The sequence below is a fragment of the Pantoea sp. E2023-21 genome (assembly GCF_051302795.1).
In the GTDB taxonomy this organism is placed as follows: domain Bacteria; phylum Pseudomonadota; class Gammaproteobacteria; order Enterobacterales; family Enterobacteriaceae; genus Pantoea; species Pantoea ludwigii_A.
Genome location: NZ_CP195344.1, coordinates 2,003,191 through 2,118,533 on the forward strand (window position 1 = coordinate 2,003,191; position 115,343 = coordinate 2,118,533).

Annotated in this window: 104 protein-coding genes and 4 tRNA genes (1 of these 108 running past the window's edge); 46 read left to right on the forward strand and 62 right to left on the reverse strand. The window is 54.7% G+C overall.

Features of this window, described 5'->3' with window-relative positions; genetic code table 11:
- The first annotated feature begins 123 nt into the window (after positions 1-123).
- From ACRQ84_RS09450 to ACRQ84_RS09470, 5 genes are all read left to right on the forward strand, one after another.
- A tRNA-Val gene (locus tag ACRQ84_RS09450) sits at positions 124-199 on the forward strand.
- A gap of 52 nt (positions 200-251) precedes the next feature.
- Positions 252-327: transfer RNA gene (locus ACRQ84_RS09455), tRNA-Val, on the forward strand.
- A gap of 41 nt (positions 328-368) precedes the next feature.
- A tRNA-Val gene (locus ACRQ84_RS09460) sits at positions 369-444 on the forward strand.
- A 4-nt stretch (positions 445-448) separates the two neighbouring features.
- A tRNA-Lys gene (locus tag ACRQ84_RS09465) sits at positions 449-524 on the forward strand.
- A gap of 265 nt (positions 525-789) precedes the next feature.
- Entirely contained in the window at positions 790-1,122 is a 333-nt protein-coding gene (locus tag ACRQ84_RS09470) for a FlxA-like family protein (RefSeq protein WP_483817840.1), read from the forward strand.
- Here the strand turns inward: ACRQ84_RS09470 and ACRQ84_RS09475 are convergent.
- On the reverse strand, positions 1,119-2,039 hold the full coding sequence (locus ACRQ84_RS09475) for a LysR family transcriptional regulator (protein WP_064739472.1): 921 nt from the start codon (positions 2,037-2,039) through the stop codon (positions 1,119-1,121). The genes ACRQ84_RS09470 and ACRQ84_RS09475 overlap by 4 nt on opposite strands.
- A 102-nt stretch (positions 2,040-2,141) precedes the next feature.
- Between ACRQ84_RS09475 and ACRQ84_RS09480 the strand changes: the two genes are divergently transcribed.
- Positions 2,142-3,143, forward strand: a complete 1,002-nt coding sequence (locus tag ACRQ84_RS09480; protein WP_064739473.1) for a bile acid:sodium symporter family protein — start codon at positions 2,142-2,144, stop codon at positions 3,141-3,143.
- 31 nt (positions 3,144-3,174) lie between these two features.
- On the opposite strand, the gene ACRQ84_RS09485 is transcribed toward ACRQ84_RS09480, so the two are convergent.
- From ACRQ84_RS09485 to zipA, 3 genes are all read right to left on the reverse strand, one after another.
- Positions 3,175-3,393 (reverse strand): DUF3820 family protein, encoded by a 219-nt coding sequence (locus tag ACRQ84_RS09485; RefSeq protein ID WP_061717899.1) that lies wholly within the window; start codon positions 3,391-3,393, stop codon positions 3,175-3,177.
- 1 nt (position 3,394) lies between these two features.
- Positions 3,395-5,413, reverse strand: a complete 2,019-nt coding sequence (ligA, locus tag ACRQ84_RS09490; RefSeq protein ID WP_483817841.1) for an NAD-dependent DNA ligase LigA — start codon at positions 5,411-5,413, stop codon at positions 3,395-3,397.
- Between the two features lie 68 nt (positions 5,414-5,481).
- Positions 5,482-6,453 carry a cell division protein ZipA gene (gene zipA, locus ACRQ84_RS09495; protein WP_483817842.1) on the reverse strand — a complete coding sequence of 324 codons (972 nt, stop codon included), beginning with the start codon at positions 6,451-6,453 and terminating at the stop codon, positions 5,482-5,484.
- Between the two features lie 217 nt (positions 6,454-6,670).
- Between zipA and cysZ the strand changes: the two genes are divergently transcribed.
- The 5 genes from cysZ (at position 6,671) to crr (ending at position 11,617) form a co-directional block, all read left to right on the forward strand.
- On the forward strand, positions 6,671-7,429 hold the full coding sequence (gene cysZ / locus ACRQ84_RS09500; RefSeq protein WP_483817843.1) for a sulfate transporter CysZ: 759 nt from the start codon (positions 6,671-6,673) through the stop codon (positions 7,427-7,429).
- Positions 7,430-7,569: 140 nt separating this feature from the next.
- Complete coding sequence (gene cysK, locus ACRQ84_RS09505; protein ID WP_064739477.1) at positions 7,570-8,541, forward strand: cysteine synthase A; 972 nt, start codon at positions 7,570-7,572, stop codon at positions 8,539-8,541.
- Positions 8,542-8,929: 388 nt separating this feature from the next.
- A complete protein-coding gene (gene ptsH, locus ACRQ84_RS09510) occupies positions 8,930-9,187 on the forward strand; it encodes a phosphocarrier protein Hpr (protein ID WP_007889063.1) in 258 nt (85 codons plus the stop codon).
- A 157-nt stretch (positions 9,188-9,344) separates the two neighbouring features.
- A complete protein-coding gene (ptsI, locus tag ACRQ84_RS09515) occupies positions 9,345-11,072 on the forward strand; it encodes a phosphoenolpyruvate-protein phosphotransferase PtsI (RefSeq protein WP_483817844.1) in 1,728 nt (575 codons plus the stop codon).
- Positions 11,073-11,113: 41 nt separating this feature from the next.
- Positions 11,114-11,617 carry a PTS glucose transporter subunit IIA gene (crr, locus tag ACRQ84_RS09520; protein WP_007889056.1) on the forward strand — a complete coding sequence of 168 codons (504 nt, stop codon included), beginning with the start codon at positions 11,114-11,116 and terminating at the stop codon, positions 11,615-11,617.
- Positions 11,618-11,737: 120 nt separating this feature from the next.
- Here crr and ACRQ84_RS09525 read toward each other — a convergent pair whose 3' ends face one another.
- The 10 genes from ACRQ84_RS09525 to ACRQ84_RS09570 all read right to left on the reverse strand — a co-directional run bounded on the left by ACRQ84_RS09525 (position 11,738) and on the right by ACRQ84_RS09570 (position 20,469).
- Complete coding sequence (locus ACRQ84_RS09525; protein WP_483817845.1) at positions 11,738-13,099, reverse strand: ATP-binding protein; 1,362 nt, start codon at positions 13,097-13,099, stop codon at positions 11,738-11,740.
- Positions 13,096-13,776, reverse strand: coding sequence for a response regulator transcription factor (locus ACRQ84_RS09530; RefSeq protein WP_483817846.1), 681 nt, complete (start codon positions 13,774-13,776; stop codon positions 13,096-13,098). The genes ACRQ84_RS09525 and ACRQ84_RS09530 overlap by 4 nt, the downstream gene beginning before the upstream one ends.
- 176 nt (positions 13,777-13,952) lie before the next feature.
- A complete protein-coding gene (cysM, locus tag ACRQ84_RS09535) occupies positions 13,953-14,834 on the reverse strand; it encodes a cysteine synthase CysM (protein ID WP_483817847.1) in 882 nt (293 codons plus the stop codon).
- A gap of 72 nt (positions 14,835-14,906) precedes the next feature.
- A complete protein-coding gene (gene cysA / locus ACRQ84_RS09540; protein WP_483817848.1) occupies positions 14,907-15,995 on the reverse strand; it encodes a sulfate/thiosulfate ABC transporter ATP-binding protein CysA in 1,089 nt (362 codons plus the stop codon).
- Positions 15,985-16,857, reverse strand: coding sequence for a sulfate/thiosulfate ABC transporter permease CysW (gene cysW, locus ACRQ84_RS09545; RefSeq protein ID WP_064739483.1), 873 nt, complete (start codon positions 16,855-16,857; stop codon positions 15,985-15,987). Before cysW ends, cysA begins: the two co-directional genes overlap by 11 nt.
- Positions 16,857-17,690 carry a sulfate/thiosulfate ABC transporter permease CysT gene (gene cysT / locus ACRQ84_RS09550; RefSeq protein WP_064739484.1) on the reverse strand — a complete coding sequence of 278 codons (834 nt, stop codon included), beginning with the start codon at positions 17,688-17,690 and terminating at the stop codon, positions 16,857-16,859. The genes cysW and cysT overlap by 1 nt, the downstream gene beginning before the upstream one ends.
- A complete protein-coding gene (locus tag ACRQ84_RS09555; RefSeq protein WP_483817849.1) occupies positions 17,690-18,706 on the reverse strand; it encodes a sulfate ABC transporter substrate-binding protein in 1,017 nt (338 codons plus the stop codon). Before ACRQ84_RS09555 ends, cysT begins: the two co-directional genes overlap by 1 nt.
- 192 nt (positions 18,707-18,898) lie before the next feature.
- Positions 18,899-19,519 carry an RpoE-regulated lipoprotein gene (locus tag ACRQ84_RS09560; protein WP_064739486.1) on the reverse strand — a complete coding sequence of 207 codons (621 nt, stop codon included), beginning with the start codon at positions 19,517-19,519 and terminating at the stop codon, positions 18,899-18,901.
- Between the two features lie 63 nt (positions 19,520-19,582).
- Entirely contained in the window at positions 19,583-20,044 is a 462-nt protein-coding gene (locus tag ACRQ84_RS09565) for a DUF2919 domain-containing protein (RefSeq protein ID WP_064739487.1), read from the reverse strand.
- Positions 20,044-20,469 carry a GNAT family acetyltransferase gene (locus ACRQ84_RS09570; protein WP_007889032.1) on the reverse strand — a complete coding sequence of 142 codons (426 nt, stop codon included), beginning with the start codon at positions 20,467-20,469 and terminating at the stop codon, positions 20,044-20,046. Before ACRQ84_RS09570 ends, ACRQ84_RS09565 begins: the two co-directional genes overlap by 1 nt.
- 211 nt (positions 20,470-20,680) lie before the next feature.
- Between ACRQ84_RS09570 and amiA the strand changes: the two genes are divergently transcribed.
- Both amiA and hemF read left to right on the forward strand, forming a co-directional pair.
- A complete protein-coding gene (gene amiA / locus ACRQ84_RS09575) occupies positions 20,681-21,538 on the forward strand; it encodes an N-acetylmuramoyl-L-alanine amidase AmiA (RefSeq protein WP_064739681.1) in 858 nt (285 codons plus the stop codon).
- 48 nt (positions 21,539-21,586) lie between these two features.
- Positions 21,587-22,498: an oxygen-dependent coproporphyrinogen oxidase gene (gene hemF / locus ACRQ84_RS09580; protein ID WP_483817850.1), complete on the forward strand. Its 912-nt coding sequence runs from the start codon at positions 21,587-21,589 to the stop codon at positions 22,496-22,498.
- Positions 22,499-23,080: 582 nt separating this feature from the next.
- On the opposite strand, the gene maeB is transcribed toward hemF, so the two are convergent.
- Complete coding sequence (gene maeB, locus ACRQ84_RS09585; protein ID WP_483817851.1) at positions 23,081-25,360, reverse strand: NADP-dependent oxaloacetate-decarboxylating malate dehydrogenase; 2,280 nt, start codon at positions 25,358-25,360, stop codon at positions 23,081-23,083.
- Positions 25,361-25,701: 341 nt separating this feature from the next.
- On the opposite strand from maeB, the gene tal reads away from it, so the two are divergent.
- The 3 genes from tal (at position 25,702) to ampH (ending at position 30,047) form a co-directional block, all read left to right on the forward strand.
- Positions 25,702-26,652 (forward strand): transaldolase, encoded by a 951-nt coding sequence (gene tal, locus ACRQ84_RS09590; protein ID WP_064739490.1) that lies wholly within the window; start codon positions 25,702-25,704, stop codon positions 26,650-26,652.
- Between the two features lie 69 nt (positions 26,653-26,721).
- Positions 26,722-28,731: a transketolase gene (tkt, locus tag ACRQ84_RS09595; RefSeq protein ID WP_483817852.1), complete on the forward strand. Its 2,010-nt coding sequence runs from the start codon at positions 26,722-26,724 to the stop codon at positions 28,729-28,731.
- A gap of 146 nt (positions 28,732-28,877) precedes the next feature.
- Positions 28,878-30,047 carry a D-alanyl-D-alanine-carboxypeptidase/endopeptidase AmpH gene (gene ampH, locus ACRQ84_RS09600; protein ID WP_064739492.1) on the forward strand — a complete coding sequence of 390 codons (1,170 nt, stop codon included), beginning with the start codon at positions 28,878-28,880 and terminating at the stop codon, positions 30,045-30,047.
- A gap of 88 nt (positions 30,048-30,135) precedes the next feature.
- On the opposite strand, the gene ACRQ84_RS09605 is transcribed toward ampH, so the two are convergent.
- On the reverse strand, positions 30,136-31,209 hold the full coding sequence (locus tag ACRQ84_RS09605; protein WP_483817853.1) for a DUF1176 domain-containing protein: 1,074 nt from the start codon (positions 31,207-31,209) through the stop codon (positions 30,136-30,138).
- A 491-nt stretch (positions 31,210-31,700) separates the two neighbouring features.
- Between ACRQ84_RS09605 and ACRQ84_RS09610 the strand changes: the two genes are divergently transcribed.
- From ACRQ84_RS09610 to ACRQ84_RS09645, 8 genes are read left to right on the forward strand one after another with little or no spacing between them, the layout of a single operon-like run.
- A complete protein-coding gene (locus tag ACRQ84_RS09610) occupies positions 31,701-32,531 on the forward strand; it encodes a DeoR/GlpR family DNA-binding transcription regulator (RefSeq protein WP_064739494.1) in 831 nt (276 codons plus the stop codon).
- A gap of 12 nt (positions 32,532-32,543) precedes the next feature.
- Positions 32,544-33,527, forward strand: coding sequence for a substrate-binding domain-containing protein (locus tag ACRQ84_RS09615; RefSeq protein ID WP_064739495.1), 984 nt, complete (start codon positions 32,544-32,546; stop codon positions 33,525-33,527).
- Between the two features lie 2 nt (positions 33,528-33,529).
- Complete coding sequence (locus tag ACRQ84_RS09620; protein WP_483817910.1) at positions 33,530-35,035, forward strand: sugar ABC transporter ATP-binding protein; 1,506 nt, start codon at positions 33,530-33,532, stop codon at positions 35,033-35,035.
- A complete protein-coding gene (locus ACRQ84_RS09625; protein WP_064739496.1) occupies positions 35,028-36,017 on the forward strand; it encodes an ABC transporter permease in 990 nt (329 codons plus the stop codon). Before ACRQ84_RS09620 ends, ACRQ84_RS09625 begins: the two co-directional genes overlap by 8 nt.
- Before the next feature lie 16 nt (positions 36,018-36,033).
- Positions 36,034-37,236 (forward strand): ABC transporter permease, encoded by a 1,203-nt coding sequence (locus tag ACRQ84_RS09630; protein WP_483817854.1) that lies wholly within the window; start codon positions 36,034-36,036, stop codon positions 37,234-37,236.
- On the forward strand, positions 37,124-37,774 hold the full coding sequence (gene alsE, locus ACRQ84_RS09635; protein ID WP_483817855.1) for a D-allulose 6-phosphate 3-epimerase: 651 nt from the start codon (positions 37,124-37,126) through the stop codon (positions 37,772-37,774). The genes ACRQ84_RS09630 and alsE overlap by 113 nt, the downstream gene beginning before the upstream one ends.
- Entirely contained in the window at positions 37,771-38,664 is an 894-nt protein-coding gene (gene alsK, locus ACRQ84_RS09640) for an allose kinase (protein ID WP_483817856.1), read from the forward strand. Before alsE ends, alsK begins: the two co-directional genes overlap by 4 nt.
- Positions 38,664-39,626: a ribokinase gene (locus tag ACRQ84_RS09645; RefSeq protein WP_064739500.1), complete on the forward strand. Its 963-nt coding sequence runs from the start codon at positions 38,664-38,666 to the stop codon at positions 39,624-39,626. Before alsK ends, ACRQ84_RS09645 begins: the two co-directional genes overlap by 1 nt.
- A 95-nt stretch (positions 39,627-39,721) precedes the next feature.
- Here the strand turns inward: ACRQ84_RS09645 and nudK are convergent, their stop codons facing one another.
- The 8 genes from nudK to ACRQ84_RS09685 all read right to left on the reverse strand — a co-directional run bounded on the left by nudK (position 39,722) and on the right by ACRQ84_RS09685 (position 46,948).
- Entirely contained in the window at positions 39,722-40,300 is a 579-nt protein-coding gene (gene nudK / locus ACRQ84_RS09650; protein WP_064739501.1) for a GDP-mannose pyrophosphatase NudK, read from the reverse strand.
- Positions 40,301-40,474: 174 nt separating this feature from the next.
- Positions 40,475-41,059 (reverse strand): cytochrome c-type protein NapC, encoded by a 585-nt coding sequence (napC, locus tag ACRQ84_RS09655; RefSeq protein WP_064739502.1) that lies wholly within the window; start codon positions 41,057-41,059, stop codon positions 40,475-40,477.
- Positions 41,060-41,066: 7 nt separating this feature from the next.
- Entirely contained in the window at positions 41,067-41,498 is a 432-nt protein-coding gene (napB, locus tag ACRQ84_RS09660) for a nitrate reductase cytochrome c-type subunit (RefSeq protein WP_064739503.1), read from the reverse strand.
- Between the two features lie 11 nt (positions 41,499-41,509).
- Positions 41,510-43,996, reverse strand: coding sequence for a nitrate reductase catalytic subunit NapA (napA, locus tag ACRQ84_RS09665; RefSeq protein WP_483817857.1), 2,487 nt, complete (start codon positions 43,994-43,996; stop codon positions 41,510-41,512).
- Positions 43,993-44,271, reverse strand: a complete 279-nt coding sequence (locus ACRQ84_RS09670) for a chaperone NapD (protein WP_483817858.1) — start codon at positions 44,269-44,271, stop codon at positions 43,993-43,995. Before ACRQ84_RS09670 ends, napA begins: the two co-directional genes overlap by 4 nt.
- Positions 44,261-44,731 (reverse strand): ferredoxin-type protein NapF, encoded by a 471-nt coding sequence (napF, locus tag ACRQ84_RS09675; protein WP_483817859.1) that lies wholly within the window; start codon positions 44,729-44,731, stop codon positions 44,261-44,263. The genes ACRQ84_RS09670 and napF overlap by 11 nt, the downstream gene beginning before the upstream one ends.
- A gap of 163 nt (positions 44,732-44,894) precedes the next feature.
- Positions 44,895-46,397, reverse strand: coding sequence for an L-asparagine permease (ansP, locus tag ACRQ84_RS09680; RefSeq protein ID WP_064739507.1), 1,503 nt, complete (start codon positions 46,395-46,397; stop codon positions 44,895-44,897).
- A gap of 278 nt (positions 46,398-46,675) precedes the next feature.
- Entirely contained in the window at positions 46,676-46,948 is a 273-nt protein-coding gene (locus tag ACRQ84_RS09685) for a YdgH/BhsA/McbA-like domain containing protein (RefSeq protein ID WP_064739508.1), read from the reverse strand.
- Between the two features lie 244 nt (positions 46,949-47,192).
- Between ACRQ84_RS09685 and narQ the strand changes: the two genes are divergently transcribed.
- From narQ to acrD, 3 genes are all read left to right on the forward strand, one after another.
- A complete protein-coding gene (narQ, locus tag ACRQ84_RS09690; protein WP_483817860.1) occupies positions 47,193-48,881 on the forward strand; it encodes a nitrate/nitrite two-component system sensor histidine kinase NarQ in 1,689 nt (562 codons plus the stop codon).
- Between the two features lie 163 nt (positions 48,882-49,044).
- Positions 49,045-49,677, forward strand: coding sequence for a response regulator (locus ACRQ84_RS09695; protein WP_064739510.1), 633 nt, complete (start codon positions 49,045-49,047; stop codon positions 49,675-49,677).
- Positions 49,678-49,871: 194 nt separating this feature from the next.
- Positions 49,872-52,988, forward strand: coding sequence for a multidrug efflux RND transporter permease AcrD (gene acrD, locus ACRQ84_RS09700; protein ID WP_483815942.1), 3,117 nt, complete (start codon positions 49,872-49,874; stop codon positions 52,986-52,988).
- Positions 52,989-53,165: 177 nt separating this feature from the next.
- Here acrD and ypfM read toward each other — a convergent pair whose 3' ends face one another.
- Positions 53,166-53,225 carry a protein YpfM gene (ypfM, locus tag ACRQ84_RS09705; RefSeq protein WP_137386901.1) on the reverse strand — a complete coding sequence of 20 codons (60 nt, stop codon included), beginning with the start codon at positions 53,223-53,225 and terminating at the stop codon, positions 53,166-53,168.
- 404 nt (positions 53,226-53,629) lie between these two features.
- Between ypfM and ACRQ84_RS09710 the strand changes: the two genes are divergently transcribed.
- From ACRQ84_RS09710 to ACRQ84_RS09720, 3 genes are read left to right on the forward strand one after another with little or no spacing between them, the layout of a single operon-like run.
- Positions 53,630-53,998, forward strand: coding sequence for an ArsC family reductase (locus ACRQ84_RS09710; protein WP_483815943.1), 369 nt, complete (start codon positions 53,630-53,632; stop codon positions 53,996-53,998).
- A 1-nt stretch (position 53,999) separates the two neighbouring features.
- Positions 54,000-55,127: a succinyl-diaminopimelate desuccinylase gene (gene dapE, locus ACRQ84_RS09715; RefSeq protein ID WP_483815944.1), complete on the forward strand. Its 1,128-nt coding sequence runs from the start codon at positions 54,000-54,002 to the stop codon at positions 55,125-55,127.
- Between the two features lie 21 nt (positions 55,128-55,148).
- A complete protein-coding gene (locus tag ACRQ84_RS09720; protein ID WP_007884817.1) occupies positions 55,149-55,337 on the forward strand; it encodes a YpfN family protein in 189 nt (62 codons plus the stop codon).
- 117 nt (positions 55,338-55,454) lie between these two features.
- On the opposite strand, the gene ypfH is transcribed toward ACRQ84_RS09720, so the two are convergent.
- From ypfH to dapA, 6 genes are all read right to left on the reverse strand, one after another.
- Entirely contained in the window at positions 55,455-56,150 is a 696-nt protein-coding gene (gene ypfH, locus ACRQ84_RS09725; RefSeq protein WP_483815945.1) for an esterase, read from the reverse strand.
- 73 nt (positions 56,151-56,223) lie between these two features.
- Positions 56,224-58,182, reverse strand: a complete 1,959-nt coding sequence (locus ACRQ84_RS09730) for a tRNA(Met) cytidine acetyltransferase TmcA (RefSeq protein WP_483817911.1) — start codon at positions 58,180-58,182, stop codon at positions 56,224-56,226.
- Positions 58,182-59,051: a KPN_02809 family neutral zinc metallopeptidase gene (gene ypfJ / locus ACRQ84_RS09735; RefSeq protein ID WP_483815946.1), complete on the reverse strand. Its 870-nt coding sequence runs from the start codon at positions 59,049-59,051 to the stop codon at positions 58,182-58,184. Before ypfJ ends, ACRQ84_RS09730 begins: the two co-directional genes overlap by 1 nt.
- A 166-nt stretch (positions 59,052-59,217) precedes the next feature.
- Positions 59,218-59,931, reverse strand: coding sequence for a phosphoribosylaminoimidazolesuccinocarboxamide synthase (gene purC / locus ACRQ84_RS09740; protein ID WP_064739684.1), 714 nt, complete (start codon positions 59,929-59,931; stop codon positions 59,218-59,220).
- A gap of 208 nt (positions 59,932-60,139) precedes the next feature.
- Positions 60,140-61,168: an outer membrane protein assembly factor BamC gene (gene bamC, locus ACRQ84_RS09745; protein ID WP_064739516.1), complete on the reverse strand. Its 1,029-nt coding sequence runs from the start codon at positions 61,166-61,168 to the stop codon at positions 60,140-60,142.
- A gap of 14 nt (positions 61,169-61,182) precedes the next feature.
- On the reverse strand, positions 61,183-62,061 hold the full coding sequence (dapA, locus tag ACRQ84_RS09750; protein WP_007884824.1) for a 4-hydroxy-tetrahydrodipicolinate synthase: 879 nt from the start codon (positions 62,059-62,061) through the stop codon (positions 61,183-61,185).
- A gap of 143 nt (positions 62,062-62,204) precedes the next feature.
- On the opposite strand from dapA, the gene ACRQ84_RS09755 reads away from it, so the two are divergent.
- Together ACRQ84_RS09755 and bcp are read left to right on the forward strand one after the other, a co-directional pair.
- Positions 62,205-62,771, forward strand: a complete 567-nt coding sequence (locus ACRQ84_RS09755; RefSeq protein WP_064739517.1) for a glycine cleavage system transcriptional repressor — start codon at positions 62,205-62,207, stop codon at positions 62,769-62,771.
- A 141-nt stretch (positions 62,772-62,912) separates the two neighbouring features.
- Positions 62,913-63,380 carry a thioredoxin-dependent thiol peroxidase gene (bcp, locus tag ACRQ84_RS09760; RefSeq protein ID WP_064739518.1) on the forward strand — a complete coding sequence of 156 codons (468 nt, stop codon included), beginning with the start codon at positions 62,913-62,915 and terminating at the stop codon, positions 63,378-63,380.
- A 34-nt stretch (positions 63,381-63,414) separates the two neighbouring features.
- Here the strand turns inward: bcp and ACRQ84_RS09765 are convergent, their stop codons facing one another.
- The 10 genes from ACRQ84_RS09765 to ACRQ84_RS09810 all read right to left on the reverse strand — a co-directional run bounded on the left by ACRQ84_RS09765 (position 63,415) and on the right by ACRQ84_RS09810 (position 73,358).
- Entirely contained in the window at positions 63,415-64,488 is a 1,074-nt protein-coding gene (locus ACRQ84_RS09765) for an AI-2E family transporter (RefSeq protein ID WP_064739519.1), read from the reverse strand.
- A gap of 85 nt (positions 64,489-64,573) precedes the next feature.
- Positions 64,574-66,166, reverse strand: a complete 1,593-nt coding sequence (locus tag ACRQ84_RS09770) for a sensor domain-containing diguanylate cyclase (RefSeq protein ID WP_483815947.1) — start codon at positions 66,164-66,166, stop codon at positions 64,574-64,576.
- Positions 66,167-66,331: 165 nt separating this feature from the next.
- Complete coding sequence (locus tag ACRQ84_RS09775) at positions 66,332-67,150, reverse strand: phosphodiesterase (RefSeq protein WP_483817912.1); 819 nt, start codon at positions 67,148-67,150, stop codon at positions 66,332-66,334.
- Between the two features lie 156 nt (positions 67,151-67,306).
- Complete coding sequence (locus tag ACRQ84_RS09780; RefSeq protein ID WP_483815948.1) at positions 67,307-68,293, reverse strand: ABC transporter ATP-binding protein; 987 nt, start codon at positions 68,291-68,293, stop codon at positions 67,307-67,309.
- Positions 68,290-69,102, reverse strand: a complete 813-nt coding sequence (locus ACRQ84_RS09785; protein WP_483815949.1) for an ABC transporter permease — start codon at positions 69,100-69,102, stop codon at positions 68,290-68,292. Before ACRQ84_RS09785 ends, ACRQ84_RS09780 begins: the two co-directional genes overlap by 4 nt.
- Positions 69,099-69,959, reverse strand: coding sequence for an ABC transporter permease (locus ACRQ84_RS09790; protein WP_064739524.1), 861 nt, complete (start codon positions 69,957-69,959; stop codon positions 69,099-69,101). Before ACRQ84_RS09790 ends, ACRQ84_RS09785 begins: the two co-directional genes overlap by 4 nt.
- Positions 69,959-70,972, reverse strand: a complete 1,014-nt coding sequence (locus ACRQ84_RS09795) for an ABC transporter substrate-binding protein (RefSeq protein WP_483815950.1) — start codon at positions 70,970-70,972, stop codon at positions 69,959-69,961. The genes ACRQ84_RS09790 and ACRQ84_RS09795 overlap by 1 nt, the downstream gene beginning before the upstream one ends.
- Positions 70,969-71,994, reverse strand: a complete 1,026-nt coding sequence (locus tag ACRQ84_RS09800) for a substrate-binding domain-containing protein (RefSeq protein WP_483815951.1) — start codon at positions 71,992-71,994, stop codon at positions 70,969-70,971. Before ACRQ84_RS09800 ends, ACRQ84_RS09795 begins: the two co-directional genes overlap by 4 nt.
- A gap of 126 nt (positions 71,995-72,120) precedes the next feature.
- Positions 72,121-72,729 carry a DsrE family protein gene (locus tag ACRQ84_RS09805; RefSeq protein ID WP_064739527.1) on the reverse strand — a complete coding sequence of 203 codons (609 nt, stop codon included), beginning with the start codon at positions 72,727-72,729 and terminating at the stop codon, positions 72,121-72,123.
- A gap of 23 nt (positions 72,730-72,752) precedes the next feature.
- Complete coding sequence (locus ACRQ84_RS09810; protein ID WP_483815952.1) at positions 72,753-73,358, reverse strand: DsrE family protein; 606 nt, start codon at positions 73,356-73,358, stop codon at positions 72,753-72,755.
- 638 nt (positions 73,359-73,996) lie between these two features.
- On the opposite strand from ACRQ84_RS09810, the gene ACRQ84_RS09815 reads away from it, so the two are divergent.
- Positions 73,997-75,460: a beta-barrel assembly-enhancing protease gene (locus ACRQ84_RS09815; RefSeq protein WP_483815953.1), complete on the forward strand. Its 1,464-nt coding sequence runs from the start codon at positions 73,997-73,999 to the stop codon at positions 75,458-75,460.
- Between the two features lie 194 nt (positions 75,461-75,654).
- On the opposite strand, the gene hda is transcribed toward ACRQ84_RS09815, so the two are convergent.
- The 3 genes from hda to upp form a co-directional block, all read right to left on the reverse strand.
- Positions 75,655-76,356 carry a DnaA inactivator Hda gene (hda, locus tag ACRQ84_RS09820; protein ID WP_483817913.1) on the reverse strand — a complete coding sequence of 234 codons (702 nt, stop codon included), beginning with the start codon at positions 76,354-76,356 and terminating at the stop codon, positions 75,655-75,657.
- 93 nt (positions 76,357-76,449) lie between these two features.
- Positions 76,450-77,733, reverse strand: a complete 1,284-nt coding sequence (gene uraA, locus ACRQ84_RS09825) for a uracil permease (RefSeq protein WP_483815954.1) — start codon at positions 77,731-77,733, stop codon at positions 76,450-76,452.
- Positions 77,734-77,923: 190 nt separating this feature from the next.
- Positions 77,924-78,550: a uracil phosphoribosyltransferase gene (upp, locus tag ACRQ84_RS09830; protein ID WP_008108331.1), complete on the reverse strand. Its 627-nt coding sequence runs from the start codon at positions 78,548-78,550 to the stop codon at positions 77,924-77,926.
- A gap of 241 nt (positions 78,551-78,791) precedes the next feature.
- On the opposite strand from upp, the gene purM reads away from it, so the two are divergent.
- On the forward strand, positions 78,792-79,832 hold the full coding sequence (purM, locus tag ACRQ84_RS09835) for a phosphoribosylformylglycinamidine cyclo-ligase (RefSeq protein WP_483815955.1): 1,041 nt from the start codon (positions 78,792-78,794) through the stop codon (positions 79,830-79,832).
- Positions 79,829-80,467, forward strand: coding sequence for a phosphoribosylglycinamide formyltransferase (purN, locus tag ACRQ84_RS09840; protein ID WP_483815956.1), 639 nt, complete (start codon positions 79,829-79,831; stop codon positions 80,465-80,467). Before purM ends, purN begins: the two co-directional genes overlap by 4 nt.
- 109 nt (positions 80,468-80,576) lie before the next feature.
- Here the strand turns inward: purN and pstB are convergent, their stop codons facing one another.
- Genes pstB through ACRQ84_RS09855 form a run of 3 tightly spaced genes read right to left on the reverse strand, consistent with a single transcriptional unit; the run spans position 80,577 to position 85,044 of the window.
- Positions 80,577-81,344 (reverse strand): phosphate ABC transporter ATP-binding protein PstB, encoded by a 768-nt coding sequence (gene pstB, locus ACRQ84_RS09845; RefSeq protein ID WP_064739532.1) that lies wholly within the window; start codon positions 81,342-81,344, stop codon positions 80,577-80,579.
- A gap of 11 nt (positions 81,345-81,355) precedes the next feature.
- Positions 81,356-82,954: a phosphate ABC transporter permease PstA gene (pstA, locus tag ACRQ84_RS09850; protein WP_483815957.1), complete on the reverse strand. Its 1,599-nt coding sequence runs from the start codon at positions 82,952-82,954 to the stop codon at positions 81,356-81,358.
- Positions 82,951-85,044 (reverse strand): ABC transporter permease subunit, encoded by a 2,094-nt coding sequence (locus ACRQ84_RS09855; protein ID WP_064739534.1) that lies wholly within the window; start codon positions 85,042-85,044, stop codon positions 82,951-82,953. The genes pstA and ACRQ84_RS09855 overlap by 4 nt, the downstream gene beginning before the upstream one ends.
- A gap of 182 nt (positions 85,045-85,226) precedes the next feature.
- Here ACRQ84_RS09855 and ppk1 point away from each other — a divergent pair, with 182 nt between their 5' ends.
- From ppk1 to mgtE, 5 genes are all read left to right on the forward strand, one after another.
- A complete protein-coding gene (ppk1, locus tag ACRQ84_RS09860) occupies positions 85,227-87,287 on the forward strand; it encodes a polyphosphate kinase 1 (RefSeq protein WP_064739535.1) in 2,061 nt (686 codons plus the stop codon).
- Between the two features lie 5 nt (positions 87,288-87,292).
- Positions 87,293-88,819: an exopolyphosphatase gene (ppx, locus tag ACRQ84_RS09865; protein ID WP_483815958.1), complete on the forward strand. Its 1,527-nt coding sequence runs from the start codon at positions 87,293-87,295 to the stop codon at positions 88,817-88,819.
- Positions 88,820-88,845: 26 nt separating this feature from the next.
- On the forward strand, positions 88,846-89,445 hold the full coding sequence (gene tehB / locus ACRQ84_RS09870) for a tellurite resistance methyltransferase TehB (protein WP_483815959.1): 600 nt from the start codon (positions 88,846-88,848) through the stop codon (positions 89,443-89,445).
- Between the two features lie 154 nt (positions 89,446-89,599).
- Complete coding sequence (locus tag ACRQ84_RS09875; RefSeq protein WP_064739538.1) at positions 89,600-89,785, forward strand: YfgG family protein; 186 nt, start codon at positions 89,600-89,602, stop codon at positions 89,783-89,785.
- 123 nt (positions 89,786-89,908) lie between these two features.
- A complete protein-coding gene (mgtE, locus tag ACRQ84_RS09880) occupies positions 89,909-91,342 on the forward strand; it encodes a magnesium transporter (protein WP_064739539.1) in 1,434 nt (477 codons plus the stop codon).
- Here the strand turns inward: mgtE and ACRQ84_RS09885 are convergent.
- On the reverse strand, positions 91,339-91,839 hold the full coding sequence (locus ACRQ84_RS09885) for a helix-turn-helix transcriptional regulator (protein WP_064739540.1): 501 nt from the start codon (positions 91,837-91,839) through the stop codon (positions 91,339-91,341). The genes mgtE and ACRQ84_RS09885 overlap by 4 nt on opposite strands.
- A gap of 487 nt (positions 91,840-92,326) precedes the next feature.
- Between ACRQ84_RS09885 and ACRQ84_RS09890 the strand changes: the two genes are divergently transcribed.
- Complete coding sequence (locus ACRQ84_RS09890) at positions 92,327-92,506, forward strand: hypothetical protein (protein WP_008108319.1); 180 nt, start codon at positions 92,327-92,329, stop codon at positions 92,504-92,506.
- 27 nt (positions 92,507-92,533) lie between these two features.
- Here the strand turns inward: ACRQ84_RS09890 and ACRQ84_RS09895 are convergent, their stop codons facing one another.
- Entirely contained in the window at positions 92,534-93,310 is a 777-nt protein-coding gene (locus ACRQ84_RS09895) for a DUF3750 domain-containing protein (RefSeq protein ID WP_483815960.1), read from the reverse strand.
- A gap of 387 nt (positions 93,311-93,697) precedes the next feature.
- Here ACRQ84_RS09895 and ACRQ84_RS09900 point away from each other — a divergent pair, with 387 nt between their 5' ends.
- Positions 93,698-96,298, forward strand: coding sequence for a bifunctional diguanylate cyclase/phosphodiesterase (locus tag ACRQ84_RS09900; RefSeq protein WP_483815961.1), 2,601 nt, complete (start codon positions 93,698-93,700; stop codon positions 96,296-96,298).
- 99 nt (positions 96,299-96,397) lie between these two features.
- On the opposite strand, the gene guaA is transcribed toward ACRQ84_RS09900, so the two are convergent.
- Together guaA and guaB are read right to left on the reverse strand one after the other, a co-directional pair.
- A complete protein-coding gene (guaA, locus tag ACRQ84_RS09905) occupies positions 96,398-97,978 on the reverse strand; it encodes a glutamine-hydrolyzing GMP synthase (protein WP_064739543.1) in 1,581 nt (526 codons plus the stop codon).
- A gap of 72 nt (positions 97,979-98,050) precedes the next feature.
- Positions 98,051-99,517, reverse strand: coding sequence for an IMP dehydrogenase (gene guaB / locus ACRQ84_RS09910; protein WP_008108316.1), 1,467 nt, complete (start codon positions 99,515-99,517; stop codon positions 98,051-98,053).
- Between the two features lie 169 nt (positions 99,518-99,686).
- Here guaB and xseA point away from each other — a divergent pair, with 169 nt between their 5' ends.
- The 4 genes from xseA to ACRQ84_RS09930 all read left to right on the forward strand — a co-directional run bounded on the left by xseA (position 99,687) and on the right by ACRQ84_RS09930 (position 102,734).
- Positions 99,687-101,057, forward strand: a complete 1,371-nt coding sequence (gene xseA / locus ACRQ84_RS09915; RefSeq protein WP_483815962.1) for an exodeoxyribonuclease VII large subunit — start codon at positions 99,687-99,689, stop codon at positions 101,055-101,057.
- A gap of 54 nt (positions 101,058-101,111) precedes the next feature.
- Positions 101,112-102,137 carry a M4 family metallopeptidase gene (locus ACRQ84_RS09920; RefSeq protein WP_483815963.1) on the forward strand — a complete coding sequence of 342 codons (1,026 nt, stop codon included), beginning with the start codon at positions 101,112-101,114 and terminating at the stop codon, positions 102,135-102,137.
- A complete protein-coding gene (locus tag ACRQ84_RS09925; protein WP_064739546.1) occupies positions 102,122-102,448 on the forward strand; it encodes a protealysin inhibitor emfourin in 327 nt (108 codons plus the stop codon). Before ACRQ84_RS09920 ends, ACRQ84_RS09925 begins: the two co-directional genes overlap by 16 nt.
- A gap of 103 nt (positions 102,449-102,551) precedes the next feature.
- Positions 102,552-102,734: a con-10 family general stress protein gene (locus ACRQ84_RS09930; RefSeq protein WP_045814915.1), complete on the forward strand. Its 183-nt coding sequence runs from the start codon at positions 102,552-102,554 to the stop codon at positions 102,732-102,734.
- Between the two features lie 87 nt (positions 102,735-102,821).
- Here ACRQ84_RS09930 and ACRQ84_RS09935 read toward each other — a convergent pair whose 3' ends face one another.
- The 11 genes from ACRQ84_RS09935 to ndk all read right to left on the reverse strand — a co-directional run.
- The gene (locus ACRQ84_RS09935; RefSeq protein ID WP_064739547.1) at positions 102,822-105,260 is read right to left on the reverse strand and encodes a glucose/quinate/shikimate family membrane-bound PQQ-dependent dehydrogenase; all 2,439 of its coding nucleotides are present in this window, start codon (positions 105,258-105,260) and stop codon (positions 102,822-102,824) included.
- A 328-nt stretch (positions 105,261-105,588) separates the two neighbouring features.
- A complete protein-coding gene (locus ACRQ84_RS09940) occupies positions 105,589-105,816 on the reverse strand; it encodes a zinc ribbon domain-containing protein (RefSeq protein WP_483815964.1) in 228 nt (75 codons plus the stop codon).
- A 157-nt stretch (positions 105,817-105,973) separates the two neighbouring features.
- Positions 105,974-107,464 (reverse strand): ribosome biogenesis GTPase Der, encoded by a 1,491-nt coding sequence (gene der, locus ACRQ84_RS09945; protein WP_483815965.1) that lies wholly within the window; start codon positions 107,462-107,464, stop codon positions 105,974-105,976.
- A 178-nt stretch (positions 107,465-107,642) separates the two neighbouring features.
- Positions 107,643-108,824: an outer membrane protein assembly factor BamB gene (bamB, locus tag ACRQ84_RS09950; RefSeq protein WP_064739549.1), complete on the reverse strand. Its 1,182-nt coding sequence runs from the start codon at positions 108,822-108,824 to the stop codon at positions 107,643-107,645.
- A 19-nt stretch (positions 108,825-108,843) separates the two neighbouring features.
- On the reverse strand, positions 108,844-109,461 hold the full coding sequence (locus tag ACRQ84_RS09955) for a YfgM family protein (RefSeq protein WP_483815966.1): 618 nt from the start codon (positions 109,459-109,461) through the stop codon (positions 108,844-108,846).
- Positions 109,462-109,500: 39 nt separating this feature from the next.
- Positions 109,501-110,775 carry a histidine--tRNA ligase gene (hisS, locus tag ACRQ84_RS09960; RefSeq protein ID WP_483815967.1) on the reverse strand — a complete coding sequence of 425 codons (1,275 nt, stop codon included), beginning with the start codon at positions 110,773-110,775 and terminating at the stop codon, positions 109,501-109,503.
- Between the two features lie 106 nt (positions 110,776-110,881).
- Positions 110,882-112,003, reverse strand: coding sequence for a flavodoxin-dependent (E)-4-hydroxy-3-methylbut-2-enyl-diphosphate synthase (gene ispG, locus ACRQ84_RS09965; protein ID WP_008108306.1), 1,122 nt, complete (start codon positions 112,001-112,003; stop codon positions 110,882-110,884).
- Positions 112,004-112,041: 38 nt separating this feature from the next.
- The gene (gene rodZ / locus ACRQ84_RS09970; RefSeq protein ID WP_064739552.1) at positions 112,042-113,064 is read right to left on the reverse strand and encodes a cytoskeleton protein RodZ; all 1,023 of its coding nucleotides are present in this window, start codon (positions 113,062-113,064) and stop codon (positions 112,042-112,044) included.
- A complete protein-coding gene (pilW, locus tag ACRQ84_RS09975) occupies positions 113,054-113,788 on the reverse strand; it encodes a type IV pilus biogenesis/stability protein PilW (protein ID WP_483815968.1) in 735 nt (244 codons plus the stop codon). Before pilW ends, rodZ begins: the two co-directional genes overlap by 11 nt.
- A 75-nt stretch (positions 113,789-113,863) precedes the next feature.
- Entirely contained in the window at positions 113,864-115,033 is a 1,170-nt protein-coding gene (locus ACRQ84_RS09980; RefSeq protein ID WP_064739554.1) for a dual-specificity RNA methyltransferase RlmN, read from the reverse strand.
- A gap of 187 nt (positions 115,034-115,220) precedes the next feature.
- Positions 115,221-115,343 carry the final stretch of a nucleoside-diphosphate kinase gene (gene ndk / locus ACRQ84_RS09985; protein WP_007884899.1) on the reverse strand. It continues 309 nt past the right edge of the window, so the window shows 123 of its 432 coding nt (coding positions 310-432); the start codon falls outside the window, past its right edge — the gene reads right to left on this strand; the stop codon is at positions 115,221-115,223.

Consider the following 115,343-nt stretch of genomic DNA (forward strand, 5'->3'; position numbering starts at 1 on the left):
ATAAAACCAGCACATTGGCTAAAAGCGCTTCACGATGATTATTTTTAAAGCGAACGCACATTTAAGTTTTAAAAACCGTTGACTCACTTTGAAGGATCCCTATAATGCGACTCCACACAGCGGGGGTGATTAGCTCAGTTGGTAGAGCATCTCCCTTACAAGGAGGGGGTCGGCGGTTCGAGCCCGTCATCACCCACCACTCTTAAATGAAGATTGTAGAGTTGGCCCGCAGTGAACAAGAGATAAGATATGGGTGATTAGCTCAGTTGGTAGAGCATCTCCCTTACAAGGAGGGGGTCGGCGGTTCGAGCCCGTCATCACCCACCATATCTTAGTCAGATGACGCTCTTGTTAAGCAGTACCGAAGTGGGTGATTAGCTCAGTTGGTAGAGCATCTCCCTTACAAGGAGGGGGTCGGCGGTTCGAGCCCGTCATCACCCACCACTTCGGGTCGTTAGCTCAGTTGGTAGAGCAGTTGACTTTTAATCAATTGGTCGCAGGTTCGAATCCTGCACGACCCACCAATTCAGAGAAAAGCGCCTATTGGCGCTTTTTTCGTTTCTGTGCTCAGAAGGTTCACGTGCAGGGTGAGAACCTGCTTACGCATCACCCGAAGGGCGAGGCCCGGGATGGGCCGAGGCATATCCTGCACGACCCACCAATGCAAAAATTACTCTTCGTCGCTCACCAAATCCCAACCAAACCTTTTCGCAAGCTTAACACTCCCTACCCTCAAGCCTCCTTACCCTTTGGCCGATAACGATAATGGTCTATTGCAAGGAGAAAACCATGTCGACTATCTCAAGCGTAAGTAGTATCAGCACCGCAAGTAGCGGTGGCGGTTCTACCTCAGAAATCGCCAGTCTTAATAAACAGATTCAAACCATCACCAAACAGCTGAAAGATCTTTCCAGCGACGATACGCTCACCGATGAACAAAAATCTGAACAGGAGCAGATGCTGCAATCACAAATTCAAATGATTGAAGCGCAAATCGCGCAGATTGAGCAACAGCAAGCCGAGAAAGCGCAGCAGAAACAGGAAGCACAGCAACCTGCGGCGGCCAAAGCCGACGGAATTAACCGCCCCACCGATTCCAATCAGATCAACGTGTACGTTTAAAACGCCGGCTTCAGCATGCGTTGTTGCGTTAGCAGGGCAGCCTGCTGACGCACTTCCTGCCAGATCGCTTCTGCGGCCGGTGTCAGCGAGCGGTTCTTACGTTTTATCAGCATCAGGCTGCGATTAATTTCCGGGTAAAGACGTCGCACCGTGAGTTTACGCCCTGATGGCAACGGCAACGCCAGCGCTGGCAAGATACTGATACCAATCCCCGCTTCCACCATCGGATAAAGCGTGGCGGGATGCCCGATTTCCTGCACCACATTCACACTCAACGCCAGTTGTTGCAGCGCGGCATCGACTAATACGCGACTACCGGAAGCGTAATCCTGCAGCACCATATTGCGTCCGGCCAGCATCGACCATTGCGCTTGTTCAATTTGCGCCAACGCGTCATCTTCATGACATAGCAGTAAAAAAGGCTCCTGCAGAATCTCTTCGCTATCGAAATCAGTATCATTGAGTGGGCCAATCACAATGCCAAAATCCACTTCCGCATTGCGTACGCTTTGCAGCACCCACTGCTGCACTCTGTCATGCAGGATGACACGGATATCCGGATAGCGCTGCTGGCTGCTGGCCAGACACTGCGGCATCAGATGCGCGGAAGGCGTTTGGCTGGCAGCGACGCGTACTGTGCCGCTGCGCTGTTCACCATAACTGCGCACATCCAATACCGTGGTGTTGAGATCGTCCAGCAGACGATTAAGCCGTGTGGCCAGCTGCTGTCCTGCTTCCGTTAACATTACTTCACGCGTGGTGCGATCCAGCAAGCGCACGCCCATTTCCGCTTCCAGCTCTTTGATGCTGTGGCTGACCGCCGACTGACTCAAACCAATCGCTTGCCCAGCCAAGCTGAAGCTGCCGTGATGCGCCACTGCCACAAAGGTTCGCAATTGACGTAAGGTGTAATTCATCGATATCTCTCATAGATTGATGCAATAAATCAATTTTATTTCTAAACCCCGCGAGCGCACAATCAGCACCATCATTTTTTTAAATTTAACCGGATTTTAACAATGGGATTTTTACGTCTTGATCCGATGATGATTAAACTCATCATCACCGTGCTGCTGGCCAGCTTCATTCCTGCCAAAGGCGTGTTTGTCGACATCTTTGAATATCTGACCACCGCCGCCATCGCCCTGCTGTTCTTTATGCACGGCGCTAAACTGTCGCGCGAGAAGATCATCGCCGGGAGCAGCCACTGGCGTTTGCACTTGTGGATTATGTGCAGCACCTTTGTCATCTTCCCGATCATTGGTTTGCTGATCGTCTGGTGGCATCCGGTTAACGTCAGCCCGGAGATTTACACAGGCTTTATCTATCTGTGTATTCTGCCAGCGACCGTGCAGTCCTCTATCGCCTTCACCTCAATGGCGGGCGGTAACGTCGCCGCCGCGGTATGTGCAGCTTCGGCATCCAGCCTGCTCGGCGTATTTGTATCGCCCCTGCTGGTGAATCTGGTGATGAATGTTCACAGCCAAATGCCGGGCAACGGCCTGGAGCAAATTGGCAAAATTATGCTGCAGCTGCTGGTGCCGTTTGTTTTGGGTCATTTGTCGCGTCGCTGGATTGGTGCGTGGGTCGAGAAGCATCGCAGCCTGATTGGTAAAACCGACCAAACTTCGATTCTGCTGGTGGTTTACTCCGCCTTCAGTGAAGCGGTAGTGAATGGCATCTGGCATCGCGTGGGCGTGGACACGTTGTTGTGGATTCTGGTCGGTAGCGTGCTGGTACTGTTTATCGCATTGGCGATTAACCTGGCGGCATCGCGCCTGTTTGGCTTTAGCCGTGCAGACGAAATTGTGGTGCTGTTCTGTGGTTCGAAAAAGAGCCTGGCGAACGGTGTGCCGATGGCCAACATTCTGTTCCCGGCCAGTTCCGTGGGGATTATCGTGCTGCCGCTGATGATCTTCCATCAGGTACAATTGATGGTGTGTTCATTCATTGCCCAGCGCTATAAAGCCGGAAATGAAAAACGGCTAGCACAGCAGCAAGTTGAAGTGCAGAAATCCTAAGTAAAACGGCCCGCAAATGCGGGCCGTTTTGTTATTCATTACGCTTAAGCGGTTTGATTAAACCTTCCAACCCTTCAATCTTAATCGTCAGCGTCAACTGCATCAGTTCGCCTAACTTACCGGCCGGAAATTCATCTTTGCGCGCGAACCAGAGCAAATACTCTTCCGGCACGTCAATGAGCACTCTGCCCTTGTATTTACCGAAGGGCATCACAGTATTGGCGATTTCAACCAGCTGCTGTTTATCCACATTAAGCTCCGAGCAGGCGAATCATTTCCGCTTCATCGATCACCGGAATGCCCAGCTCCTGCGCTTTCGCCAACTTGGAACCGGCCGCTTCACCCGCAATCAGCAAATCGGTTTTCTTCGACACGCTACCGCTCACTTTCGCACCCAGCGCCACCAGACGCTCTTTGGCATCATCGCGGTTCATCTGCGACAGAGAGCCAGTCAGTACCACGGTTTTGCCCGCAAATGGACTATCAATCTCATCAACATTAACCACTGCAACCTGCGGCCAGTGCACACCGATCTCTTCAACCAGTTCGCGGATAACGGCGCGATTGCTGTCTTCATCCATAAAGTTACGCACGTGGGTCGCCACCACTTTGCCCACATCCTGCACTGCAATCAGCGCATCAAGATCGGCATTCATCACTTTTTCCAGCTCACCAAAGTGATTAGCAAGGTTGGCGGCAGTGGCTTCCCCTACTTCACGAATACCCAGCGCATAGAGGAAACGCGCCAGGGTTGTGGATTTGGCCTTTTCCAGCGCATCGACCACGTTCTGTGCCGATTTCGGCCCCATGCGATCCAGCCCGGTCAGCTTACCGGCAGTAAGGCGGAACAGATCGGCAGGCGTTAAGACATACTCTTTCTCTACCAACTGATCGATAATTTTGTCGCCCATGCCATCGACATCCATCGCACGACGCGAAACGAAATGTTTGAGCGCTTCCTTGCGTTGCGCGCCACAAATCAGGCCGCCGGTGCAACGCGTGACCACTTCGCCCTCTACACGCTCAACGTCTGAACCGCAGACCGGACATTGGCTGGGGAAGACGATTTCACGCGTCTCTGCTGGACGTTCCGATTCCACCACATTTACCACTTGAGGAATCACGTCACCGGCGCGGCGAATCACCACTTTGTCACCAATGCGCAAACCCAGTCGGGCGATTTCATCGGCGTTATGCAACGTGGCGTTACTCACCACGACGCCTGCAACCTGTACCGGTTCGAGGCGTGCCACTGGCGTAATTGCTCCGGTGCGGCCCACCTGGAATTCGACATCGCGCACGAAGGTCATTTGTTCCTGTGCCGGGAATTTAAATGCGACTGCCCAGCGCGGCGCGCGAGCGACGAAGCCGAGCTGCTCCTGCAGCGCCTGTGAGTCGACCTTGATAACTACGCCATCGATATCAAAACCGAGCGATGGACGCTCCTGTTCAACCTGACGATAAAACGCCAGCACTTCTTCAGCACTATGTGCCAGACGAATACGATCGGTGACCGGCAGTCCCCACGCCTTAAACTGCTGCAGACGTTGCCAATGACTGGTGGGCATTTCACCGCCTTCCAATAGGCCAAAACCGTAGCAGAAGAAGGTTAGCGGACGTTTGGCCGTGATGCGCGGATCAAGCTGACGCAGTGAGCCCGCCGCCGCATTACGTGGGTTAGCAAAAACTTTCGCGCCGGTACGACGTGCTTCTTCATTTAGCTTTTCAAAACCGCTTTCGGTGATAAACACTTCGCCACGCACTTCAACGCGGGCGGGAATGTTATCACCATGCAGACGCAGCGGAATGGCGTGAATGGTGCGCACGTTCGCCGTGATGTTCTCGCCGGTGGTGCCATCTCCGCGCGTCGCCGCCCGCACCAGTAAGCCATCTTCATACAGCAAACTCACCGCTAAGCCATCCAGCTTCAGCTCACAGCAATAAGTCAATTCGTCAGTGCTTTTAAGGCGATCCTGCACGCGTTTGTTAAAGGCAAGGAAGCCTGCTTCGTCAAAAGTGTTATCCAGCGACAACATCGGCACTTCATGGCGCACTTGTTCAAAAGCCGCCAGCGGTTTCGCGCCCACGCGCTGTGTCGGTGAGTCAGGCGTAATCAAATCAGGATGAACACTCTCCAGCTCGCGCAGCTGAACCATCAATCGGTCATACTCTGCATCCGGAATCTCCGGCGCATCCATCACGTGGTAGAGATATTCGTGGTGACGTAACGTGGTGCGCAGCGCGGTGATCTGCTCCTGAACCGATTTCATAGTCTCTTATCCGATAAAAAACCCCCGACATGCGGGGGTTGTATATGTTTTGACGCAGTTAGCGGCGATTAACCGATAACTTCGCGAATACGCGTTTTGTAGGTTTCCAGCTTCTGCGGCGTCATCATGCGACGCTCATCATCCAGCACCACGCCGCCAACATCATCAGCAATGCGTTGCGCGGATTGCAGCATCAATTTGAAGTTCTGGTTCGCATCGCCATACGACGGCACCATCATAAAGATGGAGATGCCTGGCGTAGAGAAATTCCCCATCTGATCCGGATCGAATGAACCCGGCTTCACCATGTTCGCCAGGCTAAACAGCACCGGGCCACTACCCGCAGGGCTGAGATGGCGATGGAAAATGTTCATTTCACCAAACTGGAAACCCGCTTGCAGAATACCCTGCAACAGCGCTTCACCGTTCAGTTCGCCGCCCGCATGTGCAGCAACATGCAGCACTAACACGGTCTCTTTTTTGCTGCCCGGCGCAGCAGCCGCTGGCTGTGGCGCTTCAGGTTGATGCGCGACCGGCGCTTCAGGTTCAAACTCTGGCTCTTCAGCTGCCAGGAATTCTGGCGCAGGCTGCGTCGCGGACAGCGGCTCATTATCCAGCAGCGGGTCGGCTTGAATCGGTTGTGGTGCAGGCGTTGGTTTCCGCAAGGGCACTTGCGGGGCAACCGGCTTGCGCACTTCCGGCTCATCATCCAGCAGAGGATCGCCTAAGAGTGGATCGGCCTGGCGTGATGCCGGTTGACGCACAGGTTCAGGCGCACGTGGCGCACTCGCTGGACGTGGGGTGAATTCGGGTTCTTCATCAGCATCGTGATGACGACGTACACGGACTTCGCCGACGCCATCATCTTCTTCGCTCAGCAGATCTTCATCGGCTTCTTCGCGCTGTTTCAGACGTTTGTGCGGGCGATCACGAAACACGGAGGAGCGCTCTTTACGGCTGGTCCACAGTCCATGAAGTAGCAGCGCTATTATGGCGATCGCGCCAACAACGATTAATATCAGACGCAAATCCTGCATCATTGTATTCTCTGTTGTTCCAATACCTTGCCACCACGGCAAACTTTATCCTCTAACTGTATTTGCCCAGCTAAACAAGTGCAAGTCCGTGCAGTATTTTCTGACAAATTAGATAGCTGCCCCACGCTTTTTTGCTGTTTTTTCGCGCAAACCATACCTGTAGCCGATAAAAAGCCAGGTTATGATGGTCGCGCCGCTATATTTAGGAGAAAGGCTCGCTATGCCCGCTGGAAATTCGGTCTCAACTTTTAATGGTGTTCATTACTTCGCTGAAGGATGGAAACTGGTGCGCCTGCCCGGAATTCGTCGCTATGTCATCATGCCGCTATTGATCAACATCTTGCTGCTTGGCGGTGCTTTTATCTGGCTGTTTCAGCGTTTGGGGCAGTGGATCCCGGCATTAATGTCATATATCCCCGACTGGCTGCAGTGGCTAAGCTATTTGTTGTGGCCGCTGTCGGTGATTTCGATTGTTTTGGTGTTCAGTTACTTCTTTTCGACTCTTGCGAACCTCATTGCCGCGCCCTTTTGTGGCTTGCTCGCTGAGCAACTTGAAGGCCGATTGACTGGAACACCGCTGCCCGATAGCGGCTGGATGGGCTTGATTAAAGATGTGCCGCGCATCATGAAGCGAGAGTTACAAAAGCTCGGCTACTATTTGCCGCGGGCGCTAGGCTTGTTGTTGCTGCACTTCATTCCCGGATTTGGACAAATCGTGGCGCCCATTCTCTGGTTTTTATTCAGCGCGTGGATGCTTTCAGTGCAGTATTGCGACTATCCGTTTGATAATCACAAGGTGAGTTTTCAGCAGATGCGGCAGGCATTACGTCAGCACAAGAGCGCAAATATGCAGTTTGGCGCGCTGGTTAGCCTGTTCACCATGATTCCGATTATCAATCTGGCAATCCTGCCGGTTGCGGTATGCGGTGCTACGGCGATGTGGGTGGATCGTTACTACGCACAACATGCACGCCGCTAAAGCTTTAAAATGCCTTATGCATTTTTGCGTAAGGCTTATGGTTGTGCGCTATATAGATATACGATTTCTTTCCTTCCGCACATCAGCAGAAAAGGTATGCTCTGAGGGTTCCCAATATTTCATACAGTTAAGGACGAGCTATGAGTAAGATCTATGAAGACAACTCTCTGACAATTGGTCATACGCCGCTGGTTCGACTGAACCGCATCGGTAACGGCCGCATTCTGGCTAAGGTCGAGTCACGTAACCCGAGCTTTAGCATCAAATGCCGTATCGGTGCCAATATGATTTGGGACGCGGAAAAACGCGGTATTTTGAAGCCGGGTGTTGAGCTGGTTGAACCCACCAGTGGTAACACCGGGATTGCGCTGGCTTATGTGGCCGCTGCGCGCGGTTACAAGTTGACACTGACGATGCCAGAAACGATGTCGATTGAGCGCCGCAAACTGCTTAAAGCGTTGGGTGCCAATCTGGTGCTGACCGAAGGGCCTAAAGGCATGAAAGGTGCCATCGCGAAAGCGGAAGAGATTGTCGCCAGCGATCCCGATAAATATGTGCTGTTACAGCAATTTAGCAACCCGGCTAACCCAGAAATCCACGAGAAAACCACCGGCCCGGAAATCTGGGAAGATACCGATGGCGAAGTAGACGTGTTTATCGCAGGCGTGGGCACCGGCGGTACACTGACTGGCGTGAGCCGCTACATCAAGAATACCAAAGGCAAGAAAGACCTTATTACCGTGGCCGTGGAGCCGACTGATTCACCGGTCATCGCTCAGGCTCTAGCGGGCGAAGAGATCAAGCCAGGTCCGCATAAAATTCAGGGTATCGGCGCCGGCTTTATTCCCGGTAACCTTGATCTGCAATTGATTGACCGCGTCGTGGCGATCACCAATGAAGAAGCTATCAGCACCGCACGCCAACTGATGGAAGAAGAAGGCATTCTTGCCGGTATCTCTTCAGGTGCTGCCGTGGCCGCCGCGCTGAAGCTGCAGGAAGACGAAGCCTTCGCCAATAAGAACATTGTGGTGATTCTGCCCTCCTCCGGCGAACGCTATTTAAGTACCGCGCTGTTTGCCGATCTTTTCACTGAGAAAGAGCTGCAACAGTGATGCCTTAAGTCTGAAACTGACGAAAAAAGCACCCGAATGGGTGCTTTTTTGTGGTGTAGATCTCACTTTTGTCACCAGACAGATTGCTTTCAGTGATGGGGCTCTGGTATTTAAGCTTCCAATTATTTCGGTGCCTGAAATTAATCTGCCTTTGAAGTGGATCAAGCTGAATCGATTTACTGATTTGGCGAAACGGCGAATCACGGCATAATGAGAAGAGTGGCGCATTCGTGCAGTTTTTGATCTGTCACTGTTAATGACGTACTCATTCAAGCGCATTTTGTGGTGAGCTTCATGCCATACCAGCGCACCTACACAGGCTAAAGTTACGGCTCCAGGCTAGACTTTAGATCCATAACACCAAACCTGATAAAGTTGGGGAAATAGAATGTTCCAGCAAGAAGTTACCATTACCGCACCTAACGGTCTTCATACTCGTCCTGCAGCCCAGTTCGTTAAAGAAGCAAAGGCTTTCCAGTCAGAAATCACTGTGACCTCCAATGGCAAATCTGCCAGCGCGAAAAGCCTGTTCAAACTGCAGACTTTGGGTCTGACTCAAGGTACGGTTGTTACGCTGTCTGCTGAAGGTGAAGACGAGCAGCAAGCGGTTGAGCATCTGGTCAAGCTGATGGCTGAGCTGGAGTAACCGGCTCAGTTCGCAACTAAACCAATCCCTTTGCCCCATTGAGTGCAAATATCTTGATCGCGGACAACCTGTCCGCGTTATTGCATCTTTAGAGTACTGCTCCGCGACAGTGGCGACGCATCGGGTCAATGAGCCATCGTGATAAAAAGGTAGGGTTATGATTTCAGGCATTTTAGCATCACCGGGTATCGCTTTCGGCAACGCACTTTTGCTGAAGGAAGATGAGATCGTCATCAGCCGTAAAAAAATTACTGACGATCAGGTTGAGCAGGAAGTTCAGCGCTTCCTCGATGGACGCAGCAAAGCTGCTACACAGCTCGAAGCCATTCGCATTAAGGCCGGTGAAACCTTCGGTGAAGAGAAAGCTGCGATCTTTGAAGGTCACATCATGCTGCTCGAAGACGAAGAGCTTGAGCAGGAAATCATCGACCTCATCAAGAAAGACCACGCCACCGCTGACGCCGCTGCTCACACTGTGATTGAAGGCCAGGCCGTTGCACTGGAAGAACTGGACGATGAATACCTGAAAGAGCGTGCGGCTGACGTGCGTGACATCGGTAAGCGTTTGCTGCAGAACATTCTCGGTCTGCACATTGTCGATCTGAGCGCGATTGCTGAAGAATCTATTCTGGTGGCGAAAGACTTAACGCCGTCAGAAACCGCACAGCTGAACCTGAAAAAGGTGCTGGGCTTTATTACCGATTTGGGTGGACGTACTTCTCACACCTCAATCATGGCACGTTCACTTGAGCTGCCTGCGATTGTCGGCACCGGTAACGTGACCGCAACCGTGAAAAACGGTGATTTCCTGATCATTGATGGCGTGAATAATAAAATTTACGTCAATCCAACCGATGACGTTCATGAAGAACTGAAAGCAATTCAGACCCAATATTTGTCTGAAAAACATGAACTGGCGAAACTCAAAGACCTGCCGGCGATTACGCTGGACGGCCATCAGGTTGAAGTCTGCGCTAACATCGGTACCGTGCGCGATGTCGCTGGTGCAGAGCGCAATGGCGCTGAAGGCGTTGGTCTGTATCGTACTGAATTCCTGTTTATGGACCGCGACTCCCTGCCAACCGAGGAAGAGCAGTTCCAGGCTTACAAAGCGGTTGCTGAAGCTGTGGGTGCGCAGGCCGTTATCGTGCGTACCATGGACATCGGTGGCGATAAAGATCTGCCTTACATGAACTTGCCGAAAGAAGATAACCCGTTCCTCGGCTGGCGCGCGATTCGTATCGCAATGGACCGTAAAGAGATTCTGCATGCGCAGCTGCGCGCAATTCTGCGCGCCTCCTCTTTCGGTAAACTGCGCATCATGTTCCCAATGATTATTTCAGTTGAAGAAGTTCGCATTCTGAAAGGCGAGCTGGAACTGCTGAAAGCGCAACTGCGTGAAGAAGGTAAATCCTTTGATGAGACCATTGAAGTGGGCATCATGGTGGAAACGCCAGCATCGGCAGTGATTGCTCGCCATCTGGCGAAAGAAGTCGACTTCTTTAGTATTGGGACAAATGACCTGACGCAGTATACTCTGGCGGTCGATCGTGGTAATGATTTGATTTCACACCTCTATAACCCAATGACGCCGTCTGTGCTTGGCCTCATTAAGCAAGTGATCGACGCATCACATGCCGAAGGGAAATGGACCGGCATGTGTGGTGAGCTGGCTGGTGATGAACGTGCTACACTACTGTTACTGGGAATGGGGCTGGACGAATTCAGCATGAGCGCCATTTCAATCCCTAGCATCAAGAAAATCATTCGTAATACTAATTTCGAAGATGCGAAGGCATTGGCGGAGCAGGCTCTGGATCAACCGACAGCGGATGATTTGATGAATTTGGTTAACAAGTTCATTAAAGAAAAAACGCTCTGCTGATCCACGGACGCTAGCCTCAAATTACTGCTTAGGAGAAGATCATGGGTTTGTTTTCTAAACTTTTTGGCGAAAAATCAGAGAGCGCGTCAGGTACTATTGATATCGTTGCGCCTCTGTCAGGCGAAATCGTAAATATCGAAGACGTACCTGATGTGGTATTCGCTGAGAAAATTGTTGGCGACGGTATCGCAATCAAACCAACCGGCAACAAAATGGTTGCACCGGTTGATGGGACGATCGGCAAAATTTTCGAAACTAACCACGCATTTTCAATCGAGTCTGATAACGGCATCGAACTGTTTGTTCACTTCGGTATCGACACGGTTGAGCTCAAAGGTGAAGGTTTCAAACGCATCGCTGAAGAAGGCCAGAAGGTTAAGAAAGGCGACGTGGTGATCGAGTTTGATCTGGCACTGCTGGAAGAGAAAGCTAAATCTACGCTAACGCCGGTTGTGATCTCGAACATGGACGAGATTAAAGACCTTATCAAACTCTCCGGTCAGGTAACTGTGGGCGAGACGCCAGTTATCCGCATCAGGAAGTAAGCTTTAGCCCATTCGTGAGAATGGTAAAACGGCACCCACAATGGGTGCCGTTTTTGTTTCGGTCTCACAAGCGGAACAAAATGGTAGCGGCGCAATAATGCGCTTTAAGACTCACGGCGATCACTCCTGCTTCCAGCGCGGCAGCCTCAACGTCAACTCCAACCCACCTTCCGGGCGATTGACCGCCTGAACCTCACCGTGATGCGCCAGAATCACTTTCCGCACAATAGACAGCCCCAAGCCGTACCCTTTACCCATTAGCGGAGAGTTCACGCGGACAAATGGATCGAAGATGCTGGAGAGCTTCTCATCGTCAACGCCCGGTCCCTGATCACGCACGCTAATCGCTAGCCATTGATTTTCTGCCTGCAAGCGCACATTGATATGCTGCCCTTTATGCGAGAAACGCAGCGCATTACGCAAAACATTCTCCACGCCACGGCGAATCAGCTCCGCATTGCCGTGAACGGTATAATCCGCATTCTCATCGACCTGAAAATCGACTTTCACGCCCGGAATTTGTGCCTCATAGCGTACATCGGTCACCACTGCATGCAGCAGGCCGGTTAAGTCAAAATACTGTTCGCCTGGCATACTCTCGTGCTCGGCACGCGAAAGCGTCAGCAGCTCGCCAATCATCTTATCAAGGCGTCGTGCTTCTTCATCAATGCGATTAAGTGAGGATTCCACTGATTCCGGCGTCTGGCGCGCCAGGCCGGTCGCCAGTTGCAATCGCGCCAGCGGCGATCGCAGCTCGTGCGAAATATCATGCAGCAGCTCCTCACGCGCTTTAACCAATGTATCAAGGCGCTCCACCATCGCATCAAAATCCTGCGCAACGTTCGAAAGCTCATCATGACGTTTACGCATCACCGGATAGAGCCGCACCGACAGGTCGCCGCTGGAGACACGCGCAAAGCCTTCGCGTAGCTGCCGCATAGGCCGTGTCAGATTCCACGCCAGCAGCAGGCTAAACAGCAGCCCCAGCGCGCCAGCGAAAGTGAACATGGGTTCAGGAATATTGAGGATGCGGCGCGGTCGGCCACCGCCCATTGAGCTGTCTTCACGTAGGCCTTTGACGTCGTAACGCAGTTCGTACTGTTTACCATCTTGCCCTTTTACCCAACGCACAATCACATCGGGAAAAGGCCCCTGGAACGGTTCAATGATGCTTTCTGGCGGCGCATTATTGGGCGTCGCAGCGGGTTTATCGTGCTGGATCACCGAGAAGAATTGGCGATCGTTCGGTTCCCAGTCGGCCATCATGTCATCAAGTGAGCTGGGCCCACCGCGCTCCAGCACTGAAACCGCAGACGCCATTTGCAGATTAACGATGCGACGAGTTGCTACCAGTTCAGGCGGCTCATGACGATTACCGGAGAGCGTAAAGCCCAGCCACAAAAGCTGGCTAATGATGACGAACACAATCCAGAAGCCCAGCAAAATCTTCCAGAACATGCGGCCGCGATAGCTGTGTTTCATCGAATGCGATAACCAATACTGCGCACAGTTTCAATGTTGACGCTGTCAGCGGTTAACGCAGCCAGTTTTTGACGGATGTTACTGATATGCACATCGACACTACGATCGTAGGCTTCACGCGGGCGGCCCAACCCTTTTTCCGATAGCTCATCTTTCGACACCACGCGATCCGGCGCGCGCAGCAGCAGATCCAGCAAATTAAACTCCGAAGCCGTCAGGTCGAACGCTTTGCCCTGCCACTCGGTAATGCGCGTGGCGGGATTGAGGCTCAGATCGCCCCAACGCAGCAGCTCTTTCTTATCGGGCAGCGGGATTTGATCTTCAAAACGACGCAGCACGGCACGCAGACGGGCCACCAGCTCACGCGGATAGCACGGTTTCGGCATATAATCGTCCGCCCCCATTTCGAGGCCGATCACACGATCTATGTTATCGCCTTTAGCGGTCAACATAATCACCGGTAAACGGCTGTTCTGCCGTACCTGCCGCAGCACATCGATACCGCTCATATCAGGCAGCATGATGTCGAGAATCATTGCGGTATAGTTGCCCGATAACGCGCCTTCCACACCGGCGCTCCCGGTTAAAACCAGTTGTGTCTCAAAACCTTCACCAATCAGGTATTGGCTCAACATGGTGCCAAGTTCTACATCATCATCTACCAGCAGAATTTTCATCTTTATCTCTCGCGTAAATTGCCGCTATTTTGTCCTGACTCCGCAACGAACGCAGCCGGTTTTACGCGATCCTTACGTTGCTACCGCCAGACGATTATTACGAAGACTATAGACAAAAATGGCCTGGGCGTACTATCACAATACGCACAGGCCAGAGAATCTGCAGGAAAGAGGAATCAGTGGAAAACGCCGGTGGAGAGATAGCGGTCCCCGCGATCGCAAACAATCGCCACCACCACGCTGCCAGGCTGTGCTGTCGCGATGCGCAAGGCGCCAGCAACCGCGCCGCCAGAGCTGACGCCACAGAAAACCCCTTCACGCTGCGCCAGCGCACGCATGGTTTCTTCGGCTTCGTGCTGCGCCATATCGATCACTTCATCCACTAAGTCTGGACGAAAAATGCCGGGCAAATACGCCTCAGGCCAGCGACGTATACCGGGAATACTGCTGCCCTCTTGCGGCTGCAGACCAATCACCTGCACCGCTGGCGCAAACTCTTTTAAATAACGCCCCACGCCGCTAATGGTGCCGGTGGTGCCCATGCTGGAGACAAAATGCGTCATGCGTCCATGCGTTTGCCGCCAGATTTCCGGGCCAGTGGTAAGGTAGTGGCCCAGCGGATTATCGGGATTGTTAAATTGGTCCAGCACCCGCCCTTCACCGCGATCGGCCATCGCCTGCGCCATGTCACGCGCCCCTTCCATGCCCTGCTCGCGCGTCACCAGCAACAATTCAGCGCCGTATGCGCGCATCGCATCCTGGCGCTCCTGGCTCATGTTCTCGGGCATTAGCAAGCGCAGCTTGTAGCCTTTCATCGCCGCAATCATCGCCAGCGCAATACCGGTGTTGCCGCTGGTGGCTTCAATTAAGGTATCACCCGGTGTGATGTCACCGCGCAACTCCGCCTGATTAATCATCGACCAGGCCGCGCGATCTTTCACTGAACCGGCTGGATTGTTGCCTTCCAGCTTTAGCCAGATCTCGCTGCCGTTATCAGGCGTCAGGCGCTGCAACTTAATCAACGGCGTGTTGCCGATGGTGTTTTCCAGTGTGGTCACGGTTTGATTCCAGACGAAAGAGGGGCAAATAAAACGGGCGGGAAAGTCCCGCCCGAAGGAGTGTCAAAAATATCAGGCGCTCTCGGCAAAGGCAACCGGGCGCAGCGGCGTAGTGCCATGGTAAATTCGCGCCTGTTGCAGGCCAATAAACAGGCGTTCACCGCGAATCGGCGCGTTATGATCGCCATCGAACACCACGGAGAACACATCACCTTGCCAGCCGCTCGGCTCCACTACCAGCTGCCAGAAGTGGCCGCGCGGGCTGATCTCCAGCACCTGCACCGGCAGCGGGGTTTCGAGGCTGCTCTGGCGCGATATATCGATTTCCCACGGACGCAGGAACAGCTCAACCTCGCCCTGATGCGCGGGCGTATAACCCAGCGGCCAGCGATGTGCAGCAACATGGAACTGCGATCCATGCACTTCACCGTCAAAGCGATTTACTTCACCCAGGAATTCGAGCACAAAGCGCGTCGATGGATCGCGCCATACGTCATCTGGCGTACCCACCTGTTCAATATTGCCCTGGCTCATCACCACTACGGTGTCCGCCACTTCCATCGCTTCTTCCTGATCGTGAGTGACGAACACGCTGGTGAATTTCAACTCTTCATGCAGCTGACGCAGCCAGCGACGCAGTTCTTTACGCACTTGCGCATCAAGCGCACCAAACGGTTCGTCCAGCAGCAGAATTTGCGGTTCAACGGCCAACGCACGCGCCAACGCCACACGCTGTTTCTGTCCACCCGAAAGCTGCGCCGGGAAACGGTTTGCCAGATGTGCCAGCTGCACCATCTCCAGCAGACGCGTTACGCGTTTTTTGATCTCTGCGGCACCTGGTCGCTCACGGCGCGGCAACACCGTCAAACCAAAGGCGATGTTGTCGAACACCGTCATATGGCGGAACAGCGCATAGTGCTGGAACACAAAGCCAACCTGACGATCGCGTGCATGGATGCGGCTCACGTCTTTGCCATTAAAATGGATTTGCCCGCTATTCTGATGCTCCAACCCGGCGATAATGCGCAGCAGCGTGGTTTTCCCGGAACCGGAGGGGCCCAGCAGCGCCACCATCTTGCCGGAAGGAATATCCAGAGAGATGTCGTTCAGTACCGATGTGCGGTCAAACGCTTTGTTAATGTGTTTAATCTCAATGCTCATGATTTTCCTCCTGTAGGCGCTTCTGCTGATGCTCTAATCGCCACTGCACCACGCTTTTCAGAAACAGCGTTACAATTGCCATCAGGGTCAGCAGCGCGGCGGCGGTAAAGGCGCCCACGGTGTTGTAATCCTGATGCAGTAATTCAACCTGAAGCGGCAAGGTATAGGTTTCGCCGCGAATCGATCCCGACACGACCGAGACCGCACCAAATTCACCAATCGCACGTGCGTTGGTCAGCACCACGCCATACATCAGTGCCCAACGAATATTCGGCAACGTCACGCGGCGGAACATCTGCCAGCCAGATGCGCCTAGCAGCACCGCGGCTTCATCTTCATGACTGCCCTGGCTCAGCATCACCGGCACCAATTCACGCACCACAAACGGACAGGTCACGAAGATAGTGGCCAGCACCATGCCAGGCCAGGAGAACATCACCTGAATATTGTGTGCATCCAGCCAGCCACCCGCCGGGCCATTAACGCCCCAGAACAGCAGATACATTAAACCGGCAACCACCGGCGACACGGCAAAGGGAATATCAAAAAGCGTCAACAGCAGTTGGCGACCTGGGAAGGTAAAGCGCGTCACCAGCCACGCCAGCAGCGTACCGAACACCATGTTTACCGGCACGGTAATCAGCGCCACTAACAGGGTCAGCCAGATAGCATGCAGCATGTCGCCATCTTTCAGGTTACTCAGCGAGGCGACCAAACCCTGGTTAAGTGCTTCCCAGAAGATGGAGACCATCGGCACCACCAACAGCAGGATGGAAACCAGCGCGCCAATGCCAATCAGCAGCCACTTGCCCCAGTTGATGGGTTGGCGATCGGCGTGATTGATGTGTGAAATCTCCGCCATCAGTGGCCTCCTAAACGACGGCCAAAGCGGCTCTGCAAGGTATTAATGGCGAAAAGCAGCAGCAAGGAAGCCGCCATGATCACCGACGCGATAGCACTTGCTGCCGGATAATCGAACTCCTGCAGTCGCACGAAAATCATTAGTGAGGTCACTTCCGTTTTCCACGCGATGTTACCGGCAATGAAAATCACCGCACCGAACTCACCGATGCTGCGGGTAAACGACAACGCGGTACCGGCCAGCAATGCCGGCGCCACTTCGGGTAATACCACGCGACGGAAACTCTGCCAGCGGGTGGCGCCAAGGGTTTCCGCTGCTTCTTCATATTCCGGCCCTAACTCTTCCAGTACCGGCTGCACGGTACGCACCACAAACGGAATGCTGGTAAACGCCATGGCAACCGCGATGCCGAGCCAGGTGTAAGAGACTTTGATATCAAAATGCGCCAGCCACTGACCGTACCAGCCGTTAACCGAAAACAGGCCTGCCAGCGTTAAACCGGCTACCGCGGTAGGCAGCGCAAACGGTAAATCCATCAAACCGTCCAGCAGCGTACGTCCCGGGAAGCGATAGCGCGTTAAAATCCACGCCATCAGCATGCCGAACACTGCATTGAACAGTGAGGCAACGCCCGCCGCCAGAATCGTGACTTTATACGCGGCGATCAGCTGCGGATGACTGATCACAGCCCAGTATTGTGCCAGCGTCATCTGCGACAGTTGCATCAGCAACGCGCTGATCGGCAGCAACAGAATCAGGCAGGTGAACAGCAAACTGGTGCCAAGGCTTAAGCCAAAGCCCGGCAATACACGTTTTTGAGCAAGCGCGAACATTACCCGCGCCCCGCAGCCAGCAATTTGTCCAGCTCACCGTCGCTGGCAAAATGGGTTTTCATCACCTTCTCCCAGCCGCCAAATGCGTCGTTAACGTTAAACAGTTCGGTTTGCGGGAAGCGATCCTTCTGCTCCGCCATCAGCTGTGGGTTGTTAACGCGATAGTAGTAATGAGTGATAATTTTCTGCGCTTCAGGCGTATAGAGATAATTCAGATACGCTTTCGCGGCATCGGCGGTGCCATTGTGCTCGACATTTTTATCGACCCACGCCACCGGGAACTCCGCCAGAATATTGGTTTTCGGCACGATGACTTCGTACTCATCTTTGCCGTACTGATTGCGAATATTATTCACTTCCGATTCAAAGCTAATCAGCACATCGCCCAAGCCGCGCTCAGCAAAGGTGGTGGTGGCACCGCGACCGCCGGTATCAAACACCTCGACGTTCTTCAGGAACTTCGCCATAAAGGCTTCGGTTTTGGCTTTATCTTTGCCATCAGCCTGATCGGCAGCGCCCCACGCGGCCAGATAGGTATAACGCCCATTACCCGAGGTTTTAGGATTAGGGAAAATTAGCTTCACGTTGTCGTGCGCCAAATCGGCCCAGCTGTGAATCTGCTTCGGGTTACCTTTACGTACCAGAAACGCCATGGTGGAGTAAAACGGTGAGCTGCTGTTGGGCAAACGTTGTTGCCAATCAGCGGGAATCAGTTGGCCTTTGTCATGCAGCACCTGCACATCAGTCACCTGATTGTAGGTCACCACATCGGCGCGCAGACCTTGCAGAATCGCCAGCGCCTGTTTAGAAGAACCCGCGTGCGACTGCTTGATGGTCAGCTTGTCATTGGGGTGTGCAGCGTCCCATTGCTTTTCAAATGGCGCATTCAGGGCAACGAACAGTTCGCGTGAAACGTCGTAAGAGCTATTCAGCAACTCGGTCGCTTGCGCCGCACTTGCTAAAGCACACGAAAGCGCGATACCGCCAAGCCATTTTTTCGAAATCGGAAGTGTCATGCTGCACCCAGAAAGACGGCGATTAAGCCAATGCCATTAGATGCAGTCAGTGTATTTATAACTCAGGGGAAAGCTGTAACGGTTTTATATATCGTTTAGGGATTTCAAAGTCTAAAAAAGCATAAGACGGTGGGAGAGTTTATGTGATGGATGGGAATAATACGGACGGCCGCGTAGCCGTCCGCGTGCTGCTTAGCGCTGCCAAACAATCTTGCTGATTTTCCAGCTTTTTAAGGTATCGTCTGACGGCATTAAGCCTTCTGGTCCGTGCCATTCACCGCTGTATATGTAGGCGATATGCTGGCTGCCCGGCGCACGGCACTCCACATCACGGGCATCGAGACCGGTGACCATTTTGCAGTTATTAAAGGCTTTGCTGAACTTATCACTGAACAGATCGCCGATTTTGCTGCCGTCTGCCGCTTTGGCCTCAGCGTCCTGCACTTCAATGCGTTCAACGCTCGTGCTGCCATTAATCACCAATTTGACCTTGTCGCCGTCCAGCGCCTGCCAGAAATCCACCACCTTACCCTCCTGCGTGCGCATCCCCTGACGCAGTTTGTAATCGCCGTTAAGCGCTTTATTGATGGCCTCTTCCGACATCGAGGTCGTGCTCGTCAGGCCCGCAACGCCTTGCTCGGTTACCTCCAGCGATCCACCAAACCAACCGAGCGGATTGAGCGCTGACCAGTGATAGCTAAGCGGATTGTACCAATGGCTTTCGCTATCGCTCGCGCTGGTAGAGGAACCCGAACTGGCGCAGCCGGCCAGGACCATGCTGCTAACCAGCAGTGCGTGACGAACAACTTTCATGAAAACTCCTTGATCTGCTAAGCCGATTGGCGTGCCTGTTGGAGTCGCAAACCGGCAAAAAGTTTATTCGAAGTGCTGATGTTCCGGCAGAAAGCAGTCGCGTAACCGATGTTGGGTTAGCAGCCAGAGTAAGGCCAGCAGGTCAAACAGCGTCAATAACAGCGGCAGCGGCGAGTCAGGAAAAGCACCTTGCAGCAGGCTGGAACCTTGCCACAGTAGGCTGACTAGCAGCGATGCACTTAACACATGGCGCCAGTTTTGCCACAGACGCGGCCAGCGTTGACGATAGCCGGTCAGCAACATCCCCATCGCCGCAGGGATGCCTAACGCCAGTCCCAGCCAGAAGCTTTGGCGATCGGGATAGAACAGCGCCAGCAAATCATTGCCCTGCTGACGCGATGCTCCCGCCATCACCAGCAGCAGCCAGGTGCGCGCCTGCAACAACAGGATCAGCCAGAAAAGAAACGGCAGCCGCAGCTGCCCTTTCGCATCGTACTCTTCGGGAAGGTATTTCAAACCGACCATTAATATTCGCGATCTTCAATCAGACGCTTACCCAGCAGCAGTGAATCCACCGGCTCGTATTCAAGCTTTTCATAAAACGCGACGACCTGATCGTTCTCTTCGCGCACCATCAAATTAATTTTGGGACAGCCACGCGCAATCAACTTTTTCTCCAGTCGATTCATCAGTGCATTGGCAAAGCCACGTCCCTGATAATCAGGATGCACCGCCAGATAATAGACAGAACCACGGTGGCCGTCGTAGCCGCCCATTACCGTACCGACCACTTCACCGCCAACTTCCGCCACCAGAAACAGTTCCGGGTCGTGATTCATTTTGCGTTCGATGTCCAGCTCGGGATCGTTCCATGGACGTAACAAATCACAACGCTCCCAGAGCGTGATCACTTCTTCAAAATCTTCCTGGCGGAAAGAACGGATTTCCATCGACGTTACCCTGCTGTTTGGCACAATTCGCTGATTATCACGCATTCTTTGCCAGGCGCAACCCTCACGCGCGACAACGGTGCAAAAAAAGCGCGACAGGGTTGTTAGTCAGTTGCAATAGAAAGTAAACACTTGAAATAGTTACGAGGTCGCCGCCTGGCCATTGTTACGCTATAACACTGGGCAGGATTTACCTGCCATGGACCCGTTAATGAAGAAGATTTCACTGCTAAAGCGCCTTACCAATCGTCGCCAACTGATCCTTTCCGGTTTAGCGCTGGCGGTGTTGTCACCGCGCGCCGTGCAGGCTAAAGAGCAAAATAACGATGTGCGTGTCAGCCCACGCCACACGCCACCGAAACCGGCTACCAACGGCAAACGCATCGTAATGATCGATCCTGGCCACGGCGGCATCGATTCCGGCGCAGTGGGCGAAGAGGGTTCGGAAGAGAAACATATCGTGCTGGCTATCGCCAACACCGTGAAGACGTTGCTGCAGTCGCATCCGCGCATTGAAGTGCGCCTGACGCGCGACAGCGACCACTTTATTCCGCTCTATCAGCGCGTCGAAATTGCCCACCAGCACGGCGCTAACCTGTTTATGTCGATCCACGCCGACGGCTATACCAGCCCGGATGCTAACGGCGCATCGGTGTTTGCCCTCTCCAATCGCGGTGCCAGCAGCGCGATGGCGCGCTATTTATCACAACGCGAAAACGACGCCGACAAAGTGGGCGGCGCCGAGGTGCAGGATAAAGATCATTATCTCAACCAGATTCTGTTCGATTTGGTGCAAACCGATACCATCCGCAACAGTCTGACGCTCGGTAAACACGTGCTGGACCAGATTCGTCCGGTGCATCATCTGCACAGCCAGCACACCGAACAGGCGGCGTTTGCGGTGCTGAAATCGCCGTCGATTCCTTCGGTACTGGTGGAGACCTCCTTTATTACCAATCCGCGTGAGGAACAGTTGCTCGGCACACAGGCGTTCCGCCAGAAAATTGCCAGCGCCATTGCCGACGGTATCGCCCGCTACTTTGATGAGGTCGATCGCCGCGAAGCATAGGCTTTATCCTGTGGTAGAATCGCGGCAAATTTCCGGAACGAGTGACAGATGAGCAATCCCGATATTTCCCGCGTCAAAGCCTTTTTGCTGGCGCTGCAAGATGATATTTGCGCCCAATTAGCGGCGGAAGATGGCAAGGCGAGCTTTGCCGAAGATGAGTGGCAGCGTCCCGGCGGCGGCGGCGGACGCAGTCGCGTATTGCGTGATGGCGCGGTGTTTGAACAGGCTGGCGTAAACTTCTCGCACGTCCACGGCGATCAAATGCCTGCTTCCGCTACCGCGCATCGTCCCGAACTGGCCGGCCGCAGTTTTGAAGCAATGGGCGTGTCGCTGGTGGTACATCCATCCAATCCTTACGTACCCACCAGCCATGCCAACGTGCGCTTCTTTATTGCGGAAAAACCGGGTGCCGACCCGGTATGGTGGTTTGGCGGCGGTTTCGATCTCACGCCTTATTACGGTTTCGAAGAGGATGCGCTGCACTGGCATCAAACCGCTCACAATCTGTGCCAGCCGTTTGGTGAAGACGTTTATCCGCGCTACAAAAAGTGGTGCGACGATTACTTCTATCTGAAGCATCGCGACGAGCAGCGCGGCATCGGCGGTCTGTTCTACGACGACCTGAACACGCCCGATTTCGATTACTGTTTCGATTTCATGCAAGCCGTCGGCAATGGTTTTTCCCAAGCCTATCTGCCGATTGTGGCAAAGCGCAAAGCGCTGCCGTGGGGCGATCGCGAGCGTCAGTTCCAGCTTTACCGTCGTGGTCGCTATGTCGAGTTCAATCTGGTGTGGGATCGCGGCACGCTGTTTGGCCTGCAAACCGGCGGTCGCACTGAGTCCATTTTGATGTCGATGCCACCGTTGGTGCGTTGGGAATACGATTATCAGCCAGAACCCGACTCGCCCGAAGCCGCGTTGTACCGCGATTTCCTGCCGGTGAAGGATTGGTTGAAATAACACGTAGGGTCGCCATACATGGCGTAATGCCGATCAGTTGAGCGCAAAGCGACTTTCGTTCGCCACTGGCTGTGGCAGTTGCAGTTCAGCCGTGCGGCGACCGAGAAGAGGGCGTCTGGCCACGCCCTCTTCACTCCCGGGCCCTGCGCCAGCCCAACCCGCCGCTGCGCGGTGCCTTCACTCGATCGCGATTCCTGACGGACCGGCGGCGATTCGCTCCTGCTCAGCGCCGCCTCTCACCGCATCCCTGCGGTTCGCCCTGGAATCCCTCTCTCGCTCAGCGGGTTAGGATGTCGCCTCAACACCCACGCTGCTACGGCAGTGCATATTTAACCGCGTAATCGCTGCCTGAATTGTAGGGTCGTCATTAATGACGACCGTTTCGAGGGCCGCACAATGGTGATGTCCTTGTCGCCATAAATGGCTAATCCTCGTCATTTAAGATATGAAAACCCTAATTGCCGAGTGCACACATTGTAGCGGCGCAATTCATTGCGCGATAAATCGCGTCGCTAAGGAAGGTGCGGCGATTTGATACGGCGCTTAACTGACGAACATTACGCCATTCATGGCGACCTGGTATTACAACGGCTCGGTCTGCGCCTCTACCACCGCTAACGCCACCATATTCACAATGCGCCGCACCGAGGCGATGCGCGTCAACACATGCACTGGCTTGCTAATCCCCATCAACACCGGCCCCACCGTCACACCTTCGGAACAGGAGACACGCAGCAGGTTATAGCTGATACGCGCCGCTTCGACGTTCGGCATAATCAGCAAATTGGCGGTACCTTTTAGCGGACTGTCCGGCATCAATTCACGGCGAATGCTCTCGACCAGCGCCGCATCGCCGTGCATCTCACCATCAATCTCCAGATCGGGTGCGCGTTGCTGAATCAGCGCCAGGACTTCGCGCATTTTACGGGCGCCCGGCGCGTTCGAGGTGCCAAAGCTGGAGTGCGATAGCAGCGCCACGCGCGGTTCAATGCCGAAGCGCCGCACCGTTTCCGCCGCCAGCAGCGTGATATCCGCGAGCTGTTCCGCGCTGGGATCTTCATTGACATACGTGTCGGCAATAAAGGTATTGCCGCTCGGCAGCAACAGCGCATTCATCGCGCCCGCCACCTTCACGTCATCGCGCAGGCCAAACACTTTCTCCACCACGTCGTAATGTTCCTGATAATCGCCGATGGTGCCGCAGATCAGCGCGTCGGCTTCACCACGATGCACCATGATCGCGCCAATCAGCGTGGGATTACCAATCACCGCGCGCTGGGCAGTTTCCGGCGTCACGCCGCGCCGTTTCATGATCTGGTAATACTCGTTCCAGTACGCCTTGAACCGCGGATCGGACTCGTTATTGACGATCTCAAAATCCTTGCCCGCCTCGATCTTCAAACCCTGTTTTTGCAGGCGCATGGCGATCACATTCGGGCGACCAATCAGAATCGGCTTCGCCAGCCCCAACGTCACCAGCTCCTGCGTGGCGTGCAGTACGCGCACTTCCTCACCTTCGGCCAGCACCACGCGTTTCGGATCTTTGCGCGCCTGCGAGAAGATCGGCTTCATGAACAGGTTGGTTTTGTAGACGAACTCGGTGAGCTGCTCACGATAGGCATCAAAGTCTTCAATCGGTCGCGTGGCAACGCCCGATGCCATCGCCGCTTTGGCCACCGCCGGCGCGATTTGCACAATCAAACGCGGATCGAAGGGTTTAGGGATCAGGTATTCCGGGCCGAAACTCAGGTCCTGATCGTCATACGCCGAGGCCACCACATCGCTTTGTTCCGCCTGCGCCAGCGCCGCAATCGCGTGCACCGCCGCCAGCTTCATCGCTTCGTTGATCGCTGTCGCACCCACGTCCAGCGCACCGCGGAAAATAAACGGGAAGCACAGCACGTTGTTTACCTGATTGGGGAAATCGGAACGCCCGGTGCAGATAATTGCGTCAGGCCGCACCTGTTTGGCCAGCGGTGGCATGATTTCCGGTTCGGGATTGGCGAGCGCCAGAATCAGCGGGTCTTGCGCCATCTTCTGCACCATCTCCGGTGTTAAGGCTTTGGGACCGGAACAGCCGAGGAAGATATCCGCGTCGCTAATCACCTCGTCCAGCGTGCGTGCGCCGCTGTCGGCCACCGCGTACTCGGCTTTGGTCGGCGTCATATTCGGCTCGCGATCGCGATAAATCACACCTTTGGAATCGCACACCACAATGTTGTGCTTCTGCATACCGAGCGCCACCAGCAGGTTCAGGCAGGCAATCGCCGAGGCGCCCGCGCCGGATACCACCAGCCGCACATCGCCGATGGCTTTTTTGACGATGGTTAAACCGTTGAGTACCGCAGCAGTGCAGATGATAGCGGTGCCGTGCTGATCGTCGTGAAACACCGGAATCTGCATGCGCTCGCGCAGCTTTTTCTCAATATAGAAACACTCGGGCGCTTTGATATCTTCCAGATTTATGCCGCCAAAAGTGGGTTCCAGCGCGGCAATCACTTCAATCAGCTTGTCGGGATCGCGTTCATCGATTTCGATATCAAATACATCAATACCCGCAAATTTTTTGAACAGCACGCCTTTGCCTTCCATCACCGGCTTACTCGCCAGCGCGCCAATGTTGCCGAGACCAAGCACCGCGGTGCCGTTGGAGATCACCGCCACCAGATTACCACGCGCGGTGTATTTGCGTGCCGCCAGCGGATCGGCGGCAATTTCCAGACAAGGCGCGGCCACGCCAGGCGAGTAAGCCAGCGCCAAATCACGCTGTGTGGCTAACGGCTTGGTGGGGGAAACCTGAATTTTTCCGGGGGTGGGGAATTGGTGAAAATCGAGAGCGCTTTGCTTGAGTTGATCGTCCATTAGGCATCCTTTGGCGCCGCTAAATGAGCGTTCAGTATAGGAATGTGCAGCATAAAAGAGGGTGAAGGCGCTCAAAGAACGCACAGTCTGAAAGGCACGGATTGCTACCGTTTCGCCTGCGGCTTTGCCACAGCCTGCTATCCTTATTGATGGCAAAAAGCGTAGCTGAACCGTTTAGGCAAGTCCTCCTTTCACTATCGCACCTCTTAAGCGCCACGACGGCACAATCAGAGAAAACGCATTTTCTTCGTGCAACGTCTGTAGCACTGTGTTGGACCACAACTTAACAGGAATGGGTGCAACACCTTTGCCCACATTATTGCTCATCAAGGAGTTAAGCGATGAACCAGCTAGATGCATTAAAACAGTACACCACCGTGGTGGCCGACAGCGGCGATATCGAATCTATTCGCCATTACCATCCCGAAGATGCGACCACTAACCCATCATTGATTCTCAAAGCCGCCGGTCTCGACGCTTATAAGCACCTGATTGATGACGCCATCGACTACGCGAAAAAACAGGGCGGCAGCAAAGAGACGCAAATCATTAACGCCAGCGATAAAGTGGCGATCAACCTCGGTATGGAAATTCTGAAAAGCGTGCCGGGCCGTGTTTCGACCGAAGTGGATGCGCGCCTCTCCTTCGATCGTGGCATGTGTGTCACCAAAGCCGAGAAACTGGTACGTATGTACGAAGAGAACGGCATCGATCGCTCACGTATTCTGATCAAACTGGCGTCCACCTGGGAAGGCATCAAAGCCGCCGAGGAGCTGGAGAAAAATGGCATTCAGTGCAACCTGACGCTGCTGTTCTCCTTCGCCCAGGCGCGAGCCTGTGCCGAAGCCGGTGTGTTCCTGATTTCACCGTTTGTTGGCCGTATTTATGACTGGTACAACTCACGTAAGCCGATTGACCCGTATGTGGTGGATGAAGATCCGGGCGTGAAATCTGTGCGTCGCATCTACGATTACTACAAGAAGCACCGTTATAGCACCGTCATCATGGGCGCCAGCTTCCGTAAAGTGGAACAAATCCAGGCGCTGGCTGGTTGCGACCGCCTGACCATTTCGCCAAACCTTCTGGAAGAGCTGGCTAACAGCGATGCACCGCTGGAGCGTAAGCTGGAGCCATCAACCGAAGGTTTCCATCAGCCGGCTTCACTGTCAGAAGCCGAATTCCGCTGGGAACATAATCAGGATCCGATGGCAGTAGAAAAACTGTCAGACGGCATCCGCCAGTTCGCCATTGACCAGCAGAAGCTGGAAGACGTCCTCTCGTCACGTCTGTAATCCGCAATCACTCTTATGGCGGATGGGCATTGCCTCATCCGCTATCGCCAAATCACAAGGGAGAACCTTATGTCTTCACGCAGAGAGTTGGCTAACGCAATTCGTGCACTCAGCATGGATGCGGTACAAAAAGCAAATTCCGGCCACCCCGGCATGCCGATGGGCATGGCAGATATCGCCGAAGTATTGTGGCGCGATGTCCTGAAACACAACCCGAACAACCCGGCATGGGCCGATCGTGACCGTTTTATTCTTTCTAACGGTCACGGCTCGATGCTGCTCTACAGCCTGCTGCATCTCACCGGCTACGACCTGCCGATGGAAGAGCTGAAAAACTTCCGTCAGCTGCATTCAAAAACGCCAGGACATCCCGAACTGGGTTATACGCCAGGCGTGGAAACCACTACTGGTCCGCTCGGTCAGGGTTTAGCCAACGCGGTGGGTTTAGCGATTGCCGAACGCACGCTGGCGGCGCAGTTTAACCGTCCCGGACATGACATCGTCGATCACCACACTTACGTGTTTATGGGCGATGGCTGTTTGATGGAAGGCATCTCGCACGAAGTGAGCTCGCTGGCCGGTACGCTCGGTCTCGGCAAACTGATTGGTTTCTACGATCACAACGGCATCTCGATCGATGGTGAAACCGAAGGCTGGTTCACCGACGACACGCATAAACGCTTCGAAGCCTATAACTGGCACGTCGTGGGCAGCGCGGAAGGTATCGACGGACATGATTCTGAAGCGATCGCTGCCGCGATTAAAGAGGCGCAAAGCGTCACCGACAAACCGTCACTGATTATCTGTCGCACCACTATTGGCTTCGGCTCGCCGAATAAAGCCGGTAAAGAGGAGTCGCATGGCGCGGCGCTGGGCGAAGAAGAAGTGGCACTGACGCGGCAGAAACTGGGCTGGCACTATCCGCCGTTTGAGATCCCGAAAGAGATTTATCAGCAGTGGGATGCCAAAGAAGCGGGCGCGCAGCGTGAGAAATCCTGGGATGAGAAATTTGCCGCATACAACGAGGCGCATCCCGAACTGGCACAAGAGTTTAAGCGTCGTCTGAATGGCGAAATGCCGGCGAACTGGAACAGCGAAGTGCAGAAATTTGTTGAAGAGCTGCAGGCTAATCCACAGAAAATCGCCAGCCGTAAAGCGTCGCAAAATACGCTGGAAGTGTTCGGTAAATTGCTGCCGGAATTCCTTGGCGGGTCTGCCGATCTGGCACCAAGTAACCTCACTATCTGGTCGGGCTCCAAATCGATCAAAGAGGATACCGCCGGTAACTACATTCACTACGGCGTGCGTGAGTTCGGCATGACGGCGATCGGTAACGGCATCGCGCATCACGGCGGCTTCGTACCGTACACCGCCACCTTCCTGATGTTCGTCGAGTACGCGCGTAATGCGGTACGTATGGCGGCGCTGATGAAAGCACGTCAGGTGCTGGTGTATACGCATGACTCCATCGGCCTCGGCGAAGATGGTCCGACCCACCAGCCGGTTGAGCAGATTGCCAGCCTGCGCCTCACGCCGAACATGAGCCTGTGGCGTCCGTGCGATCAGGTCGAAACGGCCGTGGCGTGGCAAGCTGCCGTTGAGCGCCATCATGGGCCAACGGCGCTGATCCTGTCGCGTCAGAATCTGCTGCAGCCGGAACGCAGCAAAGAGCAGGTCGCGAATATCGCGCGCGGTGGCTATGTGCTGCAGGACAGCAATGGCACGCCGGATGCGATCATCATCGCCACCGGTTCAGAGATTGAAATCGCGCTGGGCGCGGCGGATAAACTCACCGCCGGCGGCCATAAAATTCGCGTGGTTTCGCTGCCGAGCACTGACGTGTTTGATAAGCAGGATGCCGCCTATCGCGAATCTGTGCTGCCATCCGGCGTGAAAGCGCGCGTGGCGGTTGAAGCCGGTATTGCTGATTACTGGTACAAGTATGTCGGGCTGGATGGCGCGATCGTCGGTATGACCACCTTTGGTGAGTCTGCACCGGCCGGCAAACTGTTCCCGGAATTCGGTTTCACCGTCGAGAACATCGTCAGCCACACTGAAGCCTTACTCAAGCCGCACTAATCGATCTGGCCCTGCGCCTTTTTGGCGTAAGGGCCATTTTTTGATCACAGCCTGATACAGAAAAAAATCCGCCCTGCCCCCTTCACGCCTCGCTCAAACTGATTACTATAAGCTTTCCTCCGATTCTTATAGCGGACGCTTTCCCGTTGAAAAAACGTACTCCTTTTTTACTGGCCTTAATGGTTACAGTGCTTCCATTAAAAAGCATGGCGCAGTCGTCGCCCGATCCGCTGCTGGCATCGCAAATCGTCGATCGCTATGCCGAGCATATTTTCTATGGCAGCGGCGCAACCGGCATGGCGCTGGTAGCGATTGATGGCAATCAGCGGGTCTTCGCCAGCTTTGGTGATACGCGCCCTGGCAACAACGTGCGTCCGCAGCCCGACTCGGTGATCCGTATTGCCTCGCTCAGCAAGCTGATGACCAGCGAAGTGATGGTGAAGATGGCTGAACGCGGTCAACTGCGTCTTGACGATCCACTCAGCAAATACGCGCCGCCTGGCGCACGCGTGCCGAGTTATAACGGTCAACCGATTCGCCTGATTAACCTGTCAACGCACACCAGCGGCCTGCCGCGCGAGCAGCCGGGCGGGAAACCGCATCGTCCGGTGTTTGTCTGGCCGACCAAATCCGATCGTTGGCAGTGGCTGAGCGGCGCGCAGTTAAAAGCGACGCCCGGCTCGCGCGCCGCCTATTCTAATCTCGGTTTTGATTTGCTGAGCGATGCGTTAGCCAAAGCGGCGGGTACGCCTTATCCCGCGCTGCTGCAGCAACTGGTAACACGTCCGCTGGGCATGAAAGACACCACCTTCACGCCATCACCCGATCAGTGTCAGCGTTTGATGATTGCGGAGAAAGGCGCCAGTCCATGTAACAACACGCTGGCCGCCATCGGCAGCGGCGGCGTTTACTCAACGCCAGACGATATGGGCCGCTGGATGCAGCAGTTCCTTAACTCGGCGGTGAGTCATCGCACGCCGCAAATTGATCGCCTGCAAACCCTGATTTACCGTCGCGACCAGCTGACCAAAGTGGAAGGCATGGATGTGCCGGGCCGCGCTGATGCGTTGGGCATGGGTTGGGTGTATATGGGGCCGAAGGAAGGTCGTCCGGGGATTATTCAGAAAACCGGCGGCGGCGGCGGCTTCATTACCTATATGGCAATGGTGCCGCAGCATAACGTCGGCGTGTTTGTGGTGGTCACGCGATCGCCGTTAACGCGTTTCACCCCGATGAGTGATGGCGTGAATAATATGCTGACAGAATTGGTGGGCAATCAGTCCGGTTCACCAATGACGGTGCAAGCGATTCGGTAATCAGTGCCACAGATCGTAGCGGCGCAATTCATTGCGCGATAAATCGCGCCGCTACGGAATGTGCGATGATTGGATTCTGTGCATGACCTTAACGCGATTGCACTGCATTCTGTGACTGGCTAACCCAAAGGGTTGGCCAGTCGTCACTGCTGTGCCAGGCATCGCAGGTTTTCTCTTCCGCATATTCTGCCAGCACAAACTCACTGCCGTCATACTGCCAGCGCGTCGCCACGCCGCAATCGCCCAACCCACGTCCTTTACTGAAGGTGTAGAGCAATCCATTGCTGGCATCGAATTCCGCGTTCACCAACTCCAGCTGATTATCGCTGCGTGATGCGGGGGTAAACGGCAACGTCAAACTCAAACCTCGCGACACATAAGGCGCACTGCGCGTCACTTCAAATGCCAGATCGATAACGTTATAGGCACCGGTTTCACAGCTGATCAGCAGCAGCGCCTTGCTGTCGGTCAGCGGCGATACGCTCACTTCACGCCGCAGCGGATCGAGCGAGCAGTTATCGGTGTTCACGCGCCAGGTGCCGAAATCGATTAAGCCGCTGGTTTCTTCCTGAGTTAGCGGTGGCGGCGAGGGTAACGGCGCAGGTAACGTCGGCAACGCTGGCTGCGGCGGTACATCCCATTGCACGCGATCCCCGCGTTTTACCCAAGCGCTGGCACCGTTCACCCTGCCCTGCACATCGTCCATTAACAATAACGCCGCTTTCATGCCGTTGAGCGGAATGGTGGCGTCGGCTTTATAGGTTAGCTGCAGATTTTGCGCATCCAGCGTCTGCGCCAGAAACTCGTCGATGGCGATAGCATTGCTGGTCGCAAGATGATGGGGTTCCACCGTCCAGTGTTTGAGGTCAGGCGTCAGACGGCGTTGGTCGAGCAGCAGATTATCCTTGAGCGGTGCGCCCGGCAGCTCCCCGCTATAGCCGCTGCCGTAATCAATACGCAGCAAGGGTCGATCGTTGACGCCAGCATGACGTGAGAGCGTCATCACTAAGCCGTTATCTCCGGGAAAACTGCGTGCCACACAAAAAGCCGCATTGTTACAGGTCAGTTGCCAGTCAGAAAATGACTTTTGCAGTGGCTGAGCCTGTACGCACGCGACAAAAAGAAAGGGCAATAAAAGCAGTAACTTCATCCAATACGACATTAAAAAAATCGGTCCCCAAATTCCTGGAAAGAAAATGATAGCGCAACGGGAACGCTGTAAGCAGGCCTAAACTGTGAGCCGGCCCTAAAAGCGGGGTTAACTGCTTAAAAAGCAGTCACCTTGTGGCGATCGGGTACTGGATGGCGCATTAGCTCCATCATCCGTTTTGGCCGATAGCGGCTCAATCGGATTCGTCGGACTCTTGATGCCTAATCACAAAACGGTCAAATACACACAAACGGTCACACTCGGTCATGCTAGGTTAAATCCATGTTGCGCGTATTCAACGCGCGTAGAACGGGGAAGTCGCTGCCACACGCCCTTTTACGTGATACAGATCACTTAATTTTGATAACCAGACATCTCATTTACATCAAAGACAGATCCAAATCACTCTAATCAGTTACGGCGTTTTGGCGACTGTGGACTCGTGCGCAGCCCACACTTTCTCATTGCGCTATCCAGTAATTTATATCCATCGGAGGTGAGTTATGTTGCCGATTGAAAGACAGCAGCGAATTATTGACGAATTAAATTTAAATGGTCGGGTCATTGTCGCTGAATTAGTCACGTTATGTCAGGTTTCACAAGAAACTATACGGCGTGATTTAACGCAACTGGAGAAACGTGGTCTGTTACAACGCAGTCATGGTGGTGCGGTTCCAGCAAAGCGACAGGCCGCCAACATTCAGGGAAATACACGAGGCATTAACGAGTATGAATTATCATTCCGCCAGAGAATAAATGAAAATGTTGATGCAAAGATGGCTATCGCCAAACGCGCACTCGATTTCATTAGTCCCGGAGATTGTATATTACTCGACAGCAGCACTACATGCTGGTATTTAGCGCGACAACTCCCGGATATTGAATTAACGGTATTAACTAATTCTATCAGGATAGTGCAAACCCTTGCGGCGCGCGGCAGTATCCGCACCATCTGTCTGGGGGGAGAATATTCAGACCGTTATGAAGATTTCCATGGTGTCGTCGCCGAGCAGCCGCTCAGGGAATTTCAGATTAATAAGATATTTTTTTCCTGTAGCAGTTTAGGTAATGACGGCTATTTACGTGAAGGTAATGAAAACAACGCACATCTAAAACAACAAATGTTATTAGCAGCAGAAAGAAAACATCTACTGCTGGACGGAAGTAAATTTCTGCAGCCCTCATTCGCACGTATTTGTCATTATCGCGATGTGGACTTTCTCATTACTGACCAATTAAAAGACAAAGAGCTGGAACAAGAATTAGCGTGGAACGGCGTCAATATCATTGATTGCTCCCAGCGCAGCCATTCTATGCAGCTAATAAAAAATTAAATCGGAGTCTTTATGAAAAAACATCTTATCGCCTGTTCTCTACTCGCGCTGTTTGCCGCCACCGGCGCGCACGCTGCTGATAAATTACGCATGGGCATCGTGGTAAAAATTGGCGGTATTCCGTGGTTCAACGCCATGGAAGCGGGCATCAAGAGTGAAGCAGCAAAACGCGGCATCGATGCGTGGATGGTTGGCCCAACGGCGGCCGATCCGGCTTTGCAGGTGCGTGCTATCGAAGATTTGATTGCCCAGAAGGTCGACATCATTGGCGTGGTGCCCAATGACCCGAAAGTGTTGGAACCGGTGCTGAAACGCGCGCGTGATGCTGGCATTGAAGTGATCACCCACGAATCGCCAGATCAGAAAGGTGCCAACTGGGATTTCGAACTGGTGGATGCGCCCACGCACGGCATCAACCATATGAAGGCGCTGGCGAAGTGCATGCATGAAGAGGGCAAATACGCCATGTACGTCGGCAGCCTGACCGTGCCGCTGCATCAGCAGTGGACCGACGCCGCACTGAACTATCAGAAAGAACACTATCCGAAGATGCAAATGGTCACCGACAAATTTGGCGTCGGCGAATCGCTGGATGACTCGATTCGCACCACCAACGAGCTGATGTCTAAGTATCCGGATTTGAAGGGGATTATGGCCTTCGGTTCGCAAGGTCCGATTGGTGCCGGTCGCGCGGTGATGAACCGCAACAAGATTGACCAGGTGTGCGTAATTGGTGCCTTCAGTCCTGGCCAGGGCGCATCGCTGGTGCAGCGCGGCGCGATAAAAGGCGGCTATATCTGGAATCCACAGACCGCCGGTGAAGTGTTCGTGCGTATCGCCGACATGATGCAGAAGAAAGAGCCCATCACCGACGGAATGACCATCGAAGGTTTGGGCAAAGTGAAAGTTGACGAGGCGACCCACACCATCCTCGGTAACAACACCGAAAGCCTGGACAAAGCGAACCTGCCAAAACTGGTGAAAATGGGACTGTGATGATGAATGAGGTGATCCCACAGACGCTGATTGCGCTCGACAATCTGTCGAAAACATTTGGTGGTAACCGCGCACTGAGCGATATCTCGCTAACCTTACTGGCTGGCGAAGTGCACTGTCTGGCTGGCACCAACGGCTGTGGCAAAAGCACCTTAATCAAAGTCATTTCTGGGGTGCATGCCCCGGACAGCGGCAGCCGTATCACGCTAGGTGAAGGCCCGAGCTTCCCGCGTCTGACCACTCGTCAGGCGCGTGACTTCGGCATTCAGGTGATTTACCAGGATCTGTCGCTGTTCCCCAATCTCAGCGTGGCGGAAAACATCGCCTTCGAGCACAACCTGAGTAGTCTGCTCGGCTGGCACCGCAAAGCCAAACTGCGTGAAACCGCACAGCGCATTATTGACGAACTGATGTTTGAACTCGATCTCGACGCGAAAGTGGCGTCGCTGTCGATTGCGCAGCGTCAGCAGGTAGCGATTTGCCGCGCGCTGGTGGCCGATGCGCGACTGGTGATTATGGATGAGCCAACGGCTTCATTGACGCGTACCGAAGTGAATCAGCTGCTGCGTACCGTGCGTTATCTGAAAGACAAAAACATCTGCGTGGTGTTTGTCAGTCACCGTCTGGATGAAGTGCTGGAGATCTCCGACCGCGTTACGGTAATCCGCGATGGGCGCAAAATGGGCTGCTGGCCCGCCAAAGAGATGACGCCGCACCATCTCACCGAACTGATGACCGGACTCAAGCTCGACTATCAGCTGAAAACGCCGACGCGCAATGACGATCGCTTGATTCTCGAAGTGGAGAAGCTGACGCGCGCGGGGCAGTATCACGATGTCAATTTCAAACTCTATCAGGGCGAAGTACTGGGTTTGTGCGGCCTGCTTGGCTCTGGCCGTACCGAACTGGCGCTGTCGCTGTTTGGCATGACCAAACCGGATAGCGGCAAGATCTGGCTCGACAGCAAGCCGGTGCGCTTTCGTGGACACGAAGATGCCATCAAAGCGGGCATTGGCTATGTCTCTGAAGATCGCTTAACCCTGGGTTTGGTGCAGCAGCAATCGGTGGCCGACAACATGGTGCTGCCGATCCTCGACAAGCTGCAAAACCGTTTTCACATCATCGATGAATACCGCAAGAACAAGCTTATCCTGCAATGGATTCAGCAGCTTGGCGTGCGTGTCGCCGATCCCAATCTGGCGATCTCCACGCTCTCCGGCGGCAACCAGCAGAAAATCGTGCTGGCGAAGTGGGTGCTGACCCAGCCGCGCATATTGATCCTTGATTCGCCCACCGTCGGCGTGGATGTCGGCGCTAAAGCCAGCATCTATCAGCTTATTCATGCGCTGGCGAAAGAAGGTCTGTCGATCATCCTGATTTCCGATGAAGTGCCCGAGGTTTGGTACAACTGCGACCGCATCCTGCACTTCCGTGATGGCACCGTTCATGCCGAATACCAACCCGATACCGTTGAGCAACACCAGCTGGCGGAGGTGATCAATGCCTGACTTCTCTCGTTTACGGCCGCACTCCAGCCAGGGCTGGCTCGCCTGGGTTTTGTTGGCTTTTATCCTGTTCTTCTCTACCGCCAGCGACCAGTTCCTGACGGTACAAAACCTGCTGGATCTGGCGGAAAGCTACGCCGTGACCGGCATCTTTGCGCTCGGATTGTTTGTGGTGCTGGTCACCGGCGGCATTGATATCTCCTTTGCCGCGGTGGCGTCGGTGGTGCAATACCTGATCGCGTCGCTGTTTGTGCAATTCCAGTTTGATAATGCCCTGCTCAGCATTCTGCTGGCAGTGGTGTGCGGCACGCTGTTTGGCGTGATTAACGCCCTACTGATCACCACGCTGCGGGTGGTGTCGATCATCATCACCATCAGCATGCAGTCGCTGCTGTTTGGTCTGCTGATGTGGGTAACCGGCGGCAAAAGCCTCTATTCGCTGCCGGATTGGTGGATCACCTTGCGCAGCGTGCTGCCATTTACCTGGCAAGGCAACAGCTTCCAGTTGGGTTTGCCGCTGGTGACCATGCTGGTGATTGCCGGACTCACCGCGCTGCTACTGAACAAAACCAATCTCGGCCGTCAGCTGTATGCGGTGGGCGGCGATGCGGAATCGGCGCGCCGTATTGGTATTCGCGTGGGTCTGATTCATCTCTTTGCCTACGGCTGGCTGGGCGCGATGGCCGCGATTGGCGGACTGGTGCAGGTGTATCGCATGGGTGAAGTGGTACCGAATGCGCTGGTCGGCGGCGAGCTGGATGTGCTGGCTGCCACCGTGCTGGGCGGCGCCAGCCTGATGGGCGGCAAAGGCACAGTGAGCGGTACGCTGATGGGCGTGTTCCTTATCGCCATCCTGAAGAACGGCCTCAACCTGATTGGCGTCTCCAACTACTTCATGAACATCGTGGTGGGCGGCGTGATCATGGTGGCTATCGCCGTGACTCACTACAAAAAACGTAAAGAAACTGACGTCAGTTTCGTATGACCGAAGGGGCAAAAATATGAAATCACTCTCTGCTCTGCGTCCTGACGGCACCAATATCGGTTTGATGCTGCTGATTGCACTGGCGCTGGCGCTGTTCACCGTGATGTTGCCGGGCCGCTTTCTCACTGATTCAACCTTTATGAGCATGGCGTTCCAGCTACCCGAACTGGGCTTGCTGACGTTAGCGATGTTTATCGCCATTCTCAGCGGCGGCCTTAATCTGGCGATCATCGCCACCGCCAACCTGACGGCGCTGTTTATCGCCTGGACACTGATGAGCGCCCTGCCCGCGGATGCCGGCACCGGCATGCAACTGCTGTGGCTGCTGATAGCAATTATCGGCGCGATGTTGATCGCCGCAGTGATTGGCGTGATTACCGGCGTGATGGTGACGCGCATCGGTGCGCACCCGATTCTGGTGACGCTGGCCACCATGATGACGCTCAACGGTATCGGTATCTGGCTGACCAAAGGTGCGGCGGTCAGCGGCATGCCTTCGATAGTGCAGGCGCTCGGCTCCGATACGCTGCTTGGCGTGCCGCTGCCGCTCTGGGTGTTCCTGTTTGCCGCCGCGCTGCTGGCGCTGTTCCTTGGCAAAACCCGCGCCGGTAAATGCATCTACATGGGCGGCAGCAACATCAACGCCACCTGGTTCAGCGGCATCAACACCCATCGCATGGTGATTCTGGTGTACGTCATCTCCAGCCTGCTGTGCGTGTTAGCCGGATTGATCATGATGGCGCGCTTCAACTCGGCGCGCATGGGCTACGGCGATGCGTATCTGCTGCTGACGGTGCTGGCGATCATTCTGGGCGGCACCGATCCCAACGGCGGATTTGGTCGCGTCACCGGCGTGGTGCTGGCGCTGATCGCGCTGCAGGTGCTCTCCACCGGTTTCAACCTGATGAACATCAGCCAGCACGTCAGCCTGGCGATGTGGGGCGCGGTACTGATTGTGGTGCTGGCCTTCAAACAATTTAAAACCCGCTTTAACGAACATCGTGCCGTCAAGCTCAGCAAGCTGGCTGCGGCGCTTAACCCCTTGACCGAAAAAAGGAAGTATGATGCGTATTCAAGTCTCCCCGTCGTTGATGTGTATGAATCTGATGGAGATCAAGCACCAGCTCGCCGTGCTGGACTCCCGCGCCGACTTCCTGCACATCGATATTATGGATGGTCACTACGTGAAAAATATCACGCTGTCGCCGTTCTTTATTGAGCAGATCCGCCCGTTTACCCAGGTGGCGCTGGATGTGCATTTGATGGTCGAGCAGCCAACTGATTTCATCGAGGTGATTGCTAAAGCCGGTGCCGACTACATCTGTCCGCACGCCGAAACCATCAATCGCGACGCGTTCCGCGTGATCAATATGATCCGCAGCTTCGGCAAGAAAGTGGGCGTGGTGCTCAACCCCGCGACGCCGGTCTCCTTTATCCATCACTACATTCATCTGGTGGATAAGATCACCGTGATGACGGTGGATCCGGGCTATGCCGGACAACCGTTTATTCCGGAAATGGTGCAAAAGGTGCAGGAGCTGAAAGCGCTGAAGCAGGCCAACGGTTATCACTACCTGATTGAGATTGACGGCTCCTGCAACACCCGCACTTACAACACGCTGGTTGGCGCGGGCGCAGAAGTGCTGATTGTCGGCACCTCCGGCCTATTCAATATTCATGATGATTTGGAAACCGCGTGGAACATGATGCGTGAAAGCATCGACGAAGCTCAGGGATTGGCGCAGGTATCCGCATGAAAAAATGCTGGCTCGGTATCGACATTGGCGGCACCGGCACACGTCTGCAGCTGATGGAAGCAGGCCGCGAATGGTCGAGCTTCCGTAAAGTGCCGACGGCCAGCTGGGCGCAGCAGCCTGATGCGTTAAGCGCTTTAGGCCAGTTAATCAGCGAAACGCTGGAGCAGCAGCCGGTTAGCGGCGTGATGCTGGGATTACCGGGCATTCTCAGCCGCGACCGCCAGCAGGTGATTTCGCTGCCGTTTATTCAGGCGCTGGATCAGCAACCGGTTGCCGCACTGCTCACCGAACGTCTTGGCGTGCCGGTGGCGATGGACAAAGATGTTAACCATCTGATGCTGTGGGATTTACTGCAACTGGAACAGCTGCCGGACAGCGCTGTCGGTTTGTATCCCGGCACTGGCATGGGCAACAGCTTGTGGCTTAACGGCCAGTTTTATCATGGTCAGCATGGCGGCGCTGGTGAACTCGGCCATGTGCCGATTGCCGGCAACGATCTGCCCTGCCCGTGCGGCAATCGTGGTTGTGCGGAAACCGTGACGTCCGGCCATTGGCTAAGCCGCTGGGCGAGCGCGAACGTGCCGGAAACCGGCATGTCGGCGCTGTTTACCCAGCATCGCGAACATCCGGAGCTGCAGGCTTTTGTGCAGCGACTGGCGCAGCTGATTGCCACCGAGATGAATATCCTCGATCCGCAATACCTGATTCTGGGCGGTGGCGTGCTGGCGATGGCAGACTTTCCGCTGGCACAGTTACGCAGCCAGATCCAACAGCATTTACGTCCACCCGCCACGCGTGACGGTTTGAAGATCGTGTTTAGCCAATCCACCGATCACACCGGTTGTCGCGGAGCCTGTTTAGCCGCCGAACGTCTGTTCAGGAGTGCATGATGAAAGGAAAAGTGTGTGTGTTTGGCTCGTTTAACCTCGACGTGGTTGCGGTGATGAACCGCTTTCCGATGCCGGGTGAATCGCTCACCGCCCATACCAGCATGATGGGACCGGGCGGCAAAGGCGCCAACCAGGCCACGGCCGCGCTGCGTGCCGGGGCGCGCGTGCACTACATTGGTAAGATTGGTAATGACGACTTCGGCATGTTTGCACGTCGCCATCTGGAAAAGACCGGTTTCGACGCCATTACCTTGTTTACTTGCAAGGAGAAACCGACCGGCAATGCGCTGATTTATGTTGCCGGTGACGATGCTGAAAACATGATTTCGGTCTATCCCGGCGCTAACACCACCGTGACCGCCGCCGAGGTGACGCGCTGCCAACCCACCGTCGCCGCTGCTGATATTCTGCTGGTGCAGCTGGAGAACAATCTCAGCGCCATTCAACGCATGATTGATAACGCGCGCGCCGGCGGCACGTTTGTGATTATGAATCCCGCGCCGTGGCAGAAAGTCACCGATGCGCTGCTGGCAAAAGTGGATCTGCTAACGCCGAACAGCACTGAAGCGATGCAGTTGACCGGCGTGAAGGTCACCGACTTCGCCAGCGCGCAGCACGCCGCTGAAAAGCTGCACCGCAAAGGCGCGCGGCAGGTCATTATTACGTTGGGCGTTTCCGGGGCGTTGCTTTCGGTAGCAGACCAGACACCGCTGCGCATCCCGTTGTTCCCGGCTCAGCCGCTGGATACCACCGGCGCGGGCGATGCATTTAACGGCGCATTGGCGGCACGGCTGGCTTCTGGCGATGAACTGCCGCAGGCGGCGCTGTTTGCTTCAGCTTACGCTTCGCTGTGTGTGGAACGATCCGGCGCGGCACACTCGATGCCTTCTTATGCCGAAGCATTGGCAAGATTGCAGGCGTATCCGGAGTGCGTGCCGGAAGCGTTGGGGGAGTGTGTTTGATGTCGTGCGGGGATTGACCAGGTCGCCATGAATGGCGACCCTACGATTAAAACGCCCACGCTGTAGGGTCGCCATTCATGGCGACCAAGCCAGAATTACGCCTGCAACCAACCGGCGATCTGCGCGTGCTGCAGCAGCATAATGGCTTTACCGTCGCGGATACGACCATCTTTCACCATCGCCAATGCTTCAGGGAAACTCAGCTCCAGCACGGTAATCTCTTCATCCTCAACGCCGCCGCCGTTATTTGCGCGCTGCGCATCGCTGTATTCCGCCGCGAAGAAGTGAATCAGCTCCGTCACGCCGCCCGGTGACATATAAGCTTCGAAAATCTTCTCCACTTTGCCTACCTGATAGCCGGTCTCTTCAATCGCTTCTTTGCGGATGCAATCTTCCGGCGAATCATCATCCAGCAGTCCTGCGCAGGTCTCAATCAGCTCGCCAGTTTCGTTGCCATTCACATAAGTGGCAATGCGGAACTGACGCACCAGCAAAACGCTATTTTTTTCAGTGTTATACAGCAGGATGGTGGCACCGTTGCCGCGATCATAGACTTCGCGCTTGTGGCGTATCACTTCGCCGTTATTGCGGGTGAGTTCGTAGGTGAAGTTGCGCAGTACAAACCAGTTCTCTGACAGCAACTTATCTTTGATGATGTTGATCTTTAACGACATAGCCGCTCCGCTGCTTATTTGAGGGAGCCTGAGATAATAGGCCGAAGCGGCAGGGAAAACTATCTGAATTGTGAGGTTGGGACGTTTGATAAAAACCAGGTCACCATAAATGGCGACCCTACGTTGAGACGTGCCCCGATGTAGGGTCGCCATGCATGGCGACCGGTTTACCTATCAAAAACCGTTTGGCTGATCTTTCATATCCGGCAAATGGTGCGCGATGCCTTTGTGGCAATCGATACAGGTTTTCCCTTCCTCAATCGCTTTGCTGTGCATCCTGGCCGCCACGGTTTTCTGCGCGGTGAAATCCATATAATCGAAGTTGTGGCAGTTACGACACTCCTGCGAATTGTTGTTTTTCATCCTGCGCCACTCGTTTTGCGCCAGCTCAATACGGTGATCCTCGAACTTTTGCGGCGTATCAATGATGCCGAAAATTTTGGCATACACCTCTTTGCTCGCCTGGATCTTACGCAGCATTTTCGGGCCCCATTCATGCGGCACATGACAATCCGGGCAGGTGGCGCGTACGCCGCTGCGGTTGTTGTAATGCACCGTCTGCATATACTCCTGATAGACGTTATTGCGCATCTCATGGCAGCCGATGCAGAACTGCTCGCGGTTAGTCATCTCCATCGCGGTGTTAAAGCCGCCCCAGAAAATAATACCCGCGGCAAAACCGGCAATCAGCAAGGTGCCGAGCGCCAGGCGACTTGGACGTCGCCACCAGCGCCAGATGCGCAGAAGTTTCTCTTTCATCTTTTCCTCACTTACCGAAGCCGTCAGCCGGTTTGAAGGTGTTTTCCACCACCGGTTTGGCATCGGTTTGCGGCACATGACACTGCAGGCAGAAGTAGCGACGCGGCGACACGGTGCTGCTCACCAGACCATCGCGATCGGTGAAGTGCGTTGGGCTGACGCGCGGCGCGCCGGTGGTGAGATAGCTCTGCGTGCCGTGACACTGCAAGCAGCGATTCACGTTTTTCGTTACCTGATAGCCATCCACACTGTGCGGGATCACCGGCGGCTGGTTTACGTAGTTCAACGGCTTGCGGCTCTGCTCTTTGGGCTGATGAATGGTGCCCTGCTGCGTAGCCGTCACTTCCGGTGACTGATTAAGATCGACGCCGTTATTAGCGTAAACCGCGCCGCCCAGCATCAGGGCGGCCAAGGTAATGAGTGTGATTAAGGGTTTCATTGCATCCTGCCTTAAATTTTAACCAGCTTGACGGCGCATTTTTTGTAATCGGTCTGCTTCGACAGCGGATCGGTCGCGTCCAGCGTAACGTTGTTGGCCAGCACGCCCGCGTCAAAGAACGGCATGAACACCAGACCTTTTGGCGGCTGATTGCGACCGCGCGTTTCTACGGTGGCAATGGTTTCACCGCGGCGTGACACCACGCGGACCTTTTCACCGCGGCGGAAATCGCGATCTTTGGCATCAAGCGGATGGATATAGAGTAGCGCCTGCGGCACCGCGCGGTGCAGCTCCGGCACGCGACGCGTCATGGTACCGGTGTGCCAATGCTCCAGCACGCGACCGGTACAGAACCACAGGTCATACTCTTCATCCGGCGATTCGGCTGGCGCTTCGTAGGGCAGCGCGAAGATGGTCGCTTTGCCATCCGGCTTGCCGTAAAAACGCACGCCTTCACCGGCTTTAACGTAGCTGTCGTAACCTTCGCGATAGCGCCAGCGCGTCTCTTTGCCATCAACGACTGGCCAGCGTAAACCGCGCGCCTGGTGGTAGACATCGAACGGCGCGAGATCGTGACCGTGGCCGCGACCAAAGCTGGCGTACTCCTCGAACAAGCCTTTCTGAATATAGAAGCCGAACTCACGCGCTTCATCATTCAACTGGTCATCCGCCACTTCGCTCAGCGGGAACTGGTTGACCTGGCCGTTGGCGTACAGCACATCAAACAGCGTTTTGTCGCGCAGTTCAGGATGCTGCGCGAGTAGCGCTTCCGGCCACACTTCCGCCACCTTGAAACGTTTGGAGAAATTCACCAGCTGCCACAAATCGGATTTCGCATCGCCCGGCGCTTTCACCTGCTGATGCCAGAACTGGGTGCGACGCTCAGCGTTGCCGTAGGCGCCCTCTTTCTCTACCCACATCGCGGTTGGCAGAATCAGGTCAGCCGATAAAGCACTAACGGTTGGATAAGGATCGGACACCACGATAAAGTTGCGCTCATCGCGCCAGCCCGGCATCCGCTCCTGCGTCAGGTTTGGACCGGCCTGCATGTTGTTGTTACACATCACCCAATAGGCGTTGAGCTTGCCATCTTTCAACGCGCGATCCTGCGCGACCGCATGCAAACCAATTTTGGCCGGCACCGTGCCCTGCGGCAGCTTCCACAGTTTCTCCGCGGTGGCGCGGTGTTTGTCATTGTTGACCACCATGTCCGCCGGCAAACGGTGTGAGAACGTGCCGACTTCTCGCGCCGTACCGCACGCTGACGGCTGCCCCGTGAGCGAGAACGGACCGGTGCCCGGACGCGAAATTTTGCCGGTCAACAAATGCAGGTTGTAACACAGGTTGTTGGCCCACACGCCGCGCGTATGCTGGTTGAAGCCCATGGTCCAGTACGACACCACGTTAATTTTTGGGTCGGCATACAGCTCCGCCAGCGCGATCAGTTGATCTTTTTCCACGCCGCTCATGTCGCTGGCTTTTTCCACGCTGTACTCAGAGACAAACTTCGCAAACTCGTCGAAGCTCATCGGCGTGGATTCGCCGCTGTCCGGGTTCTTCGCCGAAGCCTGGCGTGGATCGGTGGGACGCAAGCCGTAACCGATGTCAGTCACGCCTTTGCGCAACGTCACGTGGTTCTGCAGGAAGGTTTTATCGACCTTGTTGTTCTGAATAATGTAGTTGGCGATGAAGTTGAGGATTGCCAGATCGCTCTGCGGCGTGAACACCATGCCGTTATCCGCCAGCTCAAAGCTGCGATGGCGATAGGTTGAAAGCACCGCGACTTTAACGTTTTCATTGCTGAGACGCCGCGCGGTAATGCGCGACCAGAGAATCGGGTGCATCTCGGCCATGTTCGAGCCCCACAACACGAACGCATCAGCCTGCTCGATATCGTCATAGCAGCCCATCGGTTCGTCCATGCCGAAGGTGCGCATAAAGCCCACCACCGCTGACGCCATGCAGTGACGCGCATTCGGATCGAGGTTGTTGGTGCGGAAACCGGCTTTCATCAGCTTGGAAGCCGCATAGCCTTCCCATACCGTCCACTGCCCGGAACCGAACATACCGACCGAATCCGGACCGTTGGCTTTCAGCGCCGCTTTGAACTTCTCTTCCATGATGTCGAAGGCTTGATCCCAGCTGACTGGCGTGAACTCGCCCTCTTTAGCATATTTACCGTCGGTCATGCGCAGCAGCGGCTGCGTCAGGCGATCTTTTCCGTACATGATCTTCGGCAGGAAATAGCCTTTGATACAGTTCAGACCACGGTTCACTTCTGCCTGCGGATCGCCCTGCGACGCCACTACGCGGCCATCCTGGGTGCCAACCAGCACGCCACAGCCGGTGCCGCAGAAGCGGCACGGCGCTTTTTCCCAGCGAATCGGCGCAGCCAGCGAGGTCGCGGCTTGGGTGACGGTGGGAATGGTGAGTCCTGCAGCCGTTGCAGCAGCAGCCGCCGCATTGGCCTTCATAAAATCACGACGACTTATACTCATGATGCTTCCTTACAAGGTTCTTCAATTTCATCTTGCTGGTGATAAACCAGCGATACCGCCAACACACCAGCGATGTTGCGGGTCTCTTCAATATTGCGCAGCAGTGCAGCGCTATCTGCCGCACCGAGCGTCACGGCCAGCGTGCCGCGTGCGGCGTCTTCGGCTGCGATGTCGCAATCGGCAAAGGTCAGCAACGCACTTTTCACGGCGGGAATCGAGGCCGGTCGCGCCTGAATCACCAGGCCGCAGACGTGCCAACTGCTTTCATGGTTCATGGTGTAATCCTGTGGCTGAGACCGGACAAGGCGCGATGCATGCGCCGCAACCGGTGCAATGCTGCGGAAGGGTTTCAGGCTGAGCGATGCCGTTGGGCATCAGATGGAAACGGATAGCTTGCTGCTCACAACTCTCCTGACAGCTGCGGCAATTGACGCCGAGAAAAGTGATGCAGCGGTTGTCGATGCGAATGCGTTGTGGAAAAGGCTGGGTATCGCGCGCGTGAAACAGCGACTGCGGGCAGCTCTCCGCGCAGGCGCCGCAAAAAGTACATTCGCCCTGCAGAAAATCGAGCTGCGGCACTTCCCCCGTTCGCAGACGGATGATCTGCGTTTCGCAGGCCGCTACGCATTCACCACAACCATCACAGCCGTGTTCCCCTCGCCACCAGGGCAAAGCGATGCCGTCAGCAGACGCTACGCGCTGCCCGGTAAAGAGTTCACGTCGCGACAGCGCCATCGGTTCACCTTATACGGGGGAAAGAGAGATGGTGCGTAAAATAACCTGACGCTAATGAGGGCTATATCACCCCAAAGGGGTAAATCCCGACGTGGGATCAAGTGAAGGGGAATTGAAATAAAAACGGGGGCCAAAAGGCCCCCGCAGATGAGAATCGCTAAGATTAACGCGCGTTATCGTCCGCCAGCGTGTGCGGTGCATCATCCTCATCGTCAGCATGATGCTCATGCTCTTTCATCGCTTCGGCATTGACGCGTTTACGCACGCCAAACCAGCCCAGAACCAACACCACGGCAATCAGTGGAATCGACGCGATGGTATAAGTGCCGTTCGGATAGTCAAACGCCATCAACACCAATACGCTCACGAGGAACAGCAGCGTCAACCATGAGGTGAACGGTGCCCACGGCAGCTTGAAGCTGACATCTTCCGCTTTGCCTTCTTTGATCGCTTTACGCAGACGCATCTGGCACACCACGATAAAGCCCCACGACGAGATGATGCCGAGCGATGCCACGTTCAGTACGATTTCGAACACCTGCGACGGCACGTAGTAGTTCAGCACCACACCAATAACGTACACGGCGATGGTCACCAGAATGCCGGCAAACGGCACCTGCTGCTTGCTCATCTTCGACATGAACTGTGGCGCAGAGCCGCCCATCGACATCGAACGCAGAATTCGGCCAGTCGAGTAAAGGCCCGAGTTGAGGCTCGACAACGCGGCGCTCAGCACCACGATATTCATCACGCTACCAATATAAGGCACGCCCAGTTTGGAGAAGAAGGTCACGAACGGACTTTGCCCCGCCTGATAAGCATTCCACGGCAGCAGCAGCACCAGCAGCACCACGGAACCGACATAGAACAGGCCGATACGCCAGATCACGCTGTTGATGGCTTTTGGCAGCATGGTTTTGGGATCTTTACACTCCCCTGCCGCCGTGCCCACCAGCTCAATCGAGGCGAAGGCGAATACCACGCCCTGCACTAATACCAGCGCCGGCAGCAAGCCGTGTGGGAAGAAACCGCCGTTATCGGTGATCAGATGGAAGCCGGTGGTATTGCCGTCCAGCGGCTTGCCGCTGCCGAGGAACACCACGCCAACAATCAGAAACACCACAATCGCCAGCACTTTTACCAGCGCGAACCAGAACTCCATCTCGGCGAACCACTTCACGCCGATCATGTTCATGGTACCGACAATCGCCAGTGCGCCGAGGGCAAACACCCACTGCGGCACATCACCAAACGCGCCCCAATAGTGCATGTAAAGCGCTACGGCGGTGATATCGACGATACCGGTCATCGCCCAGTTAACGAAGTACATCCAGCCCGCCACATAAGACGCTTTTTCCCCAAGGAATTCACGTGCATAAGAAACAAAGCTGCCGCTGGAAGGACGGTGTAACACCAGTTCGCCCAACGCACGGAGGATAAAGAAGGAGAAGATACCGCACACCAGATAAACCAGCGCCAGTGCAGGACCGGCCATTTGCAGGCGCGCGCCAGCACCGAGGAACAGACCGGTACCGATAGCACCGCCGATGGCGATCATTTGTACCTGGCGATTACCCATTGCTTTGTGGTAACCGCTGTCGTGCGAGTTGAGCCAGCGTCTTTTCGCAGCGCGTTGTTCGGCTGCGGTTTTTTTAGTTGATTTCATAGCTATCCTGTTTGTCCTGACCATCAATCACCGCGTAACCAAACGATTGCGTATGGCGGTGCGAAATGGGGTAAAAACCCGGTGTCACGCAGCGGAACGATGTCGCGTGGCGGGGTGGGAATTTACGGCGATGAATCCTACCCGTTCTGCAAGAACGAAGCAAAAAATACCGCCAGGCTGCACAACATGAATTGTAATAATCCGTCGCGGTGCACAAAAAAACCGGCCAGAGGGCTGACCGGTAAAGGGATTGCTACAGGGATAACTACTGGAGGGAATTAACGGTAAATCTCTGCGGTGCCGCTCCACAGGCTGGAATCACCCGGGGTTTGCACGCCGATAACGCGATAGCTGCTGGCACCTTGCTCTTGCGCTTTTTGCGACAGATGGCGGGTTGCATCATCCAGCGAGCCGCGTACGCCGCTGATAGAAACTGTGCCCGCGCTTTGCAGGTTTTGCGCTTGTGCAGCGCTTAAAGGCTCAGCGGCCAACGTTGAGAAACTTGCGGTGGCCAGCAGTGCAGCAGTCAGAACGGCATAACGTGTCTTCATGTGATGCTCCTGTTGTCTTCCGTTAAGGGTTAAGCGTGACGAAACTTATTATCACGCAGGGAATGAAAACCAGGCTGAGCAAGCCGTAAAGCCGTTTAATAATTCGCCAACTCATCACGGGTTATTTAGGGAAAGGTAAAGGGAAATGGATTTCTCTGTTAAAAGTAACTTGATGTGACGAGATCTAACTCGCCGTAAGCACACGGCTGCCTTATAATCCCCCGCTCTTAAAAGGGTTATTACTGTGATTGTGAAACGTCCCGTTACGCGCACCATTGCCCGCGCACTCAGTGCGATCGTGCTGCTGTCGCTGTTGACCACCGGGCTGGCGTTGATGACGCTCTCCAGCAGCCTGCGCGATGCCGAAGCGGTGAATGTCGCTGGCTCTTTGCGCATGCAAATCTATCGTCTGGCGTGGGACAGCACGCGCGATCCACAGCAGTTGGAACATCATATGCAGCTCTACCGGCAAACGCTGGAATCGCCGGCGCTGCAGCATCTGGAGCGGGTGTGGGTGCCGGTTGAAGTGAGCAGCCGCTATCGCTATCTGCGTGACAGCTGGCCAATGCTGCAAGAGACTCTGCAGCCCGAACGGGCACAAATCTACCAGCAACGCGTCGCGGGTTACGTCAGCGAGATCGACCGCTTTGTGCTGGCATTGCAACATTACGCCGAGCTGAAAATGCATCTGGTGGCCGCCAGCAGTCTGTTTGGTTTTCTGGCGATCGTGGCGCTGGCGCTGTGGACCATTCTTTTTATCCGCCGCAACGTGGTGCGACCGCTCAACGCGCTGGTGACCGCCAGCCAATACGTTGAGCAGGCAAATTTCGCTTTTCCACCGTTGCCGGTGCAACAGCCGAACGAACTCGGTGTGCTGGCGCAAGCCTTTACTACCATGGCAGAACGGCTGCATTCGCACTATCGCCTGCTGGAGTGCGCGGTGCGCGAGAAAACTGAAGATCTCACTCAAGCCAATCGCACGCTATCCCTGCTGTATGAAAGCTCACAAATTCTCACCAGCAGCCCGCCCAATCCCGAACTGTTTCAGGGATTGCTGCGTCTGGTACAGCAGCGCGAAGCGCTGACGGTTTTGCACATTGCCAGCGAGGGTATTGAGTTTCAGGCCGGTGTGGCGGCGGATGATGTGAACTGGCAGCGTTTGCCGTTGATGCAGGAAGAGCAGCAACTGGGCGAGCTAAGCTGGCAAACTCGCCGCGCACCGCCTGCCGACGAACTGATGCAGAGCCTGGCGAATATGCTGGCGCGCGCCCTGTGGATTTGGCAGACGCAAAAGCAGTATCAGCAGATGCTATTAATAGAAGAGCGCGCCACCATTGCGCGTGAACTGCACGATTCGCTGGCGCAGTCGCTCTCTTTCCTGCGCATTCAGCTGACGCTGTTACGACGGAATGTCGATGAATCGCAACCGCAGGCGCTGGCGATTATCGCTGACTTTGATCGCGCGCTGGCCGAAGCGTATCAGCAACTGCGTGAACTGTTGACCACCTTCCGCCTGACTATTGAACAGGCCGATTTGGTGCAGGCGATGCAGGCGATGATTGCGCCGCTGCAGGAGCAGTCGCAGGCGGCAATCGACTTCAATTATCAGCCTGGTCTGCAGATGCTGGATGCCCAGCAGCAAGTACATGTGCTGCAGATTGCGCGCGAAGCGTTACTCAACGCGATTCGCCATGCGCAGGCGCAGAATATTCAGATTCACTATCAGCGTGTCGCTGATGAGGACCACTTGCTGACAATCGAAGACGATGGCTGTGGTATTAGCAGCCTCGAAGAGCCACCGGGACATTACGGTCTGACTATTATGGCGGAACGTGCCGCGCGGCTCTCCGGGACGATTTTGATTACCCCGCAGGCGCAAGGGACGCGCGTCACGCTGCGTTTTCCGCCCCGCCCGGTACATCGGCTGAATTAACAATGCACATGAGGTCGCCATAAATGGCGCCCCTACATTTATTGCGCTGGATTTTCGTAGGGTGCGCATTCATGCGCACCTGCATAGATACGCAATTAATTGCCTAAGTGAGCGGCATTACGCCATAAATGGCGCCCTTACGAAATTTGATACTGGAGATGTTATGGCTAACCCAACCCTAACCCTTATGATTGTTGACGATCATCCGCTGATGCGCCGTGGTATTCGCCAGTTGCTGGCACTGGAGCCTCGGCTGGAAGTGGTGGCCGAAGCCAATAACGGCACCGAAGCGCTGGCTGAAGCGCGTCGTTTGTCGCCAGATGTCATCCTGCTGGATCTCAACATGAAAGGCATGTCCGGGCTGGATACGCTAAAAGCGCTGCGCAACGAAGGCATCGCCGCGCGCATTCTGGTGTTAACCGTTTCCGACGCGCGCAATGATATTTATGCGATGGTGGATGCGGGTGCCGACGGCTACCTGCTGAAAGACAGCGAACCCGAACTGCTGCTCGCGCAAGTGATGCGCGGCGCTAAGGGTGAAAACGTGTTTAGCGAAGCGGTGAGCCATTATCTCGCTACGCGTCAGCCGACGTCGAATCCGTTTAAACAGCTGACCGAACGTGAACTGGATGTGCTACAGGAAGTGGCGCGCGGCTTATCAAATAAAGAGATCGCCGCCACCTTGCATATCTCTGAAGAGACGGTAAAAGTGCACATTCGTAATCTGCTGCGCAAGTTGGATGTACGTTCGCGCGTTGCCGCCACGGTGTTGTGGCTAGAGAGCCGTCATGTGTAGTGGCGCACAAAAAAACGACACCATATTTACACTTTCTCCATAATTTACTCACGATTCTCTAATTTGTGCCGCGTAGAGTAACGGCAGCAGGAGTTTTCGAGAGAGCACCTTGCACTCCGCCAGCGTGACGCCGTCCGCGCATCGCGCTCATCATAATAAAAGTAAAAAATACGCAGTTGAGGAGTGTCGGTTCCATGTCGAATTTTTTTATCGACCGCCCTATTTTTGCCTGGGTGCTGTCTATTCTGCTCTGCCTATGCGGCACGCTGGCGATCATCTCGCTACCGATTGAGCAGTATCCTGACCTCGCGCCGCCTAACGTACGTATCACCGCCAATTATCCCGGCGCATCCGCGGAAACGCTGGAGAATACCGTTACGCAGGTTATCGAACAGAACATGACCGGCATCGATAATTTGATGTACATGTCCTCCAACAGCAGTAATACCGGCCAGGCACAAATCACCCTCACCTTTACCGCTGGCACCAATCCTGATGAAGCGCGTCAGCAGGTGCAAAACCAGCTGCAGAGTGCGCTGCGTAAATTGCCCGCTGCGGTACAGTCACAAGGCGTGACGGTTAATAAAACCGGTGATAGCAATATCCTGATGATTGCCTTTGTCTCGACCGACGGCAGTATGGACAAACAGGATATTTCAGATTATGTCGCCAGTAACATTCAGGATCCGCTCAGCCGTATTGATGGCGTCGGCCAGGTTGATGCTTACGGCTCGCAATATGCTATGCGCATCTGGCTCGATCCCAACAAGCTGATTGCCTACGCGCTGACCACCGAAGACGTGGTCAGCGCCATTGAATCGCAGAACGCCCAAGTGGCGGTCGGTCAAGTGGGTGGATTACCGTCGGTGGACAAGCAAGCGCTTAACGCCACGGTGAATGCGCAGTCAATGCTGCAAACCCCCGAGCAGTTCAAAGCAGTGACGCTGAAAACCAACAGCGACGGCTCGGTGGTGACGCTTGGCGATGTGGCGGATGTCGCGATGGGCGCGGAAAAATATGACTTCCTCAGCCGCTACAATGGCCAGGCGGCCTCCGGGCTCGGCATTAAGCTGGCTTCCGGCGCCAATGAGATGAACACCGACAAACTGGTGCGTGCGCGAATTGCTGAGCTGTCGCACTATTTCCCGCACGGGCTGGAAGCCAAAGTCGCCTATGAAACCACGCCGTTCGTTAAGGCCTCGATTAAAGACGTGGTGAAAACCCTGCTGGAAGCGATCCTGCTGGTGTTCCTGGTGATGTATCTGTTCCTGCAAAACTTCCGTGCCACGCTGATTCCGACCATTGCGGTGCCGGTGGTGCTGCTCGGCACCTTTGCAGTGCTGTATGCCTTTGGCTACAGCATCAACACCTTAACGATGTTCGCCATGGTGCTCGCCATCGGCTTGCTCGTGGATGACGCCATCGTGGTGGTAGAAAACGTCGAGCGCATTATGAGTGAGGAAGGTCTGTCGCCGCGCGCTGCCACGCGCAAATCGATGGGCCAGATTCAGGGCGCGCTGGTCGGCATTGCGCTGGTGCTGTCGGCGGTGTTTGTGCCGATGGCCTTCTTCGGCGGCACCGTCGGTGCCATTTATCGTCAGTTCTCGATCACTATCGTTTCGGCAATGGTGCTTTCAGTATTAGTCGCGATGATTCTGACGCCCGCGCTCTGTTCCACGCTGCTGAAACCGCTGGAGCAAGGACATCATCACGGCCGTCGTGGCTTCTTCGGCTGGTTTAACCGTACCTTCAACGCCAGCGCCGAACGCTATGAACGTGGCGTCGCCAAAATTTTACGCAAAGGCGGCCGCTGGCTGCTGCTCTATCTCGCCATTATCGGCCTGATGGCGTTCCTGTTTATCCGTCTGCCCACTTCGTTCCTGCCGCTGGAGGATCGCGGCGTGTTCCTGACGCAGGTGCAACTACCCGCCGGCTCAACGCTGCAACAAACCTCGGACGTGGTGGCGAAGGTCGAGAATTACTATATGACCCAGGAGAAAGACAATGTGGTCTCGGTATTCTCTACTATCGGTGCTGGCCCCGGCGGCAACGGGCAGAACGTGGCGCGTCTGTTCGTGCGCCTGAAAGATTGGGAAGCGCGTCCGGGCAGTGATCGCACCTCCTTCGCTATCATTGAGCGCGCGACCAAAGCCTTCCATAAGATCAACGAAGCGCGCGTTATCGCCAGCAGTCCACCAGCGATTACCGGCATGGGCAGCTCGTCGGGCTTCGATATGGAGCTGCAGGATCACGGCGGCATCGGCCATACGCAATTAATGGCGATGCGCGATAAATTACTGGAGCTGGCTGACAGCAATCCGGCGCTGTCGCGCGTGCGTCACAACGGCCTCGACGACAGTCCGCAGTTGCAGATTGATGTCGATCAGCGCAAAGCACAGGCACTTGGGGTGTCGCTGGATACCATCAATGACACCTTAACCACCGCGTGGGGCTCAACCTACGTCAATGACTTCCTCGATCGCGGCCGCGTCAAGAAAGTCTACGTACAGGCTGCCGCCGCGTTCCGCATGCTGCCGGAAGACGTGAATAAATGGTACGTGCGCAACAACAGCGGCGGTATGGTGCCGTTCTCCGCGTTCGCCACCAGCCACTGGCAAACCGGTTCACCGCGTCTGGAGCGTTATAACGGTTACTCTGCACTGGAGATTGTGGGTGAAGCGGCGAACGGTGTCAGCAGCGGTACGGCGATGGATGTGATGGAAAAACTGGTGGGGCAACTGCCGCTTGGCGTCGGCTTCCAGTGGACTGGTGCATCTTATCAGGAGCGCTTGTCCGGTTCGCAGGCGCCGGCGCTGTACGCCATTTCGCTGCTGGTGGTGTTCCTGTGCCTCGCGGCATTGTACGAGAGCTGGTCAATTCCGTTCTCCGTAATGCTGGTGGTGCCACTCGGTGTAGTCGGCGCGCTGGTGGCAACCTGGATGCGCGGGCTGGAAAACGATGTCTATTTCCAGGTTGGCTTGCTAACGGTAATCGGGTTGTCGGCGAAGAATGCCATTTTGATTGTGGAGTTTGCCAATGAGATCAACAGCAAAGGTCGCGAACTGCTGGAATCGACGCTGGAAGCCTCTCGTCAGCGTCTGCGCCCGATATTGATGACCTCACTGGCATTTATCTTCGGCGTGCTGCCAATGGCCATCAGCAGCGGCGCCGGTTCCGGCAGCCAGCACGCGGTGGGCACTGGCGTGATGGGCGGGATGATCTCGGCCACCGTGCTGGCGATCTTCTTCGTCCCGCTGTTCTTTGTGGTGGTGCGTCGCCGCTTCCCGCTGAAGGAGAAGCCGCACGATTAACCTGCCATTCCGCACCGTGCAATATGAAAGAATGTAGGGTCGCCATTTATGGCGACCGTTTTAAAGCCGCGGTGACGACGTAATAAAAAAGCCGCCATAGCATGCCAGGCGGCTTTATTGTTGTGTGTGGTAAGAATTACAGCAAGTTGGGAAATGCCCTGCTTTTCTCTTCACGCGTTACTTACGTAACATCGCTTCGATGAATTCTTTCCAGTTTCCCATTTCGGTGTCGACCATAAAACCCTCTCTTATTGTAGCGGCAATTCTACGCCGTTTTTTTCTACAGGTGAATACGTTTCCACCTGTTATCACTATCGGCAAAAGTAGTCGAAAACTGTAATTTACTGAAATTGCGTACTGACGCACATTTCAGCAACCCTATAATGCGTCAGGAAAAAAGCCAACCTTAAATCGGGTAGCAGAAATTGGCACTTAGGATAATCCTTAGTGGCCTGATGATGCCGCTGGCAATAATTCGATGCTTAAGTGAAAGCGTTTCCCGGTCCTAAGTAATAAAATTTATAACGGCAAATTCGTCATGAAAAAACGTGAATAAGCCATGCTTTCGCCGCCAGCGCTCACAGCCCTTAGAGCGCTGTGGTAAACTCGCGCTTTATTTTTTTATAAAACGGGAATAAGCGATGACAGCGCAGTGGGTGATGTACGGAATTAAAAATTGCGACACGATTAAAAAAGCACGCAACGCTTTAGCAGCTTCCGGCATTGACTATCGTTTTCATGATTATCGCGTGGATGGTATTGATGACGCGCTGCTGCAATCTTTCATTGATCAGCTCGGTTATGAGGCACTGCTCAACACGCGCGGCACCACCTGGCGCAAGCTGCCGGATGAGGAACGCGCGGCGGTAACCGATGCGGCCAGCGCTAAAGCGGTCATGCTCGCGCAGCCGACTATCATCAAACGCCCTGTACTGGCCGCGCCGAATGGCGATCTGCTGGTCGGCTTCAACGATTCCCTTTATTCCGCCTTTATCCAGGAGAAGTCATAACATGTTCTGTCCGGTTATTGAGCTGGCTCAGCAGCTTATCCGTCGCCCGTCTCTCAGCCCGGATGATGCCGGTTGTCAGGCGCTGCTGATTACGCGCATGGAAGCCATCGGCTTCACTGTCGAGCCGATGCATATTGGCGATACGCTGAACTTTTGGGCCACGCGCGGCCAGGGTGAGACGCTGGCGTTTGCCGGTCATACCGATGTGGTACCGCCTGGCGACGCCAATCGCTGGATCAGCCCGCCATTTGAACCAAGCATCCGCGACGGCATGCTGTTTGGCCGCGGTGCCGCTGACATGAAAGGCTCGCTGGCGGCGATGGTGGTGGCAGCCGAGCGCTTTGTTGCCGCCAATCCGCAGCATAAAGGTCGTCTGGCATTCCTGATTACCTCAGATGAAGAAGCCAGCGCGGTTAACGGTACGGTGAAAGTGGTTGAGCGCCTGATGGCACGCAACGAACGCATGGATTATTGCCTGGTTGGCGAACCGTCAAGCACCGAAATCGTTGGCGACGTGGTGAAGAATGGCCGTCGCGGTTCGATGACCGCCAATCTGACTCTTCACGGCGTACAAGGCCATGTAGCCTATCCGCATCTGGCGGATAATCCTGTGCATCGCGCCATGCCAGCGCTAAATGAGCTGGTAGAAACGGTGTGGGATGAAGGCAATGAATTCTTCCCGCCGACCAGCATGCAGATCGCCAATGTGCAGGCCGGTACCGGCAGTAATAATGTGATTCCTGGCGAATTCTTTGTGCAGTTCAACTTCCGTTTCAGTACACAGTTGACCGATCAGATGATCAAAGATCGCGTCGCTGAACTGCTCGATCGTCATCAGCTGCGCTATACGCTGGAGTGGAATGTTTCCGGTCAACCGTTCCTGACTTCACGTGGCAAACTGGTTGATGCCGTGGTGAACGCTGTGGCGCACTATAATGAGATTAAGCCGCAGTTGCTCACCACCGGCGGCACCTCCGATGGGCGCTTTATTGCGCGTATGGGTGCCCAAGTGGTGGAACTCGGCCCGGTGAACGCCACCATTCATAAGATCAATGAGTGCGTGAAAGCGTCAGATTTGCAAATGCTGAGCCGTATGTATCAGCGCATCATGGAACAGCTGATCGCCTAAGCGCGCAGAAGGAGAAAGGGGATGGAATTCTTTAAAGAGTACTGGTGGATCCTGGTGATCCTGCTGATGGTTGGTATTTTAATGAACGTTTATAAAGACCTAAAACGTATCGACCATAAAAAATTCATGGACAACAAACCGACGTTGCCGCCACATCGTGACTTTAACGATAAATGGGATGACGAAGAGGATTGGCCGAAAAAGAAATAACTTCAGTTAAATCAGTCGACCTACCCGTAGCGGCGCGATTCATCGCGCGTGTTTTAGCAGCGGTAGCGCTGTCAAAATGCGCGCGATGAATCGCGCCGCTACGCATTATGCAACTATCTAAATCATCATCACTACATCATCATCGCCGGGCCTGGCGCCGCTCAGCGCTTCATCGAAGTAACGACGCGGCACGGTATAACGCAGATGATTCAGCGCCAGCTCCATGCTGCGATCGTCTATCGCGTGCGGTAAATCTTCGACCACATCCAGCGTCACATCGCCGCCCAATGACAGCAGACGTTGCCTCGCCTCTTGCGCATGCTGCAGCGGAATCTGTTCGTCGTCATCACCGTGAATCAGATGGATGGTGTTGCGCGTGGTGGCGCGCAGCGGCAGCGTGGCATAGCGGCTGCTAAACACAATTGCGCGTCCCGCCAGATCCGGCTGCGCTTTCATGCCTTCCAGCACCATGGTACCGCCCTGCGAAAAGCCGACCAGCGCAGTGGCTTCTGCGCGCACGCCGCTCTCCTGCTGCCAGTGGCGCACCGATTCCACGAATTCTGGCATTATCGCATCCACGCCCTGCTGCTCAGAACGATCGTGCGCCGGAATATCGGCAAACCATTGACGACCTTGCGGCAAGCTGCCGGCGTAAGGTGCGCCAACCGAAATCACCAGCGCTTGCGGAAACGCTTTCGCGAACCAGCTGCCAATCTGCGCCATCGAATCCGGGTTATCGTTTACGCCGTGATACAGCAGGAACAGCTGCGCCGCACTGCTGGGTTGCTGAACAATTACATATCGTAGTGCCATAAGATCCTCCTCAAATCACTATACGCCGCTGCTGGCACAGAGATATCGGGAAAATTTGAACGAGATAATGCATTTATTGCAATGAGCGGAGCCGCTGTGCCGCATCGGGATCGAAATGAACCAGTGCTGCGGCAGCCTCCGATCGCAGCTGGTGCATCAAGGCTTTACGCCCGCTGAGACCGGCATTTTGCGCTACGCTCGTCAGCGTCTGTTTTTGTAGCAGGATGGCGTTCAACAGCGGTGAAGGAGATTGGCGCACCAGGCGCTGTAACACCGCGTAGCTGGCTTCGAAGGGACGTTGCGCCCAGGCAAAACCGGCCAGCAGCGTTAAATCCTCGTCATTTAGCTGCTGACTGGCATCGCTGGCCAGCGCTAACGGCAGCTCAATGATATCTTGCAGCCACCGCCAATCACGTGCCAGGCGCTGTGCTGCCTGCTGTTGTAACGCTTCACCTTCCGCAGATATTGCCAGCATCGCCATCGCGGCATAACAGCCACTGCTGGCTTCACGTTGCGAGCCGATGCGCACCAGCGTAAAACCGCAGGCGCGCCAGAAGTGCCACAAGGATTCGGTATAGCCGAAACTGACGGAGAGATAATCCCAGCCCTGCGCCTGCTGATGCGCCGTTGCCACCAGCGCTTTGCCGATACCACGCTGGCGCTGTGCAGCCTGCACCGCAATCCGACTCATACGCAGTGAGCGCAGCGTCGCCGCCTCGGCGAAACCGGCATGTGCCGCCAGCGATTGCGCCACCAGATTGCCACGCGGACGGCGATGACCGGCCCACACCGCGTGGGCCAATGTCGGGTCCAATCCGCCCTCTTCCACCAGCCATAGCGCGCCGGTTATCTGTTCAGATTCACCCGCCAACCAGAAGCGCATGCCGGGCGCATCCAGCATACGCCGTAAATCCAGAGGTGATGTGCGATAGTGCGCACTGGCGAGCAGCCGATAACCCGCTTCCAGCGCCGGTAAATTATGCTCAGGCGTTGCCGGATAAATCGCGATCTCACTGCTTACGCGGCTCTCCTGCGCATCTTCAAACAGCAATGCCTGGCTGAGCCACTGCTCGAGCGGATCGTTCGGCGACCAGCGCAACGGCTCATCGAGCTGGAAGTAGCGCACATCGGGCAAGGTGGCGCAAAAGCGCAGCATAAAGCCGCGTCCGGTACCTTCGTACCCTTGCACGGTGGTGGTAAGCAGCACGCGCGGGAAACGTTGCACCAGTTGTTGCAGGATGGGCGAGGGAATAGCAGCCGCTTCATCGACGATCAGCCACTGCGGCTGCGGTACCTGTTCCTGCGCGAGAATGGCATCGGGTGCCATGAAACTGAAATGCTCACCGGCAAACGCCGCCAAAACTGCCGTGGAGACTTTGGCCGGTGCCGTGACTAAACAGTGCTGATTACGCCGCGCCAGCATGCCGGCCAACGCGGACTTGCCGCGGCCGCGCGCAGCGGTAATTATCGCAACGCCTTGCGGCATCGCTGCGAGCTGTTCAAGTATTTGCGTTTGCTGCTGCGGCGCCCGGCAGCACCAATCGGGCAGATGCGTTTCCACGGGATTGCGAACAGCTTGCTGCTGACGCAGCAACATCACCTGCGAGTCTTGCAGCATTAGCGATTGCAGATGATGGATAAAATGTGGTGTCGCGATCGGCTCGGCGACATCCGCCCAGCGCAGGCTGTCGGCATCGGTTTGCCTGGGCCAGCTTTCCCAATCAGGCGTTAACAGGAATAACCAACTGCCCGCGCGTAAGGTGCCGGCCAGCGCCGCGAAGGCATCGGCGTGAAAACCGCTGCGGGCATCGAATATCGCATGCTGGAATTCACGCCCCAGCAAGGTACGTAAGGCCGAGGGTGCGACCGCACGTGGGAAATCTGCGCTGTCACTCACCGTCAGCCAGTCGCCAGGCAGCGCAGTGTGCCAACGTGTGGCTTGCTGCAGCGCCCAATTGGCCTCCCCCGCGACAACGCAAAGGCGTCGAATGCCTGCACGCTGCATCGCCGCCGTCTGTTCAATCAAAGAGATCACTTGCTAGCAAAAGTATTGCACTGGCCGGGATCGCCGCTATCGAAACCGCGCTTCAGCCAGGTATAACGCTGCTGAGAGGTGCCGTGCGTGAAGCTGTCCGGCACCACGCGGCCCTGACCTTTCTGCTGCAGACGATCATCGCCAATCGCTTCCGCCGCATTGAGCGCTTCCTGCAGATCGCCCACCTCCAGAATGTTTTGCTGTTCCATGTAATGGCCCCAAACGCCGGCGAAGCAGTCCGCCTGCAGCTCCATTTTCACCGACAGCTGGTTCACCTGCGCCTGGCTCGCGCCCTGTTGCATCTGGCGTACTTTTGGCTCGATGCCCAGCAGTTTTTGTACGTGATGCCCTACTTCGTGGGCGATCACATAGCCTTGGGCAAAATCACCGCCCGCGCCGAGTTTGGTTTTCATATCATCGTAAAACGACAAATCGATATACACGGTTTGATCGGCAGGACAGTAAAACGGTCCCATCGCCGATTGTCCGGTGCCGCAGTTGGTGCGCGTTGCACCGCGATACATCACCAGTTTCGGTGGCACGTACTGTTTGTTCATCTGCTGGAACAGCTTGCTCCAGGTATCTTCCGTGGTCGCCAGAATCACTGAGGTGAATTTGGCATCTTCATTACTCTGCGCGGTGTTCACCTGACGCTGCTGCGAAGTTGGCGCGACACCCCCGCCGCCTTCCAGCAGTGCGGTGAGGTCGTAGCCGTAGTAGCCTGCAACGGCGACCACTACCAGCAAGATGAGGCCGCCTTTGCCGCGTGGAATGCGGATTTGCCGTCCACCGCCGCCGCCAAGGCCCGGTGAATCATTGCGTCGATCTTCTACATTGTCGCTTTCACGACGCCCTTGCCAGCGCATGGCCTACTCCTTTAAACATGATTTGGCATGATTTTAGTTGGCGGCAGCAGGAAGCACCAGCATTGTGGTTACATAACACCGTAGGGTCGTCATTAATGACGACCTCTATTACGGGCATAAAAAAAGGTCGTCATAAATGACGACCCTACAAGATAGATGGACAGATTTAATCCAGCTTCACACCCAAACGCTGTGCGACTTCTTCGTACGCTTCAACCAGGCCGCCGAGGCTCTGACGGAAACGGTCTTTGTCCATTTTGTCCATGGTGTTTTTGTCCCACAGACGCGCGCCATCTGGCGAGAACTCATCGCCCAGCACCACTTCGCCGTTGAACAGACCAAATTCCAGCTTGAAGTCGACCAGGATCAAACCTGCGTCATCAAACAGCTTGCTCAGCACATCATTGGCTTTAAAGGTCAGCTCTTGCATGCGCGCCAGGTTCGCTTTACTTACCCAGCCGAAGGTTTCGCAATAGGATTCGTTCACCATTGGGTCGTGTTTGGCGTCATCTTTCAGGAAGAGATCAAACAGCGGTGGATTGAGCACAATGCCCTCTTCCACGCCCAGACGTTTTACCAGCGATCCTGCCGCACGGTTGCGTACCACGCACTCCACCGGCACCATCTCCAGCTTTTTCACCAGCGCTTCGTTATCCGACAGCAGCGCTTCCATCTGGGTCGGAATGCCCGCTTCCTGCAATTTGGTCATGATGAAATGGTTAAACTTGTTGTTTACCATTCCTTTGCGATCAAACTGCTCGATTCGTGCACCGTCTCCTGCTGACGTATCGTTGCGGAATTCAAGTATCAGCAGATCCGGATTATCGGTGCTGTATACGGTTTTCGCTTTACCGCGATACAACTCAGCTCGCTTTTGCATCTTGTTAACTCCAAACATGAAAGAACCCGTGTTCAGCGGTGTTTTACCGCGCACCGACTGCATGACGCAATCGTTTACTTCGCCGGGCGCTATTATACACAAAATCATTCGAGATACAGGAAGGCGGCAAACGCATCTGCAGCTTGAAGGGTTTGTGTATATGCCAAATCAAAACAAAAAGGCCGGAAATCTCCGGCCCTTTGGCAATTTATTTCAGTGCGCCTTGAATCACCTGCACCAGCGCATCGTTCTGCGTCTGGGTTAGCACGTGACCTTTCGGATCGATGAACTGCAGACTGCTGCGGTTATCCAGATCGCCAACCTGCAATTTGTAATCGCCGTTTGGTAGTTCTGGATCTTTGGCACCGATCTCATCCCATACGCCGCTGCCCGGCTGTTTATAAGTGACTTTCAGGCTGCCCTGCGAACGGTTGTCGTCTGTCACTTCCATGCCCACGCGTTTCAGCGCCGCTGGCAAACGCTGCCAGGTGACGTTAAACGGTGCACGCAGAATCAACAGCGGTAAACCGGTGTCATCCGCGCCGCTCTGCACATCAATCTGTCCAGTAGCGCGGCTCGCCGCTGCAGCCTGGCTGGCAGAATCCACTTTATCCAGACCGGTGCTGATATCGTTCAACATCTGACCGGTATAGCGTTGAATCTGCGCCGGAGAGGTAACGGCTTGACCTGATTGCTGCAATTCGAGCAAACGTACCGTCAGCACTTGCTGGTAGCTCTGATTCTGCACGCTAATCTGATAGCGACCGCGGTACTGGTTATCTTCGTCAGCACGGTTCCACTGCACCCAATCGGTGGTCAGCTGTTGCGAAGCGTCATCACGCTGGGCAATCGGGAACTTGTAAGACTGAATGACACCTACCACTTGCGACCAGATAGAACCACGGCTGCTTTCTACTGCCAGCACGCCGGTATTGCCGGTGAACTGCGCGCGCGTGCCGTTCAGCAGGGCCAGCGGCTGGGCTGGCGGACGAATATCCAGCTCTTTGCCTACCGCGCCTTTCGCCACGCTATGCGGAACATCGTAATCACCATTCTGCAACGGCAGAATCATGCCCGCTGGGGCTTTTAAATCATGCAGATCAGGCGCCTGCAGGTAAGATTCATCACCGCTGACCTGGCGCTTATAACGCTGATCGTTGGAACACGCTGTTAGCAGCATCAGGGTGGAAAGGCCCACTACCGTTGCCAGCGTCGAGCGCTTAACTGAATAACTCATTGATTCTCCCTAAATTATCGCAGACCCGCTTTAATCAGCGCTTGCGCCGTTTTCGCCTGACCGGCTTCGGTCAGTGGCGTCATTGGCAAGCGCAGCGTGTCATCCGCGATTAATCCTAGCTGTTTTGCTGCCCATTTCACCGGGATTGGATTGGGTTCACAGAAAAGCGTCTGGTGCAGGTGCATCAGACGCTGATTCAGGCGACGCGCTTCGGCGAATTTGCCCTGTTGCGCCAAGGCACAGAGTTCAACCATTTCACGCGCTGCAATGTTGGCCGTGACCGAAATTACGCCTTTGCCGCCCAGTTGCATCGAGTCCAGCGCCGTAGCGTCATCGCCGCTGACGATGATGAACTCATCATTAACCAGCTCTTGGATCTGTGAGATACGCGATAAGTTCCCGGTAGCTTCTTTGATTCCGATAATATTTTTAATTTCGGCCAGACGCGCCACGGTTTCCGGCAGCATGTCACAACCGGTACGCGAAGGAACGTTATACAGCATCTGCGGCAGATCGGTACTTTCTGCTATCGCTTTAAAGTGCTGGAACAAACCTTCCTGAGTCGGACGGTTGTAGTAAGGCGTGACCGTCAAACACCCCACCACACCGCTGCCGGTAAAGCGTTTGGTCAGAGAGATGCCTTCCGCCGTGGCATTTGCGCCAGTGCCTGCGATAACCGGAATGCGGCCATCCGCCAGTTCCAGCGTTTGCATAACCACATCACCGTGCTCGTCATGGCTGAGCGTGGCAGATTCGCCGGTAGTGCCAACAGAAACAATCGCCGCGGTGCCGCTGGCAACATGATAATCAATCAGTTTTTTTAGACTTTCGCGGCAGACATTACCTTTTTCATTCATTGGCGTAATGAGCGCAACAATACTTCCGGTGAACATGGGCTATCCCCTCGACAAACAAGTGCCTCATGTTACGTTTTACATTGAAAGAAAAGCAAGCGAGCCACGCCATTCCCGCGCTTGTCAGCAGTTTTTTTTATGTTTACCTTATAGTTATTAGCGAACGTACAGGAAATGCCATTTTGTCGCAGTCACAGCCTCACCATCTGGTGATCACCGCACTGGGCGTTGATCGTCCGGGTATCGTCAATACCATCACCCGCCATGTCAGCAGCTGCGGCTGTAATATCGAAGACAGCCGTTTGGCCATGCTGGGAGATGAGTTCACCTTTATCATGCTGCTTTCCGGCAGCTGGAACGCGATAACCCTGATTGAATCGACGCTGCCGATGAAAGGGGCCGAACTGGAATTGCTGATTGTGATGAAGCGCACCAATGCGCGCGCCACACCGCCGATGCCGGCTACCGTTTGGGTGCAAATTGAAGTACCCGATTCACCACACATCATTGAACGCTTTACCGATTTGTTCGACAAACATCAGATGAATATCGCCGAACTGGTGTCGCGGATTAAACCAGCGCAGGACGGTGTGGCACCCACGCTCTATATTCAAATGACGGCGCACAGCCCAGCCAATCAGTTCAGTGCGCCCATCGAGCAGGCTTTCAATCAGCTGTGCGAAGAACTGCATGCACAAGGTTCAATTCGTCTTTATAGTGTCACCGACGATGCTGACAGCACCGTTTAATCAGGCTCCGGGTTATTTCGCCACACACTCTGCCGCTGCGGCAAACCGTGTGGTGAAATAACCCTGACGGTAAACACCCCCTGGCACTTTTGCTCCTGATGGTGTATTACCCACAGCATGTAAAAAAAATGGAGAGTTGTGATGAATCCACTGAAAGCCGGTGATGCCGCACCGAAATTTAGCTTGCCCGATCAGGACGGCGAACAAGTAAATTTGGCCGACTTCCAGGGACAGCGCGTTCTGGTCTATTTCTATCCGAAAGCCATGACGCCGGGTTGCACCGTGCAGGCCTGCGGTCTGCGCGACAACATGGAAGAGTTGAAAAAACAGGGTGTCACTGTATTGGGCATCAGTACTGACAAAGCGGAGAAACTGTCGCGCTTTGCCGATAAAGAGATGCTGAACTTCACGCTACTTTCCGATGAAGATCATCAGGTGTGTGAGCAGTTTGGCGTGTGGGGTGAGAAAACCTTTATGGGTAAAACCTACGACGGCATTCACCGCATCAGCTTCCTGATCGATGGCAACGGTAAGGTGGAGAAAGTGTTCGACGATTTCAAAACCGCCAACCACCACGATATCGTGCTGAATTATCTGGAATCAGCCTAATGTGAACGGGTGCGCAAGTCGCACCCGTTTTCTTTTACTCTATCCCCGGCTCATCGAGCGCCGGTGTTTCCGGCCACGCATGCACCACGGCTTTCACCAGCGTTGCCAGCGGAATCGCAAAGAATACGCCCCAGAATCCCCACATCCCGCCGAAAATCACCACCGACAGAATGATCACCAGCGGATGCAGGTTGACCGCTTCTGAGAACAGAATCGGCACCAGCACGTTGCCATCCAGCGCCTGAATCACCAGATAAATGGCGATCATCGTCCAGAAATCACTGCCCAATCCCCACTGGAACAGGCCAACGCCGATCACTGGGAGGGTTACCACCATTGCGCCGATATAGGGAATTAAGACGGAAATACCGACCAGCACCGCCAGCAGCAGCGAGTAGTTTAGGCCCAGCAGCAGGAACGCCAGCCAGGTAACCAATCCCACCGCTACCATCTCCAGCACTTTGCCGCGAATGTAGTTGGTGATCTGTTGATTCATCTCTTGCCACACCACGCCCGCTAAACCGCGATTGCGCGGTAGCACGCGGCGCACCGCATTCAGCATCTGCTCTTTATCTTTCAGCAGGAAGAACACCATCAGCGGTACCAGCACCAGATAGATCATCAGCGTCATAAGCCCCACCAGCGACGCCAGTGAATACTTCACCAACGATTCGCCCAAGCCCGTCAGACGGCTGCGCAGGTTCTCGACAATAATATCGATGATGCCGGCATCGACCAGCGCCGGATAACGCTTCGGCAAGCCAGCGGCAAACACATAGAGCTTATTCAGCATGTTGGGTAAGTCGCGCGTCAGGTTGATGCCCTGCTGCCATGCTACCGGGGCGACAATCAGCACCATCACCAGCAAGATACCCGCAAACACCACCAACACCGCACTGGTTGCCCAGGTTCGGCTACAGCCCACGCGCTGCAGACGCACCGTTGGCCACTCAAGGAGATAGGCCAGCACCAGCGCCACCAGCAGCGGTGCCAGCAAACCGCTGAGGAAGAACAGAATGCAAAACGCCGCCAGCAGAATTACCAGCAGCCCGATGGCCTGCGGATCGCTGAAGCGGCGTTTGTACCATTGATAAAGCAGAACGAGCATGAAAACATCCTTGAAACTAAAACAGAAAAGCGCACGTTGCGTCGCGGCGCAATGTGTGGCGACGCAACGTGCATGATTTGAAGGGTTAATGCGTGATACTACTCACCAACGCATCCTGACCGGAGATCATCACACAGTTGCGTCCGGCATTTTTCGCCTGATACATCGCGGCATCGGCTTGCTTAAGGCTTTGCTCCTGCGAACCACTTTCCGGCTGCCAGTCGGCAATACCCACCGACAGCGTGACAGTGCCGACCTGATCAATCCAGTTTTCCGCAATGCTGATGCGCACGCGCTCGGCCAGAATGCGCGCATCTTCCACCGACGTCGCAGGCAACAGCATCAGGAACTCTTCCCCGCCGTTACGACACACCACATCGGTTTGACGTGCGCTGCTGCGTAAGGTTCGCGCCACATGTTTAATCACCTCATCACCAACGTCATGGCCGAAGGTATCGTTGACCCGTTTGAAGTGATCGATATCCAGCGCCAGAACTGAAAACGGCTGGCGCATGGTGGCGAAGTAGTCGAGCACGGCACTTAGGCCACGGCGGTTAAGCAGATTGGTCATGGGATCGCTCTGCACTTCCGATTTCAGGCGGCCAATTTTGTCCTGCACTAAACCAATACCGGTAAGCAACGCGCGTTTGACCTGCGCCGCTTCGAAATACCACGCACGAATGCCGCCAATCTCACTCGACACGCCTTGCGAATCCATCTGGCTGGCTTTACGCGCCAGCTGCCACAGCGGCAGCGCAATCAGACGTGCCAGAATCACTGCCACCAGCAAGGTCAGCAGCGCAAACGGCACCGAGTTTTTCAGCACTTTCAATAACAATCCCGAGAGCGGTGCCAGCGTGACATCCGTTGATTTCAACGCCACCACCATCCAGCCGGTGGTCGGCACGATGGCATAACCGGCCAGCTTGGTTTTCCCGTCTTCGCTCAACTGCACTTCACCGTTGGTGTGCTCCTCGCGCTGACGATCGCTAACGATGCCTGGCACGCTCTTGCCAATCAGTTGGTTGTTCTGGTGATACAGCACCTGATTATTACTATCCATCACGTAAACCTGGGTGCCATCACGGTAGAACTGCTCGCCGAGCAGCGCGTTCAGGATGCTTTTCTTCTTCAGATAAATGGTGCCGCCGACATAGCCGAGGTAGCGCCCTTCTTTACTCCAGATTGGCCAGGAGACAAACACAATCAGGTTGTTGGCGGCGGAGATGCTGGGCTTGCTGACCATCGGCTGACGCTTTGCCAGCGCTTCACGCGATGACTGGCTGGTCAGCTGCATGCCTTTCAGCATGAGTGACTCTGGCGAAATCGCTTTCACGATACCGTTACTGTCTACCACCGCGACCGAGTTAAAACTGTTGGTTTGTTCGCGCAGCCTGTTCACTTCTTGCTGCGCCAAATCGTCGTTCTCAAAATCATTGCCTAACTGGGTCGCACTGTAGTGCAGCTGCGACTGAGCCAACTGAAAGAAGACCTCAGTGGTGGCCGCCAGTTTGGTCGCGTAAGCGCGATTCGCTTCAAGCGTGCTTTCAATCAGGACCATGCGTTGCACGCGCCAGGTGGCGTACAGCGTATTGGCGAGTGTGATGACGATGCTGGTGATCGCCAGTAGTGCGATCAGCGTACGCAGGTCAGTTTTTGGCCGCAGGCGCATCAGCATGGAGCACCTGCTCTGGTGAGTAGATTCATAAATTTGTGTGCCTGACAGTCTTGTTATTGTTGGATGCACTTGCCCTGGTGAGGGAATGGGCGATTGTACACCTACAACTCAAATTGAGCACGACGCATCCTGCCAGCCACCCATAATTCTTTCTCTACGCTGGCGCTAATCGATCAAACCGTTGGCATCATAAAACGGCCACGGACCGGGATAATCGCCAATGGCACACAAATGCGTGCTCATGCCCTGCTGCGCATGCCAGCGATGCAGCAGGAAACCGGGCGGCTCCAGCACAAAATTAGCGGGCGCTTTATCCGCAAGATTAAACGCCACCTGATGCGATACGCCCGGTGCCACGCACGCCAGCGTACCGGCAAACCGCGCCTGCACTGAGCGATGTAGATGGCCGCTCAGCACACGTTCCACCTGCGGATGGCGCTGGATAATCGCCGCCAGCGCCGTCGGATTGCGCAGCGGCTGGTTATCCATATGTTCGATGCCACAGTGAAACGGCGGATGATGCAACATCACCAGCGTTGGCAACTGCGGATGGCGCTGCAACTGCTCATCAAGCCATTGCAACTGCGCGTCATCCACATAACCCCAAGGCTGCTGCGGCACGCTGGAATCGAGCGCCAGCAGTTGCACACCTTTCAGTTGCATCTGCCAGTTCAGGGTTTCACCGTGTTGCAGATAGTGATGATCCAGGAACGCCGCACGCAGCGCCTGGCGATCATCGTGGTTGCCCGGCATCAGCAGAAACGGCAATTGCAGCTGACGCAGCACTTGCTTTAACGTTTGATACTCTTCAGCCGTGCCGAAATCGACCAGGTCGCCGGTAATCACCACAACGTCGGGTCGCGGTGCCAGCCGGTTCAGCGTCTCAATCACCCGCAGCAGCGCGGCTTGCGTGTCGACTTTTTTGTATGACAGGCGACCATTCGCCTTAATGTGTAGATCGCTGATTTGCGCGATCAGCGTCATGGCTTCAGACACGAATCTTTTCCTCTGGATATTTGAAATGCTGATCATGTCGCACCGCGTTAAATCAACGCACATTGCGTAGCGGCGCGATTTATCGCGCAATAAATTGCGCCGCTACGCAATGTGCGTACTTAAGCGCATCGGGCAAATTACATGCTATGCAGAAAACTGCAGCGCGGCGTCCTGCGCCAGCGTCCAGCTCACCGCTTGTCCGGCATGCCAGGTTTCACGCGCGTGGCGATCCACCTGAATCGGCATCGCCAGCCCGATATCGATCATCAACCGCTGCGACGCGCCCAGGAAGGTGCTGGCGACAATAAAGCCCCGTCGCGTGTAACGATCGTCGCTGGCCAGCAGCACATCTTCCGGGCGGCAGAAACGCTGCGGATTGCCGTGCACATCCACATCCACGCAGTTGATCGCGCCAACAAAATCGGCAACAAATTTTGAGGCCGGATGCTGGTAGATATTTTGCGGTGTATCGATTTGCACCAAACGGCCCTGCTCCATCACCGCAATGCGATCGCCGAGCGCCATCGCTTCCTGCTGATCGTGCGTCACGTAGACCGCCGTGATCGCCAGCTTCTTCAGTAATGTGCCGATTTCCAGTCGCAGACGATCGCGCAGGCGCGCATCCAATGCTGCCAGCGGCTCATCAAACAGCAGCACTTTGGGTCGTGCGGCTAACGCCCGCGCTAACGCCACGCGCTGCTTCTGCCCGCCGGAAAGTTTGTCGATGCTGCGCTGTGCTAGCGCGGTGAGGTCCACCAACGCCAGCATCTCCTCCACGCGTGCTTCCCGTTCGGCCCGCGCCACACCTTGCACTTTCAGTCCATATGCCACGTTCTCAGCCACATTCAGATTGGGGAACAGCGCATAATTCTGGAACACCATGCCAACGTTGCGTTTTTCAATCGGCAACGCGGTAACGTTGCGATCGTCAAACCACACTTCGCCACCGACATCACAGCTCTCTAGCCCACTTATAATGCGCAGCGTGGTGGTTTTGCCGCAGCCGGATGGTCCTAGCAGCACCAGCGTTTCGCCGGGATGGACCGTAAGATCGAGCGGTTGCAGCGCCTGATGATGATGAAAGTGACGTGCGCAACCACGCAGCGTCACGGTTACGGCCGCAGAATTCATGCTGCCTCCTTGTGTTGGCGCGAGACCGCGCGGTTAAGCCAGTGATTTACGGCATTGAGCATCAGCAACAGCGGCAGAATCATTAGAATAAAAATCAGTGTGTAGGCGGAACCCACTTCCAGCCGCATTGAGGCGTAGCTGTCGGCCAGGCCAACCGGCAGGGTTTTGGTTAGTGGCGTGTGCAGCATCCAGGTGATGTTAAATTCACCGACCGACAGCGTGATCACCATAAAAGCGCCGGCGAGAATGCCATTGCGGCAGTTGGGTACCACCACGGTAAAGAAGCGCTGCCACTGGCTGGCACCGAGGCTGGCAGACGCTTCTTCCAGACGCGGCATATCCACCGCCTGCATCACCGCCAGCACCGGCCGCATCATAAACGGCAAGGTAAACAGCACGTGACCAATCAGGATGAACACCCAGCTATCACGCAGGCCGGAAAACTGGCCGTAGAGCAGAATGATGCCGAGCGCCGTTGCCAAACCGGGCAGCGCCACCGGCAGCATCAGACACTCTTCAATGCGAGCCGCCCAACGTCCCGGCGCTTTCAGCAATCCCCACGCGGCGGGCACGCCAATGATTAAGGTAATCAGTAGGCAATACAGCGCAATCATTAGCGACAGCCAGAAGGTATCGGCGTACATCTGCCACACTTGCGCCACCCACTTCAGCGTGAAACCGCTGCGCAGGCCGATAAAATAGTTATTGGTGACGCCCGCCAGCATCGACAACACCACCGGCACGATCATAAACAGCGCGGTGAGGGTGGTAATCAGCAGCTGCAGCCTAAACAGTCCGCGACGATTCATTGCGCCTCCTTTGACTGCGCCAGACGGCGCGCCAGCATCAGTGCCAGCCAGGCGAATCCGCCCATCACCACTGACAGCGCGGCGGCGGTGGCAAAGTTGGCGTAGTTAGTGAATTCGCCATAGATGGTCAGCGGCAGCACCGCCAAATCGGTGCCGAGCGTAAAGGCGGTGCCAAAAGCGCCCATGCTGGTGGCGAAGCAGAGCGCGCCAGTGGAGAGCAGCGCCGGTTGCAGGCCCGGCACAATCACATCCCAGGTGATGCGCCACTGGCTGGCACCCAGCGAACGCGCCGCTTCTTCCAGCGAGCGATCGAGTTTTTCACTGGCCGCCACCAGCGTGATGATGGCGCGCGGCAGCGAAAAATAGAGGTAGCCGATAAACAGGCCCACCAGCGAATAGGCCAGCGTCCAGCGCTCATGCAACAGGCTCATGCTGATTTGCGCCAGTAATCCCTGACGTCCGGCCAGCATCACCACCAGAAAGCCCACCACCACGCCGGGAAACGCCAGCGGGAAAGTCAGCAACGCCAGCAAGGTGCCGCGCCCGGCAAAACGCTGACGCGCCAGAAAGCAGCCAACGATAGCGGCAATCAGTAACGTTACCAGCGTCACCGCCAGCGACAGTAGCACGGTGTTTAGCAGGCTCAGCAGATAGTGCGGCTGAGTGATCACCGTCCAGTAACCACTGTGCTGGGTGCTACGATCGTCCTGCATACCGATTTGCAACAGGCGGGCAAACGGCAGCAGCCAGAAAGCGCAGAAGAACAGCAGCGTGGGCAGCACCAACCACAGCCAGCGGCTGCCCGGTTGCGTCCGTATCTGGCGGCGCGAAGCCGCCAGGGTGTCAGCCATCGACATTAACGCATCTCACTCAGGTATTGCGCCGAGAAGGCTTTCTGCGCATCGGCCATCTGCTGATAGTTCACCGTTTGCGCACGCGCATAATCGCTATCTGGCAGGAAAAATGTCCTGGCCTGCGCTGACATCGCTGAGGTGCGTACCGGACGTAGGAAGGCATTAGCCCAAATCGCCTGACCTTTGTCCGACAACACGTAGTCGATCACTTTCTTACCGTTGGCAGCGTGCGGCGCGTTCTTCACCAGGCTGATAACGTACGGCACCGTAACCGTGCCCTCTTTCGGGATCACAAAGGCGACGTTGGCGTGATCTTTATATTTGGCGCGATAGGCGTTGAAGTCGTAGTCGAGCAGGATCGGAATCTCACCGGAAATCAAACGCGCGTAGGCGGTCTGCTTCGGTACGATCGGCTGGTTAGCCTGCAATTTTTTGAACCAGGTCAGTGCGGGCGTGAAGTCTTTCATGTTGCCGCCCTTTGCCTGGTTTACCGCTACGGCCGCAACGTAACCGACAAAAGCGCTGGCGGGATCGAGATAGCCGATCATGCCCTTGTATTCGGGTTTCAGCAGATCATCCCAGGATTGCGGTACCGGCGCACCACCAAGTGCGTCCACGTTAACCATAAATCCCATGGTGCCGGAGTGCAGCGCCACCCATTTGCCATCAGGATCTTTCATTCCAGCGGGGATGTCGTCCCAATGTGCCGGTTTATAACTGTTGATGACGCCGGCGCTGTCCGCCTGGATGCCAAAACTGACGCCGTAATAAACTACATCTGCCACCGGATTGCCCTTTTCCGCCACCAGCTGCGCCAGCGCCTGGCCGGAGTTTTTATTGTCCTGCGGCACCTGAATCCCGGTGTCTTTGGCAATGGCGCTAAGCTGGGTTCCCCAGTCCGCCCACTCGGGCGGACAGTTGTAGCAAATCGCCGTATCGGCAGCCTGCACCAGCGGGCTGAGCAGCGAACCGGCGGTCAGTGCGAGCACCCCGGCAATCATTGTTACTTTTTTCATGATGGTTCCCTGATGTTGGCAATGGAAGAAAAAGCGGTTGATGGCGCAGCGATACTTGCACCGAGCCTTAATCGATGTGGCAGCACGCGGGTACCGCGGCTGGCTTGTTGTAACAGCATGTCGATCGCCCCGGCGCCGAGCAGGTCGGCTGGTTGGGTCACGCTCGCCAGCGACGGCGCAATTTGCTCGCCGATATCGATGCCATCAAAACCCATCACCGACAGCTGCTGCGGGATGCGCACCCCCGCGCGTGCCGCGGCACCGATCAGGCTGATGGCGAGCAGATCGTTGGTGCAAATCACCGCGCTCAGCGGCGTTTCACCACGCAGCTGTGGCTGCAACAGCGCAAAATTAGATTGTGTATGGCTGGGCATTTCGAGAACCGGCAGCGCGCGCAACCCGGCCTGATGCATGGCATCGCAATAGCCCTGATAGCGCAGACGCGCGCGGTCGGATTGCAGCATCGGACCGGCCACCATGCCGATGTGGCGATGGCCGAGTTGCAGCAGATGTTCAGTGGCTTGCTGCATCGCCAGGCGGTTGTCGACGCAAATCGCTGGCCAATCGGTCGCCTGCGGCACGTTGTGCGTCAACACAAACGGCATACTGGCCTGATGCAGCGTACGCAGGATGGCGCTGTTATCGGCGTCGGCGACGGTGAGAACCAAACCGGCAACGCGCTGATTCAACATATGTTCCACAATCGCCGCTTCACGCTCTGGCTGATAATCGCTGGTCGCCACCAACAGGCCGTAATCTGCCGCGCGCGCCTGGCGCTCCATCGCGTGTAATTGGCGGGCGAAAATCGGATTAAGCAGCGACGGCAGCAGCACACCGAAGGTGGTAGAGCTCTGAGTGCGCAGCTGGCGGGCAATGTGATTAGGGCGAAAGCCGAGTTGCTCAGAGGCGTTCAACACTTTTTGCAGGGTGTCAGCACGCAGCAGATGCGGATCGGAGAATGCGCGTGCGGCGGTGGCGCGAGAAACGCCAGCCAGTTTGGCTACGCTGATTAAATCGGACATGTTCGCCTCTTAAAGTGCCAATGAGATCGATCTCATCGACGCTTAAACTAGTGGCGAACTGTGACAGCAACATCGCGAAAACATGACGAACAGATGACAGCAGCGCGAACTGCTGTCAGGCAGACATTACAACATCAGGAAGGCATATCCTTCGTTTTGCAGCGACGCCACGGTGGTGCCGCTCGACAGCGTGTGGGTAACGCGCGTATCAATCCAGTCACGCTCCAGCTGATGGAAAGCCACCGACTGATCGCAGATGGTCACCTTCACGCCGGCTTTTCTCAGCTCATCAATCAGCTTGAGATTTGGGTTATCGGTGCCATACGTTTTGCGGAACTGATCGTTATTCAGCGCTGCCGGGACCGCATCGCTGTTGATCGAGACCACAAACTTTAGCTGATCGAGCGGTACGCCTGCCGCGTAATAGAGGTTAGTCACGCGCGCCACGCGTTCCAGCCCGAGGTTCGGCTGGCGGACATCCCCTTCATTGCGGTTAATCTGGAAGACGATTTTATTGCTCAGTCCGGGCGTGGTGGCCGGATTGTAGTCCGGCACATTCACAAAGTGGATCTTGCCGTAACCGGCGATAGCTGGCGTGCTCCAGAAGTCGGCAGGCTCGCTTTTCTTATCGGCAAACTTGTCGCTGACCTTGTCGACCAAATCGGGGAGCTGTAATACATTGCCGCCGACAAATCCTGCCAGTGCCGCAATAACGATATAGGATGCTGGACGCATTTCACTTCTCCTGTGCCTGAAATTTACATCTGTAAGAGTGCATAACCCTGATTTTCCAACGTCGACACGGTGGTCGGGCTGGAGAGTGCATGAATCACTGATTGGTCGATCCACGCTTTCGGGAAGTGATGGAACGCGACCGACTGATCGCACACCGAAACTTTCACGCCCAACTTATTCAGCGCGCCAATCAGCGCCAGATTAGGGTTGTCGGCCTTATAGAATTGTTGGAAATGCGCGTTATCCAGCATCGCAGGTGTGGCATCACCGGTGACCGACACCACAAAATGCAGATCATCGGCCGGTACGCCCGAGGCGATGTAGAGATTCACCACGCGCGCTACGCGTTCCAGTCCGAGGTTCGGACGCTTCATATCTCCTTCGCTGCGGGTGATTTGAAACACGATTTTGTTACTTAAACCGACCACCGGCTTGAATGCCGCATCAGCTTCATAATGGATTTTGCCGTAGCCTTCGACGGCAGGCGTGCTCCAGAAGCCGTTGGGATCGCTGGGTTCAGACGAGAAATGGCTGACAACACGCTGATACAAATCATCACCTTTGCTCACGGTGGCGCCAACAAAGCCACCGACAATCGCGATCAGGGCGTATGAAACTACAGAACGCATAAAAACTCTCCGGCTTACACTGCGCGTCAATTCACAGTCCGTTTGAAAAAAGTGCTTTATCTATACCACAGCGTGAGCAGGGCAAAAGTCCTGTAGTGATGGGCTGTCCGGCTCAATGGTTGCGGGAAAAATAATTAGCTCGGCTAATTGAAAAAGCTTTTCGATTGTCGCATTGGGGAGAGTTAAGAAATGGCTGGCCGTGAAAGGGTTATCACAATCCATCAGGAGTAAGTTTACGTGCGTTTAAAATATAGCCAATAATAACTGTATAAACTGCTTTTCATGTTGGCTTCACGATTAAAATTCTTGATGGATAAAGCGGGCCAAAACCACTGATTTACCACTACTTTTCAGAGTAAACCTGGAAAATTTCATGCCAAATTCAATAATTTTGAGCAACTTTACGTAACTTTAACTTTTGTGCGCGGACAACTCTGGTTAACTCGCTCTCTCATATTCAATTTTTTGCGGCAATTTCGCCATGCTGTAACCTTTTTTCATTTAAAAACCCTTAAGCTTCATCATTTGCTTGTCGCCGCGGTGTGGTTAAGATAGAACGCGCTGCACACAGAAAATAGACGCAGAACATTTGAACAACGTACCTGTCCAAATTCGGGTGACTTTTACAGGATCAAGGCATGTTTAACCGGTTGAAAAAATCAGTACTGGCGGCCCTTATTCCTACGCTGCTGCTGACGTCAGCGCCCAGTGCGCGTGCCGACGTCAGTGATACGCTGCCCGATATGGGCACCACAGCAGGTTCCACGCTGTCGATTAATCAGGAACTGCAGATGGGCGACTTCTACGTACGCCAACTGCGCGCCAGTGCGCCTCTGATTAACGATCCGCTGTTAAATCAATATATTAACGAACTTGGCCAGCGTTTGGTGGCTCACGCTAATTCCGTCCGCACGCCCTTTCACTTCTTTCTGATTCAGAACGATGAACTCAATGCCTTCGCCTTCTTCGGCGGCAACGTGGTGCTGCATTCGTCGCTGTTCCGCTATACCGATAATGAAAGCCAGCTGGCATCGGTAATGGCACACGAAATTTCGCATGTGACCCAGCGTCATCTGGCGCGCGCCATGGAAGAGCAGAGACGCAATGCGCCACTGACGTGGGTGGGCGCGTTGGGTTCGATTCTGCTCGCGATGGCCAGTCCGCAAGCGGGGATGGCAGCGCTGACCGGTACGCTGGCGGGCGCGCAGCAAGGCATTATCAGCTTTACCCAAGGCAACGAACAGGAAGCCGATCGCATTGGCATCCAGGTGCTGCAACGCGCCGGATTCGATCCACAAGCCATGCCGACTTTCCTGCAGAAGCTGGCGGACCAGAGCCGCTTCTCCTCCAAGCCTCCGGAGATTTTGCTGACGCACCCGTTACCCGATAGCCGCCTCGCCGATGCGCGCAACCGCGCTAACCAGATGCGTCCGGTGGTGGTGCAGTCGTCGCAGGATTTTTACATGGCCAAGGTGCGTTCGCTCGGCATGTATTCCACTGGCCGCAATCAGCTGACCGATGATCTGTTGAATGAATATGCCAAAGGCAACGTGCGTGAACAGCAGGCGGCACAATACGGCAAAGCGGTGCAGTTCCTGCAGGCGAAAAGCTTTGATAGCGCCAAACGTGTGATCGCCCCGCTGCTGGCGAAGCAGCCGGATAACGTCTGGTTCCTTGATATCATGACCGACATCGACATCGGGCTGAATCAGCCGCAGCAGGCGATCGCCATGCTAAGCAGCGCTAAAGGCAGCAGCACCAATCCAGTTCTGCAGTTGAACCTGGCTAACGCCTATGTCGAAGCGAAGCAGCCAGCCAACGCCAGCCGCATCCTCAATCGCTATACCTTTGCCCATCCGGACGATGTCAACGCCTTTGATCTGCTGGCGCAAGCCTCTGCGGCGCAGGGTTTACGCGATGAAGAACTGTCGGCGCGCGCTGAAGGTTTGGCACTCAACGGGCAGCTCGATCAGGCGATTTCCACCTTGAGCAGCGCCAGCGCACAAGTACCGCTCGGCAGCCTAAAACAGGCGCGCTATGACGCACGCATCGATCAGTTCCGTGAACTACAGAAACGCTTCAAGGTGTATCAGAAGGGATAATGTCCAGGTGCGCATAAATGCGCACCCTACGAAAACCGCGCACGTAGGGTCGCCATTCATGGCTTGATGCCGATCGCTTAAGCAGTGAATAAATCATCGCACGTTCCGTAGCGGCGCGATTTATCGCGCAATGAATTGCGTCGCTACGGCATGTGGCGCGGTTAATTCAGCTTAAATCCATTCGTTACAATGAGTTAAAGATCAAGCGCTTCCTTAACAAACGGAATGGTGAGTTTGCGCTGGGCGCTAATGGAGGCACGATCGAGGCGATCCAGCGTATCAAACAGCGTGCGCATCTCACGGTCGAGGCGTTTCAGCAGGAAGCGCCCGACATCTTCCGGCAGCTCAAAGCCCCGTAATCCGGCACGCAGCTGCATTGCCTGTAATTTGTCGTCATCAGACAGCGGCTGTAAACGGTAGATTTGCCCCCAATCGAGGCGTGAAGCCAGATCCGGTAAGCCGAGATTCAGTTGGCGCGGCGGTCGATCGCCGGTAATCAGCAACCGCGTTTTACCGATTTCCAGAATGCGATTGTAGAGATCAAATATCGCCATTTCCCACTCTGGATCACCCGCGATGCATTCGATATTGTCGATGCACACCAGCGCCAGATTCTCCATTCCTTCCAGCACCTCCGGCACAAACCAGGTGCGTTTATCCAGCGGCACATAGCCCACCGCTTCGCCGCGCGCCGAGAGTTCCGCACAGGCTGCGTGCAGCAGATGACTGCGGCCACCGCCTTCGCGCGACCAGAAATAGAGATAGCTACCGTGTTGCTGAGAGAGTGCGCCTTGCAGCGCCGCCAGCAGAGACGTGTTTTCCCCCGGCCAGAAACTGGCGAAGGTTTCATCATCGGGTAAATAGAGTGGCAATGAGAGCTGTGCCGGCGTGTTCAGAAGTACCTCAACGGATGAGCGGGCAGAAAACCGCGCAAGTTTATCACGATCTTTGCCGGAGATGAACCGGGCTTCCCTGCCCGGCTTGCCGCTTTAACTTTCGCGCTTCTCTTCCGCGTCCAGCACCACTTCTTCTGGACGTAATACGCTGATTAAACGGAAGATCAGAGCCAAGCCAACGCCAACAATGGTCGCCAGCGCCATGCCTTTCAACTCTGCTGCGCCAATGTGCACTTTGGCACCGCTCACGCCGATGATCAGGATCACCGAGGTCAGGATCAGGTTCTGCGCTTTGTTGTAATCCACTTTAGATTCGATCAATACGCGAATACCCGACGCGCCAATCACGCCATACAGCAGCAGCGATACGCCGCCCATCACCGGTACAGGAACGGCCTGAATCGCCGCCGCCAGCTTGCCGACGCATGAAAGCAGGATGGCAAAGATCGCCGCGCCGCCAATCACCCAGGTGCTATACACGCGAGTTATCGCCATCACGCCGATGTTCTCGCCATAGGTGGTATTTGGCGTGGAGCCGAAGAAGCCTGAGATCATGGTGGATAAACCGTTGGCGAACATTGAGCGGTGCAGGCCCGGATCGCGGATCAGATCTTTCTTCACGATGTTGGCGGTCACGACTAAATGTCCGACGTGCTCGGCAATGACCACCAGCGCAGCTGGCAGAATGGTCAGCATCGCCACCCACTCAAAACGCGGCGTATAGAAAGTTGGCAGTGCGAACCACGGCGCATTCTCTACCGCTGTCCAGTCCACAATACCCATCGCATAAGAGAGCGCATAGCCGACTAACACGCCGACTAAAATCGGGATGATGGCGAGGAAGCCCCGAAACAGCACCGATCCAAATACCGTCACCGCCAGCGTCACCATCGAGATGATCACGGTTTTGCTGTCTGGCGATGTGCCTTCAGCGGGCAGCAAACCGGCCATGTTCGCCGCCACGCCCGCCAGTTCAAGGCCGATAACCGCGACAATCGCGCCCATCGCCGCCGGAGGGAACATCACGTCAAGCCAGCCGGTACCGGCTTTCTTCACGATCAACGCCACCACGCAGAACAGAAAACCGCAGAGGATAAAGCCGCCCAGCGCCACTTCGTAACCCAGCGGCAACAGCAGCAGCACCGGCGAAATAAAGGCAAAGCTCGAGCCGAGGTAAGCCGGGATTTTGCCTTTACAGATGAACAGATAAAGCAGCGTGCCGACGCCATTGAACAGCAACACCGTGGCCGGGTTGATGTGGAAAAGAATCGGCACCAGCACGGTAGCGCCGAACATGGCGAACAGGTGCTGCAGGCTGAGTGGAATGGTTTGCAGCAGTGGCGGGCGTTCGTTAACGCCAATAGCGCGACGAGTCATTATTATCCCCTATCCTCTTCGTTCTTCGCGCTATGGCTGCGTTGGCTGCTCCCGTCCACCCGAATCACTTACTGAAGTAAGCTCATCGGGATGAACGCGATTGCCGCCTTGCCCTAGCGCGAATAACTCGAGGATGACATTGTTGTGTTTTTAGACAAAAAAAAGCCGACTCTCTGGCCGGCTGGTTGCTTTATTTGGTTCCGAAAATTTTGTCCCCGGCATCGCCGAGTCCGGGAATGATGTATCCCTTTTCGTTCAATCCCTGATCGATAGACGCGGTATACAGCTCCACATCCGGATGCGCTTTCTCCAGCGCCGCAATGCCTTCGGGTGCCGCCACCAGCACTAACACTTTAATACTGGTGCAACCGGCTTTCTTCAGCAGATCGATAGTGGCAATCATTGAACCACCGGTGGCCAGCATCGGATCGACCACCAAAGCCAGACGCTCTTCAATGTTCGAGACCAGCTTCTGGAAATACGGTACCGGCTCCAGCGTCTCTTCATCACGATAGACGCCAACCACGCTGATACGTGCGCTCGGCACATGCTCAAGCACGCCTTCCATCATGCCGAGGCCCGCACGCAGAATCGGCACGACGGTGATTTTTTTACCTTTGATCTGATCGATTTCAACGGGGCCGTTCCAGCCTTCGATCGTCACGCGCTCGGTTTCCAGATCGGCGGTGGCTTCATAGGTCAGCAAGCTGCCCACTTCCGAGGCCAGCTCGCGGAAACGCTTGGTGCTGATATCATGCTCACGCATCAGGCCCAGTTTATGTTTGACCAGCGGGTGTTTGACTTCCACGATCTTCATGATTGTTCTCCCGGAATTGAGTTGAGCTAAAAAAAAATCGCCGGATTATACCGCCTTTTCACCACCGCGCCATATGTCATTGGTCAATGGGGCGATTCATTACGCGCTGGAATAAGGATTGGCGAAAATTCAGCGCTGTGCAAAGGCAGCATGAGATGGGACTCGCAAACGTTTGCCTGCGCTGTTAGAATTGCCGCGCTTAATTTTTGCCACCAACCGCAATTCGCGTGGGGATTCCGCAGTGACCGACAAAACCTCTCTCAGCTACAAAGACGCCGGTGTTGATATTGATGCTGGTAACGATCTGGTTGACCGTATTAAAGGCGTAGTGAAAAAAACTCGCCGCCCGGAAGTGATGGGTGGATTGGGCGGATTCGGCGCGCTTTGTGCGCTGCCGCAGAAGTACCGCGAGCCGGTGCTGGTCTCCGGAACCGATGGCGTCGGCACCAAGCTGCGTCTGGCAATGGATCTCAAACGCCACGACAGCATCGGTATTGACCTGGTCGCGATGTGTGTCAACGACCTGATCGTGCAAGGTGCAGAGCCACTGTTCTTCCTCGATTATTACGCGACCGGCAAGCTGGACGTGGATACCGCTTCATCGGTCATCACCGGCATCGCCGAAGGTTGCTTGCAGTCGGGTTGCGCGCTAGTAGGCGGCGAGACCGCTGAAATGCCAGGCATGTACCACGGCGAAGATTACGACGTCGCCGGTTTCTGCGTCGGCGTGGTGGAAAAATCAGAAATCATTGACGGTTCGAAAGTGCAGGACGGCGACGTGCTGATCGCGCTGGGTTCCAGCGGTCCACACTCGAACGGTTACTCGCTGGTGCGCAAGATTCTGCAAGTCAGCCAGACCGATCCAGAGACCAAACAGCTGGATGGCAAATCACTGGCCGATCACCTGCTGGCGCCAACCCGTATCTATGTGAAAAACATTCTCAGCCTGATCGAGCAGGTTGATGTGCATGCGATTTCACATCTGACCGGTGGCGGCTTCTGGGAAAACATTCCGCGCGTGTTGCCAGACAACACCCAGGCGGTGTTGGAAGAGAGCAGCTGGCAGTGGCCTTCTGTGTTCAGCTGGTTGCAGCAGGCTGGCAACGTCAGCCGTCACGAAATGTACCGCACCTTTAACTGTGGCGTGGGCATGGTGATTGCGCTGAGCCCGGCAGAGGCGGATAAAGCGATACAGCTGATGACTGACGCTGGCGAAAAAGCGTGGAAAATCGGTGTGATTAAAGCTTCTGATTCTGAAGAGCGTGTGGTTATCAATCCATGAAGAAACTGGTTGTACTGATCTCCGGCAACGGAAGCAATCTTCAGTCCATCCTCGACGCCTGCGCAAGCGGGCGTATTAACGGCAGCGTCGCTGCCGTTTTCAGTAATAAAGCCAGCGCCTATGGTTTAACGCGTGCGCAGGAAGCCAATGTCCCGCAGCATGCGTTAGCCGCCAGTGATTTTGCCGACCGTGAAGCCTTTGATCGCCAGCTGATGCAGGAGATTGATGCTTATGCACCGGATGTGGTGGTGCTCGCCGGTTATATGCGCATCCTCAGCAGCGCTTTTGTCGCGCACTATCACGATCGTTTGGTGAACATCCATCCTTCGCTTCTGCCAAAATACCCGGGCCTGCATACGCATCGTCAGGCGCTGGAAAACGGCGACGAGGAGCATGGCACCTCGGTGCATTTTGTCACTGACGAGCTGGATGGCGGTCCGATTATTTTGCAGGCGCGCGTGCCAGTGTTTGCGGGCGACAGCGAAGACGAGATCAGCGCGCGCGTGCAGCATCAGGAACACGCGATCTATCCGCTGGTGATCAGCTGGTTTGTTGATGGGCGTTTGCAGATGCGTGAGGGTAAAGCGTGGTTGGATGGTCAGCCGTTGCCGCCGCAGGGTTACGCCCACGACTGAATGATATGCATATTCCGTAGCGGCGCGATTTATCGCGCATTTCGATGGCACCATCGTGCCGATCCAGACATTGCGCAATAAATTGCGCCGCTACGAATCGCAGACTTTTTTAACCAAACCTTCCCGTAATGTAATCTTCGGTGCGTCGCGCTTTTGGCGAGGTGAAGATGCGGTCGGTTTCGTCAAACTCCACCAGTTGCCCGTTATGCATAAACGCGGTGTAATCCGACACGCGGGCTGCCTGCTGCATATTGTGCGTCACCAGCACCAGCGTGAAATGCTGCTTCAGCGTGGTCATCAACTCCTCAATCACCAGCGTTGAAATCGGATCCAGTGCCGAGGTGGGTTCGTCCAGCAGCAACACTTCCGGCTCAATCGCAATGGCGCGCGCAATCACCAAACGCTGCTGCTGGCCGTTGGAGAGCGTTAACGCGTTTTGTCCCAGCTGGTCTTTCACTTCACCCCACAATGCCGCGGCACGCAGCGCGCGCTCACAGGCTTCATTCAGCACACGACGATCGCGCACGCCCTGCAAGCGCAGGCCATACACCACGTTTTCGTAAATCGATTTGGGGAACGGATTCGGTCGCTGAAATACCATGCCAATACGGCGGCGCAGTGCGGGAAGATCCTGATTGGCCTGCATCACCGCGTAATTATCGAGCAGAATCTCGCCCTCAATACGGCAGCGATCAATCACATCATTCATGCGATTAAAGCAGCGCAACAGCGTCGATTTTCCGCAGCCGGAGGGACCAATCAACGCCGTGATGCGGTTTTTCGGGATCTGCAGATCGATGTTATTTAGCGCCTGGCGTTCGCCATACCACAGCGACAGCTGATTAACGCTCAGGGCAATGTCGTAATCGGGCGTCATCAAAAACCTTTTTAGTGCGTCATAAGCCGGTAACGCTCACGCAGTCGATGGCGCAGTGCCATCGCCAGCAGATTGAGCGACAGGATGATCACCACCAGCAACAAGGCGGTGGCGTAAACCAGCGGTCGATCAGCATCAATGTTGGGGCTCTGGAAAGCCAAATCGTAGATCTGAAAACCGAGGTGCATAAATTTGCGATCAAGGTGCAGATAAGGGAAGACCGCGTCAACCGGCAGTTCCGGTACCATTTTCACCACACCCACCAACATTAGCGGCGCAGTTTCACCAGCAGCACGCGCCACCGCCAGAATCAAGCCGGTCAGCATTGCCGGTACCGCCAGCGGCAGCACCACGCGCCACAGCGTTTCCGCCTGGGTTGCGCCCAGCGCCAGCGATCCCTGACGCAGATTATCCGGAATCCGTGATAATCCCTCTTCGGTGGCAACGATCACCACCGGCAGCGTGAGCAGCGCCAGCGTTAACGCGGCCCACAGCAAGCCCGGCGTGCCAAAGGTCGGATTGGGTAAGGTACGGGAGAAGAATAGCTGATCGAGGGTGCCGCCAATCAGCCAGACAAAGAAACCGAGGCCAAACACGCCGTAGACAATCGATGGCACCCCCGCGAGATTCACCACCGCAATGCGCACCAGCCGCGTCAGCGCATTGCGCCCAGCATATTCGTGCAGCCACACCGCAGCGATGACGCCGAGCGGCATGACGATAATCGACATCAACAGCACCATCAGCACGGTGCCAAAAATTGCCGGAAACGCACCGCTTTCACCGCCACCAGACGTCGGGGAGTCGCTGATGAATTGCCAAATCTGGCTGAAGAAGTGCAGCGTTTTATTGGTCAACGTCATGGTATTCGGATACCACGCTGCAACGACTTGCGCCAACGGGATGATGTGATCCACGCCGTTCACATCGCGCAACACCAGCGTATCGCGCTGACTTTCGTGTTGCAGATGCGTTAACTGCTGCGCCAGCGCATTGAAGCGCCGCTGTAGTGCCGTGCGATTGGCCTCAAACTCAGACTGCATTTCCAGGCTAAAGGTACCGTCACGCTGCTGCTCATCGGCCTGCTGCTTCAGACTTTCCAGTTGTGCGTTAAGGCGCGCCATCTCAATGCGGCGGATTTTACTCGCCTGCCGCAGTTGCTCATGTACCTGCTGCAAACGCTGATGTAGCAAGGCATCGCGGCTGTGCGCTGTCATCACTTCATTATCCTGGCGCAGCTCCACCAGCCAGCCATAGGCATTGCCGCCGTTGCGACGCTGCAGCACCAACACATCATTAGGACGACGGGTTTTCGCTTCGCCCTGGCTGTAAAGCACGCGAAAATCGGGCGCGGCAAAATCGCGGTTGCCGGTTTTCACCACATAGCGCCACTGCACGCCCTGCTGCTGTTTGTCCAGCGTTTCGCCCAATACCATCAGCGCATTGCCTTCCGGCGGCTGGAACTGATATTGATCGACCGGCTGCGGCCAAAAGGCGCGCACGCCCTGCCAGCCCAGCAGGCCAATCAGCAAGGTAAACGCCAGCAGGCACACCGCGACAGCCCCGGCGGTGAGCCAGCGCCAGCGATCATTTTGTTTCATCGCCGTCATCCGTGCCCCTCATGCTGGCTATAGCGTTGACGCAGGCGCTGACGAATCAACTCGGCGATGGTGTTGATCACTAACGTAAATATCAACAGTAACAACGCACTGAGGAACAGAATGCGGTAATGCGCGCTGCCTGCTGCGGCTTCGGGCATCTCAATGGCGATGTTGGCGGAGAGCGCACGCAGTCCAGCAAATAAGCCGCCTTCGCTGACGGGCGTGTTGCCGGTCGCCATCAGTACAATCATTGTCTCGCCGACTGCGCGACCAAAGCCAATCATCAATGCAGCAAAGATGCCCGCCGATGCACCCGGCAGCACTACGCGCGTTAGGGTTTGCCACGGCGTGGCACCCAGCGCCAGCGAGCCCTGCCCGAGCGCGCCGGGTACGCTGAACAACGCATCTTCCGATAAGGTGAAAATCAGCGGAATCAGCGCGAACCCCATCGCCAGCGCGGCCACCAGCAGGTTGCGCTGTTCGTAATGCGCTAAACGCTCGCCCATCTCCGGCCAAAACAGCGTCGGCAGCCACAGCGTCAGTAACGTCACGACTAACAGCACAGGCAGCAGCAGAATCACTTCAAAACCGGGACGTCGCCAGCTGGCAGGCAAACGCGGGCTCAGCACTCCACACAGTAATAATGTGGCGGCGAGGACAGGCGGCAGGAGCAAAACGCCGACCAGCGAGGTGCTGATATGTGGCGCCAGCCAAACGCCCGCGATTAAACCAATGACCACGCTTGGCAGCGCGCCCATCATTTCGATGGCGGGTTTAACCCAGCGACGTAAACCTGGCGACATAAACCACGCGGTGTACATCGCAGCGGCCAGCGCCAGCGGCGTGGCAAACAATAACGCCAGACTGGCGGCTTTCAGCGTGCCGAGCACCAGCGGCATTAAACTGAACTTGGCTTGATAGCTGTCGCCCGCCGCCGTGGATTGCCAGACCCAATCAGCCTGCGGATAATTTTCGTACCAGATTTTCTGCCACAGGTTGCGCCAGGTAAAATCCGGCCACGGATTATCCAGCGCGAACTGTTGCCATTGTCCCGCGCGTTCGACGATCAAAGCATCACCGCGCGGCGCGAACGCCAGCGCCTGAATGCCCGGCGCCAGCTGACGCGTTAAGATCGCGCCCTGCTGCTTGCTGGCAAACAGCTGAACAGTGCCCTGCTCATCGTAAGTCGCAAACACGCGGCGCTGCGATTCTGGCGTAATGCCGCGCGCATGCTGGCTGCCGTTGAAGGTATGAATCTGTTGCAGACGCGGCCCTTTATCACTGGCGATAGCAAACCATTGATGTACGCCCTGCGCATCCTGAACTAACAACGTTCGTCCGCCGGCCAGCATATGCAGGCTTTGCGGCACCAGGTTGAGGGTTTGCGTTTCGCGTAACTGCGCGCCATCCGGCGTGATGTGCCACACGCGCAGCAAGCGCCCACTGCTGGCGTAGAGTAAGGTGCCGTCCGGCGACAACAGCAGATGATCGGCCTGCTGCTGTGTTAACAGGATCTGATTCACTTTTTGTTGATTTTGCAGCGTCAGCAGGCTGATACCCGCTGCGGTTTGCGCGGCAATCAGCCATTGATGGTCGCTGAGTGAGGTCAACGCCATGTTACTGACCGGGCCTTGCGGTAAGCGCAGCGGACGATCCCCCAGCGGGAAACGCCATTCGCCGCTGCCGTTGCGGATATCCGGTTGCATTAATAGCAGTTCGCCCTGCATATTGAGCAGCACGCTGCGGTTATCGCTGCTGACGCTGGCTGCATCGGGCTTACCATTCAGCGCCAGCGCGGGTGCGGCAGGTTGGCCATCCAGCGGAATAAAGCGTGCTTCGTTGCGGCTAATGCGCCAGCCCAGATGACCGTCGCTGCCCATCGCCAGCATTGGGGCTTTGTCCCACAGCTGAATAGGGGTGGTGGCCTGCATACCCGGCGCGCTAAACAGCGGTAATACCACCCAGATCAGCCAGAAGAAAAGCAGTAACATCAGCAACAAAATTCCCACGCCGCAAGCCGTGACGATACGGCGCACTAAATTATCAGTGGCGCGTCGACGACGGTCGCTAAAGTGGACGGGAATTCGATTTATGCTCATGCAGGCCAGGTTACCGATGGAAACAAGTCGCTATGTTGCCCGTAGCTGATTGATAAGACAACCTTTGACGTTGGACAAGCCTGCCATACTCTCGCCATAATGGTGGTGGACACTGAGCGGTAACGCATTTTTGCGCCTTTTCCGCCGGACATTCCGTCCAGCAACAGCATCACGGAGTCAGAATGGGTCAGGATAAGCTGTATATAGAAAAAGAATTAAGCTGGTTAAGCTTCAATGAACGTGTGTTACAGGAAGCCTCGGATAAAAGTAATCCGCTGATTGAGCGTATGCGCTTCCTGGGAATTTATTCCAATAACCTCGAAGAGTTCTATAAAGTCCGCTTTGCCGATCTTAAACGGCGAATTCTGATCATCGAAGAGCAAGGCAAACCGACTTCTCTGCGTCATCTGTTAAAGAAAATTCAGCTGCGCGTACAGAAATCGGATCAAGAGTTTGATGCACTCTACAACGATCTGCTGCTGGAAATGGCGCGTAATCAGATCTTCCTGATTAACGAACGCCAGTTGTCACCGAATCAGCAAGAGTGGCTGCGTTATTACTTCAAACATCAATTACGCCAGCACGTTACGCCAATTCTGATCAACCATGACACTGACCTGATTGAATTCCTTAAAGACGATTACACCTATCTGGCGGTGGAGATCATTCGCGGCGACGATATTCGTTATGCGCTGCTGGAGATCCCGTCGGATAAGGTACCGCGCTTTATTAACTTGCCCGCTGAATCACCGCGCCGCCGCAAACCAATGATTCTGTTGGACAACATTCTGCGCTATTGCCTTGATGAAATTTTCAAAGGCTTCTTCGATTACGATACGCTGAATGCCTATTCAATGAAGATGACGCGCGACGCCGAATACGATTTGGTGACGGAGATGGAATCGAGCCTGCTGGAGCTGATGTCGTCGAGCCTGAAGCAGCGTCTCAATGCTGAGCCCGTTCGTTTCGTTTATCAGCGCGATATGCCTGATGCGATGGTGGAAATGCTGCGCCATAAGCTGTCGATCTCGAACTACGATTCGATTGTGCCAGGTGGCCGCTATCATAACTTCAAAGATTTCATCGGTTTCCCGAACGTGGGTAAAAGCAATCTGGAAAACCGTCCGCTGCCGCAGATTCGCCACATCGGTTTTGACGGCTTCCGCAACGGTTTTGACGCCATCCGTAATCGCGATGTGTTGCTCTATTACCCGTATCACACCTTTGAGCATGTGCTGGAGCTGCTGCGTCAGGCCTCGTTCGACCCGAACGTGCTGGCGATTAAGATCAACATTTACCGCGTGGCGAAAAACTCGCGCATTATGGATGCGATGATTCACGCCGCCTATAACGGTAAGAAAGTCACGGTGGTGGTTGAACTGCAGGCGCGCTTCGATGAAGAGGCCAACATCCGCTGGGCGAAACGCCTGACCGAAGCGGGCGTACATGTAATCTTCTCCGCGCCGGGTCTGAAAATTCACGCCAAGCTGTTCCTGATTTCGCGCCGTGAAGGCGAAGAAGTCGTGCGTTATGCGCATATCGGCACCGGGAACTTCAACGAAAAAACCGCGCGCATTTATACTGACTATTCATTGCTGACCGCTGATGCGCGTATCACCAATGAAGTGCGGCGCGTGTTCAACTTTATTGAGAATCCCTATCGCCCAGTGACCTTCGAACATCTGCTGGTTTCACCGCAGAACTCGCGCGACGTGTTGTATCGGTTTATTGATGCGGAGATTGCCAACGCGCAGCAAGGCAATCCTGCAGGAATTACTCTGAAGATCAATAATCTGGTGGATAACGGATTAGTTGATCGTTTGTATGCCGCCTCATCGGCAGGTGTAAAAGTGAATCTGCTGGTGCGCGGCATGTGTTCGCTCATTCCTGATTTGCCGGGCATCAGTGAAAATATTCGCATTACCAGCATCGTTGACCGCTATCTCGAGCACGACCGCGTCTATATTTTTGAGAACGGCGGCGAGAAAAAGGTGTTCCTCTCCTCCGCGGACTGGATGACGCGAAACATTGATCACCGCATTGAAGTTGCCGTAGCGATTCTTGATCCCCGCGTGAAGCAACGCATACTGGACATCATCGCCATTCTGTTTAGTGATACGGTGAAAGCCCGCATCGTCGACAAAGAGCTGAGTAATCGTTATGTGCCGCGCGGCAACCGTAAAAAGGTGCGTTCGCAGCTGGCCATTTACGACTACATCAAGAAACTGGAACAACCCGAATAACGCCTATGCCAATCTCACATAAAAGTACGCCGAAACCTCAAGAGTTCGCGGCAATCGACCTCGGCTCGAACAGCTTCCATATGGTCATTGCCCGCGTGGTGGATGGCGCTTTGCAAGTGCTGGGACGCCTGAAACAGCGTGTGCATCTGGCCGATGGGCTGGATGCACAGAATCGTCTGAGCGAAGACGCGTTTGAGCGCGGGCTGAGCTGTCTGGCGTTGTTCGCCGAACGTTTGCAGGGCTTTAGTCCCGCCAACGTCACCATCGTCGGCACGCACACCCTGCGCATCGCCAGTAACGCGGAAGAGTTCCTGCAGCGCGCGGCTGAGGTGATTCCCTATCCGATCGAAGTGATTTCCGGCAACGAAGAAGCGCGTCTGATTTTCATGGGCGTGGAGCATACTCAGCCGGAAAAAGGTCGCAAGCTGGTGATTGATATTGGCGGCGGCTCAACCGAGCTGGTGATTGGTGAAGATTTTGAGCCGCAGCTAGTGGAAAGCCGCCGTATGGGCTGCGTCAGCTTCGCCAATCTCTTCTTCCCGAAAGGCGAAATCACGCCAGAAAACTTCCGCCGTGCGCGCCTCTCCGCAGCGCAGAAACTCGAAACCATGGCGTGGCAATATCGTCTGCACGGTTGGCAATATGCGCTGGGCGCATCGGGCTCTATCAAAGCGGCCTGTGAAGTGCTGCTGGCGATGGGTGAAAAAGAGAAGCTGATTACGCCAGAAACGCTGGAACTGCTTACCACCGAAGTACTGAAGCACAAATCCTTCAACGCGCTGAGCCTGCCGGGCTTGTCGGAAGAGCGTAAAGCGGTGTTTGTACCCGGCTTAGCGATTTTGTGTGGCGTGTTTGATGCGTTAGCGATTCGCGAGCTGCGCCTCTCTGACGGCGCACTGCGTGAGGGCGTGCTGTATGAGATGGAAGGCCGCTTCCGCCATCAGGACATCCGCAGCCGCACCGCGCAAAGCCTGGCAAATCACTACGCGATTGACAGCGATCAGGCACGTCGCGTGCTGGAAACCACGGAGAAGCTCTATCTGCAGTGGCAGGAGCAAAATCCGAAACAAGCCAATCCGCAGCTGTCGGCGCTGCTGAAGTGGGCGGCGCTGCTGCACGAAGTGGGATTGACCATCAATCACAGCGGCATGCAGCGCCATTCGGCCTACATCCTGCAAAACTCCAACATGCCGGGCTTTAATCAGGATCAACAGATGCTGTTGGCCACGCTGGTACGTTATCACCGCAAAGCGGTGAAACAGGATGAGATGCCCCGTTTCACCTTGTTTAAAAAGAAACAGTTTCTGCCGATGGTGTTCCTGCTGCGTCTTGGCACGCTGCTGAATAATCAGCGCCAGGCGACCACAAAACCGGATTCGCTCAAGCTCAGCACCGACGACGGCCATTGGACGCTGACCTTTCCGGCCGGCTTCCTGAGCCAGAATACGCTGGTGCAGTTGGATCTCGAGCGCGAGCAAGCCTACTGGAATGATGTCACCGGCTGGAAACTGATGCTGGAAGAAGAGGAGTAAAGCGGGCAGCGGCCCGCAATCTGGTTATGACTACACGCCCCGATAATTATTACGCTGAAAAGTACGGTCTCACGCCGACACATTCTGAAGTGCTAGCCGCCCTTCCTCATCTTGAGGCGGGGAAAGCGCTGGATTTGGGCTGTGGCCAGGGCCGCAACAGCCTGTTTCTCAATCAGCATGGTTTTGACGTTACGGCATGGGACAGCAATCCAGTCAGTCTTGAGCGCCTGAACAGCATCATCGCGGAAGAGGCTCTGCAGAACATTCACACCGAGCTGTGCGATCTCAACAACGTACGGTTTAACGGCGGCTATCAGTTTGTGCTGTCGACGGTGGTGATGATGTTTCTGCAGCCGGCAACCATCCCGCAGCTGATTGCCGATATGCAGGCCAGCACGCGCAAATACGGCTATAACCTTATTGTGGCGGCGATGGACACCGACGATTATCCCAATACGCAAAACTTCCCGTTTGCGTTTAAATCCGGTGAGCTCAGCCACTATTACCGCAACTGGCATATCGTGAAGTACAACGAAGATGTCGGTGAACTGCATCGTCGTGATGAAAACGGTAACCGCATCAAATACCGTTTCGCTACGCTGCTGGCGCAGAAAGCCAGCTATTAAGCGAATGGCCGCTATTGGCGGCCGTTACTTTGTTTGATAGCCATCAATATGTCGCCTCTTTTTTGCTCATTTTTCACACAGCGATTGCTTTAGCGATCTAAGTATGACTAAATATTGCTTCCGCCCAACCGGGTAATTACAGGAACCACGCCGCGTGAACAGCGCCATTTCTGCACGAAGACGTCCCAAAACCAGCACCATGACCCGCGTTGTTTTACTGGTCAGTTTTTTAATTTTGTTTGGCCGCCTGCTTTTCATCATTCCCGGCGCCATTGAGCATCATCAGCAAAAGAGTGCTATCCCTGCACCGGTCACGCTAAGCACCAGTGATTCGCGCTAACGACCTTTCGCGTCTCCTGTCGCTGCTAAAAACATTATCCTTTGAGACAATGCTGCTTTTTACGTCCTGTTACCCGCAACGCGCTACACTGTGAGCTGACTTTACAGACACAAGGAACGCGTTATGTCTGCTTCGCATTCACAAAAATTAGCTGAAACCCGCCATCACATTCTTAATCTGCTGCTAAATGAGCACGATCTGGTTGATGTCCTGCTGGAAAAATCCGTCGACCTCAATGCGGCCGAACTGCGCGACATTACCGACTGGCGTCAAGAATTAGAGAGTGAACTGCTGCAATTACACGCCGCGGATTTAGCCGATATTCTTGAAGCCCTGCCAGAAGAAGAGCGTCAGGCGCTGTGGCGTTTAGTGCCAACGGCACAGCGCGGTCACGTGTTGGTTGAGGCTTCAGAAACCGTTTGGGCCAGCCTGACGGAAGAAATGTCTGATCGCGATATTCTGCATGCCATTGAGCCGCTGGATATCGACGATCAGGTATATCTGGCGCGCTATTTGCCGCGCGATCTCACCGGACGTCTGCTCACCACCCTTGAACCGAGTCTTCGCGCCCGCCTGCTGAGCGTGATCGAGCTGGATCGCGATCGTGTCGGGCAGATCATGGATTTCAACATCCTGACAGTGCGATCTGACGTTACCTTAGCCACGGTGCAACGCTATCTGCGCAAAGGCAAAAAAATGCCGAATGGCACCGATAAGATTTTTATCACTGACGAGCAGAATCAGCTGCTAGGCGAGTTAACGCTCACCGATATTCTCTTGAACAAACCCAAGATGATGGTTGCCGAAGTGATGAATTCGCATCCCACCACCTTTCAGCTCAACGATAAAGCGGAAGACGCTGCCAGCGCATTCGAACGTTATAACCTGATCTCCGCTGCGGTTACCGATGCACAAGGCAAGCTGATTGGCCGTATCACCATTGAAGACGTGGTCGATTTGGTGAACGAAGAGAATGAGAGCAACATCCGTAAAATGGGGGGTATCAGCCAGGGCGAAGACGTGTTTGCGCCAGTGCGCAAAGCGGTTGGCAAACGCTGGGCCTGGCTGGCGGTTAACTTGTGTACCGCTTTTGTCGCTTCGCGCGTGATTGGCTTGTTCGAAGCCACCATATCGCAGCTGGTTGCGCTGGCGGCATTGATGCCAATCGTTGCGGGCATCGGTGGCAATACCGGTAATCAAACCATCACCATGATTGTGCGCGCGCTGGCGCTGCATCAGGTTGAGCCGGGTAACTTTTCGTTCCTGATTATGCGCGAACTCGGCGTGGCATTGATTAACGGCTTGTTCTGGGGCGGTATTATGGGCGGCGTCACCTGGCTGATGTACGACAATTTGCAACTGGGCGGCGTGATGATGTTGGCGATGGTGTTAAATCTGCTGCTGGCCGCGCTGATGGGCGTACTGATCCCTTTAATCATGACCAGGATGAAACGCGATCCTGCCGTTGGCTCTAGCGTACTGATCACCGCGATCACCGATACCGGTGGATTCTTTATCTTCCTCGGTCTGGCGACGATATTTTTACTACACCACTAAGGCTTTAAACAGTGTGCGTAACGTTGCAGCATCTGCTGTAAATTGAGTTGCAACGTTGCGCGCGCCAGTTCACTCAATGCTGGATTGACCCGCGTTGAACCACGCTGATTTAACCACTCCAGCACATCGATCAAATGCCATAACGCTGTTTTTCCATCATGTATCGGACGCGGAAACTGCGGGCTGTGGCTGAGCATCAGCTTGCGCATATTCTGCCGCGAAACCCCTATTAACTCTGCGATATCCGTCAGCCCAACTAAGTCCGGCGCGGCTTCAATCAGTTCAGCATCGGGCAAGGCCTGAAAAACATCGTCTAACGCGCTGCGCACCGCTTCCGGTGCAGTAATGGCTTCGCGACTGAATGTCATGCTTATTTTTCCCGCCACGCCCGCGCCAATAAGCGCATCAGTGCAGCCATTTCCACCAAGTCGCTCAAGTGCTTCATTGGCGCAAATCTCATCATTGAGTTGAAATCGCAGCGTAAACTCAAATTCCATGTTCTGTTCCTCGTCACTTAACCCGCTTAGGGCTTCTACTGCAGTTATCCACCACACGCCGCAAAAGCATGGCATGCATTTCGGGGTTTTTCGGCGTACTCCAGATGCAGGTAATGCAGTAATCTCCACATCGACACTCGGCTGAGTTGTCCGGACAATACATCTTTCCCCACGCATGATGGCCGCCAACAGCAACTCGCCACCCTTTAGCTTCTGCATATCGCAAAGCTTCTTCTACCGCTTTATGCGGATGCCGCTTCCTGTCTGACATCGCTGGCTACCTTATGCTTACCGCAATGAGTTGTCAACTGACAACCCCTGTGTATTTCGCTACTATTTCACCGGCGGTAGGTTTAGAAAATAACCAGAACGGTCTCAACGCGGCACGCTTTAATCGCGTGCTGGAAACCAGCGCACAAATTCCAGCGCACACGCCGTGACGAACATATAAACTCTGTAAATATCACTGACCTGACGGAGAAGAAGCATGTTTAACGTGGATGATTTTGTACAGTCGAAGACCGGTGGCCCAAAGATGCAGGTGCTGCGCGTGGAAGGCGATATGTTGTGGTGCGCTCGCGTTGACGATCACATCAAGCGAGAAATTGAAGTCAGAGCCGATACCGTGAATCTGTATCACGAAGACGGCGATTTTGGCGTCTGCTAAAAAAAAGGCCCCAAATCGGGGCCATTTTTATGGATTGTCTCGCTGTACATTGTTCTGCCCAATGCCGCCGATAAATGGCAGACGCAGCCTGAAGGGGGTGAAATCCAGTCCCATATTCAGACCCAGCACATTCACTTCCACTCCCTCTTCCGCTCCCACCGTTACGCCCAGCACACCCAGCAGAGAAAGCTGTACGCCACGACCTGACGGCGGTAACCCCACCGGATTAAGCAGCGATCGATAGTCTTTGCCGAGCGCATTGGCCGGTAAATCCAATTTTAATGCTGGCACTTCACGACCAATATGCGCCATGAAGGTATTGCTGTTGGGGCCTGGCCAGGCGTGATACGTGGTTGGCCAGGGGTACGATTTGATTGCCGCTTCGATCTGCGGAATCAACGCTTGTGCTTCACTTCCACGATGATCGACCAGCAGGCGCGGCTTAGCACCGTACCAATAACCATCTGGTAGGTTGCTGTTACGACGCACTTTATCGCCGCTGCCCCAGCTGATCACTTCATAGCGGTTGTATCGGGTTTCACCGGCACGTTTGAAGATGATCCACGGATGCACCGCCACTGCGCCCTTCCAGCCATACGTTGGTGCGGCATACACCTGCACAATCGCTTCTGACGCATAACGCTGTGGATCAGGTGCGATGCCGGCAGAATCGCGCCGTGCAGATGCCCAGCCACCGCGTTCTGAGGTTAATTCGCCGCTGCGCGTTGCCTGCGCCAGACTGGCGCCTAACGAGAGCAAGATGATGCAAAGAAGGGAGATCAGTACAACTTTGAAAGGCAACATCGACGGCATCCTGATGAGTAAAAATCACGCACTATCTTGCAACGAAATGGGTGGGTTTGTATTCACCTGGTATGCTGTAATGCAGAAAATATCTAACCTTGCAGCCGACAGCTTCCTGAAAGCGATCATTAAGAAATAAAGATCACCCTATTTCCCTCCCCCTCAATTAGACAGTAGTGCAATAACGTTACGTCGAAGCAATCAGATTTCAGCAGCATAATATTAATATCGTTCTCATTATCATTATCATTATCATTAAAATAAAGCTAAAGAATTAACAATTACTGCCGAAAAATAGAAAGCCAGCAGTCCATTAACTGTAAAAAAAATACATTTAATCCTTAGATGCGCTGCCACAATAACCAAAATAATCGGATAGCTAACATCATGATCAAAACCAACGGGATAAAAATTAACAGTGGTGATGCCGCAAAAAAATTTGTAGTTAATTTTATTATCCTCCTGATAGTAATGTTTAGCTTGGCCATCAGCGCGATAATGTGGCTTGCCAATGAGCAGAACACCCATCAAATCAAACACAGCCAAACTGATGCGCAGCATGCGATAAACTCAGATATTGAAAAACTCACTACTGCGCTCAAAGATTACGCCTTTTGGGATGATGCCTATCGTTATGCTGGGCATAAAGACGTTGATGTGGACTGGGCATTCAACAGAGATAACATTGGCCCATCAATGTATATCAATTACTCACTGGAAGGTGTCTTCATTCTGAGTTCCGATCTGAAAACACGCTACTCTATCGTGAATGGTGTTATCAGTAATATACAGGCCGATAAATTTATTACTGGTGATATTAAAAAGCTGTATAAGCAAGCACGTGATAAAGGTGAAAATGAACAGGCAGTACATGGTTTCTATTTGATTCATGGACAGCCTGCAATTGTTTATGCTGCACTCATTAAACCAAGCAAACTACCTAAAGGTGAAAAAATTGATAACCTTCCTATCCTTCTGTTTGCAGATATTTTAGATCCTGTAAAACTGGCAAAAATAGGAAGCGACTTTGAATTAAGCAACTTACATACAGATATCCTTATCAATAAAAACGCTTCACCACCTTCAATTATATTGCAATCCGATCTGGGCACAAAATTTCGTCTCCTGTGGACAACATCAACACCAGGCAATGATCTTCTTAAAGTCGTTCTTCCCTTGTTCTTAATAACTGCAGCCATATTTAGTCTGTTTGTTTTTCTTTTACTTCGCCGGGCTGTATTAGTGGCTAAGTTAATCGACGAAAGTCAGGCCGCGCTGGCTATTAGCGAAGAGCGTTTTAAATCTGTCGCTGAAGCAGCATCAGATTGGATATGGGAAACCGACAGTGACGGTATCATTTTATACCTGTCCGAACGATTCACAGGTGTGGTTCACTTTCCAACAGAGTATTGGATTGGGAAAAAATTTACCCACTTGATTAGTTATAGCATTGTCGATTTCAAAGAAAAAGTTAATGAAAATTCACATAAAGCCTCAGAAAGAAAAATTCTTTCTGGTGAATATACAGACGGATTAAGCCGCAAGCGCTATTGCAACATCTCCGTACGACCTATTTTTTCGCATAACCGTATTATCGGATATCGTGGAACGGTTTCGGATGAAACCGCAGAAATTGAAGCGAAAGCTCACATAGAGCACATGTCGCAGCATGACTCATTGACCGGACTGGCGAACAGACATTATCTGCATAATTATATGATTGAGAAGCTAGAGGGAAAAGCATCCAACTCGCCACCTATTTATGTTTTAAGTTTGGACTTAGACCATTTCAAACCTGTCAACGATACCTTAGGGCACTCTGCGGGTGATTCCGTGCTTTGCGAAGTTGCATTACGCTTAAAAAATTGTGTTCGTGATAACGATCTCGTTGTTAGACTCGGCGGCGATGAATTTTTAATCGTCACTCAGAATCAACTTAAAGACCAGGATGTTACAACGCTGTGCAGTAGAATTTGCGCCGCTGTCAATCATCCTTTTGTCATTGGCGAGCACGAAATATCGCTGGGCGTAAGCATTGGTATCGTTAGTGCAACCCATAATCAGCAAACCGTTGAAGAGTTGATCCGATTCGCTGATATCGCACTCTATGAAGCAAAATCTGCTGGACGAAATAATTGGCAGTTTTATGTGGAAGAGATGAACGAGCGCGTTCAACAAAAAAGGCAGATGGAAACCGACTTACGTACCGCTATTCGCCAGGAAGAGTTTTTCCTTGAATTTCAACCTCGCTTTAAAATTAATGAAAATACGCTGTGTGGAGCAGAGGCGCTGGTCCGGTGGAATCATCCTGTAAAAGGTCAGTTCAGCCCTGAGCATTTTATACCGATTGCCGAACAAACGGGCCTGATAGTCCAGTTAAGCGACTGGGTTCTTGATAAAGCCTGTAGAACGGCGCTTACATGGCCTGAGACATTATTTGTTTCCGTTAATTTATCACCGGTTGAATTCGAGCGAGGGGATATTATTGCCAGAATTAACACGGTATTACACAACACCGGGCTCGCCCCTCAGCGATTGGAATTGGAAATTACTGAATCAGTTCTGTTGGACGATGCGGCGAAAGTATTGACTATTATGTCGAGTCTTAAAAAAATCGGCGTGCGGTTAAGCATGGATGATTTTGGCACGGGATATTCATCACTTAGCTATTTGCGAAAATTTCCTTTCGATGGCATTAAAATAGACAGAAGCTTTATTGCTGACTTATTAGGATGCGATGCCAGTCAGGCGATCATTGAGTCTATTGTCGGTTTAGGACGTGCGCTTTCGATGACAGTAACCGCAGAAGGTGTAGAAACCGCTTATCAATTTGATGAATTGCTCAGCGTGAAATGCGATCAGGCGCAAGGTTATTTCCTTGGAAAACCGATGACGGAAAGGCTTTTTTGGCAAAATTGCATCTCAGAGAAGCCGCAGTTACTTCCGCCCAAGCCAATAAGCATGCATGGAGGCTTACATCCGCTCTAACGCCTATCTTTTACTGTGAGCTCACCACAAAAAAGCCCGCGAATGTGCGGGCTTAAAGCGACGGTTGCTAAAGGATTTTACTCTAAGCGAACAGCTCGATTATTCCCACTCGATCGTCGCAGGTGGTTTACCCGAAATATCATAAACCACGCGGGAAATGCCGTTCACTTCGTTGATGATGCGGTTTGAGACGCGGCCAAGGAAATCATACGGCAGGTGCGCCCAGTGCGCGGTCATGAAATCGATGGTTTCCACTGCTCGCAGTGAAACCACCCAATCGTATTTACGACCGTCGCCCATCACGCCGACAGAACGGACTGGCAGGAACACGGTGAACGCCTGGCTGACTTTATTGTAGAGGTCAGCTTTATGCAGCTCTTCGATGAAGATGGCATCAGCACGGCGCAGCAGGTCGCAATACTCTTTCTTCACTTCGCCCAACACGCGTACGCCCAAACCTGGACCCGGGAACGGGTGGCGATACAGCATGTCGTACGGCAGGCCGAGTTCCAGACCGATTTTACGCACTTCGTCTTTGAACAGCTCTTTCAGCGGCTCAACCAGGCCCATCTTCATCTCTTTTGGCAAACCGCCCACGTTGTGGTGCGATTTGATCACGTGCGCTTTGCCGGTGGCAGAAGCAGCTGATTCGATCACGTCAGGATAGATGGTACCCTGGGCCAGCCACTTCACGTCTTCCAGACGCAGTGCTTGCTCATCGAACACTTCAACAAATACGCGGCCGATGATTTTACGCTTCGCTTCAGGATCGTTTTCGCCCGCCAGCGCATCAAGGAAACGCGCTTCAGCCGCAACGTGCACGATGTTCAGACCAAAGTGGTCGCCGAACATGTCGAGCACCTGCTCCGCTTCATTCAGACGCAGCAGACCGTTGTCGACGAACACGCAGGTCAAACGCTCACCGATGGCGCGGTGCAGCAGCATCGCAGTCACAGAGGAGTCTACGCCGCCTGAGAGGCCGAGGATCACTTTGTCGTCGCCAACCTGCTGACGAATACGCTCAACCGCATCTTCAATGATTTTGGCTGGCGTCCACAGCGCTTCACAGCCGCAGATGTCACGGATAAAACGCTCCAGCATACGCAGGCCCTGACGGGTATGCGTCACTTCTGGGTGGAACTGCACGCCGTAGAATTTTTTCTCTTCGTTAGCCATGATGGCGAACGGACAGGTTTCGGTGCTGGCAACGGTTTCAAAACCGGCTGGGATGGCGGTGACTTTGTCGCCGTGGCTCATCCATACGTCCAGCAGCGGTTTACCTGCTGCGCTAATCGCATCTTCAATGTCACGCACCAGCGCGCTTTGGGTCAGCACTTCTACCTGCGCATAGCCAAATTCACGCTCGTTAGAGCCTTCAACCTTGCCGCCCAGCTGCATCGCCATGGTCTGCATGCCGTAGCAAACGCCCAACACGGGCACGCCCGCGTTGAACACGTATTCCGGCGCACGCGGGCTGTTCAGCTCGGTGGTGCTTTCCGGACCGCCAGAGAGAATGATGCCGTTCGGATTGAACTGGCGGATTTGCTCTTCGGTGACATCCCACGCCCAGAGTTCGCAGTAGACGCCCAGCTCACGCACGCGGCGCGCAACCAGCTGCGTATACTGAGAACCAAAATCGAGGATCAAAATACGATGTTTATGAATATTTTCAGTCGTCATTGAGGCGTTTCCATTGGGATGGACTTAATAATAAAAGCGCCCGGCGAGTGCCGGGCGCTAAATTTTACGGGATTACGAACCCATGCGGTAGTTTGGTGACTCTTTGGTGATGGTCACGTCATGCACGTGGCTTTCATTGATGCCCGCGCCGCTGATACGCACGAACTCTGCTTTAGTACGCAGATCGTCGATGGTCGGACAACCGGTCAGGCCCATGCAAGAACGCAGGCCGCCCATCTGCTGGTGCACGATCTCTTTCAGGCGGCCTTTATAGGCAACGCGGCCTTCGATACCTTCCGGTACCAGTTTGTCAGCGGCGTTATCGCTCTGGAAGTAACGGTCTGAAGAGCCTTTGGACATCGCGCCCAGAGAACCCATACCGCGGTAAGATTTGAACGAACGGCCTTGATACAGCTCGATTTCGCCCGGCGATTCTTCGGTACCGGCCAGCATTGAGCCCACCATTACGGCTGCTGCACCTGCAGCAATCGCTTTAGCGATGTCGCCTGAGAAGCGGATACCGCCATCAGCGATAACCGGGATACCGGTGCCTTCCAGCGCGGCAACCGCGTCAGAGACCGCAGTGATCTGTGGAACACCGACGCCGGTAACGATACGCGTGGTACAGATCGAGCCAGGACCGATACCCACTTTCACCGCGCTCACGCCGGCCTGCGCCAGCGCCAATGCGCCTGCACCGGTGGCGACGTTGCCGCCGATGATTTCCAGGTTCGGGTATTTTGCACGGGTTTCACGAATACGCTGCAGCACGCCTTCAGAATGACCGTGTGACGAGTCAATCAGCAGCACATCAACACCGGCAGCCACCAGCGCATCTACGCGCTCTTCGTTGCCTGCGCCCGCACCAACCGCAGCGCCTACGCGCAGACGGCCTTCGGCATCTTTACAGGCGTTAGGTTTACGTTCGGCTTTCTGGAAATCTTTAACGGTGATCATGCCCAGCAGGTGGAAGCTGTCATCAACTACCAGCGCTTTTTCAACACGCTTTTCGTGCATTTTGTGCAGCACAACTTCACGAGCTTCACCCTCTTTAACCGTGACCAGGCGCTCTTTCGGTGTCATCACCGCAGAAACAGGCAACGTCAGGTCGGTCACAAAACGCACGTCGCGGCCCGTGATGATGCCCACCAGTTCGTTTTCGGTGTTGACCACTGGGTAACCGGCAAAGCCGTTACGCTCGGTCAGCTCTTTTACGGCGGCCAGCGCGGTGGTTGGCAGCACGGTCTGCGGATCGGTAACGACACCGCTTTCGTGTTTTTTCACCTTACGAACTTCGTCCGCCTGGCGCTCAATTGACATGTTTTTGTGAATAAAGCCCAAACCCCCTTCCTGCGCCAGTGCAATCGCCAGACCGGCTTCGGTCACGGTGTCCATAGCAGCGGAGAGCATCGGGATGTTCAGACGAATGTTTTTCGTCAGTTGAGTGCTGAGATCAGCGGTGTTGGGTAAGACAGTGGAGTGAGCGGGAACGAGCAGAACGTCGTCAAATGTGAGGGCTTCTTTAGCGATTCTTAGCATTGCAATATCTCCACCTGGGGGCGATTAAAACAGATAAAATATTGCCGCGGCATTATACAGGCCGAAACCGATTGCCTCCAGTGTTTTTTCAGAAAAAGTCTTGATCCTCAGGGCAAGCAATGTAGTATCAGTTGATTAACCCTCTGATTTAAAATTTGATCTACATCACATGTCGCTACCGCCAACCGCCAATATTTTTACTGTCAGCCGCCTGAACACCACGGTGCGCCAACTGCTGGAAAATGAGATGGGCCTGGTGTGGCTCAGCGCTGAAATTTCAAATTTCACTCAGCCTTCTTCCGGCCATTGGTACTTCACGTTGAAGGATGACGGTGCACAAGTACGCTGCGCGATGTTCCGCAATAGCAATCGTCGCGTCACCTTCCGTCCTCAGCACGGCCAGCAAGTTTTAGTGCGCGCCAGCATCACGCTGTATGAACCGCGTGGTGATTATCAGTTGATTATCGAAAGCATGCATCCAGCCGGTGAAGGCTTGCTGCAACAGCAATTCGAACAGCTGAAAGCGCGTTTAGCAGCGGAAGGCTTGTTCGATCAGCAGTTCAAACAGCCGCTACCCGATCCGGCGCGTCTGGTGGGTGTGATTACCTCTGCCACCGGCGCCGCACTGCATGACGTGTTGCGGGTGCTGCATCGACGCGATCCGTCATTGCCGGTAATTATCTATCCTACGGCGGTGCAAGGCGTGGATGCGCCCGCTGGCATTGTGCGTGCCATTGAACTGGCCAACCAGCGTGATGAGTGTGACGTGCTGATTGTCGGCCGTGGCGGCGGTTCACTGGAAGATTTATGGAGTTTCAATGACGAGCGCGTGGCGCGGGCGATTTTTGCCAGCCGCCTGCCGATCGTCAGCGCCGTTGGGCACGAAACCGATGTCACCATCGCCGATTTCGTTGCGGACTTACGCGCGCCAACGCCTTCTGCCGCGGCAGAACTGGTGAGCCGTAATCAGCTGGAATTGTTGCGCCGTTTGCAGTCACAGCAGCAGCGCATGGAGATGGCGATGGATTTCTATCTGGCACAGCAACAGCGTCGCTTCACCCGCATTCAGCACCGTTTACAGCAGCAGCATCCGCAACTCCGTCTGGCGCGTCAGCAAACTGCGCTGTTCCAGCTGCAGCGTCGCCTTGGCGAAGCGATGGACCAGCGCATGCGTACCGCCAATCGTCAGCAGGATCGCCTGCTACAACGCCTTAATGCGCAGCAACCGCAGGGACGGATTCTGCGCGCTCAGCAGCAGCTCCAGCAGTGGCATTATCGTCTGCAGCAGGGCATGGAAAAGCAGCTCAATCACAACCGTCAGCGCTTTGGCAACCTGGCCGCGCAGCTGGAAGGCGTGAGTCCTTTGGCGACGCTGGCGCGTGGATTCAGCGTAACAACCGATACGCAAGGCCTGGTGGTGAAAAAAACTCAGCAGCTGAGCAAAGGCGATCTGTTGCGTACCCGGTTGGATGATGGCTGGGTGGAAAGCCAGGTTACCGCGCTTGAACCGCAGAAATCCCGGAGCCGTAAAGCGCGTTGATAGTATGAAAACTATACTTTCTGGCACATTCACTAAGAAGCCAGGGAGTTTGGTATGCCTTTTAGCGTAATTCCTCCATACATGCTGCGTAACATCATCGATAACTGCTCCGGTGCGCAGCAAGACTATGCGCGCCGCACCCTCACCCACGTTCAGCAACTGATGGCTGAACATAATCATCAAACCACCAACGCCGACACCGCTAAGCCAGGCATCGTACAGCGCGCTATCTACGACGCCGAGGGCACGCAAAATCTGCCCGGCACGTTAATCCGCGAGGAAGGCCAGCCCGGAAACGGCGACGTCGCGGCTGAAGAAGCATGGAACTATCTCGGCATTACCTACGATTTCTTCTGGCAAACCTATCAGCGCAATTCCCTCGATAACAAAGGCCTCAAGCTCGATGGCACCGTGCATTACGGTAAGGAATACCAGAATGCCTTCTGGAACGGCCAGCAGATGGTATTTGGCGACGGTGACGGCCAGATTTTCAATCGCTTCACCATCGCGCTGGATGTTGTCGCGCACGAACTGACGCACGGCATAACGGAAACCGAAGCCGGACTGATCTACTTCCAGCAGGCAGGCGCACTGAACGAATCGATGTCTGATGTTTTTGGCTCACTGGTGAAGCAGTTTCATCTTAAGCAGAGCGCCGATCAGGCTGACTGGATCATCGGTGAAGGTTTGCTGGCGGGTGGGATCAATGGCCGCGGGTTGCGCTCAATGTCGTCACCCGGCACCGCTTATGACGATCCGGTGCTGGGCAAAGATCCACAACCGGCCAATATGGATCACTATATCGAAACGCGTGAGGACAACGGCGGCGTGCATCTCAACTCCGGCATTCCTAATCGCGCCTTCTATCTCGCCGCTAAAGCGTTGGGCGGCTTCGCGTGGGAACTGGCGGGTCAAGCCTGGTATGACACGCTGTGCGACAAGACGCTACCGCAGGATGCCGATTTCAGCACCTTTGCGCGCTTTACCGTGCAGCACGCCAATCAACGGTTTAATCAATCAGTGGCGGAGAAAATTCAATCCGCCTGGCAGCAGGTGGGCGTAACGTGGACATCCAACTGACCGACGATGCCATCATTGAGCTGGCGCGTGAAGGCGGTATCGCCTTTATACCCAAGCTGCGCGGTGAGCGGCGTTTTACCCTGGCGGACTTGCCCGAGCCGCAAAAACAGCGCGTCTGCCAGGTGCTGGAACAGGCCATGCCGCTCGGCGAACCGGAAGATCAAGCGGCAAACATGGGACGTGGCGATCAACGCTATTACCGCATTCAAATCACCTATGCCACACATCGTGAGGCTGGGACACTGGTGATTTTAATTCCAGAACAACTGGCACCACCCGAGCTGCAATCGCTGTGGCGCGACGGCGAATAGGTTATCAGAGATCTCTCAAGGCATAGCGTAACTGACTGACTATACTCATTATGTGGCTAGCTAGTCCACGTCGAAGAAAACACCCTTAGATGAGGTCTCTGCTATGACACAAAAAAAGCAACGAGGTGGTGCCGGGAACTTTGCAGAGGACCCGGAGCGCGCCAGGGAAGCAGGTAGCGCTGGCGGCAAAGTCAGCGGGGGTAATTTCAGAAACGATCCTGAAAGAGCCAGGGAAGCTGGAAGAAAAGGAGGTCAAAAAAGCCGCCGCCCTTCCAAGCAGCAGTAATTAAGGTGCCTTAAAGGAAGAGATGTGCCACGGAAGGTTTTAAAAAAAAGGCCGACATCATGATGTCGGCCTTTCTCATAGTTGAACTTACTTGCTGTCTGGCAGCGCGTAAGCAATCACGTAATCACCACGGTCTGGTGACTGACGTGCGCCACCTGCGGAGATCAGGATGTACTGTTTGCCGGTTTTCGGCGAAACGTAGCTGATTGGACCGCCCTGGCTGCCGACTGGCAGACGTGCTTTCCACACTTCTTTACCGGTTGAGCTATCGAAAGCGCGCAGATAGTAATCCTGCGTACCCGCGATGAACACCAGGCCACCCTGCGTAGCCAGTGTGCCGCCTAAGGTCGGCATACCAATTGGCATCTTCGCGCGCATCTTGATGCCAAATGGACCGGTATCTTCGACGGTACCCACCGGCACCTGCCACACGATCTGACGGGTTTTCATATCAATCGCCGACAGCGTACCGAACGGCGGAGCCTGGCATGGAATGCCCAGCGGTGACATGAAGCGGTTTTTATTTACCGCATACGGTGTGCCTTTCAGCGGAACCGCGCCCATACCGGTGTTGATCGCTTCGCCACCGTTGCTGGCTGCGGTCTTGCTGGTGTCTTGTGGAATCATCTGTACCCACAGGCCCAGACGCATATCGTTGACGAACATATATTGATTGTTCGGGTCAAACGAGATACCGCCCCAGTTCATACCGCCCAGTGAACCCGGGAAGCTGAGGGATTTATCGGTGTCCGGTACAGTAAACAGACCATCGTAACGCATGCCTTTAAAGGCAATACGGCACGCCAGTTGGTCGAACGGCGTTGCACCCCACATATCAGACTCAGACATTTTCTGATTGCCGATGTTTGGCATTTCTACCGAATGCGGCTGCGTTTTGGTGTACTGCTCGTTCGGGATGTGACCCTGCGGCATCGGCAGCTCTTCAACTTTGGTCAAAGGCTTGCCGGTCAGGCGGTCCAGCACCCAAATCATGCCGGTTTTTGCCCCGATAACAACGGCTGGCTTGTTGGTGCCATCCTTCATCGGGAAGTCTACCAGGCTTGGCTGCATTGGCAGATCAAAGTCCCACAGATCGTTATGCACGGTCTGATAAACCCATTTCTGCTTACCGGTAGTCGCATCCAGCGCCAGGATTGAGGCGCCGTATGTGTGATCCAGTTTGGTACGGTTCGCACCCCACAGATCCACTGACGAGCTACCCATTGGCAGGAACACGGTGTTCATCGCCGGATCGTAAGACATTGGTGCCCACGAGTTCGGTGTGCTGCGGGTGTAATCTTTGCCCGGCATCAAAATCGCATTGGGATCGTCATTGCCTGGGTCAAACGCCCAACGCATCTGACCGGTGATCACGTCAAAACCACGCAGCACGCCGCCAGGCATATCGGTTTGGACGTTATCCGCAACGCGACCGCCCACCACCACGGTGGTACCGGCCATCGCGGGAGGTGAAGTCAGCTGATATTGCGGATCGGGCGCATTGCCCAGGCCGGCTTTCAGGTCAACCACACCGTGCGTACCGAAGGTGTCGCACAGCTCACCGTTGTCGGCGTTAATAGCAATCAGACGCGCATCAATTGTGTTCATCAGAATACGACGCTGACAAGTATCACCCGCAGGCAGCACAGCGGCAGTGACCGGCGTTGAACCCGGCTGCGTTGGCTGCTGCAGCGGTTTAGTCGCATCGAAATAGGCTAAGCCACGGCAGCGGTTCCACACTTCGGCCTGCGCGTTGATTTCGCGTTTCCAGATTTCCTTACCGCTGTCTGCTGCAACCGCAATCACATTGTTGTGCGGGGTGCACAGGAATAGCGTGTTACCCACCTGCAATGGGGTTTGCTGATCTTCCGCGCCGTTACCGGTTGGGCTGATCGGCGTATCGCCAGTGTGGAAAGTCCAGGCGACCTGCAAGTCTTTCACGTTATCGCGGGTAATCTGATCGATGGCAGCGAAGCGGTCGCCACCCGGCGTACGGCCGTAGCTGCTCCAGTCTTGCTGAGGTTTTGATTTATCGACCGGAATCAGCGGCAGCTGTTTACCGTCAAACGCAACGGAAGGATGCGGCTGGAACATCTGCACGAAGGTGGCCACCATGCCAACCACGATAACCGCAGACAGCGCATAAGAGACTTTCGCCAGAGAGCTTTTGCCTTCGCTTTTACGCAGGGCTGGCCAGGTGAGGAACGCAAACAGCATCAAGCCCGCTGGCACCATCAAGCGCGATACCAACGGCCAGAAATGCAAGCCCGCATCAAACAGTGACCAAATCAGCGTGCCAGCAAACACCAGAATAAACAGGGTGACGGCGGATGATTTGCGACGGAAGAACTGAATGGCCGACAGCAGCATGACGATACCGGCGATAAGGAAGTACCAGCTGCCGCCCAGCGCGACCAGCTTGCCGCCGCCGATAGCGAAGAACAAGCCGATTGCCAGCAGGACCAAGCCAAACAGTACGGACCAGATGCTCAGCCCTTTGCCGGGACGAGCGGAATTTTCTGCCATAACAAAAACTCTCCTGAAAAAATAAAGCGCTGGTGCCGATAAATCTGTGGCAGCCGATGACAAGGCCCCAGCCGAAGCGGGGGACAGGAACAATTTCGTTACGCTTTATTTTATATCTATTGGTACGGGTGCAATGCCCGTGATTCGGCGCTTGTGAGCGAGGACACAACGCAGGTGAGAGTGATTCTCGCTACAAGGCGGCAGGATTGTACCACCTGGTACAATAAAAAGTGAATATCCATAACGCGGTAGTCACTGGTTAATAGCATTTTTGCTACAAATCCAGTCGTAAGCTATTAATAACTATGACGCCGGGCGGCGAATTTTCTTACTGCAACGCTAAGTCGGGGATAAATTCGACACGCTTCTTCGAAATGAGTCCATCACCGTGCGGGCAAAAGTAGTCCACCGCACCGCAGGCTTTCAGCACCTGCAAAGGTTGATGGCAATCAGGGCACAAGGCGATGTGCGTGAAATGACGTTCGCAGTGGGAGCAGTCAAAACCGGTTTCATCGTGAGTCAGCGGCTGCTGGCAGATTGGGCATGGAGAATTCATAGAACATCCTCTGCATTTGGCGGTTGGTCGCCATAAATGGCGTAATGCCGCTCAGTTATGCGCCGCATTAAATCACCGCACATTCCGTAGCGGCGCGATTTATCGCGCAATAAATTACAGGTGCATAAAAAAAGGGCCCTGCTGGGCCCTTCTCATTTTAACGCTTGTTCTTCTTCAGGTGCGACATCAGACGCTGACGTTTACGCTGCTGCGTTGGCGTCAGCAGGTTGCGTTTGCCCGCGTACGGGTTATCGCCCTCTTTGAACTGAATACGGATGGGCGTGCCCATCACGTTGAGTGAACGACGGAAGTAGTTCATCAGGTAACGCTTATAGGAATCCGCCAGATCCTTGACCTGGTTGCCGTGAATCACCACGATTGGCGGGTTATACCCCCCGGCATGCGCATATTTCAGCTTCACGCGGCGACCACGTACCAACGGCGGCTGGTGATCGTCGGCTGCCATGGTCATGATGCGCGTCAGCATTGCGGTGCCCACACGTTTGGTAGAGCAGTCGTATGCTTCGGTCACGGATTCGAACAGGTTACCCACGCCGCTGCCGTGCAGGGCAGAAATAAAGTGGATGCGCGCAAAATCGATAAAGCCCAGACGGAAGTCCAACTGCTCTTTGACTTCATCTCGCGCTTCCTGCGTCATGCCATCCCACTTGTTGACCACAATCACCAGTGAGCGCCCACTGTTGAGGATGAAGCCAAGCAGCGACAGATCCTGATCGGAAATCCCGGCACGCGCATCAATGACCAGCATCACTACGTTAGCGTCTTCAATTGCCTGCAACGTTTTGATAACGGAGAATTTTTCTACATTTTCGGTGATTTTACCGCGCTTACGTACGCCCGCGGTATCAATCAGAACATACTCACGATCGTCACGTTCCATCGGAATGTAGATGCTATCGCGCGTGGTGCCTGGCATGTCAAAGACCACAACACGATCTTCGCCAAGAATGCGGTTAGTTAGCGTTGACTTACCCACGTTAGGGCGGCCAACGATAGCCAGTTTGATCGGCAGTGTGGTGGGGTCGAAATCTTCTTCTTCCTCTTCCTCCAGCGCCTTCTCACCCTCTTCTTCTAATTCTGCCCAATAGGCGGCATTCTCTTCTTCTTCGGTGAGTTCCACTTCCGGAACGATTTCTTCCATCCACGGCAGCAATGCCGTTTCCAGTAGACTGTTAACTCCACGGCCATGCGAAGCTGCAATGGCGTGAATCTCACCTAAGCCCAGCGCATAGAAATCCAGCACTGCCGCTTCCGGGTCAATACCGTCAGTTTTGTTGGCGACGACAAAGGTGGCTTTTTCACGTGCACGCAGATGATTAGCGATTTGCTGATCCGCCGGCATCACGCCCGCGCGCGCATCCACCATAAACAGCACCACATCCGCTTCTTCAATCGCCAATAGCGACTGCTCCGCCATGCGGTTTTCAACGCCTTCCTCGGTGCCATCAATACCGCCGGTATCAATAACAATAAATTCGCGCCCTTCCACTTCGGCGCGACCATATTTGCGATCGCGAGTCAGTCCAGGAAAATCCGCTACCAGCGCATCACGTGTGCGTGTTAAACGGTTAAATAGCGTAGATTTTCCCACATTGGGACGCCCAACCAGCGCGACCACAGGTACCATAACACTTGCCTCAGTTTTTAAAATAATTCGCCCGAATGGCGTGATTATAACGACATTTGACGCCAGGCGTCAGGCTGAAGGCGCAAAGAATACCATGCCTGACTAAAAACGAAACGGCCCCTGACGAATCAGGAGCCGTATAAGCGAGCGGGAAACGCGTTCCCGCAAAGCCAATTCCTTAACGGGTGATGGCGTAAACTTCTCCGCCTTTCGCCTGGATCAGCAGTTTGTCACCGGCCACAACCGGTTCAGTCTGGAAGCCATCGCTGTCCAGTTTCTGCTGCGCGACGAAGCGACCGTCAAGGGTGTTGATCCAGTGCAGATAACCTTCGCTATCACCCACCACCAGATAGCCGTTGAACAGCACTGGCGAAGTCAAATTACGATGCAGCAGATCGCTTTGACGCCAGATGGCTACGCCACCGTCAGCATTCAGGGCGATCACGCGGTCATCCTGATCGACCAGATAGATACGACCGGCATCAACCACCATGTCTTTAACGCCGCCAATCTCACGTTTCCACAGCACCTGACCGGAGCGCAGATCCAGCGCGGTAAGATTACCGTTGTACGCAAGCGCATAAACGACACCGTTAACCACGACTGGCGTGGTATCGACATCGCTCAGGCGATCGATTTCAGTGGCGCCGCTTGGCTGCGAAATACGCTGCTGCCAAATCAGCTGACCTTGATTAACAATGACTGCGCTGACGCGGCCATTGTCGCCACCGACGATTGCGCCGCCAAAGGCCACGGTCGGTGCCGATTCACCGCGCAGTGACAGCGCTGGCATATCGAGGTTGACGGTCCATTTGACAACGCCAGTGCTTTGATCAAGACCTTGCAACATACCGTTGCTGGTGTGCACCAGCACTAAACCGTCGCTCACCACCGGACGCGACAGCGCTTCACCGGCGACTTTGGTCTGCCAGGCAATACCACCATCGCTGGTATTCAACGCAAATACCTGACCACGTTCGCTACCGATGTAGATGCGATCGCCGCTGGCGGTGACGCCGCCAGAAAGCAGCGCAGAGATGTTTTTCGAGAAGAAGCCGGTTTTCTCAGAGAGATCGACTTTCCATTTCTCTTTACCATTGCTGGCATCAAGCGCTTTAACCACACCAAAACGATCCGCAGCATACACGGTACCGTCCAGCCAGGCTGGATGCAGATTGGAATAGAAATCACCAACGCCGTCCCCGACCGAGGTGCTCCACGCAGTCTGCGGCGTAAACTGGTTTTCCACTTTAGGCAGCGGGGCCATTTTCACTACATCTTCTTCGCCGCTGAACAGCGAGCAACCGCTGAGCAGAGTGACTGAAATCAGCCCTGGCAGCAGGTATTTACGTAATTCCATGTGCGCTCTCTTGACTGGCTTAACTTAAGTTATTCATCTTCATCTGCAGCATTTGCTTCAGCGCAGGAGAGGCCTGCGATTCAGCACCTTTGCTCCAGGCATCACGCGCGCCCTGCTTATCGCCTTTGCTCAGCAGTGCTTCGCCACGAATGTCCGCTACAATGGCTGTCCAGCCATCACCTTTAACATTGTTAAGGGTAGAAAGTGCGGCATCGGCCTGACTTTGCTGCAATTGAATGCGTGCCAGACGCAGGTTAATCACCGCCTGCAGGTTGGCATCTTTGGTATCTTTCAGCCCACTCTGTAACAGAGCGATAGCTTTATCTAACTGATTAGTCTCAACATACTGCTTAGCCAGATCCAGCGAAGCCAACGCACCATAGGTATTGTTGTTTTCGCTGGCGAAAGTGGCCACCGCTTGCAGCGAATCAGGCTTGTCCGCCTGCATCGCACTAGTCAGCTGTTGATATTCTGCTGATGCCGCTTTATCGGTTCCTTCCTGATGGCTGGACCAGAAACGCCAGCCACCCAGCGCAGCGATACCGATGATTACGCCTACGGCCAGGAATTTGCCGTTATTGGCAAAGAACTGACGCAGCGCGTCAACTTGTTCGTTTTCGTTGCTGTAAACTTCCACGCAATCCCTCTCTTTAAAATGGCTGTTGCAGTGCTGCGCTTACTGCAGCAGCGTGCGCAACGTTGCAGCGGCGTCGCTCTGAGCCAGCGTCTGTTGATCGCCGGTACGCAAGTCTTTCACCACAACCTGGCCCGCGTTCACTTCATCTTCGCCCAGCACCAGCGCAATGCGTGCGCCCCACTTATCTGCACGGGCAAACTGCTTCTTGAAGTTACCGCCACCGAAGTTGGTCATCAGCTTCAACGCGGGATCAGCATCACGCAGTTTTTCCGCCAGTTGCATCGCGGCGGACTGAACGCCCTGCCCCGAAGCGATAACATAGACATCAACAATGCGCATCGGTTCAAATTCTGGATTAACCGCTTGCACCAGCAACACCAAACGCTCCATGCCCATGGCAAAACCCACGGCTGGCGTGGCACGACCACCCAACTGTTCGACCAGACCATCGTAACGTCCGCCACCGCACACCGTGCCCTGCGAACCGAGGCTGCTGGTCACCCATTCAAACACGGTACGGTTGTAGTAATCGAGACCGCGCACCAGGCGCTGGTTGATGCGATATTTAATGCCAGCGTCGTCGAGCAACCCGCACAAGCCACTGAAATGCGCACGTGATTCCTCATCGAGGAATTCGCCCAGCGTTGGAGCATCGTTTAACAGTTTCTGGATGTCAGGATTTTTGCTGTCGAGCACGCGCAGTGGGTTGGTGTACATGCGGCGCTTGCAATCTTCGTCCAGTACGTCCTGATGTTGCTCAAGAAACGCCACCAGCGCGCTGCGATAGTTGGCGCGCGCGTCCAGCGAACCGATAGAGTTCAGCTCCAGCTCGACGTGCTCAGCGATACCTAACGCTTTCCACCAGCGCGCGGTCATCATAATTAGCTCAGCATCAACGTCCGGGCCTTGCAGGCCGAAGACTTCCACACCCATTTGGTGAAACTGACGGTAACGACCTTTCTGCGGACGCTCGTAGCGGAACATCGGACCGGTGTACCACAGACGCTGTTCCTGGTTGTACAGCAGACCGTGCTCGATACCGGCGCGCACGCAGCCTGCGGTGCCTTCCGGACGCAGCGTCAGGCTTTCGCCGTTGCGGTCTTCAAAGGTGTACATCTCTTTCTCAACCACGTCGGTGACTTCACCGATCGCGCGGCTGAACAACGGGGTGTGCTCAACGATTGGCAGACGGATTTCACTGTAACCATAGCTGGCCAGCACCTGCTTGAGAGTGCCTTCAATACGCTGCCAAATTGCGGTATCCGCCGGCAGGTAATCGTTCATCCCGCGAATCGCTTGAATATTCTTCGCCACGTTAGAATCTCTTTAAGACAAAAAAACCTGAGCGGCATCATACCTTATGAGGATGAAACCGCACAGGTTCAATCACAAACTGGCACGCGACTGGCGCGCACCAGGCTTATTTTTCCAGCTGCTGCACGTTGATGCGGCGGCTTTCATCCAGCATGCTGGCTTTGGCGCGGATACGCGCTTCCAGCTGATCGATCATGTCGTTGTTATCGAGACGATCGCGCTGGCGTACGCCATCTTCGTAGAAGCCGCTTTTCTTGGCCCCGCCGGTTACGCCGAGGGTAGAAACCGTGGCTTCCCCCGGACCGTTCACCACGCAACCGATAATGGAAATATCCATCGGCGTGATGATGTCTTCCAGACGCTCTTCCAACGCATTGACCGTACCGATGACATCAAACTCCTGACGCGAACAGGTCGGGCAGGCAATAAAGTTGATGCCACGCGCGCGGATGCGCAGAGACTTGAGGATGTCATAGCCGACTTTCACTTCTTCAACCGGATCGGCCGCCAGTGAAATACGCAGCGTATCGCCGATGCCTTCGGCCAGCAGCAGGCCTAAACCAATCGCCGATTTAACTGAGCCCGCGCGCGCGCCACCCGCTTCGGTGATACCGAGGTGCAGCGGCTGATCGATGGCTTTCGCCAACAGACGATAGGATTCAACGGCAAGGAAGACGTCAGACGCTTTGACGCTTACTTTGAACTGATCAAAGTTAAGGCGATCGAGATGATCCACATGGCGCATCGCAGATTCGAGCAGCGCCTGCGGTGTTGGCTCACCGTATTTTTCCTGCAGATCTTTTTCCAGCGAACCGGCATTCACGCCGATACGGATCGGAATATTGTAATGACGCGCACAATCCACCACCTGGCGGATACGCTCGTTGTTGCCGATATTGCCTGGGTTGATACGCAGACAATCGACGCCATATTCCGCGACTTTCAATGCGATGCGATAGTCAAAGTGAATGTCCGCTACCAGCGGCACGTTGACCTGTTGCTTAATCAGTTTGAAGGCTTCAGCCGCATCCATCGTGGGAACGGAGACGCGAACGATATCAACCCCGACGCGCTCAAGCTGGCGAATCTGGTTAACGGTGGCGTCCACATCAGTGGTGCGGGTGTTGGTCATTGACTGAACGGCGATGGGCGCGCCATCACCAACTGGCACCTTGCCGACGTAAATCCGTGTTGATTTGCGACGGATAATGGGTGCTTCGTTATGCATATTCTCTCTCCACAATTACCCGGAAAGCGCGCTGCGCGTTATTGCGCACCCAGCGTCAGACGGGCAACCTGGTTATTACGGATAAAACGACTTAAATCAACGGGCTGATTCTGATATTGCACGTCAACCGCACTTGGTGCGCCAATTTTCAGACGATACGGAGCCGTTCCGGACAAACTTAGCTTACCGCCACTACGTTGCAGACCGCTGAACAGCTTCTTACCGGTCGCATCGCTCACTTCCAGCCAGCAATCTGCTTTGAAGTTCATCACCACAGCATTCGGATCGCCTGCCGGTTGGCTGACTGCTGCATTCGCGGTAGGCATTTGGCCTGCAGGAACGCTATTCGCCGGTGCTGGAGACGTCGCCGCTGGCGGCGCCGTATCAATCGGCGCCTGGCTTGGCGAAACCACGGCGTTGTCGCTGCCGCTGGTTTGCGCTGTAGTGTTATTGCTCGCAGCCGGTGTGCTGCTCGCGTTGTTGCTTTCAGGCGTAGCCACAGCGCCAGCACCGTTATCGACTGGCGTACCGGCAGCGTTGGTATCTGCATCGGCATTGCTATCGGTACTGTTGTCACCCAACGGAATGGATTGGCTATTGTCGCCGCTGCCGTTTTGATCGGCCATCGACACCAAATCAGCCTGTGACGCTTTATGATTCTGCCACCACCACGCACCAGTCAAACCGACAACGACGAAAATCACCAACCAGGTGAAGATCATTAGCCAGCCATCGCGCTTTTTACGACGCTTACCCAATGAGAAGCTCTGCATCGGCTCGATTTTGGCGGCGCGCATGGGGGCCTGCTTTGCCATCATCGGCAGCAGGTCATCTTCTGGCACATGCACCAGACGAGCATAAGAGCGAATGTAACCGCGCAGGAATGTAGACGCTAAATCAGCAGGTGATTTGTCCTCTTCAATATCGCGTACGGTAGTAAGTTTTAGGCACAGGCGTTCAGCGACGTTTTGCTGGGTCAGTCCCATTTGCTCACGGGCCAGACGCAGGCGTTCACCTGTGGAATGTACTGCAGAATTCTCTTGAGTGGCTTCAGTATTCATTAGCTAAATAACGCTGGTACTGTATCGATTGTGGAAAACTTCGCGCCAACCGGTCGCCATAACGTGTAACGTCAGCAGCGTTTCCCTGTTGCGCGGCGAAACGTATCTGTAACCATAAGCTCTCAGCCGTTGCAGGCAAATGCTGATGGTACACTTCTAAAAGCAGCGGAACCGACTTCTGTTCCCGCTGTTCAAGCCGCCTTTCCACTTCCCTTAGCAGTTGACTGCCCTGCTCCGGTGCGGCATCCAGCGCGTAACCTAATTGCTCGCGCGCTGCGGCACTCTCATCAGCCTGCAGGTAACAATAGCCCGAAAACAGGAATGCATCCTGACGAGCATCGATTTCCTGCGCCTCAATTGCCAGCTTAAACTGTTGATGCGCTTCGTCATACTGCCTTAAACCGCAGAGAAACGCACCGTAATTGTTAGCGACGTAACCATTCCGCGGCGCTAACTGCTGTGCGCGTTGGTAGTGCCAGCGCGTTTGTGCGCTATTCTGTTGCGCCTGCGCCACACGAGCAAGGGCTAACGGAACGCGATAATCCTTTGGCGCTGCCTGCTGAGCACGTAACAAATTGCGCTGCGCGGCGGCATAATCCTTCACTGCCAGATAGTGCAATCCGAGCTGCAAGCGGATATCCGCTGCGCTTTGCCTGGCAGGATGATTGACACAACCGGTTACAACAAAGCCCGCCAGAATCGCGGCGAATAATCCTTTATGCATTTCAGTCTCTCCCTAAAAAATATGCGGAGAGACTGACATGAGTTACGCCCGCTGAATATCAGCAGGCGCTGGCTTTCAGAGCGCCTTCACAGAGATGGCTTCGCCCGCCATTTTCTTACGCAGCGTACGCTTAGTCCGGTCAATCACATCGCCTGCTAACTGACCACAAGCAGCGTCGATATCGTCACCACGGGTTTTACGCACAATGGTGGTGAAACCGTAATCCATCAGGACTTTGGAGAAGCGATCGATACGGCTGTTAGAGCTACGGCCATACGGCGCGCCGGGGAACGGGTTCCACGGAATCAGGTTGATTTTGCACGGCGTCTCTTTTAGCAGTGCCGCCAGCTCATGCGCATTGTCGGTGCTGTCATTGACGTGATCCAACATCACGTACTCAATGGTCACGCGGCCCTGATTGGCGTTGGACTTACCGATATAGCGTTTTACCGCCGCAAGGAAAGTCTCAATGTTGTACTTTTTGTTGATCGGCACGATCTCGTCACGAATGGCATCATTCGGCGCATGCAGCGAAATCGCCAGCGCTACGTCGATCATATCACCCAGCTTGTCCAGCGCCGGCACCACACCTGACGTTGACAGCGTAACGCGACGTTTTGACAGACCGAAACCGAAGTCGTCCAGCATGATATCCATTGCCGGCACCACGTTGTTCAGGTTAAGCAGCGGCTCGCCCATGCCCATCATCACCACGTTGGTGATCGGACGTTGACCGGTAATTTTCGCGGCACCGATGATTTTCGCGGCGCGCCATACCTGGCCAATAATCTCTGACACGCGCAGGTTGCGGTTAAAGCCCTGCTGCGCCGTCGAACAGAATTTGCACTCCAGCGCACAGCCTACCTGTGAAGAGACGCACAGGGTTGCGCGATCCGCTTCCGGGATATAGACGGTTTCAACCAGCTGGTCGCCCACGCGAATTGCCCATTTAATGGTGCCATCGGTGGAACGCATCTCTTCCGCCACTTCCGGTGCACGGATTTCAGCGCGCTGCATCAGCTTACCGCGCAGCACTTTGTTGATGTCAGTCATCTGCTCGAAATCATCGCAGCAGTAGTGGTACATCCACTTCATGACCTGATCGGCACGGAACGGCTTTTCGCCCATCTCAAGAAAGAATTCACGCATCTGCTGACGGTTGAGATCCAGCAGGTTAATTTTTTCGTTTTTTGGGGAAACAATCACGGGGGAAGCGGACGACGGCGTCACAATCTGTTCGGACATAATGTTCTCTGGCCTCGTTGTTACACGTTACGGCTCTGGTTAATAGTAGGAAAAAAACAGCGCCCTCGCTGAGGCTAGCTCAACAAGGGCGCGTAATTGTACTACATCTGCTGCATGATGCCAGGGGAACCGTTTCACCGATGTTGAACAGCTGTAAAGACGCGTGTCCGCCTGACCCTCAATGCACTTAGCGAGTGCGTGGGCAGACTTCGTTTTCTGCGAAGAAGTACGCGATTTCGCGTGCTGCAGATTCAGCAGAGTCAGAACCGTGGGTCGCGTTCTCGGTGAAGCTGTCAGCATAATCAGCACG

Excerpts from the sequence above, each read along its gene's own strand:
- ACRQ84_RS09470 (WP_483817840.1), top strand. The coding sequence starts at position 790 with ATGTCGACTATCTCAAGCGTAAGTAGTATCAGCACCGCAAGTAGCGGT.
- ACRQ84_RS09475 (WP_064739472.1), bottom strand. The coding sequence starts at position 2,039 with ATGAATTACACCTTACGTCAATTGCGAACCTTTGTGGCAGTGGCGCAT.
- ACRQ84_RS09480 (WP_064739473.1), top strand. The coding sequence starts at position 2,142 with ATGGGATTTTTACGTCTTGATCCGATGATGATTAAACTCATCATCACC.
- ligA (WP_483817841.1), bottom strand. The coding sequence starts at position 5,413 with ATGAAATCGGTTCAGGAGCAGATCACCGCGCTGCGCACCACGTTACGT.
- zipA (WP_483817842.1), bottom strand. The coding sequence starts at position 6,453 with ATGATGCAGGATTTGCGTCTGATATTAATCGTTGTTGGCGCGATCGCC.
- cysZ (WP_483817843.1), top strand. The coding sequence starts at position 6,671 with ATGCCCGCTGGAAATTCGGTCTCAACTTTTAATGGTGTTCATTACTTC.
- cysK (WP_064739477.1), top strand. The coding sequence starts at position 7,570 with ATGAGTAAGATCTATGAAGACAACTCTCTGACAATTGGTCATACGCCG.
- ptsH (WP_007889063.1), top strand. The coding sequence starts at position 8,930 with ATGTTCCAGCAAGAAGTTACCATTACCGCACCTAACGGTCTTCATACT.
- ptsI (WP_483817844.1), top strand. The coding sequence starts at position 9,345 with ATGATTTCAGGCATTTTAGCATCACCGGGTATCGCTTTCGGCAACGCA.
- crr (WP_007889056.1), top strand. The coding sequence starts at position 11,114 with ATGGGTTTGTTTTCTAAACTTTTTGGCGAAAAATCAGAGAGCGCGTCA.
- ACRQ84_RS09525 (WP_483817845.1), bottom strand. The coding sequence starts at position 13,099 with ATGAAACACAGCTATCGCGGCCGCATGTTCTGGAAGATTTTGCTGGGC.
- ACRQ84_RS09530 (WP_483817846.1), bottom strand. The coding sequence starts at position 13,776 with ATGAAAATTCTGCTGGTAGATGATGATGTAGAACTTGGCACCATGTTG.
- cysA (WP_483817848.1), bottom strand. The coding sequence starts at position 15,995 with ATGAGCATTGAGATTAAACACATTAACAAAGCGTTTGACCGCACATCG.
- cysW (WP_064739483.1), bottom strand. The coding sequence starts at position 16,857 with ATGGCGGAGATTTCACACATCAATCACGCCGATCGCCAACCCATCAAC.
- cysT (WP_064739484.1), bottom strand. The coding sequence starts at position 17,690 with ATGTTCGCGCTTGCTCAAAAACGTGTATTGCCGGGCTTTGGCTTAAGC.
- ACRQ84_RS09555 (WP_483817849.1), bottom strand. The coding sequence starts at position 18,706 with ATGACACTTCCGATTTCGAAAAAATGGCTTGGCGGTATCGCGCTTTCG.
- ACRQ84_RS09560 (WP_064739486.1), bottom strand. The coding sequence starts at position 19,519 with ATGAAAGTTGTTCGTCACGCACTGCTGGTTAGCAGCATGGTCCTGGCC.
- ACRQ84_RS09565 (WP_064739487.1), bottom strand. The coding sequence starts at position 20,044 with ATGGTCGGTTTGAAATACCTTCCCGAAGAGTACGATGCGAAAGGGCAG.
- ACRQ84_RS09570 (WP_007889032.1), bottom strand. The coding sequence starts at position 20,469 with ATGGAAATCCGTTCTTTCCGCCAGGAAGATTTTGAAGAAGTGATCACG.
- amiA (WP_064739681.1), top strand. The coding sequence starts at position 20,681 with ATGAAGAAGATTTCACTGCTAAAGCGCCTTACCAATCGTCGCCAACTG.
- hemF (WP_483817850.1), top strand. The coding sequence starts at position 21,587 with ATGAGCAATCCCGATATTTCCCGCGTCAAAGCCTTTTTGCTGGCGCTG.
- maeB (WP_483817851.1), bottom strand. The coding sequence starts at position 25,360 with ATGGACGATCAACTCAAGCAAAGCGCTCTCGATTTTCACCAATTCCCC.
- tal (WP_064739490.1), top strand. The coding sequence starts at position 25,702 with ATGAACCAGCTAGATGCATTAAAACAGTACACCACCGTGGTGGCCGAC.
- tkt (WP_483817852.1), top strand. The coding sequence starts at position 26,722 with ATGTCTTCACGCAGAGAGTTGGCTAACGCAATTCGTGCACTCAGCATG.
- ACRQ84_RS09605 (WP_483817853.1), bottom strand. The coding sequence starts at position 31,209 with ATGTCGTATTGGATGAAGTTACTGCTTTTATTGCCCTTTCTTTTTGTC.
- ACRQ84_RS09610 (WP_064739494.1), top strand. The coding sequence starts at position 31,701 with ATGTTGCCGATTGAAAGACAGCAGCGAATTATTGACGAATTAAATTTA.
- ACRQ84_RS09615 (WP_064739495.1), top strand. The coding sequence starts at position 32,544 with ATGAAAAAACATCTTATCGCCTGTTCTCTACTCGCGCTGTTTGCCGCC.
- ACRQ84_RS09620 (WP_483817910.1), top strand. The coding sequence starts at position 33,530 with ATGAATGAGGTGATCCCACAGACGCTGATTGCGCTCGACAATCTGTCG.
- ACRQ84_RS09625 (WP_064739496.1), top strand. The coding sequence starts at position 35,028 with ATGCCTGACTTCTCTCGTTTACGGCCGCACTCCAGCCAGGGCTGGCTC.
- ACRQ84_RS09630 (WP_483817854.1), top strand. The coding sequence starts at position 36,034 with ATGAAATCACTCTCTGCTCTGCGTCCTGACGGCACCAATATCGGTTTG.
- alsE (WP_483817855.1), top strand. The coding sequence starts at position 37,124 with ATGGAGATCAAGCACCAGCTCGCCGTGCTGGACTCCCGCGCCGACTTC.
- alsK (WP_483817856.1), top strand. The coding sequence starts at position 37,771 with ATGAAAAAATGCTGGCTCGGTATCGACATTGGCGGCACCGGCACACGT.
- ACRQ84_RS09645 (WP_064739500.1), top strand. The coding sequence starts at position 38,664 with ATGAAAGGAAAAGTGTGTGTGTTTGGCTCGTTTAACCTCGACGTGGTT.
- nudK (WP_064739501.1), bottom strand. The coding sequence starts at position 40,300 with ATGTCGTTAAAGATCAACATCATCAAAGATAAGTTGCTGTCAGAGAAC.
- napC (WP_064739502.1), bottom strand. The coding sequence starts at position 41,059 with ATGAAAGAGAAACTTCTGCGCATCTGGCGCTGGTGGCGACGTCCAAGT.
- napB (WP_064739503.1), bottom strand. The coding sequence starts at position 41,498 with ATGAAACCCTTAATCACACTCATTACCTTGGCCGCCCTGATGCTGGGC.
- napA (WP_483817857.1), bottom strand. The coding sequence starts at position 43,996 with ATGAGTATAAGTCGTCGTGATTTTATGAAGGCCAATGCGGCGGCTGCT.
- ACRQ84_RS09670 (WP_483817858.1), bottom strand. The coding sequence starts at position 44,271 with ATGAACCATGAAAGCAGTTGGCACGTCTGCGGCCTGGTGATTCAGGCG.
- napF (WP_483817859.1), bottom strand. The coding sequence starts at position 44,731 with ATGGCGCTGTCGCGACGTGAACTCTTTACCGGGCAGCGCGTAGCGTCT.
- ansP (WP_064739507.1), bottom strand. The coding sequence starts at position 46,397 with ATGAAATCAACTAAAAAAACCGCAGCCGAACAACGCGCTGCGAAAAGA.
- ACRQ84_RS09685 (WP_064739508.1), bottom strand. The coding sequence starts at position 46,948 with ATGAAGACACGTTATGCCGTTCTGACTGCTGCACTGCTGGCCACCGCA.
- ACRQ84_RS09695 (WP_064739510.1), top strand. The coding sequence starts at position 49,045 with ATGGCTAACCCAACCCTAACCCTTATGATTGTTGACGATCATCCGCTG.
- acrD (WP_483815942.1), top strand. The coding sequence starts at position 49,872 with ATGTCGAATTTTTTTATCGACCGCCCTATTTTTGCCTGGGTGCTGTCT.
- ACRQ84_RS09710 (WP_483815943.1), top strand. The coding sequence starts at position 53,630 with ATGACAGCGCAGTGGGTGATGTACGGAATTAAAAATTGCGACACGATT.
- dapE (WP_483815944.1), top strand. The coding sequence starts at position 54,000 with ATGTTCTGTCCGGTTATTGAGCTGGCTCAGCAGCTTATCCGTCGCCCG.
- ACRQ84_RS09720 (WP_007884817.1), top strand. The coding sequence starts at position 55,149 with ATGGAATTCTTTAAAGAGTACTGGTGGATCCTGGTGATCCTGCTGATG.
- ypfH (WP_483815945.1), bottom strand. The coding sequence starts at position 56,150 with ATGGCACTACGATATGTAATTGTTCAGCAACCCAGCAGTGCGGCGCAG.
- ypfJ (WP_483815946.1), bottom strand. The coding sequence starts at position 59,051 with ATGCGCTGGCAAGGGCGTCGTGAAAGCGACAATGTAGAAGATCGACGC.
- purC (WP_064739684.1), bottom strand. The coding sequence starts at position 59,931 with ATGCAAAAGCGAGCTGAGTTGTATCGCGGTAAAGCGAAAACCGTATAC.
- bamC (WP_064739516.1), bottom strand. The coding sequence starts at position 61,168 with ATGAGTTATTCAGTTAAGCGCTCGACGCTGGCAACGGTAGTGGGCCTT.
- dapA (WP_007884824.1), bottom strand. The coding sequence starts at position 62,061 with ATGTTCACCGGAAGTATTGTTGCGCTCATTACGCCAATGAATGAAAAA.
- bcp (WP_064739518.1), top strand. The coding sequence starts at position 62,913 with ATGAATCCACTGAAAGCCGGTGATGCCGCACCGAAATTTAGCTTGCCC.
- ACRQ84_RS09765 (WP_064739519.1), bottom strand. The coding sequence starts at position 64,488 with ATGCTCGTTCTGCTTTATCAATGGTACAAACGCCGCTTCAGCGATCCG.
- ACRQ84_RS09770 (WP_483815947.1), bottom strand. The coding sequence starts at position 66,166 with ATGCTGATGCGCCTGCGGCCAAAAACTGACCTGCGTACGCTGATCGCA.
- ACRQ84_RS09775 (WP_483817912.1), bottom strand. The coding sequence starts at position 67,150 with ATGACGCTGATCGCGCAAATCAGCGATCTACACATTAAGGCGAATGGT.
- ACRQ84_RS09780 (WP_483815948.1), bottom strand. The coding sequence starts at position 68,293 with ATGAATTCTGCGGCCGTAACCGTGACGCTGCGTGGTTGCGCACGTCAC.
- ACRQ84_RS09785 (WP_483815949.1), bottom strand. The coding sequence starts at position 69,102 with ATGAATCGTCGCGGACTGTTTAGGCTGCAGCTGCTGATTACCACCCTC.
- ACRQ84_RS09790 (WP_064739524.1), bottom strand. The coding sequence starts at position 69,959 with ATGTCGATGGCTGACACCCTGGCGGCTTCGCGCCGCCAGATACGGACG.
- ACRQ84_RS09795 (WP_483815950.1), bottom strand. The coding sequence starts at position 70,972 with ATGAAAAAAGTAACAATGATTGCCGGGGTGCTCGCACTGACCGCCGGT.
- ACRQ84_RS09800 (WP_483815951.1), bottom strand. The coding sequence starts at position 71,994 with ATGTCCGATTTAATCAGCGTAGCCAAACTGGCTGGCGTTTCTCGCGCC.
- ACRQ84_RS09805 (WP_064739527.1), bottom strand. The coding sequence starts at position 72,729 with ATGCGTCCAGCATCCTATATCGTTATTGCGGCACTGGCAGGATTTGTC.
- ACRQ84_RS09810 (WP_483815952.1), bottom strand. The coding sequence starts at position 73,358 with ATGCGTTCTGTAGTTTCATACGCCCTGATCGCGATTGTCGGTGGCTTT.
- ACRQ84_RS09815 (WP_483815953.1), top strand. The coding sequence starts at position 73,997 with ATGTTTAACCGGTTGAAAAAATCAGTACTGGCGGCCCTTATTCCTACG.
- uraA (WP_483815954.1), bottom strand. The coding sequence starts at position 77,733 with ATGACTCGTCGCGCTATTGGCGTTAACGAACGCCCGCCACTGCTGCAA.
- upp (WP_008108331.1), bottom strand. The coding sequence starts at position 78,550 with ATGAAGATCGTGGAAGTCAAACACCCGCTGGTCAAACATAAACTGGGC.
- purN (WP_483815956.1), top strand. The coding sequence starts at position 79,829 with ATGAAGAAACTGGTTGTACTGATCTCCGGCAACGGAAGCAATCTTCAG.
- pstB (WP_064739532.1), bottom strand. The coding sequence starts at position 81,344 with ATGACGCCCGATTACGACATTGCCCTGAGCGTTAATCAGCTGTCGCTG.
- pstA (WP_483815957.1), bottom strand. The coding sequence starts at position 82,954 with ATGACGGCGATGAAACAAAATGATCGCTGGCGCTGGCTCACCGCCGGG.
- ACRQ84_RS09855 (WP_064739534.1), bottom strand. The coding sequence starts at position 85,044 with ATGAGCATAAATCGAATTCCCGTCCACTTTAGCGACCGTCGTCGACGC.
- ppk1 (WP_064739535.1), top strand. The coding sequence starts at position 85,227 with ATGGGTCAGGATAAGCTGTATATAGAAAAAGAATTAAGCTGGTTAAGC.
- ppx (WP_483815958.1), top strand. The coding sequence starts at position 87,293 with ATGCCAATCTCACATAAAAGTACGCCGAAACCTCAAGAGTTCGCGGCA.
- tehB (WP_483815959.1), top strand. The coding sequence starts at position 88,846 with ATGACTACACGCCCCGATAATTATTACGCTGAAAAGTACGGTCTCACG.
- mgtE (WP_064739539.1), top strand. The coding sequence starts at position 89,909 with ATGTCTGCTTCGCATTCACAAAAATTAGCTGAAACCCGCCATCACATT.
- ACRQ84_RS09885 (WP_064739540.1), bottom strand. The coding sequence starts at position 91,839 with ATGGAATTTGAGTTTACGCTGCGATTTCAACTCAATGATGAGATTTGC.
- ACRQ84_RS09890 (WP_008108319.1), top strand. The coding sequence starts at position 92,327 with ATGTTTAACGTGGATGATTTTGTACAGTCGAAGACCGGTGGCCCAAAG.
- ACRQ84_RS09895 (WP_483815960.1), bottom strand. The coding sequence starts at position 93,310 with ATGTTGCCTTTCAAAGTTGTACTGATCTCCCTTCTTTGCATCATCTTG.
- ACRQ84_RS09900 (WP_483815961.1), top strand. The coding sequence starts at position 93,698 with ATGATCAAAACCAACGGGATAAAAATTAACAGTGGTGATGCCGCAAAA.
- guaA (WP_064739543.1), bottom strand. The coding sequence starts at position 97,978 with ATGACGACTGAAAATATTCATAAACATCGTATTTTGATCCTCGATTTT.
- guaB (WP_008108316.1), bottom strand. The coding sequence starts at position 99,517 with ATGCTAAGAATCGCTAAAGAAGCCCTCACATTTGACGACGTTCTGCTC.
- xseA (WP_483815962.1), top strand. The coding sequence starts at position 99,687 with ATGTCGCTACCGCCAACCGCCAATATTTTTACTGTCAGCCGCCTGAAC.
- ACRQ84_RS09920 (WP_483815963.1), top strand. The coding sequence starts at position 101,112 with ATGCCTTTTAGCGTAATTCCTCCATACATGCTGCGTAACATCATCGAT.
- ACRQ84_RS09930 (WP_045814915.1), top strand. The coding sequence starts at position 102,552 with ATGACACAAAAAAAGCAACGAGGTGGTGCCGGGAACTTTGCAGAGGAC.
- ACRQ84_RS09935 (WP_064739547.1), bottom strand. The coding sequence starts at position 105,260 with ATGGCAGAAAATTCCGCTCGTCCCGGCAAAGGGCTGAGCATCTGGTCC.
- ACRQ84_RS09940 (WP_483815964.1), bottom strand. The coding sequence starts at position 105,816 with ATGAATTCTCCATGCCCAATCTGCCAGCAGCCGCTGACTCACGATGAA.
- der (WP_483815965.1), bottom strand. The coding sequence starts at position 107,464 with ATGGTACCTGTGGTCGCGCTGGTTGGGCGTCCCAATGTGGGAAAATCT.
- bamB (WP_064739549.1), bottom strand. The coding sequence starts at position 108,824 with ATGGAATTACGTAAATACCTGCTGCCAGGGCTGATTTCAGTCACTCTG.
- ispG (WP_008108306.1), bottom strand. The coding sequence starts at position 112,003 with ATGCATAACGAAGCACCCATTATCCGTCGCAAATCAACACGGATTTAC.
- rodZ (WP_064739552.1), bottom strand. The coding sequence starts at position 113,064 with ATGAATACTGAAGCCACTCAAGAGAATTCTGCAGTACATTCCACAGGT.
- pilW (WP_483815968.1), bottom strand. The coding sequence starts at position 113,788 with ATGCATAAAGGATTATTCGCCGCGATTCTGGCGGGCTTTGTTGTAACC.
- ACRQ84_RS09980 (WP_064739554.1), bottom strand. The coding sequence starts at position 115,033 with ATGTCCGAACAGATTGTGACGCCGTCGTCCGCTTCCCCCGTGATTGTT.